The organism is Luteibacter sp. 9135, assembly GCF_000745005.1.
Lineage (GTDB): Bacteria > Pseudomonadota > Gammaproteobacteria > Xanthomonadales > Rhodanobacteraceae > Luteibacter.
In genome coordinates this window covers 572,716-685,056 of the sequence record NZ_JQNB01000001.1, presented here as the reverse complement: position 1 = coordinate 685,056, position 112,341 = coordinate 572,716, and the positions used below count along the sequence as shown (strand labels likewise).

Sequence of the window (112,341 nt, the reverse complement as noted above, 5' to 3'; positions counted from 1 at the left end):
ATGGAGCCCGTGCGCGAGGGCAGCAGCGAAGGGCGGATCGACGATGTCTACCGCTGGCGCATGAACGTCAGCCGTTACCAGTCACCCGGCGATCGTCCCGCGGCGGACGGCGTCAGCCCGGCGGCCCTGCTGTATCGACTCGACCTGGACGTGATGTGGGGGCCTGAGGGCAGCGAGCGACATGCGCGCTTCGCCACGCTGCGCATGGGCAACCCCAACCAGGATGCCTCGCCATGAGGCGGCAGCAGGGTTTCAGCCTGATGGAGGTGCTGGCCGCGCTCGCGCTGCTGACCATCGTGCTGTTGGGTGTGTATTCCGGGATCAGCACCGCGTCGCGCATCGTGCGCAGCGGTGGCCAGGCCATCCAGCGGATGGACGAGATCCGCTCGGCCCAGGGCTACCTGCGCAGCGAGATCGCCCAGGCGCTGATCGTGCCGTTCGGCGAAACCGACGACGGCGATCCCATCGTGTTCTCCGGTGATGCCAGCACGCTCCGCTTCGTGGCGCCGATGCCCGGCTACCTGTCGCGCCTGGGGCCGCAACTGCAAACGGTGTCGCTGGTGCGCGACGGCAACCAGGGCTACCGGCTGGAAGTGGCCCTGGCCATGCTGCCGCCCAACGGGGGCGATCCCAAGCCACTGGGCGAGCCCGAGGTGTTGCTGCGCGGCATCCGGCGCGGCGCCTTCGCCTATCGCGGCATGGACGACAAGAACCAGCCGGGCGACTGGCAGGACACCTGGGACGACGGCCGGCGTACGCCCATGTTGGTCAGGCTGTCGCTCGATGTGGGCAGCAACGTGGTCTTTCCGACCCTGGTCGCCCCCATCCGACTCGATCCCACGGCGTCGCGCAATGGGTTCTCACTGACGCGTGGCGGGCGCGGGCCGGTGCTCCGGTGATGCGGCGCAGGCAACGCGGCGTCGCCCTGCTGATCGTGCTATGGGGCTGCACGCTGCTGGCCATCATGCTGGGCGGCTTCGCGGCACTGGCCCGCACCGAGGGGCTTCAGGCCCGCTATCAGTTCGCCCAGACACGTGCGCACTACGCGGCCGAGGCGGGCCTGGTACGTGCCATCCAGGCGCTTCAATCGCCCGATATCGATTCGCGCTGGGTAGCGGACGGCCGGCCGTACCTGTTCACGTTCGACGATGCCAAGGTCACCCTCACCATCATCGACGAGGACGGCAAGGTCGATCTCAACGCCGCCTCCGACGACGTGCTGACCGGCCTGTTCAAGGCGGCGGGCACGCCCGACGACAAGGCGAGCCGGCTCTCCGCGGCCATCCAGGACTGGCGGCGGGCAGGCGACGAAGCCTTGCCCAACGGCGCCAAGCTGCCGCAGTACCAGGCGGCGGGTCTCGATTACGGCCCACGCAACGGACCCTTCGCCACGGTGGAAGAGGGGCGCATGGTGCTCGGCATGGATGCGGCCCTGTGGACACAGGTGGCTCCCGTGCTGACGATCTGGTCGGGCCGCGAACGGCCGAACACCGAGCACGCGCCGCCGCTGGCCCTTGCCGCGATTCCGGGCATGGGCACCGCCGGTGCCGCCGCGGTCCTTGCCGCGCGCGGGCAAGCCACGGGTGCCGTGGCGGCCGGAGGCAACGGTGTCACGCACACGATACGTGCGCAGGCGATCCTTGACGACGGGACTCGGAGTTCCCTTACAGCGACGATCCGACTGCGTGGGATAAGATCCGGAAACCAGCCCTACGCGGTATTGCGTTGGCGCGAAGGAGACGAGGAATGAGCGCTTTGCAGGACGCCTCCCAGTTGCAGCTCGAGCGCTTCCGTCGCGCCTGGCGGGGCAGTGCGTTGCCCGGGCTGTTGCGCTGGTGGGGCGGCGAACTGGCCGCCCTCATGCCCGTCCGCTGGCGCGAAGCCTTCGCCGGTGGCGAGCGCTGGTACGCGGTGGAGCGTCACGACACCGGCTGGCAGATGCGCCGCGCGGGCGAGTCCCTTCCCGTGGCCGAGGCCGCCGACGCCGACACACCGGAGCACCGCGCCGCCGTGCTGGCCGGGGCGCTGGCCGAGGCCGATCCCGCCGACCGCCGCGTCGCCCTGGTGCTGCCCGCGGCCCAGGTGATGCGCCGTCGGCTGGTACTGCCGCTCGCGGCGCGCGACAACCTGCGTCAGGTGGTCGGGTTCGACCTGGACCGGCAAACCCCGTTTCGCGCAGAGGATATCCACTACGGCGTACGCGAGATCGGCGCTGCCGGCACCGAGGGCCGTTTCATCGCCGAGCTGGCGGCCACGCCGCGCATCGCGCTCGATCCGCTGCTCGACGAACTCGCCGGCCTGGGTGTCATGCCGGACCGTGTCGATGTCGCCGAGGGCCACGACCTCGCGGGGGTGGATCTGCTGCCGCCCGCACGGGCGCCGCGCCGTGTCGACCGACGCCGGCGCCTCAACCTCATGCTATTCGCGGCCATCGTGCTGCTGGCGATCGCCACCATGGCGATGTGGCTGCACAACCGCACCCTCGCGCTGGAGACGATGCGCGCCGAAGTCGAAGCCATGCAGGGCGATGCCCAGCGGGTGAAGGCCCTTCGCCAGAAGCTCACCGACAGCGCCGGTGCGTCCGGTTTCCTCGCCCGTCGAAAAACCGAAACGCCGGCCGTCCTGCCGGTTCTCGACGAACTCACCCGCCGGCTCCCCGACGACACCTGGCTGGAGCGCTTCACACTCAACACCACGGGCCAGCTCGGTTTCCAGGGACAAAGCCCCCAGGCGGCGCGCCTTATCGATGCGTTGAAGGGTGCGCGCACCATTGGCGATCCCAGCTTCCAGGGCACGATCCAGTCCGATCCCACCTCGGGCAAGGAGCGCTTCTACATGCAGGCCAAGGCGATCATCCCCAAGCCGGCGGCCCCCGCTGCATCTGCGGGTCCCGCCCGTGCCGGCACCACGGGTACATCCACGCAGGGTGGCGCGCGCGGCGCCGCCGCCGCGTCCACCGCCAGGGAGGCCCCCATGCGCCTTAAGCCCGCCGAATCGCGCATCGCCGCCATCCTGCTCGCGCTGGTCGTGCTCGTCCTTGCCTACTTCATCTTCATCCACTGGTGGTTCGTGGCCCCGCAAGCGGCCATCGCCGATGAAATGGACGATCTGCGCGACACGCAGCGGCGCTACGCCGCCGCTATCGCCGAACGCCCGCAGCTGGAAAAACGGCTGGCTTCGCTCGAACAGGGGCAGACCCGCAGCGACGCCTTCCTGCCGGGCGACGATACCAACGCCGCGGCGGCGGGCCTCATGCAACGCATCGTCGATGTCGCCGCTGCGCACAAGGAAGACGGCGCCTGCGACGTGGTGCAGAAAATGCCGGTGCCCAGCCAGGAAAAAACCGGCGACCCCTACCGCAAGGTCACGGTGAACATCAGCCTGCGTTGCCAGATGCAACCGATGACGGCCGTCATCCACGACATCGAGAACGCCACGCCATACCTGTTCATTGAAGATTTCAGCATCTATCGCAACCCGGTCGCGGCGCGTGCCGGCGGCGCCGCGCCGATGGAAGTCCAGTTCACCGTCTCCGGTTACATCCATGCCGCCAGCGCGGCGAAGGCGGCCACATGAACGCGGCCGGACAGCGGCGGCTGACGCCCTTGCTGGCGGGCGTAGCCCTGGTGCTTGCCGCCACCTTGTGTGTCTTCGCACTGGGCGTGGGGCGGGGCGTCCGCTGGGACCCACCGGGCGATCCGCAGGCACTGCCTGCCGCCCGTCCGGTCGCCATGCCGACGCCGGTGCCGCTCGCGCGCTTTGTCGAGGTCTGGCAACGGCCCTTGTTCATGGCCGACCGCAAGCCGGTCGCGGCGGCGGGCGACGACGACAGCGCCAGCAACATCGGCGATCTCGAACTCACGGGCATCATCATGACACCTGGCCTGCGCATGGCCTTGCTGCGTGACAAGGGCAAGGACGTCACCGTGCGCGTGAAGGAGGGCTCGCCCCTCGCCGAGGGCCACTGGACGCTCGCCTCGCTCACGCCGCGCAGTGCCGTGTTCGACAATGGCGGCGAACGCCGCGAGCTGACGTTGAAGGTCAGCGCGCCGGAAGCCCTGGCCAAGGACGGGAAGCGTCCCGGCGTGCCGCCAGGTCAACCCGCGCAGCCTGGTCAGCCCACGCCCTCGCCGTCGCTGCCCCCGGGCGCCATGCGTATCGAACAACCGCAGGCATCGGGCATGACGGGCCCGGCACTGCCGCGTCCGGCCGATGCCGGTGCACGACAGGCTCCGCCGCGTCAGGACGACGAAGCCCTGCAGCGTGCCCGTATCGACGCACTCAAGCAGGCGGTGCAGAAGCGCCGAATGGAACAGCAGCAACAACACCCGCAGGCGCAGGACTCGCAATAGCGGGCGCGTTCCGCGCCCCCAAGGAAGGAGGAGCAACACATGAAACCATGCACACTCGGCATGGCCGCCCTGTCGGCCCTGCTGATGGCCGGCTGCGCCTCGCATTCGTCCCGGCTCGCCTCGCACGCGCTGGAATACGAAGCGCTGGCCGGCACCGAACGGCCCGTACCCGCGCCCTTGCCGCTGAACGAGCCGCCCGAGGCCGATGTCACCGATGCCGCCGCGCCGTCGATCCAGCCCGGCAACGGACACTTCATCAGGCCGCAGGCGCGGACGGTGCCATCCCCCGTGGCCAGCGGAACCGACGCGGTGACCTTCAACTTCGAAGACCAGCCCGTGGAGGCCGTGGTCAAGGCCATCCTGGGCGACCTGCTGAAGGCCAACTACGCGATATTGCCTGGCGTGCGCGGCACCGTGTCGTTCTCCACGGCGCAGCCCGTGACGCGCGAGCAGGCCCTACCCATCCTGGAGACCTTGCTGTCCTGGACGGGCAATGCGCTGGTCCACGAGCAGGGCCGCTACAACGTGCTGCCTTCGACGCAGGCCGTCGCCGGCCACCTCGTGCCCCGCCTGAAGGCCGGCGCACCGGCCGCGGGCATGTCCGCACGCCTCTTCACCCTTCGCCACGTGGCGGCGCCGGAAATGGCCAGGCTGCTGGCACCGTTCGTGCTCCCCGAGGCCGTGCTGCTCGCGGATCCCGCGAGGCCGGTGCTCGTGCTTGCCGGCACGCCCGATGAACTGGCGAATTACCAGGCCACCATCGACACGTTCGATGTCGATTGGGTGGCCGGCATGTCGGTCGGGGTGTTCAGCCTGAAGCATGCCACCGTCGGTGAGTTGCTGCCTGCCCTGGAGTCGGTATTCGGGAAAGACAGCGGCGGTCCGGTCGCCGGCCTCATCCGCTTCCTGCCCGTCGAGCGTACCGGCAGCATCGTGGTCATCGGTACACAGGAATCGCATGTCAGTCAGGTGGGCGAATGGATCGCGCGCATCGACGGCGGGGGCGGCAACGAACCCCGCCTCTTCGTCTACGACCTGCGTAACCTGCCGGCCACCGATGTGGCGCGCTACATCGGCAGCGTGTTCGATGCATCGGTCGGTGGCGACCAGGGCGGTCGGGTGATGCCGGGGCCGGAGTCGGAAAGCCTGGGCAGTACCGAGGCAACCACGGATGCCGGTGGCATCGGCGCCGGCTTCGGCGACCGTGACATGGCCGAGGATCCCACCTTTTTCCAGTCCGCCGCGCCCTCGCTATCCGGATCGGGCCGCAGCACGGGCGCCAGCACCATCCGGGTCACCGCCATCGACGCGAACAACCAGCTGATGATTCGCGCGCGCCCGTCGGAGTGGGCGGAGGTGCGCAAGGCGATCGAGCGCCTGGACGCGGTACCCCTGCAGGTGCAGATCGAAACACGCATCCTCGAAGTGCAGCTGCGCGACGCCTTTCGCTTTGGCGTGCAGTGGTACCTCGAAGGCCTCGCGGGCGGCAACGGCGGGGTGGCGCAACCCGGCAACAAGCAGCAGTGGGCACTGGGCGGCGGCATCGGTGCCGTGCCTACCGGTCGGCCGGACACCTTGTTCTACTCGTTCGTCAATAGCGAGTTGCAGGTGGCGTTGCGCGCGATGGAACACAACGGACATACCAAGATCCTCTCGGCACCTTCGCTGGTGGTGGTGAACAACCACAAGGCGCGCATCCAGGTGGGTGACCAGATTCCGGTGACGCAGACCTACGTGAACACGAATGTCGGCAGCGGCAATCCCGTGGGGCAGGTGGAATACAAGGATACCGGCGTCATCCTGGACGTGCGCCCGCGCGTGAATCCGGGCGGCCTGGTCTACCTCGACGTGATCCAGGAAGTCAGCCGGGCCGGTAGCGACACCAACGCCACCAACCTGCCGATCATGAAGCGCAAGCTGACCACCCAGGTGGCGGTACAGAGCGGCCAGACGGTGCTGCTCGGCGGGCTCATCCGCGAACTTGACACGGAGAACCGCAGTGGTGTGCCAGGCCTGTCGCGTGTACCGCTGCTGGGTGCGCTGTTCCGCAACCAGGACAACGGCGGTATGCGTACGGAACTCGTCGTACTGATCACGCCGCGGGTAATCGCCAACGGCGTGGAGGCCAAACGGGTGCTGGACGACTACCGCCGATCGTTCCGCTCACTGCGGCCGCTGGAACGTGTCGCCAGCGACACGACGACCACCTCACCTCTGGAAGAAGGGTGATGGGAGAGGGCTGATAAAACGCGCAGCGCGGCGCCGGCTTGCGTACCATGTCGAGCGCATGACTCCCTCGTTTCCGATCACGCCGCTGCTGCCCCGGATCGTCGCTTCGCTGGTGACGCACACGCGCCTCGTACTGGAGGCGCCGCCGGGCGCCGGCAAGACCACCCAGGTGCCGCTGGCGCTGCTGGATGCGCCGTGGTTGGGCGACCAACGCATCCTGATGCTGGAGCCACGCCGCATCGCCGCGCGCGCCGCGGCATCCTTCATGGCCGCGCAACTCGGCGAGGACGTAGGCGGCACGGTCGGCTATCGCATCCGGTTCGAATCGCGTGTCGGGCCGCGGACGCGCATCGAAGTGGTCACCGAAGGCATCCTGGGCCGGATGATCCAGGACGATCCGGGGCTGGACGGCGTCGGTGCGATCCTGTTCGACGAGTTCCACGAGCGCCACCTTGCGGGTGACCTCGGCGCAGCGCTGGCGCTGGATGTCCAGGCCAGCCTGCGACCGGACCTGCGCCTGCTGGTGATGTCGGCCACCCTGGACGGCGAGCGCATGGCGCAATGGCTGGATGCGCCTCGGGTGAGCAGCCCGGGGCGCAGTTTTCCGGTAAGGGTCGAGTATGCCCCGGCCCGCATGCAGGAGGGTCTCGAACAGCACCTTGCACGCGTGGTGGCGCAGGCCCTCGCGGAAAACGAAGGCGATGTGCTTGCGTTCCTGCCCGGCCGTCGCGAGATCGAGCGCGCGCGTGGCCTGGTCGAGCGCCGCGATGAGACCCTCGAGGTGGTGGCCCTGCATGGCGAGCTTTCACTGGCCGAGCAGCAACTGGCCCTGACGCCTGCAGATGCCGGCACACGGCGGGTCATCCTTGCCACCAACGTGGCCGAGTCCAGCGTCACGCTGCCGGGTATTCGCGCGGTGGTGGACGCAGGCCTGGCGCGCGAGCCACGTTTCGACCCCACGTCGGGCTTCGCGCGTCTGGAGACCGTGCACATCTCGCAGGCATCCGCCGACCAGCGTGCGGGTCGTGCCGGGCGTGTGGCCCCTGGAACGACCTACCGGCTCTGGTCGCAGAGCCGCCGCCTCGAAGCATCGCGCACGGCGGAGATCCAACACACCGAACTATCCGGGCTGGCGCTCGAACTGGCTGGCTGGGGCAGCGACGACCTGCCCTGGCTGGACGCGCCGCCCGCTGGCGCGATGGGCCAGGCACGCGACCTGTTACAGCGGCTGGGCGCCCTGGACACCACCTCGGCACTCAGCCGACTTGGCCGCGAGATGCTGGCGCTGGGGGCCACCCCCCGGCTGGGCGCGGCCGCATGTCGCGCGCCGGCCGGGCGCAGGGCGCTGGTGGCCGACCTGCTCGCGCTGGTGGAAGCGCGCTCGCCCCTGCGCGGCGAGGAGGGCCGCAGCGACGATTTTCGTCAGCGGGTGGCGGCGTTGCATCTTTGGCGCGACGCGGGTGCGCGTGGCGCGCGTGCCGCCTCCGCGGACATCGGTGCGCTGGCGGCGATCGAAAAAGCCGCCGCGGGATGGCGTCGTCGTCTCGACGTCCGCACGGCCGCCAGCGGCATGCCGGACAGCCATGCCGTGGGCGACTTGCTCGTGCATGCGTTTCCCGACCGGGTGGCTCGGCGTGACGACGGCCATGCGTCGCGCTACCTCCTGGCAAACGGGCGCGGCGCGCGGCTGCACGAGAACAGCGCGCTGCACGGCGAGCCGTGGATCGTCGTCCTGGACCTGCGCCTGGAAGCGCGCGACAGCCTGATCTATGCTGCGGCGCCTTTCGATGCCGCCGTGCTCGAGCGCGACCATGCCGATCGCTTCGTCACGGAGCGCGTGCTGCGCTGGGACGACGAGCGACAGATCGCCGAGGCCTTCGAAGAGCGTCGTTTCGACGCCCTGCCGATCTCACGCAAGCCGTTGCCCCTGCGTGGCGACGACGCTGTTCCCGCGTTGTTGACCGCCATCCGGTCGCGGGGCATCGCGGCCCTGCCCTGGAGCGATACGGCGAGGCGCCTGCGCGCGCGGATCGGTGCCCTGCGCGTGTGGCATCCGGCCGTCGGCTTGCCCGATGTCGCCGATGCGGCCCTGCTGGACACACTGGATGCGTGGCTGGCGCCGTTCCTGACAGGCAAGCGCCGGCTCGACGCGCTGCAGGCCTCGGATCTTTCCGAAGCACTCGCTGGCATGCTCGATTACGAGCAGCGCCGTGCGCTGGACGCGCATGCGCCCGAGGACCTGAAAGTGCCCAGCGGTATGACCCGCCGCCTCGAGTACGGCGCGCGCGACGACGACCCGGGCGCACCGCCCGTGCTGGCGGTGAAGCTCCAGGAACTCTTCGGCCTGGCGGACACGCCCCGCGTGGGCGACGGACGCATCGCCGTCATGCTCCACCTTCTCTCACCGGCCGGGCGACCCATCCAGGTCACCCAAGACCTGGCGGGCTTCTGGGATCGCACCTATCCGGAAGTGAAGAAAGAACTGAAGGGTCGCTATCCCCGTCATCCGTGGCCGGATGATCCCTGGACGGCCACGGCGACGCACCGCGCGAAGCCACGCGGAACCTGACACAGGCCAGATTGGGCCATTCGCCTACGCACTGCTGCGGGTGCACCCGCTGACGGCCTGCCGTGCCGGTCGCTTCAATAGCGCTCCCCCCTGTGGAGATCGCCCCATGCCTGTCGTTCCGAACCCCGGTGCCCGGTGGCGGGTCTGTGTTGTGCTGGCCTGCCTTGCCGCATCGTCAGGCAGCGCGGCCACGCCGACGGGCGCGCGCTTCCACCGGCCACCGCCACCGGGCAACGAGTATGCCGCCTGGACCCTGCGCAGCCTGGCCCTGATGAATGCCTACGACCTGGGCGATGTCTCACCCTTCCACCCCGATGCCGAGTGGACGCGGGAGTACCTGGCCGATCCCTCGTCGATCTACAGCGACCTCCACCCACGGCTGTTCTCGGGCAACCGGGCTGAATCGGCGGACGCCACCGCGTTCCCGGAGAGCAAGCGGACCGCGCGTGCCATCGCGTGGGACCTGGGTCTGGACAAGGCGCTACCCGGCTACCAGACGCTGCCGGATTATCCAGGCCCTACGCCGGGCAACCTGACGCTGGCGGTGGCCGCGAACCTCGACAAGACAGGCGTCGCCCCGATCTATTACGAGAAGGCCTACGCCCTTGGCGGGAATGACCTCTTTACGCTCAACGCGGAGTTCGCCGTCGCGCTGCAGACCCTGCATGAATGGGTGGAGGCCACGCCATGGGCCGATCGCGACGCCTTCGGGGTGGACGAGGACGCCCTGCGCCGGGTGATGTCCGCGCGCTCCCTGGACGAGGTGAGCGATCACGACTTGGTCTACCTGGCCGATATCCTGCGCGCGGAACTGTCCGCGCGTTCCACCGGCGACGCGGCAGCCGGCGCACGGCGCGCCTTGCCAGCACCGCTGCGCATCGCGCGTGTCGCTGCGGCCTATCGGGCCAGCAACGCCGGCTACGACGCCTGCCACAGCGATGGCTCGAGGAAGGAGGCGGCGGGCTCCCTGCCGGAAGACCTCGGGCGCCCGATCTGCTTCTCCGATGCCACCGATCGAGCGGTTTATCGCTGGTATCGGGCCATGCGGCGACATCAGCTGGCCCAGCCACCGGAAGCGTTCCACGGCGACTTCGGCCAGGTGGCCCGGCTTATCGATCACTTCGCCGACGTGCGACCCGCCTGGGCCGGCGCATACACCGAGGAAGCCCTGGACTGGTCGAACCATGCCGAAGTCGTCGAAGCCCAACTGGCCCTCGACAGCCCCGTGCCCCGCGACGCGGACACGGGTTTCTACCGGCTCGTCGAGCGCACCAACCTCCTTATCTGCCGGACCACCACACGATGACCGCCTGCCGCTTCTTCCGCTGTGTCGCCCTAGGCACAGCCCTGTGGCTCCCTATCGGTGCCGTCGCGGCGGCGCCCGTCGTCAAACGCGTCATCCACGACGATCCGAGAAACAGTGTAGGCGCGCGCCTTCTCGCGTCGTTCGCCGCACACGTCGTGCCGGCGCAGGCGTGGTATGTCGATGCCCTCGACGGCCGGCGACCGGATGCCGCACAGTTTGCGCGGTTCTCGCGCCAGTGGCAGACCGCGACCTTCGTCAGCTTCACCTACGAGTTTGAGGTCAACGGCGAGCGGCACCAACGCGTCTACCACGCCCGCTCCGGGCGCAACGAGCTCGACACGGGGCTCGACGGCGAACGGCCACGCCGCGCCTACGCAAGCTATTTCACGCGCGGGACGCCCGTCGTCGCATGGGCCGACGCGCCTCCGCGGGGTAGCCACGTCACCGCGTCCCCTGTGCAGGGTGATCGCTACGACGATGCGCGCAAACGCGATGCCGAGCTCAAGGTAGCCCGGTGGATCGAGCGTGACATCCGTGAGGGCAGGGTGGCCGCCGGTGGCCACCTGAACGGCTACACCAGCCAGGCCCCGTGCCCCTCCTGCGAGGCCGCCCTGCAGGCGCTATCCGACCAGCATGGCATCCGTGTCCACGTGGCCTACCTGGGCCATGGTAGCCCCGCCTATACACGCTTCGATCGACAGCGGCACCAGCACCTGACATCGATCGAGGTGGCGGTGCACGGTGGCCAGCTGAACCTGCTCGGCCAGGCGGCGGCAACGCCGGCGCAGGAGGCGAGCGTCGCCTGCCTGGATACGCCGGGGGATGGCGAGATCAACGACCTTTGACAGGGTCGCCCGCCAGTCAGCCTAGGGGGCGGACGCGAAACGTGCGCCCCTTGATCTTGCCGGCACGCAGGCGTTCGAGGGCGCGATTGGCGAGATCGCGGCGGATCGCCACATAAGCCCGCGTGGCGAAGACATCGATCTTGCCGATGTCCTTCGCATCGAGCCCGGCATCGCCCGTCAGTGCGCCCAGGATGTCGCCGGGACGCATCTTGTCCCTCCGGCCACCGTCGATGACCAGCGTTTTCATGGGGGCCAGGTTGAGGACCTTCTTGCCTTCCGCCTGCGCCCGCGCGGGATGACGTGGCAACGTGGTCCCCAGTCGCTCCTCGATGGCCTTGATCTTGGGCAACTCGCGCGAGCCGGCCAGCGAGATGGCCATGCCGTTGGCACCCGCGCGGCCGGTGCGACCGATGCGGTGCGTATGGGTATCCACATCGTGCGCGACGTCGTAGCTGACCACCAGCGGCAGGGCCGCGATGTCGAGGCCGCGCGCGGCAACGTCCGTGGCCACCAGGATGGAGCAGCTGTGATTGGCGAAGCGCACCAGCACTTCATCGCGATCGCGCTGTTCCAGGTCGCCGTGCAGGGCAAGGGCGGTAAAGCCGCGACGATCGAGCTCGGCGGCCAGGCCCTCGGTATCCTTGCGCATGTTGCAGAAGACCAGTGCGGCTTCGGGTTTCTCGTGCGTCAGAATGCGCGCCAGCACGTCCGCCTTGTGGGCGGGCTCGACCTCGACGACGCGTTGCTCGATCGTCGGCACGGCCTGTGGCTCGTCCGCCGTGACGGTGACCGGATCGCGCTGCACGCGTCCGCTCATCGTACGGATGTCGTCGGGATAAGTGGCCGAGAACAGCAGTGTCTGATGGTGCTTCGAAATGCGCTTGACGATGTCGTCGATCGCTTCCTCGAAGCCCATGTCGAGCATGCGGTCGGCCTCGTCCAGCACCAGCGTGCGGATGCCGCCGCCGTGCAGGCTGCCACGCTTGAGGTGTTCCTGCACGCGGCCGGGGGTGCCCACGACGATGTGCGGATCATGCTCCAGCGAAGCCAGCTGCGGGCCAAGCGGCATGCCACCGCACAGCGTCAGCAGCTTCACGTTGGGGATGTTGACCGCCAGCCGGCGCAGCGCCTTGCTGACCTGGTCGGCCAGCTCGCGCGTCGGGCACAGCACCAGCGCCTGGAGGCGGATCTCGTCGGGGTTCAGGTGGTGTAGCAGGCCCATTCCGAACGCCGCCGTCTTGCCGCTACCTGTGCGGGCCTGGGCGATGACGTCGCGGCCGTCGAGGATCGGCGGCAGGCTGTCTCGCTGGATGGGTGTCATCGCGGCGTAGCCCAGTCCCTCCACGGCGGCGAGGAGGGAGGGCTTGAGAGGCAGGGAAGCAAAGGTATCCATGCGCGCATGATCGCACATCGCTCCACCGCGACCGCCACCACCGAACCGCTGTCCGTCAGCACTCGGGTGGGACGGCGGTGCCCGCCGGGTCGTCCGTGCCCGAGCCCTCCGATACCCGTGGAAGACGGGGTGTTCCCAGTCGGAAGGAGCGCTGCCGCCACGACATGCCCTTGAAGGCCCGGCCCAGCGAGCCGGCGCTCAGTTCGCGTCTGACCTGCGCGGCCCGGGCCCCGCCGAGGATGTCGCGTGCCAGCAGGGGCTCGCCGCTGCTGGCGTCCACCAGCATCTGCCCACGCATCCGTGCGCGCCCGGAGGCAATCAGCGCCTGCTGTTCGCTGCGGGCGATCGAGCCATACATCTGCGTGACCTGCACGTCGGCATCGTACGCGCGGGCAAAATCGCGCATGGCGTCGCGGCAGGAGCTGCACGTGGCCCCCCCGACGGCGCCACGTATGCGGCCGCCACGCGGAATCACCTGGGCGTGGATGTCGTACTCGATGGCGCGCAGCGCCTTGAACTCCGCGTCCAGTTCGCCCTGCATGGATGGCACGTCGTAGCCTTCCAGCACGGAGCTATCGGCCGGCAGGATGCGCGCGCGTACGTTCAGTGAGTCGAATTCCACGAAGAGGGAGTCGTCGCCCATATCCGTGGCGACCATGTCGCGGTGTTCGCTCACCGTGCCGATCCCGGAGGCGGTCTCGGCATCGCTTTCGATCAAGCCGTCCGGCGAGGCCGGCGATCGAGGCGGCGTGGGCGAGCCGCGGGGCGTGGGGCCGGAAAAGACCTCCTCGGCGACCATGCTCAGGGGTTTGCCGTCCAGCGCGTGGTACACCCTGACGTACTCCGTTCCATGCACGGTGTAGCGGTACTCGAAACGAGCGACGCGCGCCCGGTTCATGGCTTCCTCGAGGTTTTCCCAACGGATCGCGCGGTACGAGTCCGGATAGCCCTCGGTCAGCAACCGACGCATCGCATTGACGAAGTACTGGCTGGTGCGCTCGAGTTGTGCCGTGACATTGCCCTGGTCGAGCCCCATCGCGTCCACGGTGACCATGGGCGTCGCGTGCCCTGGGCCACCGTGTAGTGCGATACCTCCGCCGACCAGCGACAGGACGAGGAAACGATGCATCGGATGTTCTCCTAGAGAGGGCAGGAAAGCAGGTTGGCGGGTTCAGACGCTGCGTCCGCCTCGGCCTGGCCGATCGCCTCGGCGGTGGCCAGGTCGTCGGCCAATGAGGCTTCGATGAATTCCACCGCGCCCGCCAGGTCGACCAGGGCGAGAACGAGACCGGCAGCGACAGCCAGGCTGTGCAATCCGGTATCGCGGTGTGGCGGCGGTGCGGCCCTGGCCTGGCGTCGGTACTCCGCGACGTACCAGGCATGTACGGCGCGGTCCGTCGCGGCGACGAAGCACAGCGGACGCTCGTCGTCCTCGTTGCCTGTTCCGGCGACGGGGACATGGGGCGCGGCATCGCGCGTGCACGGCGGGCCTCCCACGTACCCCTGCGCATCGCGATAGGCCGCGGCGACCCGGGCCACCCTGAAGGCGGCTGGCAGGCTGCGCTGTCCGTCACCGGCGGCTTCGCCGTACCGGCGATGGATCAGCCGGTATTGGACGAGGGTGGACAGGTAGTCGAGGTCGTAGGCGGTCAGCTGGTCGATGTGTTGCGCACGCATCACGCGGGTGAATACGGTGGGGTCGATACCGCTGGGTGTCCACGCTTCGCGCGGGGTCGCCGCCACCTGCGCGCGCAGGATCTGCATCCCTACGGCATAGATGGCGGCCTTGGTCGAGTGGCGGTAGCCCGTGACGTCCAGCACGTGCCAGAAGATGTCCGCGTCCACGCCGGCCTTGGTGGCGTTGGCGGCGACGAAATCGTCGCGAAACCCCGGCGCGGGGGTGACATCCTGGCGGGGGCGGGCGCGTGTCACACCCAGCTCCCGGCGCAACGCACCCAGTGCCACGTCGCTTTCCAGCCGTGTGCTTGCCAGCGTGGCGGGCCAGTCGACCTCATTGGTGAACACCGGTTGGTCGATGCTCGCGCTATAGGCCGATGACGGCTGGACGAGCAGCTGCGTGAGGATATCCCGCCGTGAGAGCGAGGCGTGGCCGCCGCCCAGCCGTTCGATACGGTGGCGCTGCCACTGCGCCAGGACATCCGTCCCGGCGACCTGGCTCGCGGCGACCGCGCACGGCAGGATGGCCAGTACAGCGATGAAACAATGCATCCGCATGGGGCTCTCCTTCATTCGCAGGCGTCGGGCAGCTCGGGGAGCGTGGCCGAGGCCTCGGCGCGTTCGATCGAGCGGACATCCATCCAGCTCGAGGCGGGTTCACGGCTGACGCCCTTGCCCAGGGTGCGGTTGGCATAGACGCTGCGTCGGGACTTGAGTTCGAGGGAAGACTGCTGGCTGCGTCCGAGCAGCGTGTCGTCGTCCGGCACCGGCTCGCGGCCTCGGGCGCCACCCTGGCCGGCCGGGCCGGGCTCGATCAGGTGGTAGACCGTGCCGTCGATGTCGTGGCGCATGGCCAGGTCGTCCAGCGCGCTCCTGCAGGACTCGCACACGGTTTTGCTTACGTAGCCGGTGAGCTTGCCGTGGCCGGGAACCATGCCCTGCTGGATGTCCGCGTCGATACGGCGGGCGATCTTTATCTCCGCATCGGTCGCATGCGATTTGCCGTCGCCGATGTCCACCGATTCGATAGGGCTTGCGTCGTCGGGCAGGGCGGCGACACGCACGTTGGTCGGGGTGTCGTCGGGATAGAAGACCGCCTCGCCGGCATCGCGCGCCGCATCGTCGGTGACGCCGCTATCGACGGACGGTGCATCGGTGTCGCCGGACTCGGTCGCCGACGAACCGCCCTGGCTCGACTTGGCAGAGGCAAGGTCGGCGATCACCGCCATCGAGCGCCCGCTTCGTGCATGGTACGACCGGACATGGGTGCTGCCGTTCATCTCGTAGCTGTAGTCGATGCGGGCGAGCGTGGCGCCGTGCATCCGTCCGCTGATGTTCTTGAAGAACCGCCGCGTGCCCGACTTGACCATAGCTGGACGTTCGCGGAGCAGCATGGCCTGCATGGCATCGACGTACAGACGCCCCTCCGCATCGAGGAGATCGACGACGAAGGGCCCTTCGCCCTTTTCGATGTCGATGAGGCCGGCGGATACCCTCCACGGCATCGCGGCGAGGAAGAGGGCTGACAGGATGACGCGTGTGCGTCGCAGCGTAGGGATCATCGGGATATCCTGCACAGGAGTCGGTCGGCACGTTCGCTGGCGAGCGCGGCGGTGTCGTCGTCGAGGCTGCCCTCGACGACGAGGCGATCGGCGACGAAAGCGTCGGCGATCTCGACGAACGAGACGAGGTCCATGAGGATCAGGACCGTACCCAGGAGGTGGGCGAGGTGCGCGAACCCCTGGTGCGTGTTCTCGTGGATGTGCAGTTTCAGCGCGTCGATGCGCAACTGCCGACGGAACCAGGCGTGCACACCACGGTCGGTGGCGGCGATGAAGCACAACGGGCGGTCGGCCTCCAGCGCGTCCGGTCCGAGAGGCTGCCCAGGGGCGGGGGCGTCGTTCGCGCAAAAGGCGCGGCTGCTGTAATAGCCCTTGCTGTCCGCATACGCGGCGGTGACGCGCGCAAGGCGGTAGGCTGCCGGGAGTCGTTGCGAAGGCGTACCCGTGACCGGTACGTCGCGACGCTGGATGGCACCGCGCAACAGGTCGGACAGATAGCGCAGGTCGCCTTCCGGGATGCGATCCGGGTGGGTCTGGCGCAGGTAGTGTGTCAGCACATCCGGCCGGATGGCAGCGCGACCGTAGTCGGCGGGGTCGTGCGTGGCCATCGCCTCGCGCAGCAGTTGCAGGGCCAGTGCATAGCCGGCGGCGGCCGTGATTGCCGAGCCGCTCATGTCCCTTGCCTGCCAGAATATGTCGGGGTCGATGCCCGCCTTGATCGCGTTGGCGGCGGCCTCGCGTCCGCGGTACGCGCGCACCGCTGCGTCACTCACCGTCACCTCGTGCCCGGGCCGGGCCTTGGTAAATCCGCCCTGCCACTGCAGCGTGGCCAGCGCCTCGTCGGCGCCGTCGATGCCGTGGGACCGTAGCGTGTCGACGTAATTGTTCCACCAGACCGTGTTGGTGAACATGGGTTGCTCAACGAGCGCGCTATAGGGCGAGTTCGGCGTTTCCAGGAAACGGGCGACGAACTGGGCCGTGTCGGTATCGAGCGCCTGGGCGGGGCCTACCTGGTGGATCTGTTCACGCAGGAAGGCGCCGTAGGCGTCTATGCCTGGGGGAGGCGCTGCACTGGCCGAGGCACTGAGCAGGGCGGCGGCGAGCGCTGGCCCGAGAAATGACTTCATGTCGGGGGAATCCTTGGGGGGGCATAGCACCGCTTCCAACGGCGTACACATTGTCCTTCAAGGGTTGCCCGTTACATGTCGTCCGTTACCGTGCCGATGTGTCGGTCTGCGCCTTATGTCGCGGCAGGCACACGCGACTCACCACTGCGTGCGCCGCGGCAGCAGGCCGGCCAGCTCCTGTTCGGTCAGGTTGCGCCACTGCCCAGGCTTGAGGTGGCCGAGCTTGACGTTGACGATGCGCACGCGACGCAACTGTGTGACGCGGTAGCCGAACTCGGCCGCCATGAGGCGGATCTGCCGGTTGAGCCCCTGGGTAAGCACGATGGCGAAACCGAACTTCGCGATCTTGCGCACCTTGCATGGCTGGGTCATCTGCCCATGGATGCGGACGCCGCGCGCCATGCCGCGGAGGAAGTCGTCGGTCACGGCCTTGTTCACCGCCACCAGGTATTCCTTCTCGTGGTGGTTTTCCGCACGCAGGATCTCATTGACGATATCGCCGTTGCTCGTCATCAGGATCAGGCCCTCGGAATCCTTGTCGAGGCGGCCGATGGGAAAGATGCGCTGCGGATGATCGACGAAATCCACGATGTTGCCGTCGACGCTCTGGTCGGTGGTGCAGGTGATGCCTACCGGCTTGTTCAGCGCGATGTAGACGCCGCGGCTTTTCGCGGGGCTGGCGATGAGCGTGCGCGCGACCACCACCTCGCCATCCACCTTGACCACGTCGCCGTCGAGCGCCTTGGCGCCCATGCCGACCACCGCGTCGTTGATGGTGACGCGGCCGGCCACCAGCAACTCGTCGGCCTCGCGACGCGAGCAGCGTCCGGACTCACTGATGTACTTGTTGACGCGCATCGGTTTACGAGCGCATGCCCACGCCGCGGCCGAGCAGGCGCAGCGCGACGGCCGACAGCCCGGCCACGAAAACCCCCATGACCACGAACGCCGTACCGACCGGCACGTCGCTGACGCCCAGCACGCCGAACCGGAACGCGTTCACCATGTACAGGATCGGGTTGACCATCGAGAGGGAGCGCCAGGGCTCGGACAGCAGGTCAACCGAGTAGAACACGCCGCCCAGGTAGGTCAGCGGCGTGAGGATGAAGGTCGGTACCAGCGCGATGTCGTCGAACTTCTTGGCGAACACGGCGTTGACGAAACCGGCCAGCGAGAACACCGTGGCGCCCAGCACCACCGAGAGGAAGGTGATCAGCGGGTGCGACACGTGCAGGTCGGTGAAGAACAATGCGATGACCAGCACCAGCGCGCCCACCGTGACGCCGCGCACCACCGCGCCGATGACGTAGCCGAGCAGGATCACCCAGTTGGGCATCGGCGACACCAGCATTTCTTCCACGTAGCGGCCGAATTTGGCGCCGAAGAACGATGAGGAGATGTTGCCGTAGCTGTTGGTGATGATGCTCATCATCACCAGGCCCGGCACGATGTACTGCATGTAGGTGAAGCCATGCATTTCACCTATGCGGCTGCCGATCAGCTTGCCGAAGATGACGAAGTACAGTGTCATCGTGATGGCCGGCGGGATCAGCGTCTGGGTCCAGATGCGCGCGATGCGCATGATCTCGCGACGCACCAGGGTGCCCAGCGCGACGAGGTTGTGGGCGGCGCTCATGCCGCGTTCTCCCGGCCATGCTCCACCAGGCGGACGAAGAGTTCCTCCAGCCGGTTGGACTTGTTGCGCAGCGACGTCACGGTGATGCCGTGGGCAGACAGCGTGGCGAACAGCGAATTGAGGTCGTGGGAGCGGGACATTTCGGCTTCGATGGTGTGGGCGTCCAGCGCGCGGAGCACCACGCCCTGCGGCGTGGGCAGCGAGGTGGGCATGCTGGCCACGTCGAGCATGAAGGTCTCGACGTCGAGGGTGGCCAGCAGGCTCTTCATCGACGTGTTCTGCACGATGCGGCCCCGGTCGATGATCGCGATGTTGCGGCACAGCTGCTCCGCTTCCTCCAGGTAGTGCGTGGTGAGGATCACGGTGGTGCCGGCTTCGTTGATGGCCGAGACGAACTGCCACATGGACCGGCGGATCTCGATGTCCACACCGGCGGTGGGCTCGTCCAGGATCAGCAGCTTCGGCTCGTTCATCATCGCGCGGGCGATCATCAGCCGGCGCTTCATACCGCCCGACAGGGTGCGTGCCTGCTCATGCGCCTTGTCCCACAGGCGCAGTTCCTTCAGGTACTTTTCGGCACGGACCGCGGCTTCCGCGCGGCCAATGCCGTAGAAGCCGGCCTGGTTCACGCAGATGTCGAACGGTTTCTCGAACTGGTTGAAGTTGATTTCCTGGGGCACCAGGCCGATCAGGCGCATCGCATCGCTGCGGTGCCTGTGGATGGATACCCCGAAGACCTCGGCGTCGCCCGAGGTGGAGTTCACCAGCGAGGACAGGATGCCGATCAGCGTGGACTTGCCAGCGCCGTTCGGCCCCAGCAGGGCGAAGAAATCCCCCGGCTGCACCGTGAGCGAGATGCCCTTGAGGGCTTCCACACCGTTGGCGTAGGTCTTGCGGAGGTCGTGGACGTGTAGAGCGGGAGTGGTCATGGGCTGCGCCGGGATGACAAGCCGCTTATTATAGCGGGCTTTGCCGGGCCCCTTTGTCGCCTGGCGTCAACAGGGAGTTTCCATGGCCGACCCCTTCCAGCTTCGTCTGACCGACAGCTTCATGCTCGCCCCCGCGGTGCGGCACCTGTCCTTCGAGCGGACGGACGGCCAGCCGCTGGCTTTCGTCCCGGGCCAGTTCCTGCAGGTCCACTTCCATTACGACGACGGCAAGCCGACCAAACGCAGCTATTCCGTCGCCACCGTGGGCGACGGCGGTAGCCCCGCCGGGCGCATCGAGATCGCGGTGAGCTATGTCGAGGGCGGGGCCGCCACCAAGCTGCTGGGCGGGCTGGAACACGGCCAGACCGTGGACGCCAGCGGCCCGTATGGCCGGTTCTGCCTGATGGAGGGCGACACCAACGCGCGCTACATCCTCATCGCCACCGGCACCGGCGTTACCCCGTACCGCGCCATGCTGCCCCAGATCGAGGCCCTGATCGCCTCGCGCGGCTGCCGTTTCGTGCTGCTCTACGGCGCCCGCAACGAGGGCGAGTTGCTCTACGGCGAGGAGTTCGAGGCCTTTGCGCGGACACACGAGGGGTTCACGTTCCATCCGTGCCTGTCCCGTGGCGCCCGGCCCAACCCGCGCCCGAACGACCGCCTGGGCTATGTCCAGGACATGCTGGCCGAGCTGGAGCCCAGCGCCGGAGACGACATCGCCTACCTGTGCGGCAACCCCAACATGGTGGACGCCGCCTTCGCCACCCTGAAGGACCACGGCCTGGCGGTGCAGCACATCCGCCGCGAGAAATACATTTCGTCGCGCTAGACTCTTCGTCCATGCACGCCCATGTCGACCCACGTCACCTCTCTGCCGAGATGCGGCGCTATGCGGCGCTCGACCAGCGCCTCCTCGGCGCCGTCCGGGCGATCCGTATCCTGCCCACGGTGTCGTGGTCGGCCTCGATCGAAGAACGCCTGATCGCGGAGTTCGGTGCTGGTCGCCTCTCGATTCCCGACATTCGCTACCACCCGCCGCAGTTGAACGAGACGCGGGCGGAACTGGAAGCGATCGAGGCGGAAGCCGCCGAGGATCATCCGATCGCCGATTACCTGCGGCGCACGGCCGAATCCTGGCGGATCGCCGCGCAGATGCTCGAATCGGCCGGTACGGACGGCGTCACCCGCGCATCCGTGGCCTTGTACGGCCGCCCCGGCGACGCGATCCCCGGCAGCAACCGCAGCAACCTGGATGCGGCGCGCTATTTCGTGGACCTGGCCGACGAACTGGGTGCCGACCTGGAAACCGAGGATGCCTCCGGCAGCATCCCCGCCGACGAGCTTCGCTGCGACATGGCCGCGCAGCTGGATGCCTTCTTCTCGCCCGGGGTCATCTCCGTGGAGGTCGATCCTGAGTTGACGGCCAAGGCGGCGGCCGGTGCAACCCGTATCCGCCTGCGTGGCGGGGTCCGCTTCACCGAATACGACCGCCACCAGCTGTTGGCCCATGAAGCCTTCGTGCATTCGCTTACGGCGCTCAATGGCCGGGAGCAGCCCGTGCTGGCGTCGCTGGCACGTACCTCGCCCCGTGTGACGGCCACGCAGGAAGGCCTGGCGGTGTTCGCCGAGCTGATGTCGGGCGCTATCGACATCTCCCGGCTCAAGCGGATCAGCCTGCGCATCCTGGCGATCGACATGGCGCTGAACGGTGCCGACTTCGTCGAGGTGTTCCGTTATTTCCGGGCGTGCGGGCAGAACGTCGCCGACAGTTTCCACTCCGCGCAGCGCGTGTTCCGTGGCGTGCCGCTGGGCGGTGGTTCGGCCTTCGCCAAGGACAACGTGTACCTGACCGGGTTGCTGGCGGTGCATACGTTCTTCCGTTGGGCGCTGCGCCAGCGTCGCCTCGACCTGCTGCGCAACCTGTTCGCGGGCAAGCTGGCGCTGCATGACGTGATGAGCCTGGAGGCCCACTTCGCCTCCGGCGACATCGCCGCACCTCGCTACCTGCCACCCTGGATGCAGCACGTGCACGGGCTGGCCGGAAAGCTGGCTTTTTCTTTGTTCGTCAACCACATCCACATGGCGGGCGTCGAAGCCGAGGAAATCTCGCTCGGCCTCTGAATGCAGCCCGCGGTGCCCTGGTCGTGCGGCATGGGCCTGCCTGTTCATCGGATGCGGAAATCGCCCGGCGACACGGCGAAGAAGGGCCGCCAGTCGCAGCGCACGCGCAGCCTGGCCGCCTCCGTGGTCGCCCGGTGTGCGGGAAGGGTGACCTCCGCGTCGCCATCGTTGCGTTCGTCGACCGCCAGGGCGGGCGCCAGCCACGACAGCCCGCCATCCAGCGACAGGTCGATGGCCACGAAATGGCACGAGATGGGTGCGGTGTCGGTTCCCGCGACGTCCCACGCTACCCGCAAGCGGCCTCCCGCCGGAGCCGTGCTGCCTGCCGTCGGTGCGACGACCGCGAAGGCCCGCCCGGTGTCCACGACACGAAGGCGCGTGTCGGCCGATGCGACCGTGGCACTGTCGCCGCCGTTGTCGCGCACGGTGAGGCGGAAGGCGAGCTGGCGTGATGTGGTCGGCAGGGTTTCGCCGGGTTCGGCGACCGCGTGACCGAGCACGGCAGCCATGCGCGGGAAGACCCGCCAGCTGACGGCCACCGGGGGGAACGAGCGGAACAGCGGGCCATCGCCCATATCGTGCAAGGGGCCGCGTTGCCCGGTGCCGGGGTCCATCTGCTCCCAGGCGTAGGTGAGGCGGCGATCGGGTGTGCTGGCCTCCACGCGCGCGTCGAGCACGAAGGGCGTGCGGGCCGGTATCACGGACCGGTCCGCCAGCGATTCGGGATCGATCCAGGGTGCCGCGACGTCGCGCAGTCGTCGGGTGGCGCAACGACCGCCCCGCGAGGCCAGCCATGCCTGCATCTGCTCGATGCTGGCGGCGTGGAAGTAGCGGTCCGAGCGGGTCTGCAACCACTGCCCCTCACCGCCGCAACCGGCGGGCGCATAGCCCATGGCCGTGCTGCCACCGCCGGGCTCCATGGCCCGATCGTCCAAAGTATCGTGACGGCAGCCGTTGGCGGTGGGCCACGCGCCGAGCTGGCGGCCTAAAACGTGGATGAGATAGCCGGTGGCGAAGGATTCCGTGGCGGGCGCCGGGTGGCCGCTCCAGGCCGCGGCCTTGTGCGTGGCGAAGAAATCGGCGTCGCGCGCGTCGCTGCACGAGGTGCCGACGTGGCTTTCGCCGCCCGTATAGGTCAGGACGGCGTGGCCGATGTCGTAGCGCCCGGCACCGATGTCCCGGTCGATCAGCATGACCGCGGCCATGCCGGGGTCATGGGTTTCGAACGGGTCGCGTTCCGGATCGGGCCGGATGATCCGGTCGTTGCGGTCGACCAGGGTGAAGTGCACACCGACGTCCGTCTCGAATACCTCGTTCGCCTGGTTGACCGCATGGGCGATCTCCGCGAGCGCGGTGGTCATCGTGCCGCCCGTGCTGGCGACATAGCGGCTGCCGGCGGCCACCGCCAGGCGGAAATCGTGACGAATCGCACCGGCGCCGTGGGCCAGGGTGGCCGTGACCGGCGCGCCGCTCATGGCCGGGTCCGCGGGCGTGCCGGTCGTCGAGCCGGGAATGGCTCCGACATGCGCCTCCGGGCCGGTGTACCCCGTTCGCTCGCGTCGCACCGGCTGCCCGGGTCGGAACGTCCATGTGGTTCCGCCGTCGCGCACGCTGGCCCGCACCCCGGAAGGCGAAAGGTCGAGGCGAAGCGTACGGCCCTTGTCGTCGGCGCCGCGGAAGCTGCGCAGCCCGGGATAGCGCTTGAGCAGCGCGGGCGGCAGCGTGCCGGAGGCACGTATCCGGAACGGCCAGGCAGGGCCGTCCTCGACGGGAAGTTCCACAACCGTCTCGCGCGGGCCCTGTGTGGGCAGCGCGAGCAGGCGCCGTCGCAACGCTGCTTCGTCCAGCGGTGGCGGCGATGCGATGGCGAGCGCGGGAAGGATGATGCAGGCATGCATGGCGGCGGCGACGAGACGTTTCATGACAGTCCGTGTGATGGCGTGGGCCGGTCACCGTAGGTCGGTCGGGGCGGTGGGTCTGTCGGCTTTACAGAGAAGCAACCGTAGGTTTTTCATATCACTGGATGTCGCAATGCAACACACCCCGAGGCAGGATCGTCGCGGTCGCGGTGCTAACATCGTGTGCTGCCGGCGCGCGGTACCGTTCGCGCCGGCCCCTCTCCCCAAAGCCCCCACAGGACGCCATGGCCATCTCCGAGGAACTGAGGCAAGCCGCTCTCGAATACCACCGGCTTCCGCGCCCGGGCAAGATCAAGGTCACGCCCACGACATCGCTGCTGACCCAGCGCGATCTCTCGCTGGCCTATTCCCCGGGCGTGGCCGCCGCGTGCGACGAAATCGTCGCGCATCCGTCCGCCGCTGCGGAGCTCACCGCGCGGTCCAACCTGGTCGCCGTGATCACCAACGGCACCGCGGTGCTGGGCCTGGGCAACATCGGTGCGCTGGCCAGCAAGCCGGTGATGGAAGGCAAGGGCGTGTTGTTCCAGAAGTTCGCCGGCATCGACGTGTTCGACATCGAGATCGACGAGACGGACCCGGATAAACTGGTAGATATCATCGCCAGCCTCGAGCCCACCTTCGGCGGCATCAACCTGGAAGACATCAAGGCACCGGAGTGCTTCATCGTCGAGCGCAAGCTGCGCGAGCGGATGAAGATCCCGGTGTTCCACGACGACCAGCACGGCACGGCGATCATCGTGGGCGCGGCCGTGATCAACGCCCTGATGGTCACGGGCAAGAAGATCGAAGACGTGAAGCTGGCCACCACCGGCATGGGCGCCGCGGGCATTTCCTGCGTGGACATGCTGGTCACCCTCGGCCTGAAGCCGGAAAACATCTTCGCCTTCGACCGCGACGGCGTGCTGCACACCGGGCGCACCGACCTGGACCCGGACAAGCAGCGCTACGCGCGGGACACCGACAAGCGCACGCTCGCCGAGATCGTCGAGGGCGCGGATATCTTCCTGGGCCTGTCGGCCGGCGGCATCCTCAAGCCGGAGATGGTCGCCACCATGGCCGCGCGGCCGATCATCTTCGCGCTGGCCAATCCCAATCCGGAAATCCTGCCCGAAGACGTCAAGGCCGTGCGCCCCGACTGCATCATGGCGACGGGCCGGTCGGATTACCCTAACCAGGTCAACAACGCGCTGTGCTTCCCGTATTTGTTCCGCGGCGCGCTGGACGTGGGCGCCTCGGTGATCAACGAGCCGATGAAGGTGGCCTGCGTCAAGGCGATCGCCGAGCTCGCGCGTCGTGAAGCTTCCGACGTCAGCGCGCGGGCGTACGGCGGCAAGCCGCCCAGCTTCGGTCCGGACTACCTCATTCCGCAGCCGTTCGACCCGCGCCTGCTGATCCAGCTGCCGCCGGCGATCGCCCAGGCGGCGATGGACTCCGGCGTGGCCGAACGCCCCATCACCGATTTCCCCGCCTATATCGAGACCCTTACCAGCTTCGTCTTCCGCACCGGCCTGCTGATGAAGCCGGTGTTCGAGCGCGCCAAGGCCGATCCCAAGCGCGTGGTGTATGCCGAAGGCGAGGAGGAAACCACCCTGCGCGCGGTGCAGACCGTGGTCGACGAAGGCCTGGCCAAACCGATCCTGGTCGGTCGCCCCGACGTCATCGAGAAGCGCATCGCGCGGGCCGGCCTGCGCCTGCGTCCGGGCGTCGACTTCGAAATGTGCAACATCCATTCGGACCCGCGTTTCGAGGCCTACTGGCGCTTGTACCACTCGATCATGGAGCGCCGCGGGGTCACCCCTGCGTCGGCCAAGGCGGTGGTGCGTTCGCGTCCCACGGTCATCGCGGCGCTGATGGTGGAGCGCGGCGAGGCGGACGCAATGATCTGCGGCCTGGTCGGCACCTACCAGAGCAAGCTGGAATACATCGCCGACATCATCGGCCTGGACGAGGGCGTTTCGGAGGCCTCGGCCATGGCCGCGGTAGCGACGGAGAAGGGCACCTTCTTCTTCCTCGACACCTACGTGCAGGAAGATCCCAGCGCCGAGCAGATCGCCGAGGCCACGCTGCAGGCATCCATCCGCCTCAAGCTGTTCGGCATCCAGCCGAAGATCGCCCTGCTGTCCAGTTCCAACTTCGGTAGCCGCGAGACGCGCAACTCACGCAAGATGCGCGAGGCCCTCAGCCTGATCCGCAAGACGGTCCCCAAGCTGGAAGTGGAGGGCGAGATGCAGGCCGACGTGGCGCTCAATCCCGAATTGCGCGAACGGATCTTCCCGAGCTCGCGGCTGGAAGGTAAGGCCAACGTGTTCGTGTTCCCGAACCTGGATGCCGCCAACACCGCCTACAACATGGTGCGCACCTTGTGCGACGGCGTGGTCATCGGCCCGATCCTGATGGGCGTGGCCAAGCCGGCCCACATCCTGACGCCCCAGGCCACGGTGCGCCGGGTGGTCAACATGACCTCGGTGGCCTGCGTCGAGGCGCAGATCCGCGCGGGCAAGCCGAGGACGGTCGTCAACGACTGATCGTCCCGTTTGCCACGAGGCAAATCCCCCCATACCGCCGCGTATGTGAATACGTTGCGGTATCATGGAAAGGTTTTCCCGCCACCCCGCGGGCTTCTTCAGACCCCCCATGAGCGCGCGTGACGCGCGAGCGGAGCTTCCATGGACCAGATCGACGACATCCTGAACCAGGATCTCGACCCCACCGAGACCCGTGAATGGGTCGAGTCGCTCAACGCCGTCATCAACCACGACGGCACCGAGCGAGCGCATTACCTGCTGGAGCGCATGGTCGACTCCACCCGTCGCGCGGGCGGCTACCTGCCGTTCGACCCGACCACGGAGTACGTCAACACCATCCCGCCGCACATGGAAGCGCGCAGCCCCGGCGATGCCGCCATCGAGTGGCGCATCCGCTCGCTGGTCCGCTGGAACGCCCTGGCCACCGTGGTGCGCGCCAACCGCAAGCCCGGCGACCTCGGCGGGCATATTTCCAGCTTCGCCTCGTCGGCCACGCTGTACGACGTCGGCTTCAACCATTTCTGGCGCGCGCCCAGCGCGGACCATCCGGGCGACCTGGTGTTCCACCAGGGCCATTCGGCGCCCGGCGTCTATGCGCGCTCGTTCCTCGAGGGCCGCATCGGCGAAGACCAGCTCGACCTCTTCCGCATGGAAGTGGAGGGCAAGGGCCGTGGCCTGTCGTCCTACCCGCATCCCTGGCTGATGCCGGACTACTGGCAGGTGCCCACCGTGTCCATGGGCCTGGGCCCCATCCAGGCGATCTACCAGGCGCAGTTCTGGAAGTACCTCGAGCACCGCGGGCTCATTCCCAAGTCCGACCGCAAGATCTGGTGCTTCATGGGCGACGGCGAATCCGACGAGCCGGAATCGCTCGGCGCCATTTCGCTGGCCGGTCGCGAAGGCCTCGACAACCTCATCTTCGTCATCAACTGCAACCTGCAGCGCCTCGACGGTCCCGTCCGTGGCAACGGCAAGATCATCCAGGAACTGGAAGGCGTGTTCCGTGGCGCCGGCTGGAATGCCATCAAGGTGGCCTGGGGCAGCTACTGGGACCCGCTCCTCGCCCGCGACACCTCGGGCAAGCTGCGCCAGCTGATGATGGAAACCGTGGACGGCGAGTACCAGGCCTGCAAGGCCTTCGGTGGCGCCTATACGCGCGAGAAATTCTTCGGCAAGTATCCGGAAACCGCCGCGCTCGTCGCCAACATGTCCGACGACGACATCTGGCGCCTCAACCGTGGCGGTCACGACCCGCACAAGGTCTATGCGGCCTACCACGCGGCCGTGAACACCAAGGGCATGCCCACCGTCGTCCTCGCCAAGACGGTGAAGGGCTACGGCATGGGCGCCGCGGGTGAGTCGCAGAACCCGGCGCACAACCAGAAGAAAATGGATCTGGACGCCATCCGCGCCTTCCGCGACCGCTTCAACATCCCGGTATCCGACGACAAGCTCGAAGACGTGCCGTACTACCACCCGGGCAAGGACTCGGAGGAAGTGCAGTACATGCTCGAGCGCCGTCGCGCGCTCGGCGGCTCGCTGCCGCAGCGCCGCCGCAAGTCCGACCAGTCGTTCAAGGCGCCGGACCTCACCTCGTTCGAGCAGATCACCAAGGGCACCGGCGACCGCGAAATCTCCACCACCATGGCCCTGGTGCGCGGCATGAACCTCATGCTCCGCGACAAGGAGCTCGGCCCGCGCATCGTGCCGATCGTGGCCGACGAGGCCCGCACTTTCGGCATGGAAGGCATGTTCCGCCAGATCGGTATCTACGCGCCGTTCGGTCAGAAGTACCGTCCGCAGGACGCCGACCAGCTGCTGTACTACCGCGAGGACCAGAAGGGCCAGGTGCTGCAGGAAGGCATCAGCGAGGCCGGCGGCATGAGCGCCTGGCTGGCCGCGGCCACCAGCTATAGCATCAGCAACGTGCCGATGCTGCCGTTCTTCATCTACTACTCGATGTTCGGCTTCCAGCGCATCGGCGACCTCTGCTGGGCCGCCGGCGACATGCGCGCTCGCGGCTTCCTCATCGGTGGTACGTCGGGTCGCACCACGCTCAACGGTGAAGGCCTGCAGCACGAGGACGGTCACTCGCACCTGCTGTCCGGCGCGATCCCGAACGTCGTCTCCTACGACCCGACCTTCTCCTACGAGCTGGCCGTGATCATGCAGGACGGCACGCGCCGCATGATGCAGGAGCAGGAAGACGTCTACTACTACATCACCGTGATGAACGAGAACTATGCCCACCCCGACCTGCCCAAGGGCAGCGAGGAAGGCATCGTCAAGGGCATGTACCTGTTCAAGGACGGTGGCAAGGCGAAGAAGAACGAGCCGCGCGTCCAGCTGATGGGCTCGGGCACGATTTTGCGCGAAGTCATCGCCGCGGCCGAGTTGCTCGAGAAGGACTTCGGCGTGTCGTCGGACATCTGGTCGGTACCGAGCTTCTCCGAGGTCCGTCGCGAGGGCTTCGATGCAGAGCGCTGGAATCGCCTGCATCCGGAATCCCCGCAGCGCGTGCCGTACATCACCGGTCTGCTTGCCGACCGCCAGGGCCCGGCCATCGCCGCGACCGACTACGTCCGCGAATTCGCCGACCAGGTGCGCGCGTTCATGCCGGACGGCATGCGTTACACGGTGCTGGGCACGGATGGTTACGGCCGTAGCGATAGCCGCGCACACCTGCGCAGCCACTTCGAGGTCGATCGCTACTGGATCGCCCAGGCGGCCCTGTCCGCGCTGGCGAAGGAAGGCAAGGTCAACGCCAAGGACGTCAGCCGCGCCATCAAGGAGTACAAGCTCGACATGGACAAGCCGAACCCGATGACCGTCTGACCGGGCTCGCGCCGTTTACACGTCACGCCGAAGGGGCCGGAACTATCCGGCCCCTTTTTTTGGCGATGCCCCGCTCGGCATCACGCACCGTCCATGGCATTGCCACGACGATGCTGCTATTCATCTTTCGCATACGACTTCGGATATCCGCCATGCGCCTCGTGTTGCTTTCTGCCGCCGTCCTCTCGCTTGCCGCCTGCGCCACCTCTCCCGACAGCGGATCGCGTTCCCGGTTGCTGTACATCGCCGGCACCAAGGCGCCATGTTCGCCCGGCGCCGTGAAAAACGACTGCCTGCAGTACCGCGAGACGCCGAAGCAGCCATGGCAGGTTACCTCGGCGCCCCTCGAGGGCTTGGACTGGAAGGCAGGCAACGAGTACCTGTTGAAGGTCACCGAGGTTCACGCCCGGTCGCCCGTGGCGGGCGCATCGTCGGTGACGTGGCATGTCGACAAGGTGGTCGAGCAGCATCCCGTGGCCGAATGATCGGTCCGGTTTTTTAAGGGCCAAAAAAAGGGCCGGACGATGTCCGGCCCTTTTTTTGTGATCCGATGCGAAAGTTCAGTCGTCGCTGCGCAACGCGTGGCGGATCAGCAGGAACGTGCCGATTGCGGCGGCGGCGATGCCGATGGTGACGCCCGGATTGCGGCGAACCTGCTTGCGCAGACGGCGGTACTGGTAGCTGGCCTCGTCGGCGAGGTCTTCAGCCATGTAACGCGCCCGCTTGCTGGTGCTCTGGCTGGCGAACTTGTTGGTGATGCGGCGGGTGCGGTCGAGCAGGTCGCTACCGGCGCCGTGAGCCTCGTCGGCATAGTGACGGACGCGTCCCGACACATCGTTGACGGTGCTTTCGACCTGACGCGCAAACTCGCGATTTCTGCTCATGGTGGATCCCTCGTCATGTGATTCGTACGGGAACCGACTGTGAGGGCGCCCCCGTGAGCAAGGTGTAAATACGCGCCGGCCGGTTGAGCCGCGATTCAGCCGGTCGGCTTCGGCGCAAAATCGTAGTCGCCGCCGCGTTTCAGTGCGGCCTGGTAGGCCGGACGGGTGTGGATGCGTGCCAGGAAGCCGGTCAGCCGCGGGCGCGAGGCGTCCAGGCCGCCGCGACTCGCCGCCGCTTCCAATGGAAAACTCATCTGGATATCCGCGGCGGTGAAGTCGTCTCCGGCAAACCAGCCCGACACGCCCAGTTCGTTTTCCAGGTAGTCCAGGTGCAGGTTGAGCTGCGGATCGATGAAGGTCTTCTGCGCGCCCTTGGCCATCAGGCGTGCCACGGGCTTGGCGAAAAACGGCACGGGCGCCGTTTCCATCCGTATGAAAACCAGCTTCAGCAGCAGCGGAGGCATCGCCGAGCCTTCCGCGTAGTGCAGGAAATACGTGTAGCGCCGCGCGTCGGCCGTGCCGGCCGCGGGCTTCAGGCGCCCCTCGCCGTAGCGGTCCACCAGGTACTCCACGATCGCACCGGACTCCGCCACGGTGATATCGCCGTCGACCACGATGGGCGACTTGCCGAGCGGGTGGATGGCACGCAGCGACTTCGGTGCCAGCATCGTTTTCGGGTCGCGCTCGTAGCGCACGATCTCGTAGGGCAGGCCCAGCTCTTCCAGCAGCCAGAGGACGCGCTGCGAGCGCGAGTTGTTCAGGTGATGGACCGTGATCATGGCGACATCTCGTGGAGAGGAGTCGGCAGGGTAGCAGCGTGCGATGCAGGCGATGTCGTCGGCTGGTCGTCACGGCACGGCCGGCGTGGCCGGCGACCGTGCCGCTGGATACGATCGTTGGGGTGGAGCACCTGGACTCGTGGCCTACGGCACGTCGCAGAGCTGACCTCGCGCGCCGCGTACCCCGATGCGGCAGGCGCGCTGTGACACCGTGATGCCAGGCGGCGCGAAGGACCCCGGCATCAACCCGCCGCGGTGAGCGACTCGCGGAGCTTCTTCGTCTGCTCGGGGAACGCCTTGCCCTCGGTGGCCACGGTATCGGCGACCACCTTCTTCGCTTCCGCGTCGCGGTGCAGCGCTTTCAGCGCCTTGACGCGATAGGTCGCCACGCTGATGCGATTGGCTCCGTAAGCTTTCTTGGCCGCCTCATCGAGGTAGGGCAGGCCGCCTGCGGCATCGCCCGACTCCACCAGGCGCTTGCCGTAGCGGTAGCTGTAGACGTAGTCGTCCGGATAGGCGGCGATGAGCTGCTTCTCGAAGGTATCCAGTTCGGCACCGGCCTTGGCGCGGACCAGGTAGACGCGCAGGTTGTCGGCAACGTTGCGGTCGCTTTTCAGGTCGCCGTGCAGTTTCTCGCGGCTGAGGTCGATCGCCTTGCGCAGCACGGCCTGCTCGCCGGCGGCGTCGTTCAGTGCGGCATCGAGGTCGGCGGCCGTGAGCACGGCGCTGCGCTGGTCGGCGCAGGCAGGCGTGGCGGTGAACACCTGCGTGCCGAGGAAGGTCTCGTAGGGCGCCTTTTGCGGGGCCAGGGCCGCCTGTCGTGACTCGGGGTAGTTGGCTGCCGTGGCCTCGAGGAGATCGTCGAGCACGTAGGGTCGATCGCAACCGATATCGCCGGCGAGGATGGTCTTCGCCGCGGCCGCGATGGCGGGATTGGCCTTTTTGTCCTTGGCTTGCAGGAGAAGAAGGCGCTGCTTGGCCAGGGCGACGCGTTTGTCCTTGTCTGACACGTTGCGTACCAGTGGTGGCAAGGTGTCGAACCAGGCCATGCCTTCCGTGCCCTGGTAACGCTGCTGGTAGGTATCCAGCACGTCGGCGACCGCCGCCATCGAGCCCTTGCTGGCGTTCGCTTTCTGCTTCGACAGCCGCGCGTCACCGGAAAGCAGTCCGTCGACCTCCTTGTAGAAGACGTCGCGCGGGCGCTCGGCCAGGATGCGGCCGAGTTCTTCGCCATCAGGGCCGATGGCCACGTAGGTCGGCAGGAAGTGCACGTTCCACTTCGTCATCCAGGCCTTGTCCGCGGGCTGGTCGGCATCGGCCTCGTAGAACACCACCTTGGTGGTGAGGTCGGTCCACTCCTTGCCGTTGAGCACGTGGCTGGCCATGAAGTAGCACGAGTAGCACCATACCGCCTGGAAATCGACCAGCACAGGCTTGTGCTCGCGCTTGCCCTGCGCCAGTGCGGCGTCCAGGCTGGCGGGGCCCTGATGGCCGGCGAAAGCCGGCGCGGCAAGGGCGAGAAGGCTGGTGACGAGCAGGCGCTTCATGGCAGGCATCCCCTTTGGCGGTATAGACGTCCCTAATAACACGTTTCGGCGGGCGTGTCAGATCGTGCCGCTGGCGCCTTCGATCGGTGTCGGTTCGGAGACGAGCCCCTGGCGCCGCCGCAGCGAAGGGAACCACCACATCCACAGCCCCACCACCACCAGGGTGCCGATGCCGCCGATGAGCGTGGCGTTCACGGCCCCCAGCGCAGCGGCGAGGATGCCGGACTCGAATTCGCCGAGCTGGTTGGAGGTATTGATGAAGATGGCATTGACGGCGCTGACCCGGCCGCGCATGTCGTCCGGCGTCTCCAGCTGTACCAGTGCGCCGCGGATCACCATGCTGACCATGTCGAAGGCGCCCAGCGCGAATAGTGCACCCACCGACAGCCATAGCGACGTGGACAACGCGAACACCAGCGTGGACAGGCCGAAGCCGGCCACGGAGGCGAACATGATGGGTCCGACGCGGCGCTCCAGCGTATTCCGCGACAGCCAGATCGACATCAGCAGGGAGCCGACCGCGGGTGCGGCACGCAGCACGCCGAGGCCCCAGGGACCGGTGTGCAGGATGTCCTTGGCGAAGATCGGCAAGAGCGCGGTGGCGCCACCCAGCAACACCGCGAACAGGTCGAGCGAGATCACGCCCAGCACGGCGGGCCGGTGGCGGATGAAGTGCACGCCGGCGAACACGCTTTTCAGCGTGGCCGGCTCGCGCTTCGGCGGCGCGTGGTCGTAGGACAGGCGCGACATGAGCACGATGGCGACAAGGTAGAGCACGGCCGACACGCCATACACGGTGGCCGGTCCGGCGATGTAGAGCAGGCCGCCCAGCGCGGGTCCGACGATCATCGCCGCCTCGCCGGCCGCAGCCGTGGAGGCCATGGCCCGGGGCAGCACGTGCGTGGGCACGATGGCGGGCAGCATGGATTGCAGGGCCGGGAACTCGAACGCCTTGCCCACGCCGATGACGAAGACCAGGGCCAGGATGCCGGCCTCGTGGAGCCGCCCGGTAAAACTGAGCACGGCGAGCACGGCGATGGCCAGCCATTCGATCGCCTGGCAGAGGGTGACGATGCGGCGCCTGTCGAATTGATCGGCCACATGGCCCGCGGGCAGGGCGAGCACTACCGAAGGCACGAATTGCGCCAGTCCGATCAGCCCCAGGTCCAGCGCCCGCCCCGTGATCTCGTAGACCTGCCAGCCCACGGCCACCGACATCATCTGGAACGCAAAGCTGGAGGCGTTCTTGGCGAACCAGAACTGCAGGAAGGCGCGATGGTACATCAGGCGCACGGGCGTCGCAGGCGTGGACGACATGGAACGTTTCCTTCGAAGGCTTGCGCCAGTTTACCTGTCGCCTTGCCACCGGCGGTTCCTGCGGCGAAGCTAGGGTCCTTTCCCGTCGGAATCGCAAGATCATGCGCCGAATCGCCACCCTTCTTGCCGCCACCGCCCTGCTGGCCGCGTGTTCCTCCCCGCCTGACCCGGCACCCACCGCACCGGCAGCGACGTCACGGGCCGACGAGGCGGCCAAGAAACTGGAGACCTATCGCCAGTTGCTCAAGCTGCACAACGACGGACCCGCCGTGCAACTCGGCCACGAGATCGTCGACACCTACCCGGAAACACCGGCCGCGGCCGAGGTTGGCAAGACCCTGGCCGGCCTGGAGTCCGGCTACAAGGAGGCCAGCGAAAAAGCCCGCCTGTCGGCGTTGTGGCTGTACCAGACCTCGCCGATGCAGGGGGGTACCCAGAGCACCGCGACCCTTCAGTCCAGCCGCCCGTCCGGTGAGGAAAGCGTGCGCCTGATCCTGCGGCGGCACACCGCCTGGGGGCAGAGCGTGTTCCTGTATGCCACCGCTGGCAAGGGCTTCGTCTGCAAGGGCGATTGCACCCTCAAGGCCACCTTCGACGGCAAGGCGAAGACGATCAAGGCGTTCCGTCCGCCCACCGGCGAGCCCGCGCTGCTGTTCCGCAACGATGCCGCATTCCTGAAGGACCTGGCGAAGACAAAGCGGCTCACCATCGACGTGGTGACCGTGAGCCGCGGCGAGACCACGCTCACCTTCGAGACGGGCGGTTTCGACAACGACAAATGGACGCCTTTGCCGAAGAAAAAGTGATCAGTGCAGGAACAGTTTCTCGGTGATCCGGGTCAGCGGCCATTCCAGCATGGCGTTGACCCGGGCCGGGAGGTCCAGCGGACGCAATAGCATCTTCACCGTCATCTCGGCGGGGATATGGCGCTTTAGCAGCCCTTCGGCACGGCCGATCACGCGGCGGAACTCCGCGTCGTCCGTGGCCTTGTCGGGGTAGCGCACGTTGAAGACGTGGCGCAGTGCGATATCGCTGTCCTCGTTCTTGATCTCGTTCAGCCGTTTCAGCAGCACGCGCAGCGTGCGGAAGCGGCCGATGCCGTCGCGCTGCCGGTAGATGCGGAAGTGCTGGTAGAAGTGCTTGTAATGCCGCACCTCGTCGCTCTTGATGTAGTTGGTCAGTTCCCGCAGCACGGGTTCATCGGTGACATCGTTGAGGGCGCGATAGAGGCTGGCCGTGCCGGTCTCGACGACGCAACGCGCCGCCAGTTCGAGGCCACGGTCGGGTTCCAGTTCCTCGGCCGTGCATACCGAGCCGTAGTGCGCGAAGAAGTTCCTGAAGCCTTCGTCCCAGTCGAAGTCGGGCCACACGTGCCGCACGTAGGCGGCCAGTGCGCGCCCGTGCTGCATCTCCTCGTGCTCCCAGTGGTCGCGCAGCCAGGATTGCAGTTCGTCGTCACCGGCGAAGTGGTCGACCAGGTTGTGCGTGTACAGGTCGGAGCCGCTCTCGACGAAAGACGAGCTGCACAGCAGGAGGAACAGGTCTTCGTTGTGCCTGACCTTCTCGACGTCGATACGTGAGAAATCCAGTTTTTCGAGCGTCCATGGCAAGGTGGCGGCGTAGCTCACTTAGGGTGTTCCTCGATCGCTTAAGCATGTCGCCCCCGTGGGCGTTGCCGAATTGTGACAAAGCCGGGCGATTAGCGCACCACGGTCACCGGCACATGGGCCCTGGCGAGCACGTCGGTAGCGGTGGAGCCCACCAGCCAGCGGGCCAGGGCGCCTCGCTCGGTGTGGCCGATGACGATATGGTCCGCGCCGTGTTGGGCGACGTAGGCGAGCAGGGCGTCGCCGGGCGTGCCGTGGACCATGTCCACCACCACGTCCAGGCCGTCGCCGCCATGCAGGGCGGCGATCTCGGCTCGCAGGGCGTCGAGCTGCTCGGCGCCGTTGTCGCTCATCAGCAGGGCAGCTGTGTCGGCGCCGTTTTCGAGCTGCCGGACGGACACCACGTGCACGCTGGCCTGGGCGCAGGTGGCCAGTTCGATGGCGAAGTGGAAGGCCCGGCGGGCGGTTTCGGAGCCGTCGTAGCCGACAAGGATCTTCTTGGGCATGGGAACATTCCTCTGGGTGAAGGCACGAGTGGATGGTAGGTCGGTCGCGGCGACCCACCAAGCGGTTCACCGCCTGTGCACATAACCGGCGCCTACATGAACAAGCGTTCGAGTGCTCCGTGTTTCTTCACATTCGTGAGCGGAGAATCCGCCCTCACACAGTCCCTGCCACTCTTTCTTACGGAGAACGAACATGATCAAGCGCATCGCGGGTATGGCCATCATTGCAGTGGCGGCGGCAGGTGCTTTCACGGCGCAGCCGGCACGCGCGGAGTCCACCGCCGCGACCAAGTGCCACATGACCTTCAGCACCACCGGCTGGGCGGCCATCTACAAGAAGGCCGACGGCCGCGGCCACGTGCGCTGCGACAACGGCCAGAGTGCCGACGTGATGATCCACGTCCGCGGCGGTGGTCTGACCGCCGGCAAGTTCAGCATCGAAGGCGGCAAGGGCGAGTTCACCAACGTCAAGGGCATCAGCGAGATCTTCGGTGAGTACGCCTCCGGCGGTGCCAATGCCGGCGTCGTGAAGAGCGCCGAAAGCGCCGCCATGACCAAGGGCGAAGTGTCGCTGGCCGTCACTGGTACGGGCCGCGGCTTCAACCTCGGCGTCGACCTGAGCAAGTTCGAGATCGAGCGCCTCGGCAAGTAAGCCAAGCGCCACGACTCCTGAAGGGCACCCCACGGGGTGCCCTTTTTTTATGACTCTTTCCCGGCCATCGCCGATACACTCGTGACCTTTCCCGTCCTTCGAGGTTTGCCCATGCGTCGCCTCCTCAGCGTTATCGCCCTGTCCCTGGTCACCTTTGCCGCCTGGGCCGCCGCCCCCGTGGTGGGCGACAAGGCGCCCGATTTCCGCCTGCAGGACCAGAAGGGCGACTGGCACACGCTGGACACCCACAAGGGCAAGTGGCTGGTCATGTACTTCTATCCGAAGGATTTCACGGCCGGCTGCACCACCGAGGTCTGCACTTTCCGCGATGACATCGCCAAGCTGCACAAGGCCGGCGCGGACGTGGTCGGCGTCAGCCTGGACGACGTGAAGTCGCATGCCGAGTTCGCCGAGAAGTACCACGTGCCGTTCCCCCTGCTGTCCGACGCCGATGGCGCCACGGCCGTGAAATACGATGTGCTGAACAAGACGCTGGGCATGAAGTACGCCCGCCGCGAGACCTTCCTGATCGATCCCGCGGGCAAGATCGTCAAGGTCTACAAGGACGTCGATCCCGAAAAGAACTCCGGCCAGGTGCTTTCCGACCTCGACCAGTTCAAGAAGGCGGGTGCCTGAGCGTGTTCGAAGCCGCCCGGGGCGCCCGTCACACCCGTCCATTCGCGCCGTGGCGCATCGTCGTCTGGCTGGTGATGCTGCTGGCCGCGGCCGGCTTCGTGGTCAATGCCTATGCCGGCTTCGTCTTCGGCCAGGCCGTGGGCACGATGAGCACCGCGGCGGTGGCGGGTGGTCCCGACCCCCGCATCGCACTGCTGTGGTCGCTGGGCTACACGCTGGCGGCGTTCGCGATCATCGTCGTCACGTTGTCCACCCTGCGCTGGCGCGACTGGGCACGTGGCGCCATGCGTATCGTGGCGCTGCTGCTTATGGTGTGGGCTGCCTACACGGCATGGTTCGCCTATGGACAGTGGCAGCAGCTGGGCATCGTACTCGGGCAGGCCGGCTTGCCGCCGGACCTCGTGATGGTGGCGGGTCGCCAACGCAGCATCATGCTGGCGGGTGTGGTGCTGAAAGTGGTCTCGGTACCGCTGCTGGCGTGGCTGGCCTGGGCGCTGGGCAGCCTGCGTGTGCGCCAGCAGTTCATGGTGCCTGCGCTCTGACCGGTTCAGCGGCCATTCGCCCCGCCGACGCTATCGAATGGCTTTAGCCGGGATGTATCCATGACCGCACGCCTGCTCGTTCTCGCCCTCGCCGTCGGATTCGCCGGCGCCGCGACGGCCCAGGACATCGACCATAGCTGCCGCATCGCAAGCAGTTACGACCTGACCGTCCGTCCGGACTCCCTGGTATTCGATCGTGCGCAGGGGGCTCCGCGCAGCGTCCGCATGCAGGACGGCACCCTTGTCACCGATGGCAGGAGCGTGGCGCTACGGCCCGACGAGCAGGATCGCGTGGCACTTTTCGAGCGCAACGTCCGCCTGCTGGTACCCAAGGCCAAGGGCCTGGCCAGCGATGGCGTGGACATCGCGGCCAAGGCGGTGCGTGACGAAGCCGCCACGGCCGCGCCCGGGGCGGCGGCCAGCGGCGACCTTGATCGCGCGCTCACCGCGCGGGTCACCGACATCAAACGGCGTATCGCCGCCAGCCAGAGCACCCGCGACTGGCAGGAGGACGCCATGCGCGCCTATGCTCAGGAGATCGTGTCCGATATCACGCCCATCCTGACGGAGGACGTGGGTGGGGAAGCGATGCAGTTGGCCATGAACGGCGACCTGCAAGGCGCCGCCGCCCTGCGGGATCGCGTCGCCGCGGTGTCCAGCGGTGGGCAGGCCCGGGTCATCGCACGGGTCGAGACTGCGCTGCGGCCACGCGTACAGGCGCTGTGCCCCTCGGTTCAGCAACTTCTCGACCTGCAATCCGGCCTGCATGACAGCGCGGGTCATCCACTGCTGCTGCTCGAAAGCGGCGAATGACCCCAGGCTGACCGAAATCGCCGGCATTTATGACCGGCTAAGTCCAGGGGGTCTAACGTCCGTCCCATGGAACGTACTTCGATCCGTGTCGTGAATGGGCTGATCCGCCGCGTCATAGCGGATCGCGATCTGTATCGCCACGCGTCACGGGGTGTCAGGGAACCCGGCCTGAAGGCGATCCTCGAAGAGTCGGCCGACTCCCTGAACGCCATTGCCGGCGATCTCCAGGGCCAGGTGAGTGCCACCGGCGGCAAGCCGGCCTCTGCTGGCGGCGCAATGAGCGGGGTCCGGCGTACGGTGGTCGAGGCGTCCGTAAAGCTCTCACACGACCCGGACGTCACCTGGATTCGTACCCTGGAGCAGATGGAACGCCGTCTGCTGGATGCCTTCCTCAAGCTGGAGGCGTCCTCGGGCGACCGCGCCACGGTGGGTAGGCATATTGCGCGTCTGCGCCTGCTTCATTTGGATATGAGCAACCTGGGTGGCGTGACGGGCCGCTGAGCCCGGGGGCAAACGATCAGGCCACCGCTCGCACGGCTTCAGCCCTGCGCATGTTCTTGAGCGTGCGGTGCATGACGGTATCCGCGGACACGTGTACTCGTCGGAGATTCATCAGGGTCTCGCGGTCGGCAAAGAAGTTGGCAAAGGCGATAGCGTCCGCGGGATCGGACCGGACGGCGATCTGCGTGCCCTCGCGATAGATGCCCCAGGACGTGCCCGACTGGGCAATGTGATACTCGATAGCCGGTCTGCGCATGATTGCCTCCCTCGCGGCGTGGTCCGCGTGTCTGTAAGGGTGGCGTAGTGAGGCAGCGGGGGTAATCAGACAATTCTGAAAAATCCCACTATTTTTTTGAGTAATAACTCAGTGCGCGAGCTGCCTGGTGACTGCTTCCCTCAAGCGTCCGACGAAGCGACGCAGCATGTCGTGGACGCCGGCCAGTCGCAGCATGGCATCGGCCCGGGTCGCCTCGGCGCGAAGCAGGGTCTCCAGCATCTCCAGGTGCGCCGCCTCCGCTGACGCGCCGAAAACCCGCATGCCGCCCAGTACACGATGCAGGTGACCGGCCACGGCGTCCGGCGTCTCCGAGGTGCGAAGGCGATCCATGGCGTCGTCCAGGTCGGCTTCGAAACGATCGATCATGTCGGGCATGGCGGCCAGGTCGCCGAACAGGTCGCGCCACAGGTCGACATCCCATGCATCGACCTCGCCGCCAACTTCGCCGGCGTGTCCTGTGGAATCCTCGGGCCCGGACGCCAGCGCCTCGCGCAGGGCGGCGAGACGCAGGGGCTTGGTCACGAACGCGTTGGCGCCTGCTGCCATGCAGCGGTCGCGTTCGCTCGCCATGACGTCCGCGGTCATGACCACGATGCGCATCGTGGCGCCGCGCTCGCGCAGGGCGCGTATCAGCGTGTGGCCATCCATGCCGGGCATGTGCAGGTCGGTGAGCAGCACGTCGACCGGCCACGTGCCGGCCGTGCGCAGGGCATCGGTGCCGTCACCGGCGATGCGGCACCGATGGCCGATTCGCTGGAGTTGCGCGGCCACCAGTTCGCGATTGACGGGGTGGTCCTCGGCGACCAGCACGTTCCGGGCGATGGTCGTTCTCTCCGTCTGGGCGGTGGGCGACGGCGTGTCCTGCGCAGGCATGACGGCCACGGGCAACGCGCATTCGACCGTGACCCGCGTGCCGACGCCGGGGGAGCTGGTCATGGCGATATGTCCACCCAGCAACTCGACGAGGCGCCGGCTGATCGCCAGCCCGAGGCCGCTGCCGCCGAAGCGACGGGTGATCGATGCCTCGGCCTGGCTGAAGGGCGAGAACAAACGGGCGATGTCCGCATCGGCGATGCCCATGCCGGTATCGCTCACGATGAAACGCAAACGCTGACAGCTATCGTCCGCGTCGATGACATCCAGATGGACATCGACGCTGCCATGCGACGTGAACTTCACGGCATTGCTGACCAGGTTGACGATGATCTGGCGAAGGCGGCTGCCGTCCACCATCACGCCCGGTGCCACGCGCGGATCGACCCGGGCCGTGATTTGCAGTCCTTTCTGGCCGGCTTGCCAGGCAAAGAGGTCCACGATGCCGGCGACCAGTTCGCGCAGGTCGACGGGAACGGGATCGATAGCGACCTGGCCGGCCTCGATCCGCGAGAAATCCAAGATGTCGTCGAGGATCTGCAGGAGTGACTCGGCCGAGTTTTCCGCGGTTTCGAGCAGGCGTCGCTGCCCGGGTTCCAGAGGGGTCCGGCCCAGTATCTCGAGGGTGCCCAGTACGCCGTGCATCGGCGTGCGGATCTCGTGGCTCATCATGGCGAGGAACAGGCTCTTGGCCTGTGTCGCCGCTTCGGCCGCGCGCTTTGCTGCCGCCAGCTGGGCCGACTGTCGATGGCGCTCGGAGATATCGATCCAGTAGCCCGTGAACTCGGTGCCTTCGGCGACCGCACGCGGCAGCGCATGCGAGGCGACCCAGCGCTCGGGATCGCTGTCGCGCACACGCAGCTCCGCGTGCAGTGGTTGAAGCGTTGCCGCGCTGTGTGCCATGGCCGCGAGCAGGGTGGGTTGGTCGCGTTCGTCCACTCGCGCGAATGCGCGTCGCTCGTCGGCCATGAGGGTGTCCGCGTCAATGCCGAACATGGGTTCGGGATTGCCGCCGACATAGACAAACGTGATGGATCCACCCCGCCGATACAGGAAGCGATAGACCACGGCCGGCATGTGCCGTGTCACGTCGGCCAGTTGGGCCTCGCTGCGCAGCCGCAGGCGTGTTTCACGGCGAAGCCGCAGGTAGGCGTACGACACGGCCAGCAGCAATAGCATGACCAGTGCGCCGGCCGGTCCGACCTTGCGCGCGATTTCCTTCCACGATCCACCCCACGTGTACTGCGAGCGCAGCCAGGTGTTGCGGATGGCCTGCGAGCGACGCTCGGGCATACGCGCCAGGGCGCGGTCGATGAGCGATGCCAGGCGGGCGTAGCGGTTGGCGACGCCAATGGTGAGGGCGGCACGCTCGTTCGTGGGGGCGGCGAGCTTGAGCTGCGCCGGATAATCGCGTCGGATCTGCAACTCCGCAGTAGCGATATCGCCGACGTAGGCATCGGCGTCGCCTGCGGCCACGGCCTGCAGCCCCGCCGCCGTCGTCCTCACGTCGATGGCGACCGCCCCAGGTATCGCCGCTACCGCGGCCGCCACGGCGCCTTGCGAGAGGTTGGCCGCGATGCGTCGTCCGGAAAGGTCGTGGATGTCGCCGATGGTGGGGAACGCCTCACGCGTGACGATCATCACGGGGAATTCGGCGTAGGCCTGTGAGAACACAAAGTGCCTGCCAAGAGCGCCGTTTCGTGGCGACGCGGCGGCAAGCAGGTCGATGTCGCCCACGGAGGCTGCGCGCACCGTCTCCGGCCAGTCCGTGGTGGCGACCGTGCGCGATCGCACGCCGAGCGCCTGCAGCGCCGCTTGCAGGTAGTCGAGCGACAGGCCTTCGCCTTCGCCATCGCGATCGATGAGCGACAGTGGCGCGGCGGTGGGATCGATGCCGATGCGCAGTATCGGTAGGTTCGCCAGCCAGCGCCGCTCGTCGTCGTTCAACGCCACGGCGATGGCAGGCGTGTCTGTGTGGCCTGCATCGTCGTGCACGGAGGGCATCGCCCACGCGCGGACGTCCGTCGTATGCGTTTCGGCCTGCCACTGCGATGCCGACGCCAGCGGTGGGTGGCCGTCCGCACTTGCAGCGCCGACGGGTGCCTGCCATGCGATCGCTGCACAGCTTAATTTGACCAACATTCTCAAGCGCGTCATGGCGTTCCTTCGACCACGCACGGAGCTTTACTGTAATCTCCGCCGTGCGAAGAGATGTAACACATGGCATGGAAAACGGCTGCGCGTTTCCGCCGTCGAGGGAAGACATGGTTCTGCGAACGATCATTGCCGACGATCATCCGGTGGTCCTGATGGGCACGCGTGCCGCGCTCGAGGCCACGGGGGATATCGAGGTGGTCGGTGAAGCCGCCAACGGCGACCACTTGCTCGACCTGCTGACCACGCGCCCCTGCGATGTCGTGGTCACCGACTTCTCGATGCCGGGTGGACGCCACGGTGACGGGCTGGCCCTGATCGACCTGATGCGTCGTCGCTATCCCCGGCTTCCGGTGGTCGTGCTCACCATGGTCAACAATGCCGCGGTGCTCCAGGCCATGCGAGCGCGGGGCGCACTCGGCCTATGCGACAAGCGGGCACCGCTGAAAGAGGTCGCGGTAGCGGTCAGGCAGGCCGCCGTCGGAAGGCCCTACCTCAGCGACACCATTCGTCGCCAGTTCGACGTCGCCGGTGTCCAGGCGCCTTGCGATGCATCGCGGCTTTCCGCGCGCGAGATGGAGGTGGTCCGGCTGTACGTCGGGGGCATGTCGATCACGCAGATTGCCGAACGCCTCAGTCGTAGCGTCAAGACGGTAAGCCGGCAGAAGCGCGACGCGATGCGTAAACTCGGCCTCGATCACGACAGCCGCCTCTCCGAATATGCCCGCGAACGAGGCATCGCCTCCTGACCCTGCCAAAGGTCACGCCGTGACCTCAGGCCCATGCGTGGGATGCCGATGGGGTTTAAACCAAAGGCAAGCCGAGCGCATCCAAGCCGGTGTCATCTCCCAGGGAGCAGGATCATGCGTCATTCGCCGATTGCCGGAAGCCTTGCCGTCGCCCTTGCGTTGTCCGCCGCGACAGCTCACGCCGGCACGATCAACTTCAGCACGGACACCTGCAAGAGCGATTACTCCACCCCGTATGACGTGGATGTCACGGATGCCGGTCTGTCGTTCCATCGCAAGACGGGCGCGCCGGCGGATATCTTCCTGCACGACGGCAGCGTCCGTATCGATGGTCGCCAGACGACGGTGTCATCCGCCGATGCCGACGCGCTAAGGCGCTACGAGGCCGGCGTGCGCAAGCTGGTCCCCGAGGTTGCCGCCATCGCGCGCGAAGGTGTGCAGCTCGGCTTCTCGGCCATGACCACCGTTACGCTGTCCTTCGCCGATGGCGAGCAGCGTGCCAGCCTGCTGGAAAAGCTCAAGCGCAAACAGGCCCAGGCCCTGCGCCAGATCGACGAAGGCGTGGGCGCCGGGCACTGGTCGAACGACCACATGGCGGAAACCGTCGGAGGCTCCGTTTCCGATACCGTCGGCGAACTGGTCGGCTCGGTCACGTCCAGTGCCGTCACGGCCGCCCTGTCCGGCGATGCGAGCAAGGTCGCGGCGCTGCAGGCCCGCGCCGAGTCGCTCGAAAAATCGCTGGACGGCGCCATGGACAAACGGTCGAAGGCGCTGGAGCATCGTTCCGACCAGATCTGCCCGCAACTCAACGACCTGGCCGATCTCCAGCGTGGCTGGACGGTACGTCAGCCGGACGGCAAGCCGCTGGAGCTGATGACGATCAAGCCCAAGGACAGCGATAAGGGCGACAAGGGCGGGAAAGCAGTAGCCAAGGACGCTGGCAAGGTGGCGTCACGCTAACGAGCCTGGCCTCGGCCGCACCGGCCCTTGGCATGCAGGGCCGCTTCGGCTCAGGGCAGCGTGTCCAGCCAGGCAAGGACGTTCTTTACCGTATCGCTGTAGAACGTCCGGTACATCTCCTCGGTGACATAGCCGATATGCGGTGTGGCCAGCACGTTCGGCAGGTCGCGGAAGGCGTGGTCGGCGGGTAGCGGTTCGGTCTCGAACACGTCCACCGCGGCGCCAGCGATGCGACCGCCTATCAGCGCATCCACCAGTGCCGCCTCGTCCACGATCGGGCCGCGTGAGCTGTTGATGAGGCGCGCGGTCGGCTTCATGGACGCCAGTTCCGCCGCGCCGATGAGGCCGCGCGTCCGTTCGCTGAGCCGGGTGTGGATGGTCAGAAAGTCGGAACGCGAGAGCAGCGCCTGCTTGTCGACGCGCTGTACGCCGAGCGCGCTGGCCGTTTCTTCCTGGAGATTTTCGCTCCATGCAATGACGTGCATGCCGAAGGCCTTGCCGATGCTGGCCACGGCCGAACCGATCCGGCCCAGGCCAAGGATGCCGAGCGTCTTGCCGCGCAGTTCGGTGCCCAGTCCGACCTGCCAGCCGCCAGCGCGCACGGAGGCCGCTTCGCCGGCGATGTCGCGCGCCAGCCCGACGATGGCGGCCCAGGTGAATTCGATGGTGGGCGTAGACGCATAACCGGTGTGCGCCACGGTGACTCCATGCGCCGCCGCAGCCTCGGTGTCGATGGACGCATTGGCCGCCCCGGTGGAGGCGATCAGCCGCAGGCGGGGCAGGGCGGCGATCAGGGCGGCCGTCATCGGCGTGCGCTCGCGCATCACGCAGATGACGTCGAAGCGGGCCAGTCGACGCACCAGCGCCTGGTGATCGTGCAGGTGGTCGTGGAAGACGGTGAGTTCCGCCCTGGCTTCCACGGACGACCAGTCGGCGCTGGTGCGCGCAACCTTCTGGTAATCATCCAGCACTGCCACGCGAATCGGGTCATTCATGCATGTTCCTTGTCAGCCGGCCGGCTGGATCAGGTCCCATCCGTTGCCGTAGAGATCGTCGAACACCGCGACCGTGCCATAGGGCTCATGGCGCGGTGTTTCCCGGAAGCGTACGCCGTGTGCCTGCATACGCGCGTGATCGGCGGCGAAGTCGTCGGTGTGCAGGAACAGGAACACGCGGCCGCCCCCCTGCTTGCCGACCTGGGCGCGCTGCCCGTCGTCGATGGCGCGGGCCAGCAGAAGCTTCGTTCCATCCGACCCCCGCGGCGCGATCGTGACCCAACGCTTGCCCTCGCCCTGGGGCGTGTCCTCTACCAGTGAGAAGCCCAGCGCATCGACGAAGAAGGCGATGGCCTCGTCGTAATCGTGGACGAGGAAAGCGATGGCGCCGAGGGACTGCATGGGGGGAATCCTTGCTGTGGGGACCAACAAGCATCGGCTCTGCCCAGGCCGGCCGCAAGTCCCTTTGCGTCAGGGTGCGGGGGTTGCGCGAGAACGCTCGACGCCAACCTTGCACGTCTGGCTTGTCAGTCGGGGTGCGCAACCTTAGCCTTCGGGCATGTCCAGTCGCACTACCTCGATGAACAGGTCACACCGTGCCGCTTAGCCAACTCGACAACCACGCCGCCCTTGTCGTTATCGATCTGCAGAAGGGCATTGTCGCCCTGCCGACGGTTCACCCGGCCGCCGATGTAGTGGCGAAGTCCGCGTCGATCGCGCGAAGAACCATCCTGTCGTGCTGGTCAATATCGCCACCAGCATCGGCATCGAGTTCACGGCGCGTTATGCCAGTGAACTCGGCTACGACGTCGTTATGGTGACCGATGCCATGACGGACCTCAACGCCGCTGCGCACGAGAACAGCGTCAAGACGATCTTCCCGCGTATTGGCGAGACGGTCACCACGGACGAGCTGTTGAAGGTGCTCGGTCAGGTGCAATTGTCAGCCTAAAGGAAGTGCTGGGATCGGCTTGGTGTTCGGCGATCGTGATCGCTTCACGAAGTTGCTTGCCTAGCGTTTCTCATGCCGGGGCAGGGATATTTTGTCGCCGTTGACAGGGTTGCTCTTCGGGAAGGGCAGCGCGCGCATCCGTTCGATCATCGCGGCAGTTGGCGGCTCACGGCAGATATCCCAGTGCTGCCCCTCGGGATAGGCGCCGACGACAAGAAAGTCGTTGGACGCATCGACGCGGCAATGACCGGTGCCCACCGGCAACAGGATGACATCGCCAGCCTTCACTTCGATATCGTGCCCTCCGGGTCCGCCCAGAACGAGTCGCGCCCAGCCGGTGGCGAAGCCGAGCACTTCGTGCGCCGTGGAGTGGTAGTGGTGATAGTCGAAAACGCCATCGCGCCATTCCGGTGGCCATCCGTTGGTTGCGAAGGTCGCCTCGATGTTCGACGCGAGATCGTCGCCCTCGTCGCCCTCAATGACATTCCTATAGACGAGAACGGGATACGCCTCGTTGTTGGGCACCCAGCCGTTGCGATGCATCCACACTGTTTCAGGCTCGGCACTCTGCTTCGGCATCATAGCGCTGCACTCCGTCGGTGTCGTGGGCGGCAAGCATGCGACAAGCGCACGTGATGGCAGCGCCCAGGCGAGCCGGCCTACTCGTGATGCCCGTGCGCATCCTCTGCAGCGATCCCGCCGCCGAGGCCCAGCCCTGCGCCGGCCGCCATACCGCCGCCCATGCCGCCGCCTTTACCTGCGCCACTGCCTTCAGCCTTCGCGCCGCCATCGGCCTTTCCCTTCGCCGCCACCACGCGTGCGGGTCCCTGGTTCGGAATGGCGATCTTCCGCGACACCGGTTCCAGGTCGAGGACTTTCCGAATGAAGTTACGCAGCGAAACGACGAGGTCGTGCATGTGCACCGGGTGTCCCTCGACCATCTCGGTGGCGGCTCGGGCCGCCAGCGCCACCTGTTCTTCGGTGCCGAGCAGGATGATGTCCGAAAGGGCCGCTTCCACCGCGTCGCGAACCCGGCGCGCCCGGTCCGAGCCCGAAGCGAATTCACCCGCAGAGCCTTCAGCTGAGGCGGCACGAAGTCGCAGGTCGCGCATATGGGTAGGGTCGACCGCGAGATTACCGCTGAACGAGCCGCCCAACGTCTTGTAGGCAGCGATCAGGGTGCGCAGCCGCTCATTGATCTGTCGGTTTTCCCGTTCTCGGCGTTGCTGCACCGTCTGCATGGCCAGCAAACGGATGCCCACGCCTATGAGGGTGATGACGGCCAGCCCGAAGAGGGTGGAGAGCAGGCCCTGCCACGAACTGAAGTCGAGATTGTGCATGCGAGCCATCCTCGCCCAGGCCATGCGATTTCCTTGCGAAGAGAAGGCGTGCTGCCCACCTTCGCCGCTGCGCGTCGGCAGTCTGGCATCGGGTTGGGGGAGCTGACGCGGCTGCGCGCCGGTTTCGCTCTGGACCAGGTGTGCGCGATTCGGCACGACCGGTGCCTGGTCAGCGTTTTCGCGATGTGCCGTACAATGGCCGACCACGGCAATGAACGAAACCGGTCAGGTCCATATGCTGCTCATGATCGACAACTACGACTCCTTCACCTTCAACCTCGTCCAGTACCTGGGCGAGCTGGGGCAGGAGGTCAAGGTGGTTCGCAACGATGCCCTCACTGTCGCGGATATCCGCGCCCTGGCACCCTCGCGCATCATGATCTCGCCGGGCCCGGGCACGCCGGACGATTCGGGCGTGTCCATGGATATCCTGCGGGAGCTGGCCGGCGAGTTGCCGATCTTCGGGGTCTGCCTCGGCCACCAGGCCATCGGGCAGGTGTTCGGCGGCACGGTGATCCGGGCGCGCGAGATCATGCACGGCAAGACCTCGCCGGTGCGCCATCGGGGGCAGGGCGTGTTCGCCGGGCTGCCCGACCCGTTCGAGGCCACTCGCTACCACTCGCTGGTGGTCGAGAAGGGCTCGGTGCCCGATTGCCTCGAGGTCACCGCCTGGACGGAGCGCGAGGACGGTTCGATCGACGAGATCATGGGCCTGCGCCATCGCACGCTGGATATCGAGGGCGTGCAGTTCCATCCGGAGTCGATCCTCACCCAGCACGGTCACGACCTGTTGCGCAATTTCCTCGGCATGCCGCTGCCACTCGCCGCGTAACGACAAGGATTCAGGCGCCATGCCGATGACCCCCTCCGAGGCGCTGCAGCGCACGATCGAGCACCGCGAGATCTTCCACGACGAGATGATCGAGCTGATGCACCAGATCATGCGCGGCGATGTCAGCCCGCTGATGACGGCCGCCATCCTTACCGGCCTTCGGGTGAAGAAGGAAACGGTGGGCGAGATCACCGGCGCGGCGCGCGTGATGCGCGACCTCTCGGCGCGTGTGGACGCTGGCACCCACCCGCATTTCGTCGATATCGTGGGTACGGGCGGCGATGGCGCGTCCACCTTCAATATCTCCACGGCATCCATGTTCGTCGCCGCCGCCGCCGGTGCGCGGGTGGCGAAGCACGGTGGCCGCAGCGTGTCGTCCAAGTCCGGCAGCGCCGATGTGCTGGAGGCCCTGGGCGCGCGGATCGACTTGCTGCCAGCCCAGGTGGCCGTCTGCATGGCCGAGGTGGATATCGGCTTCATGTTCGCGCCGAACCACCATCCCGCGATGAAGGTGGTCTCCCCGGTCCGGCGCGAGATGGGGGTCCGCACCCTCTTCAACATCCTCGGTCCGCTGACCAATCCCGCCGGGGCGCCGAACATCCTGATGGGCGTGTTCCATCCTGACCTGGTCGGCATCCAGATCCGCGCGCTGCAGGCCCTGGGCGCGAAGCACGCCCTGGTGGTCTGGGGCCGCGACGGCATGGACGAGATCTCGCTGGGCGCTGCCACCCTGGTAGGGGAGCTGCGCGACGGCGTGGTCCATGAATACGAGATCGAGCCGGAGGATTTCGGGCTGGCCATGGCATCCAGTCGCAACCTGCGGGTGGAGGATGCCGAGGGCTCCATGGCGATGCTGGTGGACGCCATCTCCGGCGTGCCCGGCGTACCCCAGGACATCGTCTGCCTGAATGCCGGCGCCGCCCTGTACACGGCGGATGTGGCGCCCACGATCCGGGCGGGTATCGATCTTGCCCGCCAGACGATCGCAAGTGGCGCGGCTCGTGCAAAAATGCATGCGTTCGTGGCCGCCACCCGGCGGCTCGGCGCCTGAGATCGCCGGGAATCCCCCTCTGCCCGGCCTTACCCAAGGAAGCGCTTCGATGCCCGACATCCTCCATCGCATTCTCACCCGCAAGGCGGAAGAAGTAGCCGAACGCAAGCGTCATCGCTCGCTGGATGACCTCGCCGCAATGATCGCCGACCTGGAGCCCACGCGCGGCTTCGTGGCGGCCATCGACGCCAAGCTGCACGACGGCCAGCCGGCGGTGATCGCCGAGATCAAGAAGGCCAGCCCGAGCAAGGGGCTGATCCGCGCCGACTTCAATCCGGCGGAGATCGCCCGCAGCTACGAGCAAGGCGGAGCCGCGTGCCTTTCCGTCCTCACCGACGCCGATTTCTTCCAGGGTCACGAGGACTTCGTGCGCCAGGCGCGCGGGGCCTGCAAGTTGCCCATCCTGCGCAAGGATTTCATCGTCGACGAATATCAGGTGTACGAGGCGCGCACCATCGGTGCCGACTGCATCCTGCTGATCGTCGCCGCGTTCGCCACCAAGACGGACGACGATGTCATCCATGATCACGAGGCCCTGCTCGAGCTATCCATGCTCGCCGCCGAGCTCGACCTGGACGTCCTGGTCGAGGTCCACAACGAGGAAGAGCTCGAAGTCGCACTCGAACTCCCCGTGCCCCTCATCGGCGTCAACAACCGCAACCTGCGCACGTTCGAGACGTCGCTGGGAACCTCGCTGCGCCTTAAGGAACTGGTCGGTGACGGCACACTGGTCGCCGAATCCGGTATCCACAACCGCGAAGACGTCAAGATGCTGCGCGACAAGGGCATCGACTGCTTCCTGGTTGGCGAGGCCTTCATGCGCGCCGCCGATCCCGGTACGGAACTGCGCAAGCTGTTCGACACGCCCAGCCTGACGCACAAGCACTAGGCGCGGCATGGACCAGGGGAGTGAAACGACGGGGTCACCTGGCCCCGTCGCCGACGTGCGTCGCGTCGTCCTGTTCGACTTCGACGGCGTCATCGTGCGTCACCAGACGCTCGAGCTGTATTTCCGCGAGTGCCTCTCCGGCGCCGGTCGCTGGCGCCTGTTGCTCGGCCTGCCGTTGCTGCCCTTCGTTCCTTTGCTGCTGCCGACCGTGGCGGGCAGCCGCCTCCTCGGGCGCGTCTTCCTGCGTGTGGTGACCTTCGGTCGGCGGGAAGCCAGCTATCGTCGCCGGGTCGGTGCGTTCGCCAGGGTCTACGCCCGGCGCCCCGGCGTGTTCCTGCGCGATGCGGTGGCGACGTTGCGCCGGCACGTCGCGCTGGGTGACCGGGTCGTCATCGTCAGCGGCAACGACCTCACGATGGTCGAGTCCATCCTGGACGAGGTGAGCCTGGCCGGTTACGAACTGATCGCGTCGTCCACGCGCGGCGGCCCGCTGGGGGTGCACTTCACCGTGCACAACGTCGAAGGCATGAAGGTGCGCAATCTTGACAAGGCCGGCATCCCGCGGCCCTGGGCCCTGGCCTACAGCGATTCCCTGTCCGACCTGGCCATGCTGCGCGCCGCCGACAAGGCGGTGCTGGTCAATCCATCGCCCAAGATGGAGAGGAAGGCCCGCCGCGCCCTGGGCGATCGGCTGGACGTGCTGCACTGGTTCTGACCCACGTCCGGCCAGCGCCTCAGCGCAGGAAGTACGAGCCCAACTGGTAGAGGCTGATACCCACGATCAGGCAACCTACCGCGACCATGACGTAACGGGGCGGCAGGTGCCTGACCAGCCACGCGGCGATCGGCGCGGCGATGACGCCGCCCGTGAGCAGGCCCAGCACGATGGGCCAGTGCTGCACGCCCATATGGAAGATCAGCGTCGACGAGATGGCGATCGTCACCACGAACTCCGCCGCGTTCACCGTGCCGATGGTCTGCCGCACGTCCCCGCCCCTGGCCAGCAGCGTGGAGGTGGCGATCGGGCCCCAGCCCCCCCCGCCGATGGCGTCGAGCAGTCCGGCGCAGAAGCCCAGGATGCCCTTGTGCCGGACCCGATGGCGCGACACGGTGCGGCCCGTGGCGCGCACCAGCACCACCATCCCCAGGATCAGCAGGTAGGCATAGACGAAGGGCTTCAGCACGTCGCCGTCGACACTGGCCAGGAACCAGGCCCCCAGGATGCCGCCTACCACCCCGGGAATGGCGAGGCGGCGGAAGGTCTTCCAGTCCACGTTGCCGAAGAAGGCGTGGGCCCCGCCCGACACCCCGGTGGTGAACACTTCGGCCGTATGCACGGTGGCGCTCGCCACCGCCGGGGGCAGGCCGAGTGCGAGCAGCACGGCGTTGGACACGAGTCCATAGGCCATGCCCAGCGCGCCATCGACCAGCTGGGCGAGCAGGCCGACGCCGGCGAAGATGAGGAACTGGCTCCAGTCCATGCGCCGTCGTTGTCGTGGATGGTGGACACACCATAGCCCACCGGCATGCGTGCCGGGAATGAAGGGGTTGCCCGTATCGCTTGCGTGCGACATCCCGCCGCCGCTAGCCTCGGCTTTCGACCCCTTGCGCGGATGCCCGATGTACCTCTCCTCCCTGCGTGAACTTGCGCTCGGCAGCCGGCTCAAGGCGCTCAGCGATCATTTCTACCAGGCGGTGGACGAGGTTTACCGGGCCTGTGACGCGGGCATCGAGTCGCGCTGGTTTCCGGTGCTGCGATTCCTGCGCGATGTCGGGCCCACCACCGTGACCGAGGTGGCCTCGGCCATCGGGCAGACCCATTCGGCGGTCAGCCAACTGGCGGATCGACTGGTGGACGCGGGCATGGTGGTTCGCCAGCGCGACCCGCGGGACGGCCGGCGCAGCGTGCTGGCGCTGACCGACGCGGGGGAGTCGGCACTCGGTGCGCTGGGGCCGGTATGGCTATCCATTCGCCGCGGCATGGCGGCGTCCATGGGGGGCCGGGGGCTGGCGCTGCTGGAGGCGATCGACGGCTGCGAACAGGCCCTGGCCGAGCGTCCACTGGTCGCGGCCATCCTCGACCAGCGCGCGGCGCTGGCCAGCGAAACCGTGCGTATCGTTCCCTACGAGCCGGCGCTGGCGCCGCATTTCCAGCGCCTCAACCAGCAGTGGCTGGAACGCCATTTCCGGGTCGAGGACGTCGACCGTGCCTTGTTCGCCGATCCGGAGGGGAAGGTGCTGGCCCGCGGCGGCACGATCCTGTTCGCGCTCTACGCCAGCGAAGTCATAGGCACCTGCGCCTTGCTGCACCATGGGGGCGGGGTCTACGAGCTGTCGAAAATGGGTGTGGACGAGAACTACCGAGGGCTAGGCGCGGGCCGCAAGCTGCTCGACGCGGCAATCGCCGACTACCGCGCCCGGGCGGGCACGGAACTGTTCCTGGAATCCAACAGCCGGCTGGCGAGGGCCCTTGGCATGTACCGGCGCGCCGGGTTCGAGTTGCAGCCGGCACTGCGTCCGGGCTCGCACTACGAGCGCGCGGACGTCCACATGATCTACCGGGGCGGCTGAGCCGCGCCCTGGGGCCTAGCGGGTGCCGCGCACCACGATGGTCTTGCCCGCCACATCGATCATCCGCTCTTCTTCCAGCTGCTTGAGCACGCGTCCCACCATTTCGCGCGAGCAACCCACGATCCGGCTGACCTCCTGGCGGGAGATGCGGATCTGGGTGCCGTCCGGGTGGGTCATGGCGTCCGGCTCCTGGCACAGGTCCAGCAGCGTGCGGGATACCCGGTTGGTCACGTCCATGAAGGCCATGCGGCTGACCTGGCGTGAAGTGCGCAGCAGGCGATGGGTCAGCTGGGAACCGATGGCGAACAGTAGCTTGGGGCATTCGGCGGCGAGTGGGCCCTCCAGCAGCTGGAACAGCCGCTCGTAGCTGATCTCTGCCATCTCCACGGCGGTGCGGGTACGCACCAGCGACTCGCGCTGGGCCTGCTCGACGAACAGGCCCATCTCGCCGATGAACTGCCCCCGGTTGATGTAGGCCAGGATCAGCTCACGGCCTTCCTCGTCCTCGGTGCACACCGCCAGCGAGCCTTCGACCACGTAGTACAGTGTGTTGGCCGGATCGCCCGGGCGGATGATCGCGGTCTTGCCGGGGTAGCGGCGGCGATGGCATGCGTCCAGGAAGCGGCCCATCGCGATGGGGTCCGGCGCAAAGCCCGTCGGCGCTTGCGAACGTTCGAAAGCCTGTTGAAGCAAGTATTTGAGTTGGGCCACAGCTGATTCCGATGGGTCGCAATGGCATGGCAGCCCCGGATGAGTGTATGCCGACGGTTTTCCGTCAGGCGTCGCCTACTTGCCATGTGTCAGGGCGATTATTGCAGACAACCGGGGCACAAAATCCACAAATTAAATCGATCCACCCCGGGCGTGTTCAATTCCTGAGCGTCTTGCCTCATAATTTCACCCCCTCGGTGTAGGGACCCTTTGTCTTATGCCGTACACAAGCGCCGGGCAGAATGACGCCCCGTCGCTTACATCACCTGCGGGGACCCTAGCTGCTAACCCGCGTCTACTGCTGGCCGTTCCTCCCGGCCTCGGAGAGTCGCTGTGGTCAAACCGCTTCCCCGCCTTCGTCTGCAAGGTTTCAACAACCTTACCAAGGCGCTCAGCTTCAACATCTACGACATCTGCTATGCGGTGTCCGAACAGCAGCGCCAGAACTACATCGAGTACATCGATGAGCAGTACGACGCCGATCGCCTGACCCAGATCCTCACGGATGTGGCCGAGATCATCGGCGCCAACATCCTGAACATCGCCCGCCAGGACTACGACCCGCAGGGCGCATCGGTCACCATCCTGATCTCGGAAGAACCGGTGGTCGAGAAGCTGGGCCGCGACACCATCTCCGGTGCCGTCGTCGCCCACATGGACAAGAGCCACATCACCGTCCATACCTACCCGGAAACGCATCCGCACAACGGCATCGCGACATTTCGCGCGGACATCGACGTGGCTACGTGCGGCGTCATCTCGCCGCTGAAGGCACTGAACTACCTGATCGACAGCTTCGAGTCGGACATCGTGATCGCCGACTACCGCGTGCGCGGCTTCACGCGCGACGTGAAGGGCAAGAAGCACTTCATCGACCACAAGATCAATTCGGTGCAGGACTACCTCGCCAAGCACATCCGTCAGAAGTACGAGATGTTCGACGTGAACGTCTACCAGGAAAACATCTTCCACACCAAGATGCACATCAAGGACTTCGACCTCGACACCTACCTGTTCGAGGCCCAGGCCGACGATCTCTCCTTCAAGGAGCGCCAGCGCATCGAATCGCTGCTGCGCCGGGAAATCGAGGAGCTGTTCCACGGCCGCAACCTGATGTGATTCACAAACCCCGCGAAAAAGCGGGGTTTTTTTTGCCTGTCCTTTGTTCAGGCCGGCGCCGTCGCCCGGATGAAGTCGATGAAGGCGCGCAGGGGCGCGGGTACCAGGCGTCGTCCGGGGTAGTAGAGGAACGGGCCTGGGAACGACAGCCACCAGGATGCCAGCACGGGTTCGAGCGCACCGCTGTCCAGGTGTGGCCGCAGCCAGTCCTCGAACAGCATGACGATGCCCGTGCCGGCGATGGCCGCATCCACCGCGAGGTCGGTGGCGCCGCCGATCCGGACCACGAGTGGGCCGGTCGGCTCGACCCAGACCGTTTCGCCGTCCCTCTCGAACTCCCAGGCGGGCATGTTGCCGCTGGCGAACCGCCCGCGCAGGCAGGCGTGCCCCAGCAGCTCGCGCGGGTGCGCCGGGCGGCCGTGGCGATCCAGGTACGCCGGCGAGGCGGCCGTGGCGAAGCGCTGGACCCGGGGGCCGATCGGTATCGCGATCATGTCCTGCTCCAGGCGCTCGTCGTAGCGGATACCGGCGTCGCAGCCGGCCGCGAGGACATCGACGAAGCTCTCGTCCGTGAGGACCTCGAGCCGGATATCCGGATAAGCCGCCAGGAAGGTCGGGACAAGAGCCGGCAGGACCAGTCGGGAGGCGCTCATGGGAACGTTCAGGCGCAGCGTTCCGGCGGGGCGATCGCGGAAGCTGTTGACGACATCCAGCGCCTGTCCCACCTCGGCCAGGGCCGGCGCGAGGCGATCGAGCAGGCCGCGACCGGCCTCGGTCGGCGCCACGCTGCGCGTGGTGCGATTCAGCAGGCGCACCCCGAGACGGGCCTCCAGCCGGCGGACCGCCTCGCTCAGGGCGGAGGCGCTGCCGCCGCTCAGGCGCGCCCCTTCGCGAAATCCGCCGGCCGTCGCGACGGTGACGAAGGCATGCAGGTCGCCGAGGTCCGCTTTCATGGTCATCTCCTAGACATGGGTTGTGCGGAATGCGGGACAGGCCGTGCCGATTGTGCCCTCTTATCGGCTTATCCGTCGGCGCCTACGCTACGCACTCACTCAATCGGGAGTTCTTCCATGACCACGATCCAGACGTCGGGCACCTTCCATCTCGGCGACCTTCCGGTCCATCGGCTGGGCTACGGGGCGATGCAGCTGGCCGGCCCGGGGGTGTTCGGCCCGCCGAAGGACCGCGATGCCGCGTTGGCCGTGCTGCGTGCCGCCGTGGAACAGGGCGTGGACCATATCGACACCAGCGACTTCTACGGTCCGCATGTCACCAACCAGCTGATTCGCGAGGCCCTGCATCCGTACCGCGACGACCTGGTCATCGTGACCAAGATCGGCGCGCGCCGTGACGAAAAGGGTGGTTGGCTGCCCGCCTTCTCCCCGGGGGAGCTCACCGCCGCCGTGCACGACAACCTGCGGAACCTGGGCCGTGACGTGCTCGACGTGGTGAACCTCCGGGTGATGTTCGACACCCATGGCCCCGCGGAAGGGTCCATCGCGCCCATGCTGGAAACGGTGGCGGGCCTTCAGCAGCAAGGCCTGGTGCGGCACATCGGGCTGAGCAACATCACTCCGACCCAGTTGGCCGAAGGCCGTGGCCTGTGCGACATCGTCTGCGTCCAGAACATGTACAACCTGGCCCAGCGCGCGGACGACGCGTTCATCGACGACCTGAAGGCGGCCGGTATCGCCTACGTGCCCTTCTTCCCGCTGGGCGGGTTCAGTCCACTGCAGTCGGATACGCTGAGCGGCATCGCCACGCGTCTGGGCGCAACGCCCATGCAGGTGGCCCTGGCGTGGTTGCTGCACCGCTCGCCGAACATCCTGTTGATCCCCGGCACGTCATCGGTCGCCCACCTGACCGAGAACCTGGCCGCCGCCGATCTCACGCTGGACGCCGATGTGCTGCGCGAACTGGACGCCGTGGGCAGGGCGGCCTGACCGGAGCCGCCTTCACGCACGCATGCCTAGGATGTAGGGCATGCGCGCGCTGCTGCTTTTCGTCCTCTTGCTGTCCGTCGTCGCCCTGGTCGGGACGAGTGGCTGGCGGCCGCCGGATCGTTACAACCCGTGGGCGCCGCTGGACCTCACTGCACCGCCGGATGTCTTTCTTCGCTACAAGCTGGACCGCCTCGGTGGCAATCCCGCGATGTGCCGGGCCGCCCTCCGGCATGCCGGCGCCGTCTTCGTTCCGCTGGCCGACCACGAGGAAGTCGGAGGCTGCGGCTGGAGCGATGCCGTGCGCGTGTCCGCCCTGGGCGAGGCGCGGCTGGGGTCGCCCGTCATGCTCACCTGCCCGTTAGCCGCCGCGATGGTGCTATTCGAGCGGAGGGCGCTGCAACCGGGCGCCAGGGCGGCGTTCGGTTCACCCGTGCGCGTGATCGAGCATGTGGGCAGCTACGCCTGCCGTAATGTCTATCACCGCAACGATGCGCCGCTGAGTCGCCACGCGCGGGCCGACGCGATCGACCTCACGGCGTTCCGCCTGGCCGACGGCCGGCGCATCGTCGTCGCGCGTGACTGGAGCGCCCCGCGAGAGGAGCCTTTCCTGCACGGGCTGCAGGCTGACGGTTGCGGTTATTTCGGCGCGTTGTTGGGGCCGGATTACAACGCCGCCCACCGCACGCACTTCCATGCGCAGGGAAGCGGCTACGGCGGCTGCCGCTAGATGCGGTAGGCCACGGTCTTCATCACGGCCGAGGCCGCCTGCATCAAACGGGGCAGGGGCCAGGGCAGCGCGATGCCGCCACGGGCCTGCGCCGCATCCGCGTGGCGCACCTCGTCCTCCTGCATGCGCGCGAGGATCGCCCGGGATCGTTCGTCTTGCGGTGGCAGGCGCGTGAGATGCTCGGCAAGGTGCGCTTCCACCTGGCGTTCCGTTTCCACGACGAAACCCAGGCTGATCGGATCGCCGATGGCCGCGGCCGCGACACCGATCGCATAACTGCCCGCATACCACAGGGGATTGAGCAGGCTGGGGCGGCTGTCGAGCTGGCTGAGCCGCTCGGCACACCAGGCCAGGTGATCCGTTTCCTCGCGGGCGGCGTGCATCAGGTGTGCGCGGGTTTCGTCGGTGCGCGCCAGGGCGGCCTGGCCGACGTAGAGCGCCTGCGCGCACACCTCGCCCACATGGTTGATCCGCATCAGTCCGGCCGCATGGCGGCGCTCCAGCTCCGACATCGGTGCCTCGGGCACGGTATCGCCGGGCGACGGACGCGCCGCTTCCGGCGAGCCCGCGACGGCCTCCATGGCGCGCTCCACACCGGCCAGCAGGCGATCGAGGGGGCTGAGCGTGCGAACGGGCATGATCGAAAACTCCTGACGAAACGGGATACGTCACGTTACAATGCGCGGGTACCGGGAAAAGGTGAAGTCGCTGCGGCCGCTTGTCGCGCCAGTCGTCCTTTCGCTTCCCGAGGCTTGTGAAACGGGCCGTTCATCATGTTATGATTGTCGGCCCGAAGCTCACCTGCACGGTGGGCTTGCGCGATGAGGGAAAAGTCCGCTATTCTCTCGCGCCTTTGCTTTCACCGATTCCGTGTTCCGCCCATCAAGGCGGCAAACCAGGTATTTGAAATGAAAACGTTCACCGCCAAGCCGGAAAGCGTCAAGCGTGATTGGTTCGTGGTCGATGCCACGAACAAGACGCTCGGTCGTCTCTCGACCGAGATCGCGCGTCGCCTCCGCGGCAAGCACAAGCCCGAGTTCACCCCGCACGTCGATACCGGCGACTACATCGTCGTGATCAACGCCGAGAAGGTGGCCGTGACCGGTGCGAAGCTGGACGACAAGATGTACCACCGCTTCACCGGCTACGTCGGCAACCTGAAGACCACCAGTCTCAAGGATCTGCTCGCCACGCACCCGGAGCGAGTCATCGAAATCGCCGTCAAGGGCATGCTGCCGAAAAACCCGCTGGGTCGTGCCATGTACCGCAAGCTCAAGGTGTACGGCGGCGCCGAGCACCCGCATACCGCGCAGCTGCCCCAGGCGCTGGAAATCTAAGGAAACCACATGGCTACCCAGCAGAATTACGGTACCGGCCGCCGCAAGACCTCCGCCGCTCGCGTGTTCCTTCGCAAGGGCACCGGTGGTATTGTGGTCAACGGCAAGCCGCTTGATCAGTTCTTCGGTCGCGAGACCTCGCGCATGATTGTTCGTCAGCCGCTCGAACTTACCGAAAATGTCGATAAGTTTGATATCATGGTGACGGTGGCAGGCGGTGGCATTACGGGTCAGGCCGGTGCGATTCGTCTCGGCATCTCCCGCGCCCTCGTCGAATACGACGAAGCGCTGAAGTCGCCGCTGCGCAAGGCTGGTTTCATGACCCGCGACGCCCGTGAAGTCGAGCGTAAGAAGGTCGGTCTCCATAAGGCTCGTCGCGCCACGCAGTTCTCGAAGCGCTAATCCCGCTTCAAAGTTCGACGCTTCAAGGTCAGAGCGCGTCGAAACCCGTTTTATTGGGAGATCGTCTAACGGTAGGACGACAGCCTCTGACGCTGTCTATCTAGGTTCGAATCCTAGTCTCCCAGCCAAACAAGAAAGGGCCCTGAGCAATCAGGGCTCTTTTCTTTTGTCTTGAAGATCGTTGCAGGCGTCGGTCGGACGATCCTCGGCGACACGCCGATCGTGGCAAGCAATGATTGCCTCGGCGCGTCGGTGGAGTACATGAGCGCGTGCGATGGCGCGTCGTGCGTCCATGACGGCCAGCCAAGAGCAGAGCGTCAACGAAAGGATCGTCGAGCTCATGCATAGCAACAATGCGGCGCGCGCGGCTGATTGCGTGCGCGTGGATCGCGAATCATCCCTGCGGTCGGCCTCCGGGTGCTCTTCCCGGGGTCGCGCACGGTGCCTGGTGGCGATGGGACGCGTATAGGACAGCTTCACTGTAAAGCACGCCTGGTTCTGCAGCCAGCGCGCGGCATGTCGCGTCGCCATGGGACGGCACACGTGGGCGCCATCGAACAGCCACTGCCCTGTCTCGGCGCTCCCGCACCCCCGCGCCTGTCCGTCTATGAGGTCGGCGATCGGTGCGACGATGCGATAGCCGCGCTTGCGCACGGTAGCCACGTAGCGTGGTGCCCTCGCGTCGTCGCCCAGCCCCTTGCGAAGCATGGCGACCGCCTTGTGCACCGGATTGTCGCCATGGAATTCGCCTGGCCAGCACCGATCGAGCAACCGGTCGATGCTGACGACATCGCCGGCAGCCTCGACCAGGCACAGGAGCACATCAAGATGCTTGGGCTCGAGTGACGTTCGCACCTCGCCACGCTCCAGCACGGCCTGGCGCGGACGCACTGTCCAATCGCCCAACGTAAACGCATTGGTGGCGTCTCTAAGTGGTTTCATCGCTTGGTTGCGCCGATGACAATGGCCTTAACTCCTCGTCGACCATGGAAAAGTGGGGCTCGTAAGGTTTCCGGAAGGACAGGGCATGGCCGCGACGGCCACGCTCCGTCATTCCTTCCCCGGAAACATCCCCATGTCATCAATGTCCATGAATCCATGCGCCACCCAGTCGACACGCGCCCCGTCCATCCGTTTTCCTCCTGGCTCGGGTCCGGATGGACGTCTGAACGTCATTCTTGCGGACGAACAGGCCGTCGTCCGCGAAGGTGTCGCCGCCTTGCTGACCAGGCACGCCGGCATCGCTATCGCCGGTAGCACCAGTGACGGCGAAGAATGCGCGCGGCTCGGCATGCGCGACGACGCCGACCTCATCATCTTCGGTAGCCTGTCGTCAGGATCGCGTGGCATCGACGTCGTTCGTCGCATGGCCGCGTATCGACCACGATTACGCATGCTGTGTCTCTCATCCCACGACGACGCACGTTCAGTGCGCGCAGCGTTTGACGCGGGTGTGCACGGCTATGTGGCCAAGCGTTGTTCGTTCGCGGTGCTCGCCGAAGCCATCGAACGCGTTTTTCGCTGCGGCTGTTACGTCAGTCCCGATATCGCGCATGTCCTCGTGGATGGTTTTCGTTCGCGATGCGGCATGCCGGATGCACGCGTCACCCGCCTCAGTGCACGCGAGCGCGAGGTGGCAAGGCTATATGCCGAAGGTCTCGCCACGCGCGAGATCGCCGAAAAGCTTCACCTCAGCATGAAGACGGTCGGTACGCATCGCGATCATGTGATGGAGAAGCTCGGCGTGCGTGGCATAGCGAGGCTGACGCGCTACGCCATTCGTGAGGGCCTGGTGGCGCTGGATGTGTGATCGACATCGTAGACCTCGCCCACTCGACTGCAAATCAGTGCTCGACCGATATGCGTTACGCGAGTGGTCGCGCATAGTTCACCCAACGGCAGACAACGCCAAGGAAGCAAAACATCATGGCCGATTTTCATCGATTCGCTCCCGTCCTCTTCAGTCACGAAGGCGGTTACGTCAACGACCCGCACGACCCGGGCGGCGCCACGAACCGTGGCATCACACTGGCGACGTTCGCCCATTGCGCACGCGAACTGCTGGGCATCGCTCCAACGATCGACGCCTTGCGCGAACTCACCGAAATGCAGGCGGCGACGATCTACAAGGCACTGTACTGGGACGCGATACGTGGTGACGAGTTTGCTTCGCAGCACCTCGCCAACATGGTGTGCGACTTCCAGGTCAACGCTGGAGCCGCTTCGGCACGGCTGTTGCAGCGCGTGCTAAACAGCCTTGGTGCACAGCCGCGCCTGCATGTCGACGGCAGGGTAGGGAAAGCGACGATGAAGGCATTGCGCGAGGCCGATGCGCATCGTGTGCAGGCGCTCTTCCAGGAAGGTCGTCGCGACTATTACCGCAATCTGGTGACGCTGCGGCCAAGCCTGGCTCGCTTCCTCAAGGGTTGGTTGCGTCGCGTGGACAGTTTCGACGTTACCTCCGACACGACGCGGAGTGCCTGACGGATGCCTACGCAAACGCCATTACCCGGCCTGATCGAAGCCATGGCCAGTGCCGTCATCGACGCCCAGGATCGCATCGAAAAAAGGCAGATGGCCTACCTGGGCGACTATTTCGACGAGGACAACCGACCCAAGAGCATCGTGATCCGCATGCCGTCCATGCGTCCGGATGCGACAGAGGACGATGAAGACCTCTATCGCGCGCCGTTGCTTCCCCTCGTGTCCACGAACCTGCTGCGTATCAAGGATGTCGAGATCAGCTTCGATGTCGATATCGGCAGCCTCACCGATACCGCCGCGGATGCCGTGTCCGAAGGCGACACCATCAAGGACGCGCTGGCCTGGGGGCGGCGTGGCGAGCGCAAGCGTCCCACCGTGCACGTCGACACCACCATTCGTTCCAGCGAGCACACATCCGGCTCGGTGCACGTGGTGATGCGTGTGGAGGGTACCGATCCCACGGAAGGCACGGCGCGCCTCATGAACCACCTGGCACAGACCCAGGGCGTGTTCCAGACGTTCAGGTACGAGGAGTGACAGCACCCGCGTACCGGACCGTGATGCACATGGCGTGTGTCACGTCGTAAACCACAGAAAAGGAGCTTCACATGTCCGAAATGGTCAACATCGCCCAGCAATTCCAGGGCCTGCCGATGGGGGACCTCATCGGTGCGCCGCTAGGGGCCGCCTGCGACGCTCAGATCAAGCTCGCGCAGGCCACGGCGGACTTCATCCGCACCGTGGGTTTCCAGAAGAGCGCCGACGGCACCTCGGAAGAAACGCGTACCGCCGCCTTCCGCTTCAAGCGGCCGGTGATCAATCCCGACGGCACCAGCGGGGAGGAAGAAGTGTCGATGGACGTGCCGCTGCTCTCCATCGTCAAGGTGCCCAACCTTGCGGTGAGCACGGTGGACATCACGTTCGACATGGAGGTGAAGTCGTCTTTCGCGGAAACCAACGAGAAGAAGAAAAACGCCGATTTCAGCGTGGAAACGGGGTTCAAGGTCGGTGCGTTCTCGCTGAACGCCAAGGTGGCCGGGTCGGTGTCCTCGCACATGCAGAACACCCGTTCGTCGGATAACTCGGCCAAGTACCACCTCAACGTCAAGGCCGAGGACAAGGGTATGCCCGAAGGTCTGGCACGCGTGATGGACATCATGCAGACCGCGTGCGAGCCGCGGGTCAGGAGCCTGGCGCCGCCCGTCGCCGAGGCCAGACAGGAGCCGGCCACCGCCTGACGGTGACGTAGCGACCGCGACGCAGGGACGCGTCGCGGTTCATCACGCGAAGGAGTAACCATGTTCGATCTTTCCGATATCCGCTTCGTCAAGCGCATCGTCGTCGGCAGCAACAACCCGAGCCAGATGAGTACCGAGGAACAGGTGGAAGAGGCGAGGGCACTATTGAATCGCTGTCTGAGCGAGTCGCCCAAAGGGAGCATCGTAGGCCTGGAAAAGAGTTTCACCATCCTGCAGATCGGCGAGCACCAGGTCGTGTTGCAGTGGATCTGCTACCACGTCGGTTTCACCCGAAAACCCGTGTGGCTCGGCGACGAAAAGTAAATCAAAAGGAGGGAAGCGACATATGTCGATATCAACCAAAGGGCGCGTTGCGATGGCAATCGTCGCCGGTCTGTTCGTTTTCGATGCCGTGGCAACCGTTCCGCCACTCGCGAACGGCACCATGTGGGCTGGCGTGGCGAACAGCACGAAAGGAAGGGCCATGCATGTGGTGGCGGGTTTCGATGGCGACGCGGTATCGCTTCGTTTCGGCGAGCCGGCGGCCTGCCGCATCGTTGCCACCCCGCTCGATGCGCATGCCGATGTGCATACCTTTCGTTTCAAGGTGTCGCAGAACGGCGGCGCATTTTGCAGGCTGCTCTATCCGGGCGAGTTGACGCTCACCTCGTTGGCGACAGGATCGGTCGGCGTGCGCTTCGATCGCGGCGAGACAGCCTGGAGCGGCACGCTGGAACGTGTCGGGGACCCATAAGGAGACGATGATGAGCATGGAAGGCATCGCAAGTCTGTGGTTGCTCATGGCAGCGGTGGGCGGCGCGATCATGCCGGTCGCGTTGTACGGCGGCAAGTCGCAGGGCAGGGCCATCGTTCGTGTGATCTGCGGCGCGATGCTCGCCGTGTTCCTGTCCCCTGCGCTCAACAAGCAGTACCTGCCCGATGCCGACCTCGACCTCAAGGCGGCCGTGGCATTCCTCGTCGGCTGCTTCGGCCTCAACGTGACGATCCTTGCGCAGAAGTTGCTGGATCAATATGGCGAAGCGGCAGCCAGTCGTTTTCTCGGTGGCATCTTCAAGGGAGCAGACAAGTGATCGTGGCACTCGTTCTCATCAACCTCATCTCGTGTTGCCTGATCGCGATCAGTGCCTTGTGGCTCGTCACCGATAGCACCAAGGCGAGAGGGGCTCGAATATGCTGCGGCATCATCTGCTGCGGTTCCCTGGTCAACGTGAACGCGTTGTGGGTGGCCTTCGCCAACATGCAACCCAGCCATCCCATGACGTGGCCGACCGAAGCCGTGCTCAATGTCGGGGCTGCGGTACTGCTCGGGCGCTGGGCTCTCAAGGGTTGGCTTGCACGCGCCACGGAGATCGAAACCGTGCCCTGAGTGTTAAGAGACTCCAGCTGTGAGCGTATTCGGCAGCCGGCTCATGGCCTCCGGAAGCGTTGAGGGACAGTGGACGCGTCGGTCGTGGATGTCCCGCGACCGGCGCGTTTCATCCAATCCCCCAGAGGAGTCATCCATGCACAGCCATGTCCGTTCCACCCTTGCCGTTCTCGTGGTCGCCACGCTCGGTCTTGGCCTCGCCCATGCCCAAAGCCAGGCCGCGGCCGCATCGTCGGGTCTGGGCCAGTCCTGGCCCGGCGCCACCGACGTCAGCCTGAGTCCGAACTACCACGTCTACGTGTTCCAGCGCGGGACCACGCGCTACATCCAGGTCAACGACACCACGGGCAAGGTACGGGGTGCCGTGGCCCGCACTCCCTATGCACTGGTCGGTACGCCGGTGGGTTCGGATGCCACGAACGTGGCGACGCCGGACGAGCCGCTTCCGGTCGCCGCGAGCACATCCGGCGAGACGGTCTACAAGGATGAGACAGTGCAGGTATTCATCGCACCGCAGGCGGATGGAACCGTGCGGTTGATGGCGGCCCAGGCGGACTGCAAGAACGCATCGGAGTGCACGTCCAAGGGCCCGTAACGATCAGGGGCGGTTTCAGCCGGTACGCGAACCCGCCCCCTGAATAGCCGGAACGTGGCTCGCCGCCAGTCGGCGAGCCACTCGCACGCCGAACAGCAGGGCGGTCGACAGCACGAAGGCAATCACCACCTGCGCGCGGATCATCGACGGGTCCTGCAGTTCGAACGAGGTACTGGCCATGGCGGCGCTGGCAAGCAACCCGGTAATGGCCGTGCCGTGCCAGCCATGGCGCAGGGTGAGCACAAGGACGGGAACGGCCATGGCGATACGTGCCACCTGCAGCCAAGCGCCTTCCGTCAGCGAGGCGGCCACCATGGCGCCGACCAGGCATGGCACGGTGATCAACACCATGTCGCGCATGAGCGGGCTGGTCATCGCGTCGCGCCAGTTCATCTTGTGTCCGGCATCGATCAGCCGCTCGCGCAGAGCGAGGATCGTAGGGGTCAGCGCCAGCGCACCCAGGTAGCATCCCAGCAGCCAGGCCAGCACGATCTGGGCGGTGAGATCGGGAGGGGGCGAACCGTCGCCCGGTTTCACGGTCAGGTAGGCCACGATGTTGCCGGCGGTTACCGAAAGCGAACAGAGCAGCGTGGCGGCCAGGATCATGCCCATGTTGATCCTGCCGTCGGCGCGAAGCAGGGACGCCCGCCGCTGCACCCAGGTCACGGCGGGCATGCACATGACGATTGGAGGAAACGAGTTGAGCACGGCCCACATCACGCCCAGCATGGAGGCGTGCAGTGCCGACATCTCGGCGATCGGCAGGAACTCGCCGACCGCCAGGGCCGGCCAGAAACGACGGGGCACCAGCAGAAGGCACGCCAGGCGCAGGCCGGCCGGCAGCATCCAGTGCGAAAAAGAGACATTGCGGGTGAGCTCATAGCAGGCGGCGTACGCGCCCGCCACGGCGATGCTACGCCCCCAGTCCAACGGATCCGTGTTGTTTGCTCTCACATCCGCCCCCCACCAGCCTCTCGATTGGATCGATCGAAGTCGCCGGAAGCGGCACTTTCCACGATCCACGGTTCTAGTCTGAAGGGTTATCGGCGCCGTCGCCATCGAATGGAGCAAAATTTGACAAATTTGCCGATTCGGCACGCGGAAGGCACCCATCGCTACACTCAGCCCATGATCGACGATGCGCATTTCACCCATGGATTGGCCGGCGACCAGCAGGTTCCCGACTGGCCGCCCCTGGCTGCGGACGAGGTCTCGTCGGTGCTGGCGGGCTATTCCGCACTGGGCGCCACGGGCAACATCCTGTGGCACAGCCCGCGTCCGCTGTCCGCGGCGGCCAGGGTCGCCACGGCGGATGGCGAGGTCTTCGTCAAACGGCATCACCGGCGGGTACGTGACGTCCTTACGCTGGACGAGGAACATCGCTTTGCCGGGCATGTGCGCTCACGGGGCATACCCGTGCCGGCGGTGCTGGCCGACGCCGCGGGTCGCTCCGCCGTCGCCCAGGGCGACTGGGTCTACGAGGTGCACCGATGCGCTACCGGCACGGACGTCTACCGCGATGCGTTCTCGTGGTCGCCCATCGGCGGCATCGCACACGCAAGGGTCGCCGGCGCCATGTTGGCCCGCCTGCACCTCGCCGCCGAGGGCTTCGACGCGCCCCAGCGGGGCACGCACCTGCTGGTGGCCCGCGCGGACATCCTCGGCGCACGGGATGCGCTGGGCGCGCTGGCGGACCAGCTGCCGATGCGGCCGGCGCTGGCGGCCTACCTGCACGAACGCGACTGGCGCAGCGAGATTGCGGCGGCCCTCCAGCCCTGGCAGGCACGCTCTGCCGCCGGGATCGCCCGCCAGCCGCCCCTGTGGACACACGGCGACTGGCACGTGTCCAACCTGTGCTGGAGTGCCGCCGGCGACGAGGCACGGATCACCGACGTGCTGGATTTCGGCCTCTGCGCACGCACCTTCGCCCTGTTCGACCTGGCCACCGCCATCGAGCGCAATGCTATCGCCTGGCTCGAACTGGGGCAGGAGACTATCGCGCGTACCGACCTGGCGCTGGCCCTCGTGGAAGGTTATCGCTCCGTGCGGCCCCTCGGCGCGGACGACCTTGCCGTGCTCGCCGACGTGCTGCCGGTGGTCCACGTCGATTTCGCCCTCTCGGAAGTGGAGTATTTCGAAGGCGTCACGCGCCGCCGCGACCATGCCGACGTGGCTTACTACACGTTCCTCCTGGGTCATGCGCGATGGTTCGCCGGCGATGAAGGGCAGGCGCTGCTCGAGGCCCTGCGCCACGCCGATCGTGCTTTCGTGGTTCAATAGGCGTTCTAGAAGCGGGGGTGCCGGGCGAATGCCGGGCTGAGAGAGTCCCTTGGAACCTGACCCGGTTAATACCGGCGTAGGGAGCTTGCTGCACCACGGACGCCCTTGCGGGCGGCGCGGTGCGCCGTCGCTTCGTTCCTGCCCACGAAGACGACGATGACCCTTTCCCGCACCCCCCTTGCCCTCGCCCTGATCGCGCTCGCCCCGTCGGCATGGGCGGCCGACGACACCGCGCCGCCCGCGCAGGCGCGCACCTTGCCCACAGTCGATGTGCACGCCAACACGGCGGACGGGTATCGCGCAGCGGATTCCCAGCTGGATACCTTCGGCAGCTTCGGCAGTGCCACGCTGCACGACACGCCAGCGGCCATCACCGTCATCACCCGCGCGCAGATCGACGATCGCCAGCCGCGTTCGCTGAGCGAACTGGTCCGCGGCGATGCCGCCATCAACGACAACTACGCGCCGGCCGGCTACTACCAGGACATATCCATCCGCGGTTTTCCGCTGGACCTTGCCACGGGTTTCCGCTTCAACGGCATGATCATGTCGGCGGAGCAGTTGCAGGCGCTGGAAGGCAAGGAGCGCGTGGAAGTGCTGAAGGGCCTCGGCGGCCTGGAGGCCGGCGTCGTCGAGCCGGGCGGGCTGATCAACTATGTCAGCAAGCGTCCGGCCGAGGTCCACACGCTGACGCTGGGCACCGACTCGCATGGTTCCGTGTACCAGGCACTCGACCTGGGCACATGGTTCACGCCCACGTTCGGCGTGCGCGTCAACGCCGCCAACGAAAAGACCCACGGCGTGGTCGAGCACACCGATGCCCGGCGCAGTTTCGTCTCGATCGGCGCGGACTGGAAGATCAGCGACCAGGCCACGTTGCTGCTGGATACCGACTACCAGACCAGCGGCGGTCGTTCGGTTTCCGGCTATCAGTTGCTGGGCGGTAACGCTATCCCGCCGCACCCGCATCGCACGCGCCTGCTGGGTTACCAGCCATGGCAGCGCCCGGTCGGCATCCATTCAAGCAATACGTCGCTTCGCTTCAACTACCGGTTCAGTGACACCTGGAACGCGCAGGTATCGGCAGGACACAGCCATACGGTGATCGACGACAACGTCGCTTTCGCTTATGGATGTTTCTACGCCGCCTCGTGCGCCTCGGGCGCCACGCCGGGTTATTTCTTCGCGCCCAACGGCGATTACGATGTCTACGATTTCCGCAGCCCCGACGACACGCGGCAGAACGACGAAGTGCGCGGCGTGGTCACGGGCAGCTTTGCCACGGGAGCGCTGGACCACGAGGTGAACCTGGGTGCCACGGCGTTCCGGCGTACCGTCGACCAGCGTCCCTACGTTTACGATTACGTGGGCACGGCCAACATCGACGATCCGGTGGTACCCGTGTTCGATCCCTCGCCGAACCAGCCCGGCGCCTCGGTGCGCCGGCTGACCAGCTGGCAGCGCACGCTGTTCGCGATCGACAGGGTCCACCTGGGTGAGCAATGGCAGGTGTTGGCCGGCGCGCGCCTGGTCCGGCTGGACGAGCGGGCGTATGACAGTGCCGGCGCCCTGGAGCGTGCTACGCGCCAGACGAAGACGCTGCCGCAGGCCGCCGTGCTGTGGCAGCTGACCGCACCGCTTACCACCTACGTCAGCTATGGTGAAGGCCTTTCGCTGGGCCGCGAGGCCCCGTACTGGACGTCCAATGGCGGTACGACGCTGGCACCTTTGCATTCCCGGCAGGCGGAAGCGGGCATCAAGTACGCGGTGAACGATGCGCTCGACTTGCAGGCCGCGCTCTATCGCATCCGTCAGTCGTACCAGTTCGCGCGCCCGGATGGCACGGCGGAAGGCTTCACCTTCGTGCAGCAGGGGCAGGAAGTCCACACGGGCATCGAGATGAACCTTGCCGGCCGTGTCACCGATCGCCTGCGGATCACCGCCAGCGCGAACATCATCCGCGCGCGCGCGGAAAACACCGGCGCGCCCACGTACGAAGATCACCAGGTGGTCAATGTGCCACGTTGGCGCACGGCCGTGTACGCCGATTACAGCCTGCCCTTCGTGCCCGGGCTCGCCGTTCTCGGCGGCTGGCGGTATGCCAGCAGCAACGTGGCCACGCCCGACGGTTCCACCCGGGTACCGGCATACCATGTGGTCGACGTCGGTTTACGGTATGTCACCGCCGTGGGTGGCCATGCGATGACCTGGCGGCTCAATGTCGACAACGTCTTCAACCGGTTCTACTGGCGCGACACGGGCACGTCCGGTGGCGATGCCTACCTGTTCCCCGGCCTGCCGCGCCTCGCGCGCCTGTCGGTGACCTATGAGCTTTGAGCTGTCCGGTTTCGAAGTGGCCGCCGCCGTGGTCAGCGCGGTGGCCGTGTGGCTGACCGCGCGACGCCATCCCTGGTGCTGGCCCGTGGGCCTGGTGTCGGTGATGGCCTATGCGTGGATCTTCATCGACGCGAAGTTGTACTCGGACACGCTCCTGCAAGTGATCTTCGCCGCGTTGATCCTCTACGGCTGGCATCGCTGGCGGCGCCACCTGGACGACGAGGGCCATGTGCGCGTGGCCGCGCTGGAAAGTCGCCGCGCCGCGCTGCACCTGGCGGTGGGCGCGGCGGCCGCGCTCGCGCTGGGCTACGCCATGCACCGCTGGACGGATGCGTCGCTGCCCTGGCTGGACGCCGGGCTGACCGCCTTCAGCCTCGTCGCCCAGTGGTGGCAGGCGCGTCGGCACGTGGCCGCCTGGTGGCTGTGGATCGGGGTGGACGTGATCTACGTCGGCGAATACATGTACAAGGCGCTCCCGGTCACGGCGGTGCTCTATGCCGCGTTCGTGGTGCTGGCCGTGCTGGGCCTGCGCGCGTGGCGTCGCGAGCCCGCGGGCGGCCCGGCGTCGGCGACCTGAGCGGCCTCAGAGCTTGGGAATACGGATGCGGCTGACCATCAGCGCACCGGATACGGCGAACATGAGCGAAAGCGGATGCAACGTCAGCGTGGCCAGACGCACGCTGCCCAGCCACATCGCGTCGTGCAGCGCGCCGGCACCGGCCGCGGCGCAGAGCACCGCCACCAGCAGAATCGAGGTGGGGATGGGCGTGCCCTCGAAGTGGGTGACCTTGCCTTCCTCGTTGGCCAGTCCTTCCGCGGTGACGTTGTAACGGGCCAGGCGCGAGACACCGCAGCAGACGAACATCAGCAGGATGGCGCGATCCAGGCCGCCCTGCATGCCGCAGCCGTAGCCGATGACGGCGGGCGCGACGCCGAAGGAGATCACGTCGGCCAGGGAGTCCAGTTCACGGCCGAGCAGCGAGGCCCGTTGGCGCCAGCGGGCGATACGTCCGTCGAGCACGTCGAACACCAGCGCCAGCAGCACAAGGCCGCACGCCATGTAGAGGTGCCACACACCGCCTTCCTGCAGGTAGGTCATCGTCGAGAACAACGCACCCACGCCGCTGGCCGCGTTGCCGAGCGTGAACCAGTCGGCCAGCGCGAAGTCGCGGATCATGGAAAACGGTCGCGGTTTCGGGTTCATCGGCAGGCTCGGGTGGGACGGGGCGCCAGTCTACAAGGCTCGGCGGTCGGTACGGCGTGCACGGGCGGCCGCGAAGCCGCCCGATTTTTCAGAATCCTTCCATAGTCCGGCGCGGTATCGGCGGGCAAGATGTTGCTGTCGCCGCCGGTGGCGCGGTGTGGCTCAAGGATTTGAGCCCGGCCGCCACCGGCGAACGTCAGCGGCCGGGCGTGGGACGCGTCCCGGCCGCTTCTTTCTTCAGTGCCTGGGCGACGCACCCCAGTCGTTCGGGCCGAACTTCAGGTGAAGCACCGCGTGCGTGCTGTCGTCACCCGGTGGCTTGTAATCCAGCGAGGTGCAGCCCGTCGCCAGTTGGCGCCGCGCCGCGGTCACCATAGCCTTGCTCATCTGCGTGGCGTACGTCGGTCCACCCGGTCGGGACATCGCGATGGCGATGCCGAAGCCATCCGGGCTCACACCGTCGGTGAAATCCGCCGGAGCGCGCTGGCCGCTGGGCAGCGCCACGATATCCATCTTCCGCCCGCAGCCGCCGACACTGACGATGTCCACGCCATTGAGCAGGCTGCCGATGAATCCGTCCGCACGCTCGGCCAGCGAGTCGACCGCCTCCACCGTCGTGCTCAGCCGGATCTTGATGTAGTAAAGCTTGCGATAGAACAGGTAGGCGCGCGATGTGAGCATGTCCTGCTGCGCATCGAACACGATCGGCAGGAAGCGGCCCTGGAGTTTCCTGCCGCCGCCCAGGAGGGCTGTGTACGGAGCTTCGTCGCCCCACCACACGTTCCGGTAGATCTCCTGGCGCTCGGCATAGGCTACCGACTCGCGAAAATCGTCGGCGGCCTGCCTGAGCATTTTCGTCGGGTCGCCTTCACCTGCGGGATAGATGAACACATCGGCGATGATCCAGTCGGCGTCGTCGAGGTGATAACGCAGCGATACGCCGGCGGCGATATCGCCCTCGTCCGCGTAATTCTTCACCGCCGTGAGGCTGGCGCCAGGAAGGCGTTTGAGCGCGACGATCCATGTGTCGTCGACAACGCCACGATGGCTCTGTGCGTCGGGAAACACCATCGGTGGCGCCACGGGCGCATCCTGCGCCATCACAGCGGATGCGCTTGCCAGCCCGAGCACTACGGGAAACGCCTTCCACCGCCACATCTTCAAACCAACCCCTGAAAAAAAGTACCCGATCCCCGTGCGTGCACTATAGCCATCCGCCGGGCTCAGCGGGAGCGGGTGGACGCACGCAGACGCCGACGAAGGAACGCCAGCGTCAGGGCCTCCAGCTTGCGCGATGCGTGTGCCCCGGTCGGCGGCACATGCCGGTGCAGTTCGCCGTCCAGCCAACCCGCGAACACTTCCGGATGGATATACGAGGCGCGGCAGACCGCTGGCGTGTTGCCCAGTACCGCCGCCACCTGCTTGACGGCGCCGGCCAGGGTGGCGCGCAGTGCCGTGTCACCGCCTTTTTCGGGATGCGGGGTGCCAGCGAGCGTGGCCACCGCGTTCACCGTGCCGCCCCAGGTGCGGAAGTCCTTGGCGGTGAATTCACCGCCGGTGACTTCGCGCAGGTAGTCGTTGACCATGCCGGAATCGACGGGCTGTCGGTGCCCCTCGTCGTCCAGGTACTGAAACAGGCGTTGCCCGGGCAATTCCTGCACCCGGCGCACCGCCTTGACCAGGCGCGGATCGTCCAGCTGAACATCGCGCCATTGCCCGCTCTTGCCACGGAAATGGAAGTCGATACGACCGCGGTGCACAGCGACATGGCGCGACAACAAGGTGGTCAGGCCGAAGGATTTGTTCTGCTTCGCATAGACATCGTTGCCGATGCGGATCATCGTTTCCTCGAGCAGACTGACGATCAGGGCGAGCACCTTTTCCCGGGGCAGGCCGGGCAACGCCAGGTCCTTGCGCAGCCGCCGCCGCAGGGTGGGCAGCACCTTGCCGAACTCCAGGATGCGCTCGAACTTGCCGCGGTCGCGCACGTTGCGCCACTCCACGTGGTACCGGTACTGCTTGCGTGCCCGCGCGTCGCGACCCGTGGCCTGCAGGTGCCCACGCTCGTTCGGGCAGATCCACACGTGGCTATACGCCGGCGGAATGGCCAGGGAGCGAATCCGGGTCAATACCTGCTCGTCGGTGATCCGTTTACCGTTCGCGTCCAGGTAGGCAAACGTCCGGCCCCGCTTGCATCGCGTGATGCCCTGGTCGGTATCGCAGACGTAGACAAGGCCCGCCGCTTTCGCGTGGGCCTGTTCGGCGGAGACGACCACAAGGGCGTCGGAGGGCGGCTTTCGGGACATGGCCGGAGTGTGATCCGGCGGGCGATCAAGGCCCGGTGAACGCGGCGTCAGCCCACGCGGCAGAACACCGCCTTGAGGTAACGGTTCTCCGGCACGTTGCTCGCCACCGGGTGATCCGCGCCGGCGCCATCCACGTGAAGGACCTGGATATCACGGCCCGCGTTGAGGGCCACGCGCCGGATCATCTCGAGGAAGTCGTCCTCGCTGACCAGGCCGGTGCACGAGCAGGTCAGCAGGATGCCGCCGGGGGCCAGCACATCCAGCGCCGTGCGGTTCATGGCGAAGTACTTCTTCAGCGCGTTGACCACCTGGTTGCGGTCGCGGGTGAGCTTGGGCGGATCGAGCACGATGGCGTCCCAGGTGTCGCCCCGGGCGATCGCGGCGCGCAGCCATTCGAACACGTCGCCCTGCTCGAAGCTGGCCTCGACACCGTTCATGCGGGCGTTCTCGCGGGCCACCTCGAGAATGGCGGCGTCCGCATCGACGCCGATGGCTGAACGTGCGCCGGCCTTCATCGCGTGGACGGCGAAGCCGCCGGCGTTGCAGCACAGGTCCAGCACGCGACGACCCTGTGCCAGCCGTGCGAAGCGCAGCCGGTTGTCGCGCTGGTCGGCGAAGAAGCCGGTCTTGTGGCCCAGCCCCGGTGCCGCGTGGAACGACAGGCCGTGCTCCTTCACGTCCACGGCGGCGGGGGCGTCATTGGAGCGTACGTCGAAGGATTCCTGGCGCTGCACGTGCTGTTCGGCGAACCAGTAGAGCGAGGCGCCGGGGAAGTGTTTCTGCAGCTCGGCGTGGACGACCTCGCGGAAGCGCCACATGCCGGCCGCGAAATACTCGACCACGAGGTGGTCGGCATAACGGTCGACCACGAGGCCCGACAGGCCATCGCCCTCGCTGTGCACCACGCGCCAGGCGTCGCTCACCTCGTCCAGGCGGAGCAGCCCACGCCGCAGTTCTACCGCGCGTGCGATGCGTGCGGCGATCCAGCCCTCGTCGACGGCCTGGTCGGGATCCGTGGTGAGCAGGCGCAGGGCGACGCGGGCATGCCCGTTCCAGAAGCCGCGGCCGACGAAGCGGCCCTTCGCGTCTTGCACGTCGACGACGGTGCCGGGCGGCAGGCGATCGTCGGGCTTGACGATCTGGGCGGACCAGACCCACGGGTGGCCGGGCAGGCGGTCGGTCTTGAGGCGGATGACGGGCAACGAGGACGTGTTCATTCGCCCATGATAGCGGGGATGCCGCGGTTCAGCGGCCGAAACGCAGCACCAGCCAGGAAACCAGTGCCAGCACGTTGATGCCCAGGTGCGCTGCGGACGGCCCGCCCAGCGCGAGCAGCCAGCCGTGCTCGGCGATGGCCCAGTCGAAGCCGAGATGTGGCGAGCGCTGCAACGTCAGCGATACGTTGGCGAACGCGCCGCTGGACAGCGCGTAGCTGAACATCGGCGTGGCCACCAGGGGCGCCTGCAGGAACTGAGCCCAGATCGACATCGAGGTGCCACGCCCGTCATTGCTGGCCAGCAGCACGCCCGCCACGAGGATGAAGCCGAACAGCAGCACGCCCAGCACGGCGACGATGGCATCCACGCCGCTGAAGCGGCCGTTGAGCAGGCGCTCGAACTGGTGGACCAGACCGAACAGGCCGCCGGCGATCTCGAACACGGCGATGACACGGGTGAAGAAGGAATTCAAGGCGGTCTCCACGAAAACAGGGGGATACAAGGGCAGGAACGAAAAGGCGGGCGGGTATCAGAGATCGTCGGCGATGTCGTGCAGGTCGGCGATGTGCTGTTCCCACCAGCGCGGCTCGGCCGCGAACGGAAACGCGGCGGGGAACGCGGGATCGTGCCAGCGCTCGGCGATCCATCCGGCGTAGTGCACCTGGCGCATCGCGCGCAGTGCCGGCACCAGCGCCAGCTCGGTGGGGTCGAATTCGCGGAACTGGCCGTAGCCCTCGAGCAGGGCATCCATCATGGCGTCGTCGCCGGCAAGCATCCACAGGTCCTGCACGGCCGGCCCCATGCGTGCGTCGTCCAGGTCGACGAAGTGCGGTCCCGCGTCGGTCCACAGCACGTTGCCGGGGTGGCAGTCGCCATGCAGGCGGATGCGGCGCACGGGGCCCACCGCCTCGATACGGTTCGCCACGGCCTCCTCGACACGCGCGGCGGCATGGCGATAGGCGTCGAACAGATGGGCGGGCAACAGATCCGAGCCCAGCGTGGCCCGCACCGGCGCGTCGATCATCGTCGCCCGGTCCAGCGTGCCACGGGCACGGAACGGCTCGCGTGCGCCGAGGGCATGCATGCGGGCGAGCAGCCGGCCCAGCCACATGAGCTGGTCGGGCGATTCCAGCGAAGGCGCCCGCCCGCCGCGGCGTGGATACACCGCGTAGCGGTAACCGGCATGGACCAGCATGCTGCGACCGTCGAACACCAGCGGGTCCACCATCGGCAGTTCCGCCCCGGCCAACTCGCGGGCGAAGGCGTGTTCCTCCTCGATGGCCGCATCGGTCCAGCGGCCTGGACGATAGAACTTCACCACCACGAAACCTCCGTCTTCCAGTCCCACCTGGAAGACGCGGTTCTCGTAGCTGTTCAGCGTGAGCAGCCGGCCATCACTCCAGCGGCCCGTGGCATCCACGGCCGCGAGCACGACATCGGGTGAGAGGGCGGCGTAGGGGGCGCCTTCGCTCACGAACGCAGGTTTCCCGGCGCGCCGCCGCGCGCCGCGACCACGGCCATGGTCAGGCGTGACAGGCAGACCAGCTTGCCCTCCTCGTCCTCGATGCGGATCTCCCACACCTGCGTGGTCCTGCCCAGGTGTGCCGCACGCGCCGTACCGGTCACCAGGCCGCCGCGCACGCCGCGGATATGGTTGGCGTTGATGTCCAGGCCCACCGCCACCTGCTTCTCGACGTCCAGCGTCAGCAGGGCCGCCGAACTGCCCAGCGTCTCGGCCAGCACTACCGAGGCGCCGCCGTGCAGCAGGCCGAACGGTTGCTGCGTGCGGTGGTCCACCGGCATCGTGCCGCGCAGCCAGTCGTCGCCCGATCCGATGAAACGGATGTCGAGGGTTTCCATCATCGTGCCGCGGCTCCAGCCGTTCAGGCGGTCGAGGTCGACAGGGTCTTTCCAGATGGCCATATGCTGTGTCGTCCCATGGGCAAGCTGTCATTGTCCTACAATGTGCGGGTGCCCACCGTAACCCTGACCACGTCCGGCAAGCGCTTCGACGCCGAAACCGACGAAACCGTGCTCGAAGCCGCGCAGCGTGCGGGCATTGCCTTGCCGTACTCGTGCCGTGGCGGTGTGTGTGGCAGTTGCAAGGCCACCCTCGTCAAGGGCGATTGCGGCTACCCGCACCATCCGCCCGTGGCCTTGTCCGCCTCGGAGAGCGAGCAACACGCCATCCTGTTGTGCCAGGCGGTGCCGCGTGGCGACATCGCCATCCGCGTGCGCGAGATCGCGTCGGTGGAGGACATTCCCCACCGGCGGCTGGACACGACGGTGGCCGAGCGGCGCATGCTCGCTCCCGATGTCGTGGGTATCTGGCTGAAGCCCGTGGACGGCCAGCGCCTGAACTGGCTGCCCGGCCAGTACCTCGATGTCATCCTGGAAGACGGCAAGCATCGCCCGTTCTCGATCGCCAGCGGTCCACGCCGCGATGGCCTGATCGAACTGCATGTGCGCCACGTGCCTGGCGGCGGGTTTACCTCCTGGGTCTACGAGTCGTTGCAGACCGGGGATCGCCTGGCTATCGAGGCGCCGCTGGGCACCTTCGTGCCGCGTGAGGATTCGGAGCGCCCGATGCTGTTCATGGCGGGCGGCACCGGCTTCGCGCCGGTGAAGGCCATCGTCGAGCACTTCATCGCGCTGGGCACGCGTCGCCCGATGCATGTGTACTGGGGCGCGCGTATCGCGGCCGACCTCTACCTGCGGGACCTGGTCCGCTCGTGGGCGGACCAGGTGCCCAACCTCACCTTCACGCCGGTGCTTTCCGATGCCGATGAGGCGCGGACCGGCGGCATGCGCGAGGGACTGGTGCACGAGGCGCTGCTGGCCGACCATCCGGACCTGGCCGACGTGGACCTCTACATGAGCGGCCCGCCGCCGATGATCGCCGCCGGGCGGCAGCGGTTCGTTGAAGCGGGCTTGCCGGAAGACCGGCTGTATTTCGATTCGTTCGACCTGGCACCCGACGTGCTGGATGCGATCCTGCGCAGTCGGGCCGGCATCCACGGCCTTTAACGCGGGAGCGCCGGGTTGCCGGCGTTCGCCGGAGCTTCTAGCGTTTGCCCTTGGCCGTGGGCAGCTGTGCGGCCTGCCAGGCGTAGGTGCCGCCCTCCAGCACGAACACGCGGGCGAAGCCGGCCTTGATCAGGCGATTGGCGGCCTTGCCCACGCCACGGCCGTCCTTGTCGATCAGCACGACCGGCATCTCCCTTGCCTTGCTGAGGTCTTTCTGCGTTTCCGGATCGAACTGGCTCATGGCCACGTTCTTCGCACCGGGGACGTGCGCTTTCTCGAAGTCCGCGCTGGCGGAGAGGTCGATGATGAGCGGGGTGTCGCGGTTGATGAGCTGGGTGAGCCCGGCCGGGGTCAGGCTTTTCCACTTGCGGAAGAGGCGGGACACCTCACCGCCGATCAGCACGGCCAGGATGACCACGAACAGCGCCACCAGGGCGGTATGGTTGCTCACGAACTCGGGCAACTTGTGCAGTACGTCGTTCATCGGGTCTTCCGCGTGCCAACAGGGCTAAACGGTCGATTATAGCGGCTTCAGTGCACCGTGAAGTCCGGCAGCCCGGTCATCAGTCGCCATTTGCCCTTCTCGCGGTCGTAATGCCAGCGCTGGCGGTCGACGATGCTGCGCTCCGCCTGCGTGTTGATGTTCACCACGCTGATCTGGACCACCTGCACCACCTCGTCTTCGCCGTCCGGGCGCGGGCCGCCGCCCTCGTCGTAGCCGGTGACGCGCAACTGGGCCAGGCGACCCTGCTCGATCGAGCTCAGCGGATGTTCTTCCGCGTAGGTCGGGTCGATGTAGACCTGGGCGCCGGTGAAATCGCCCCAGCGGATCGAGCCGGCATAGTTCTGCAGGGTCGTGGTCAGCGCCTGGTTGCGCTTGTCCGTGGCGCAGCCGGCGAGGCTGAGCAGGGCGAAGCACAGGGCGGGCAGGGCAAGTCGGCGCATGGCGAGGTCCTTCGGGGCGTCGGCTGGCATTATGCCCGGCGTTTGGCGACGAAGCGTGCGTCCATGCTGGCCAGCGGCTTGCCGTCGTCGCCCGGCACGATGCAGGTGAAGTCAGCGCGGGCGCGGCCCTTGCCGTCCAGCATGGCGAAGAACGACGTCCAGCGCGCGCCGGGCGCCAGCCGGGCCTCGGCGCGCAGATCGGTCCAGACCGGGTCGAGGTAGCGCACCGTCGAGTCGGCCACGAACACGTCGCAGTCGCTGCCGCGTCGGCGCAGCATGGTCTCGACCAGGCTCCAGCAGGCCAGGGTCATCAGGGTGACCAGGCTGCCGCCGAAGGCGCAGGCCTTGTCGTTGATGTTGGGGGCCAGGGGCGCGGTCATGACCAGACGCTCGCCATCGAACTCGGCAAGACGCACCTGCATGGCCTGCGCGAGGGGGATGCCGTCGAGGATGAAACGCTCGAGAAGGGCGAGGTCGTGGGTTGTCGAGGTCATAAGCGGCCAAGTCTACGAGGCGAGGCAAACCGTTCGCATCCGTATGGCGACCCAACCTTCGGCATTGGTGCAGCCGACCCCATGTTCCTATGCTCCCGTATCACTCGCCGGATGCCCCTCGTGAGCCGTACCCAGCCGCTTCGCAACGTCACGGTCGTCATCACCCGCCCCGCCGGCACCGCGGGGCCGATGAGCCGGCGTGTGCGCAAGCTGGGCGGTATTCCCGTCAGCGTGCCGGGTCTTTCCCTGCGCGCCACCGAAGACGCCAGCGCCGTCGATGCGGAACTGCGCCGGGCGCTGGAGGGCGACGTGCTGGTGTTCACCAGCCCGGCCGCCGTGCGCTTCGCCGCCGATGTCCTGCCTCTCGCCACGCGTGCGGTGGTCATCGCCGTGGGTCGCGGCACGGCCCGCGCCCTGCGCACCGCCAACCTGCCGGACGCCCGGTTTCCCGAGGCCTCGCAGAACAGCGAGGGCGTGCTGGGCCTGCCCGAACTGGCCGACATCCAGGGCCGGCGGGTGGCCCTGATCGGCGCGCCGGGCGGGCGCGGGGTGCTGCGTGAACAGCTGGCGGCACGGGGTGCCCGGCTCAGCGAGATCCATGTCTACCACCGTGTGGCACCGCGGCTGGATCGCCGCCACATCGATCCCCTGCTGAAACTCACCCGGCGTTCGGCGGTGCTGCTGTCCAGCGCCGAAGCCCTGGATCACCTGCATCGCGCGCTGATCGCGCCGGCCTGGCGCCGGCTGGTCCAGGCCGTGGCCGTCGTCAGCAGCGAACGCCTGCGCGATGTCGCCACGGCGGTGGGCTTCGAGCGCGTGGTGGTGGCTGATTCGGCCATGCCTTCGGATCTCCTCGCCGCGGCCAGCCAGGTGTCGTTCACGCGCCGTTGAGGGATGTAGTCCGTGCGTTGGCGTATGGCCTGCTAGCATGCGCCCCATGACGACCGAGACCCCACCGAGCGATTCCGTTCCGGCGCAGCCCGCCCCGGCTGCCGTGTCCCCGACCGCGCGCGCCACGCGTGCGCCCCACCCGGCGCCACGCCGCGGCGGCGGCGCGCTGGCGATCGCGATCCTGTTCTCGCTGGCCGCGCTGGGTGCCGCCGGTTATGCAGGCTGGACCGTCTGGACCATGCGCCAGGACATCGGCGCCGCCAATGGCCTGCGGGGCCAGGTCGACACGCTGCAAGCCGCGGTGGACGGCCTGCGCGACGACAACGCCAACCTCCGGCGCCGCGTCGGCGATACCGATGGCGTGAACCGCTCCGCGCGCGAAGCGATCCAGGGCGTGTCCGAGCGTACGAAAAATCTCGAGGATGCGGTCGCCAACCTGTCCGAGCGTAGCCTCAGCGGCCATGATGCGATGCTGCTCGATGAAACCGAATCGCTGCTGCGCATGGCGAAGGAACGCTTCGCCCTGTTCGGTGATGCCAACGCTGCGCTGGCTGCCTACGACCTCGCCGACACGACGCTGGCCGCGGTGAACGATGCCGCGTTCTCCACGGTGCGCCAAAGCCTGTCCGCCGAGCGCCAGGCACTGAATGGCATCGCGCCGCCGGCGCGGGCCAGCGACCTGGCGACGCTGGCCGACCTGCGCGCCCAGCTGCCCACGTTGCCGCTGAGGAACAGCGATGCGCCGGCCGATGCCACGCAGGATCGTGGTTTCTGGCAGCGTGCCGGCGATGCCCTCGGCAGCATCGTCAAGGTCAGCCATGACGACGGTACGCCACTGGGGTTGGCGGACGATCGCATCGCCCGCGAACTGGCGGCGCTGGATGTCGCCAACGCCGAAGCGGCGGTGCTGGCGTATGACGACACCGGCCGGCAGGCTGCCCTGAAGCGGGTGGATGCCACGCTGTCGACACGTTTCGACACGGCATCGCCTGCCGTGCAGGCCGCCCGGTCGCGGGTGACTGCGTTGCTCGCCAGCCAGGCGAAGGGTAATGCGCCCAAGCTCGGCGCCGCGCTGACCGAACTGCGCAGCCTGCGCTCGGTGCACGCCCTCAAGGGCGGCGACACCGCTGCGCCGGCCCATGCCGCCAGTGCATCGGCGCCCGCCGCGACAGCGACTGCGGTGGCCCCGGCCTCGACGCCCCCTGCCGCGCCCGCGCCCGCCACGTCGGCGGCGTCCTCCCCGAAGGCCACGCCATGAAGCTCTGGCGCTGGATCGTCGGTCTGATTCTCGTCGCGGCCATCGCCGCGTTCGCGTGGCATTGGGTGGCGGACGACCCGGGTTACGTGCTCATCCACCTGCGCGGCACCAATGTGCAGATGACCGTGGTCACGGCCGTGGCCATCCTCCTGCTGGCTTGGGCCGCCATCACGCTGCTGGTCGCCCTGATCCGCTGGCCGTTCGGCGCCATGACGCGGCGCCATCGCCACGTGAGTCGCCGGCGCCTGTCGGACGGACTGGTCTCGCTGGTCGAAGGCCGTCACGGCGAAGCCGAGCGCGACCTCAACCGGGCGGCGCGTTATTCATCCGTGCGTGGGCCGGCCCTGCTGGCCGCCGCCGAAGCGGCGGAGCGGCACGGTGAATCCACGCGCGCCCTTGAGACACTGGACCAGGCCGCGCAGGAAACGCCCCGCGCGGCGCGTGTGCTGCGGGCACGCCTGCTGCGTCGCGCGGGTCGTTCGTCGGAAGCGGCGGCCTTGCTGGCGCCTGAAGCCGACAGCGGCGCGCTGACAACCGCGGGCTGGATCGAGTTCGCCGAGGCGTCGCTGGAAACGGGCGAAACGCGTAACGCCGTGAGGGCCATCGAGCCGCTGCAAAAGAGTAGTGAACTGGGCCCCCGCGCCATGGCCGAGCTCGAGTCGCGCGTCGTGGCCGCGTACATCGCCGGCACGCCCGACGGCGCCTCGTTGTCCGCGGCGTGGTCGCAACTGCCGAAGGGCCAGCGCCGCCTTCCCGCGGTGGTCGACGCGTATGCGCGGCACGCCGCACGGCATGGCCAGACCATGGCCGCGATGGACGAGATCGAAACCGCGCTGCGTCGCGAATGGTCGCCGACCCTCGTGGCGACGTACGGCGGCATGGGCGCCGAAGACATCGACCAGCGCCTGCGCAAGGCGGAAGCCTGGATCGACACCCATCCCAACGATGCCGCGTTGCTGACGGCCGTGGGTCGCATGTGCGTGCGGGTGCGCTTGTGGGGCAAGGCCAGGCCGTACCTCGAGCGGGCGCTTGCCATCGCGCCCAGTGCCGATGCCTGGGAGGCCCTGGGCGACGTGTATGTGGGCGAGGATCATGCCGACATCGCCCAGCGTTGCTATCGCAATGCCCTGGCGCTGGCACGTGGCGAGGCCACCGAAGCCTTGCCCGAGGTTCGCTCGCGTCGCATCGATACCCGCGTAACGGCTGTGGAAGAGCGCGACCAGCACGGCGTACCGCGCCTGTCGCCCTGAGTCAGCGAGGGGGCACCGGCGGATGCCAGTGCCCCGCGCCAGCGCAGCGATCGGCTCGTGTCTTCAGGCGTTTTACGTCCTCGGATAATCGGCCTTTCAGCGCATCGGGCTTGTCGAGCTCGACGTAGAGTTCGACGCACTGACGCGGTGTATCCGCAGGCACCGTCGAGTAGCCGTTCGCTGCGGTACCGCCCTGGCGCAAGCCGGTGGAGACGAGGTTGGCGATGCCCACCAGCGCGGCCAACACGAATCCGCTAACCGTCAGTCGGGTGGACCGTTGCCCGGACCGCTGTCGTGCCCGCGCCACGTGGGCGGGCAGGTAGGCCGAATCCGGTGCGGCCATGCGTGTCAGTTCGTCGCGCGTCGAGGGCGACTGTGCATCGAACAGGGCCTGCCATGTGCTCAGTGTGGCCGCCGAGAGGTGCAGGCCGATCCACGCCGGATAGCGCTGGTAGAGACGAGCCACGTCGGGCCAGTCGCGCAACAGCGAGCGGTCCAGCCCCGCCTCCGCGCGGACGAAGCGCGCCAGCCATGCCTCGCGCCAGCCGCTGTCGAGCTGGGCCCAGGCATCGCGCTGCACCATCACGGCTTCGATCCAGCGGCCACGTTCGCCCAGGGACGCCAGGTGGCCCACCTCGCGCCAGTGGCACTGGTCCTCCATCGCCGCGAACACCGCCGCGCGATGGCCGATGCGCTGCAGGCCGATCAGGTCGATCAGGTGTTCCTCGAAGCGTCCCGGCGCGTCGATGTACTGCGTGCGTACTTCGGCCAGGGCCTGCGTGAGCGAGGTCGCCACCTCATCGGGGGTCTGCGCCGCCACGTCGGCGGCAAATCGCCAGGCCAGGACGATCGTGGGATCGGTCGCGGTTCCGACAGCCTCGTTGTGCTCGACCTCGTCACCCGGCGGGATGGCGGCATCGGCCGACGCGTTGCCGGACGGTGGTTCCGCGACATCCTGGGCGGTTTCGTGTGGCGCCTCCGCGCTTACTTCCACGGGGGGCTCACTTGCCGCGGCGTCGGCGGCCATGGCCTCGCACCACGCGCGAGCCGCCTCGTAGGCCTCGCGCAGGTGCGCGAACCCCCGTGGGTCTACCGCCGGGTCGACACGGCGCAGCGCGGCCGCATAGGCGCGGCGGACCGCCACGCGATCGGCGTGCGCGGGCAGACCCAGCGCCTCCAGGTGCCACGGTGTCGAGGTGGGCGTGCTCATTCCGAGGGTGGCACCGCGAAACGGTGGTCGTGTTCGATGGCGTCGACGGCTTCGCGGAACGCGGTACTGTCCCGGGAAATCAGCCGAGGGTCCTGCGTGGCCAGCACCTGCTCGAAGCGCAGGATGCGCTCGCCCAGACGCTCGCGCACCTCACCCAGCAGCTGTTCGTAGAGCCGGTCCGCCCGCGCCAGCAACGTGCGGTTCTCCAGCGTGTCGCGTGGATGGATCTTGAGTTCGGCCAGCGCCGCCAGACGCCGGGCCACTTCATCGGGGGGCATGTGCGCATCGCCGCTCTCGATCACCGCGCGCGCCATCTCACCCGTGGCCACCACGGTCACTTCCACCTCGAGCAGGCCGTTGACGTCGTAGGTGAACCTCACATCCACGCCCTCGGCATGACCGGGGCCGGGCGATAGCGGCACGGTAACCTCGCCCAGGGCGATATTGTCGCGGACCATGCGCGACTCGCCCTGATAGATGCCGATGCGGATTTGCTTCTGCTGCGGCGATACCGGAACGAATCGCTGCACGCGGCTCACGGGCACCACGGCGTTGCGTTCGATCACCGGCGCGTAGAACCCGGGCGTCTGCGAGCCGTCGTCGAGGAAGCGGGCCACCTCGGTGCCGAGCGTGTAGGGGCAGACATCCGTCATCACCCGCTCGTCGAGCGCCTTGTCCTTCATCTTCAGCCCGGCCTGCACGGCGGCGCCGAGGGCGACCACTTCATCGGGGTTGTGACCCACCGCGGGAAAACGACCGAACATCCGCGTGACCAGCGCGCGGATCATCGGCATGCGCGTGGCGCCGCCGGCCAGCACGATGTTGTCCAGGTCGGCCGCGCGAATGCGCGCATCGCGCAGGGCCCGCTCGATCGGGCGCCAGAGCCGGTTGAGCAGCGGCTGCGCCGCCGTCTCCAGCATGCCGGTGTCGACGGCGACCAGCACCGCGGTGTCCTGCCAGGCCATCTCGAAGGCAACGCTTCCGCGGGTCGTCAGCGCATGTTTGGCAGCCTCGGCGCGGGCCGACAGACGCTGCATGAATACGGCATCGTTGCGCGCCGCTTCGGGCAGGCCCTGGGTAAAGGCGAGATCCACGATCAGCGTGGTGACGTCCTCACCGCCGAGCATGTTGTCGCCGGCGCTTGCCCGCACTTCCATCACGCCATCGAACATCTCCAGCACCGATACGTCGAAGGTGCCGCCGCCCAGATCGAACACGAGGAACTGGGTTTCGCCGCCGTCGTCGTGCAGGCCATAGGCGAGCGCGGCCGCGGTGGGTTCGTTGAGCAGTCGCTCCACCTTCAGGCCGGCCAGTTCGCCGGCAAGACGCGTCGCCTTGCGTTGGGCATCGGAGAAATACGCCGGCACCGTGACAACCGCCTCGGTAACGGGCTGGCCGAGGTGAGCCTCCGCGTCCGCCTTCAACGAGCGCAGCACGAGGGCGGACAGTTCTTCCGGGCGGTAGTCGCGGTCGCCCAGTCGTACGCTGCGCGTACTGCCCATGTAACGCTTGAACAGCGAGGTGGTGAGCTGGGGATGGGTCTGCAGGCGCTCGCGGGCGGCTTCGCCGACCAGGACACGGCCATCGTCGTCGATGCCCACGCAGGACGGTGTGATCGTGCGACCGAGCGCATTCGGTATGAGCCGAGGCACGCCGTCGACCCATGCGGCCACGAGGCTGTTGGTGGTGCCCAGATCGATCCCGACGATCATGTATCGCTTTCCCCCGGCGTCCATGGGCCGCGTTGCGGCCCCGGCCGATCGATGGCCCTGGCGCCCCTTACAACACGGTCAGATTGGCGTAAGCGTAAACCAACCACTTGCTGCCGGCATCCTCGAAGTTCACCTGCACGCGCATGTGCGAACCCGCACCTTCGGCGCTGACGAGGGTGCCTTCGCCGAACTTCGGATGGCTGACGCGCTGGCCGAGGCGGATGGGCGAGGCCTCCTCCAGTGACGAACCACCCGAGAAGCGGTCGGCGTAGGCAGGACGCGACACCTGCACGCGGGGGCGCAGTTCGTCGATCAGCTCGGGCGGGATCTCGCCGAGGAAGCGCGAGGGCCGCGCCAGCATCTCGGTACCGTGCATGCGCCGGGACTCCGCATGGGAGAGGAACAGCCGTTCACGCGCGCGTGTGATGCCGACATAGGCCAGGCGGCGTTCCTCCTCGAGGCGGTTTTCTTCCTCGGTTGAGCGCTGGCTCGGGAACAGGCCTTCCTCCATGCCGACCAGGAACACCACAGGAAACTCCAGGCCCTTGGCCGAGTGCAGCGTCATCAGCTGCACGCAATCGTCCCAGGCCTCGCCCTGGCCTTCGCCGGCTTCCAGCGTGGCATGCGAGAGGAAGGCGGAGAGTTCGTTGAGGCCGGCGTCGATGTCCTCCGGCGTCATCTCGAAGCGGCTGGCCACGTTGACCAGCTCGTCGAGGTTCTCGACGCGCGCCTCGCCGTTGCCGCGCTTGTCGTTCTCGTAGAAATCGCGCAGCGTGGTGTGCAGGATCGCGTGCTCGATCTGCTCGGCCAGGTTGAGCGCGGTGGGGGATTCGTCGCCGCTGACGTTGTCGTGGCCGCCGAACGTGCGCGCCAGGTTGTCGATCAGGCCGATGAACGCCTTCAGGGCGTTCTTGGCCCGCCCGGCCAGGCCGCCGATGGAGGCCTCGGTCAGCGTGGCTTCCCACATCGAGCTGCCGTCGCTGCGCGCACGGCGACGCAGTTCGTCGAGCGTGCGGTCGCCGATGCCGCGCGGAGGCGTGTTCACGGCGCGCTCGAACGCGGCGTCGTCGTGGCGGTTGGAGGCGAGGCGCAGGTAGGCCAGGGCGTCCTTGATCTCGGCACGCTCGAAGAAGCGCAGGCCCCCGTAGACACGGTAGGGCAGGTCGCGCTGGATCAGCTGTTCCTCGAAGTTGCGCGACTGCGCGTTGGAGCGATAGAGGATGGCGCAATCGCGCGCGTTGCCGTGTTCGGCCACGTGCTCGCGGATGCGCTCGATGACGAAGCGCGCTTCGTCCTGCTCGTTGTAGGCCGCGTACAGCGCGATGCGCTCGCCCGCGCCGCCGTCGGTCCACAGCTGCTTGCCCAGGCGCCCGCCGTTGCGCGCGATGACCGCGTTGGCGGCGTTGAGGATGGTGGACGTGGAGCGGTAGTTCTGCTCGAGGCGGATCGTCTTCGCGCCCTGGAAATCGCGCAGGAACTGCTGCACGTTCTCCACCTTGGCGCCGCGCCAGCCGTAGATGGCCTGGTCGTCGTCACCCACGACGAACACCTGCCCGGTGCTGCCCGCCAGCACGCGGATCCAGGCGTACTGCAGCGTATTGGTGTCCTGGAACTCGTCGATCAGCAGGTAGCGCCAGCGGTCCTGGTAGTGCTTGAGAACCTGGGGATCCTTCAGCCATAACTCGTGCGCGCGCAGCAGCAACTCGGCGAAATCCACCAGACCGGCGCGCTGGCACTGCTGCTCGTAGGCCTTGTACACCTCGACGAAGGTGCGCGTCACCGGATGGTCGCGGTGCTCGATGCCGTCGGGGCGCTTGCCTTCGTCCTTCCAGTTGTTGATCTGCCAGGCAGCCTGGCGCGGCGGGAAGCGCGCTTCGTCCAGCCCCATGCCGGCGATCACCCGTTTGATCAGGCGCTGCTGGTCGTCGGAATCGAGGATCTGGAAGCCTTCCACCAACCCGGCTTCACGCCAGTGGCGCCGCAGCAGGCGATGCGCGATGCCGTGGAAGGTGCCGACCGTGAGCCCCTGCGTGCCACCCGGGATGATGCCATCCAGGCGCGAGCGCATCTCGCCCGCGGCCTTGTTGGTGAAGGTGACCGCCAGGATGGCCCAGGACGGCACACGCTCGACCTGGGTCAGCCAGCCGATCCGGTTGATCAGCACGCGGGTCTTGCCGGAGCCGGCGCCCGCGAGGATCAGGTAATGCCCGGGAGGGGCGCTGACGGCCTCCCGCTGGGCGTCGTTGAGGTCGTCGAGAAGGTGGGAAACATCCATCCGCCTAGTGTAGCGAATGGGCTCCCACCTTGGCCCGGCCGCTTAACGCTTCTGGGCGATGCCCGCGACGGCGACGATGCCACCGATCACGATACCCGCGATACCCACCCACTGCGGGATGGACTTGTCATGGGTGGCCTCGATCTTGGCCGAGCCGATCGACGCGACAGTGTCGGTCTTCTGGTAGCTGCCGTTGCCGATGGTGACCCAGATACCTGCCGCGACAAGAATGATGCCGACGACGATAAGACCTGCGCGCATGTGGTTTTTCCCTGTTTTGATCGGTGGCGGGAGCATGCGTTGACGAATGTGAGGGCGGCGTGGGGATGTTCGTGATCGTTCGGCGCAATCAGCACGTCGCGCGCTGATTGAAGCCGCGAGTCTTCGTGAGAACACTCTCAATGTCCATATTTCTCAATATGTTAGGTGTTTACAGGGTGCCGGCTTATCGGCATGCTTCTCGACTCGGCAACGGAGGGCAGTATGAGGACGTCAATGTCGAAGCGGTAGCCGAACTGGCGATATTGAGCCGATCGCATCGTGGCCGACGGTCGAACGCGAATACAGGTTGCGCAAGTAAGGAGACTAGATGGATGCAAGGAAGTACATCGTCACAGTGTCCGCAGCAGCGCCGCGGGCTTTGACGCATCGGGTCGATCAAGACGACCTGGCCGAGCGGCGGGCTCTGGCCCAAGGAATGAGGTGCTGATGCGCGGCTTGATACGACTGGTGATGGTCCTTGGTCTTGCGTGGTGTGTCGGGGGTTGTCACAACGAGTCGTTTCCTCCCCTTGCATGTGTGCCGTTTGATGCAAGCAAGGTAGGGCGGTCGGTGACCATTCCCATAACCGTTACACGAGCCAGCGCGAACATCGACAATGTTTACATGGTGGGATTTTACTTCCGTGACGAAAGCGAGGGTGGTCCTGCTGAACAAATGCGTGGATACCCGCCCAAGGTCAAGCTCTATCTTCGAGTCCATGTCTTTCATGAGACGGAGGGAGGTGAAATTCCAATCGTCGTCAACGATGGCGACTTCACTTATGACGTTGGCACTAGGACGTTTTCGTTTCCACCGACGATGCATGAGCGAGGGACCGACATCGCTTACGTATCTTCAAGTGGGTACCTCAAAGGCGTTGCGCACCGGGAGGTCGTGTCTTTCCGGTTTCCTGATTACGGGCGCTATCGAGTCGAGGTATCGACAGTCGCAGACATGCCTATTTTGGAAGCAATCCCGACATGGCTGACAGTCGAGCGCGAATTCCCTCATGGAAAGTAGAGCGATTATGGATGCACGACGATACACGGTGACTATCTACGCTGCCGCGCCCGGAACACCGGTTCGCGCAGATTATGGACCTGCTGCAGTGGATGTCTCGGCTATGGATAAATCAGTGCCGGGCCATGTTTTCTACGCCATAAGTGACGGAATTCAAAGAGAAAGCTGGGGATTTGCCCCTGTAGAACACGGCGACATCAATGGACCTGGAAAGCCGTTTGACGACGACGAAAAGCGGTATGTCGATCCGTTCTTTGAGCGAACAATGGAGATATCAAAAGACCAGTACGAAAAGCTGCATGAGTTTGGCGAGAACCCCGACCGCTTCGGCTTCGACCTGACCTACAAAGACATTCGAAACAATTGCGTGGACTACACGTGGGCCGCGTTGAATCATGCTGGCATCCAGCGCACGCACGGGCACATCGGTCACCTCGAGCCACATGGGGTGGATGGGAAGCACAGTTACCTACCGATCCTCACGCCGAACGACTTTCGTACCATCCATGATCCCGTGCCCGGGAGTGATCTGAACAAAGAGATCTCACGGGAGCTTCCAAAACGTGATTGGACGCAGGCGCCTTTCGGAACGTTCGATCGTCCACTCACCGCCGTGAGCGACGATCCCTTTGAACGTCTCTACGCGGCAACGGTTGCCAACGACGACAAGGCGTTCGAAACGATTGGCCAGGAATACCTGCAATCCCCGGAGGGCCAGGCGTTCCTGCAAGCCGGCCAGGAAGCGAATCGCCAGCAGGATCTGGCCCTGCAGCAGGCACAGGCACAAGCACAGGCTCAGCAGGGTCCGGTAATGAGTATGACGATGTAAGGAGCGATACATGGACGAAAAGGATGTGAGGTCGCTGACGGTGAAACTGGCGGCGGTGACGGACCGGATTGAGAAGCGCATGGACGGGGTGGCACGCGAGACGATGCGCGCGAGCCAGGCCATGGGCCTGCAGGCACAACAATCGCTGGCGGCCTCGGAGCAGGTATCGGCGGGCGTGCATCGCGCGGCCAGCGACGCGTTGGACGGCGGCACCCGTAAGGCGATCGAGCGATTTAGCGAGGTGGTGCGCGCATCGGAACGTCGGCTGGAGGGTGCGGCCCAGCGGCTTGAGGCGCGCATGCTTTCGGTGGGCAAGCTGCAGGCGGCTTTTGCGTGGAAGGCGTTCGCTGTGTCGGCGCTGGGGTCGGTCGCGTTGATCGGCGTCGCGGGCTATGCGCTATGGGAAGCACACGAGGCATCGCGTGCCACGCGCTGGGTGAAGCAGATTAACGCCGCCCAGACGGCGGGCCGGCTCGGTCTCTGCCCGAGCGGTGGCGATCATGTGTGCGCGAAGGTCGACAAACGCTGGGTCCCGCTCAATCCGTGAGTGGCGGCTCGGGTATCGGCCTCGGGACATGCCCCTTTCACGCGTTCTGAACAAAAAAAACCCCGGAGGCCAGGGGAGCCGCCGGGGTGGGGTGGATAACCCGATCCAGGGGATGATCGGGTCGTCCTGAGGGTGGTCCCAGGGAGGTGGAACCCACCGATGGGACGCCGTTGCGTGCGCCCGAATATATAGACGCCCGAATACGGACAAAGTTTCAGTCTGACCGAAAGAAAGTTGGGGAATAATTATTTTCCCTTCCCAATCAACCGGTTGTCGGTAGGCTCAGTGCGCCTCGTCCCAGTTCGCGCCCACGCCGATGTCTACCTGCAAGGGCACGCTGAGCGTGGCGGCCGCCGTCATGTGCGTTTCGATGCCGGCCTGGATCTCGTCAACCGCGTCCTCGCGTACTTCGAAGACCAGTTCATCGTGCACCTGCATGAGCAGGCGGACGTCGTCGCGCGGGGCGATCCACGCGGCCACGACGATCATGGCGCGCTTGATGATGTCCGCGGCGGTGCCCTGCATGGGCGCGTTGATGGCCGCGCGTTCGGCGCCAGCACGGAAGGCCTGGTTACGGGAGGTGAGGTTGTCCAGGTACAGGCGGCGGCCGAACAGGGTCTGGACGAAGCCGTCGCGGTGCGCCTGCTCGCGCGTGGCGTCCATGAAGGCACGCACGCCCGGGTAGCGGGCGAAATACAGGGCCATGTAATCGGACGCTTCGCCACGGTCCACGCCGAGCTGCTTGGCCAGTCCGAAGGCGCTCATGCCGTACATCAGGCCGAAGTTGATCGCCTTGGCGGCGCGACGCTGGTTGGTGGTCACCTCCGCCGCGGGCACGGCAAACACCTCGGCCGCCGTGGCGCGGTGCACGTCGCCGCCGTCGCGGAAGGCGCGCACCAGGCCTTCGTCACCCGACAGGTGGGCCATGATGCGCAGTTCGATCTGCGAGTAATCGGCCGCGACGATGCGCCAGCCGGGCGGGGCGACGAAGGCCTGGCGGATGCGCCTGCCTTCCTCGGTGCGCACGGGGATGTTCTGCAGGTTGGGGTCGGACGAACTCAGCCGGCCGGTGGCCACGGCGCCCTGGTGATAGCTGGTGTGCACGCGGCCCGTGCGCGGATTGACGATGCCGGCCAGCTTGTCGGTGTACGTGGAGCGCAGCTTGGCGAGGCCGCGGTACTCCAGGATCAGGCGCGGCAGCTCGTGGGTCTCGGCGATCGCCTCCAGCGCTTCCTCGTTCGTGGACGGCTGGCCCGTGGGTGTCTTGACCTTCGCGGCCAGGCCCAGTTCGTCGAACAGTACGGCCTGCAGTTGCTTGGGCGAATCCAGGTTGAACTCGTGACCCGCCGAGGCATGGGCCAGCGTCTGCAGCTCGAGCATGCGCTTGCCCAGCTGCTGGCTCTGCAGGCGCAGCACGTGCGCATCGATCAAGACGCCGGTGCGTTCCATCTTCGCCAGCACGGGCACCAGCGGGATCTCGATGTCCTGGTAGACATCACGCAGCGACGGCTCGGCTTCCAGCTTCGGCCACAGTGCGTGGTGCAGGCGCAGGGTGATGTCGGCATCCTCCGCGGCGTAGCGGCAGGCTGTGTCGCAGTCCACCTGCGAGAACGGAATCTGCTTGGCGCCCTTGCCGGCCACCTGTTCGTACTTGATCGTGGTGTAGCCCAGGTAACGCTGCGCCAGGGAATCCATGTCGTGGCGCGTGGCAGTGGCGTTGAAGATGTACGACTCCAGCATGGTGTCGTGTGCCAGCCCGCGCAGTTCGATCCCATAGTGCGACAGCACGTTGATATCGTACTTGCCGTGCTGGCCCACCTTGCGACGGCGCGGGTCTTCGAAGATCGGCTTGAGCGCGCCCAGCACGTGCTCCCTCGGCAACTGCGTCGGCGCACCGGGATAATCGTGGGTGAGCGGGATGTACGCCGCCTTGCCCGGCTCGACCGCGAGCGAGACGCCGACGATCTCCGCCTGCATCGCATCGATGCTGGTGGTTTCCGTGTCGAAGGCAATCAGCGTGGCGGTCTCGAGCTTCTCCAGCCACGCAGCGAAACGGGCCTCGGTGAGCACCAGTTCGTACTCGCCCGCGCGCGACAGCGACGCGTCGGGGCGGCGACGGGAGCGCCGGCCGGCGAAGCGGCGGTGGCCCCGGCACCGCGCACCGGCGCATCGACACCGGCGTCGAGATCCTTCAGTGCCGCCTTGAAGTCGTAGCGCGCATACAGCTCGCGCAGTGCGTCCACGTCGCGATCGCGCAGCGCGAGGTCCACAGGGGCGAATTCCAGCGGCACGTCGGTGCGGATCGTGACCAGTTCTCGCGATAGCGGCAGTCGCGGGATGGCCGCGCGCAGGTTCTCGCCGATCTTGCCGCCGATCTTGTCGGCATTGGCGAGCAGGGCGTCGAGGTTGCCGTACTCGGCCAGCCATTTGGCGGCGGTTTTCGGGCCGCATTTTTCCACGCCCGGCACGTTGTCGATGCTGTCGCCCATGAGCGAGAGGTAATCGACGATCTGTTCAGGGCGCACGCCGAATTTTGCGATCACGCCGTCGGTATCCAGCGTGGTGTTGGTCATGGTGTTGATCAGCAGCGTGTGCTTGCCGACCATCTGCGCGAAATCCTTGTCGCCCGTGGAAATGATCGTGTCGATGCCCTGCTCGGCGGCCTGGCGGGCCAGCGTACCGATGACATCGTCCGCTTCCACGCCGGGCACGCACAGGATGGGAAAGCCGAGCGCCCCCACGATCTTCATCATGGGCTCGACCTGGGCGCGCAGGTCGTCCGGCATCGAGGGGCGGTTGGCCTTGTATTCGGGGTAGAGATCGTCGCGGAACGTGCGCCCGGGCGCGTCGCAGACGAACGCCACGTAGTCGGGGCCGGATTTCATCGTCGTGCGCAACATATTGACGATGCCGAACAGTGCGCCCGTGGGCTCGCCGAAGGCGTTGGTCAGGGGCGGCAGCGCGTGGAAGGCGCGGTACAGGTACGAGGACCCGTCGATGAGCGTGAGTGTAGGCATCCCTGGATTCTCTCATGGCCGGTCGCGCAGGGTTTGTTCACGTGGAAAGCCGCTGTCGCCTTGCTATTCTCGGCACCCCGCCAGGAGAGACTTCCCATGAACCGCTCGCCCATCCTCGTCGCTGCGCTTGCCCTCGCCCTGGCGCTGCCCGCCTTCGCCCAGACCGCCACGAAATTCGCACCGCTGCCGCCGCCGCCGGGCCTGAACGATCCGGGCGTCAAACCCGGTGAGCCGGACCGCTCGGGCCAGAAGCCCGTGGACCGCCCGGTCACCTACGACGAGGCGCAGGAGGGCAAGTCGACCCCGGCGACCTCCGATGCCCAGGGCGTTCGCTCTCCGGTGGACCTGCCGGCCATGCAGGACCACGGCGCGGTGGACGCGCGCGGCCAGCAGGCGCCGCAGGTGACCGTGCGCCAGCAGGGCGACGACCGTGTTGAGGAATACCGTACCGGTGGCCGGCTGTTCATGGTCGTGGTGACGCCCAAGAACGGCGTGCCACAGACGTACATGGCCGACCCGGATGGCAAGTTGCACAACGACCCGAAGAACGGTCCGGTCAATCCGGTTTATTACAAGGTGTACGAATGGGGCGCGGCGCCCAAGCCCGTCGACAGGAATTGACCGATGGGCCCCAGCGTCATGCTCTCTGGATCGGGGGGCGTGACGCTGGCGATGCCTGGTAGGCCGCTCAGCCGTCCAGTTCGGGGTAGTGGCGGAAAATACCCGTGGTGTTGAATGGCACGCGGCGATCGGAGGCCAGGTAGGCGGCTATGTTCGGGCGGTCCGCCACACGCCGGGCCAGGTCGCGCAGCAACGGCAGCTCCTGCTTCGCCATGGCTTTAGGGAACGCGTATTCCAGGCCCGCCATCAGTTGGAACAACGACAGGTCGACGTAGGAATGCTGGTGCAGCACGAACCGGCCGCCGCCACGCTCCAGTGCCTTCTCGAAATAGCCCAGGTATTTGGGAATACGCAGCTCGCGAAAATCCCTCGCGCGCTTCTTCGCCTCGTCGCGCTGGTCCTCGTAATACTGTGCCGTGGATACGGGGTGATGCGTATCGTGCGCCTCGGCCACGATATCGCTCACGGTCAGCTGGAGTTGATGGGCGTACAGGCGCCTGGACTCGCTGTCCGGCACCAGGTCGTGCCGCGGGCCGAGGTACTGCAGGATATTGGCGACCTGTGCGATCACCAGGTGGCCCGACTTGAGGAACGGCGGCGCGAACGGCAGCGCCCCCTCGTGCTGGCCTTCGAGGAAGGGCGTCATCGCGTCGTCCCCCTCGATGCGTGACACATCGGTATACGTGGCGCCGGCATCCTCCAGGCACAGGCGGACGAATTCGCCACGGCCCTGCAGTCCGGTCCAGTAATAAAGCGCGTAGCTCATCGGCGGGCTCCTGCGGTAAAGCGCGGAGCATGCGCAACGCCCGTTTAAGTCCGCGTGAGCGCGATGTCGCGAAAGGCTTCCCATACCGTCTGCGCCGGGGGCGACAGCGAGCGTGCCCGACGCCGCACCAGTGTCACCGCGCGGCCGCGGCGTGGCGTGAGCGGCGCGGTGACCAGTCCGGAACGCAGGGCGTCCAGCGAAAGCCGGGGCGTGACGGTGATGCCGAGCCCCGCTTCCACCATGCGGAAGGCGGTATGGGGATGACCGACCTCGAGTACCACCCGCATGGGGATGTTCGCCTTCGCGAACGCGGCATCGATGAGGCGGCGGCTGCCCGACGCATGATCCAGCAGCACCAGCGGCTGATCGGCCAAGGCCGCCCACGGCACGGTGCGACGCGTGGCGAAGGCATGATCCGGTGGCGAGACCACGACGAACGGGTCCTGCATGAGGGTCTCGGTGTCGAATTCCTCCACCGTGGCCGGTTCCACCGTAAGGCCGAAGTCCACCTCGCCACCCCGTACGGCATCCAGCACCTGGGCCTGGTTCTGGTCGCGCAGGATGATATCCAGCGCCGGGTGGTGCCGCGCGCACCAGGCGATGCAGGGTGGCACCAGCCCAGCCGCCAGCGTGGGTACCGCGGCGAGGCGGACACGGCCGCGTAACGGATCGGCCTGGGTGCGCGCATGCGCCAGCACGCCGTCCAGTTCGTCGAGCACGCGTGCCAGTGCCTGTTCCAGGTATCGGCCGGCCTCGGTGGGCACGACCTCGCGGGTGCTGCGGTCGAACAGGCGAACATCCAGTTCGCTTTCCAGGTCGGCCACCAGGCGGCTGACGGCCGGCTGGGTGAGGTGCAGTGACTCGGCCGCACGCCGGAAATGCCGCTGGTCCGCGACGGCGAGAAACGCACGCAACTGGCGCAGGGAGACATTCATGCGATTAATGTATCACCGGATCAGATAAAACGATTTGCCTTATCAAGCGGTCAGCGCTGAAATGGGTGTCTCTCGATACCCCCAGGCCCATCGCCATGCGCCGTTTCCTTCCCGACGGATTCACCCTGTCCCTGATCGCCACCGTGATCCTGGCCAGCCTGCTGCCCTGCCGCGGCGCTGCAGCCGGTGTGTTCGAGGTGGTTACCGACATTGCCATTGCCTTGCTGTTCTTCCTGCATGGCGCCAAGCTGTCCCGCGAGGCCGTGGTGGCGGGCATGACGAACTGGCGCCTGCACCTGACCGTGCTGGCCAGCACGTTCATCCTGTTTCCGCTGCTGGGCCTGCTGCTGAAGCCGATCCTGTCGCCACTGGTGACGCCGGACCTTTACCTGGGCATCCTGTTCCTGTGCACGCTGCCCTCCACCGTGCAGTCGTCCATCGCGTTCACCTCGATCGCGCGGGGCAACGTGCCCGCGGCGATCGTCTCGGCGTCCGCGTCGAGCCTGCTCGGTATCTTCATCACGCCGCTGCTGGTCGGCGCGATGATCGCCGGCACCGGGCAGGGCGGTCTGTCGTGGCACTCGGTCGGGGCCATCGTGCTGCAGCTGTTCGTGCCGTTCGTGGCCGGGCAGGTGGCGCAGCGCTGGATCGGTGGCTGGGTGCGTCGGCACGCCACGCTGCTGACCTATGTCGATCGCGGTTCGATCCTGCTGGTGGTCTACACCGCGTTCAGCGCGGCGGTGCTGCAAGGTCTGTGGCACCAGTTGCCGCCGCCGGTGCTGGGCGGGCTGGTGGTGGTGAACATCGTGCTGCTGGCCTGTGCGCTGTTGGTCACGCGCTACGGGGCGCGGGCACTCGGCTTCGCCGCGGAAGACGAGATCACCATCGTCTTCTGCGGCTCGAAGAAAAGCCTGGCGTCGGGCGTGCCGATGGCGAAGGTGCTGTTCGCCGGCCACCCGCTGGGGCTGATCGTGTTGCCGATCATGCTGTTCCACCAGATCCAGCTGATGACCTGCGCGGTGCTGGCGCGGCGCTATGCGCTGAGACGCGACCCGGTGCAGGACCTCAATGCCGGAAGTGACGCACGCCCGTGAACACCATCGCCATGTCGTTCTCGTCCGCGGCGGCGATCACTTCGCTGTCGCGCATGGAACCACCGGGCTGGATGACCGCACGGATGCCCGCGGCGGCGGCGGCGTCGATGCCGTCGCGGAAGGGGAAGAACGCATCCGAGGCCATGGCGCTGCCGGGCACCGTAAGGCCGGCTTCCTCGGCCTTGATGCCGGCGATCTTCGCGCTGACCACGCGGCTCATCTGCCCGGCGCCGATGCCCACCGTGCGGTTGTCCTTCGCGTAGACGATCGCGTTGGACTTGACCATCTTGGCCACGCGCCAGGCGAACAGCAGGTCGTCGATTTCCTGTGCGCTGGGCTGACGCTTGCTGACCACGGTCAGCTCGTTGCGGCCCACTTGGCGATGATCGGCGGTCTGCACCAGCAGGCCGGAGCCGACGCGTTTCACGTCGTGCGTATTGCGGCCATCACCGGGGGGGATCTCGAGCACGCGCACATTCGCCTTCTTCGTCGCTTCCTCCACCGCGCCCGCATCCACCGCCGGGGCGATCAGCACTTCGACGAACTGGCGTTTAAGGATCACCTTCGCCGTGGCCGCGTCCAGCGGACGGTTGAACGCGATGATGCCGCCGAAGGCCGAGGTGGGATCGGTGGCATAGGCGAGTTCGTACGCGGCGAGCGGATCGGCGGCAACGGCGACACCACAGGGGTTGGCATGCTTGACGATGACGCAGGCCGGCGCATCGAACTGGCGCACGCATTCCCACGCGGCATCCGCATCGGCGATGTTGTTGAACGACAGTTCCTTGCCCTGCAGCTGGCGGAACGTGGCGAGCGTGCCGGGCGCGGGGTACAGGTCGCGATAGAACGCGCCGGACTGGTGCGGGTTTTCGCCGTAGCGCAGGTCCATGACCTTGACGAAGCGTCCGTTGGACTGCTGCGGGAATTCGGCGCGCGAGGCGACGGCGGTGTGCGTGTCGTCGAGGGTGACGCCAGACAGGTAATCGCTGATGGCCGCGTCGTAGCTGGACACCCGGTTGAACGCAGCCACCGAGAGCGCGAAACGCGTGGCGCGGGACAAACCGCCCTGGCCTTCGATCTCCGCGAGCACGGCGTCGTATTGCGCGGGGTCCGTCAGCACGCCGACGTCGTTCCAGTTCTTGGCGGCGGCACGCAACATGGCGGGACCACCGATGTCGATGTTCTCGATCGCGTCGTCCAGCGAGCACGCGGGATCGGCCACGGTGCGTTCGAACGGATACAGGTTCAGCACCAGCAGGTCGATCGGCAGGATGCCGTGTTCGGCCATCACAGCGTCGTCGGTGCCGCGGCGGCCGAGCAGGCCGCCGTGCACGCGCGGGTGCAGGGTCTTCACGCGACCGGCCATGATTTCCGGGAAGCCGGTGAGATCGCCCACGTCGCGCACGGGGATGCCGGCGTCGCGAAGTGCCTTGGCGGAGCCGCCGGTGGAGAGGATGTCGATGTTCGCGGCCGCGAGGCGGCGGCCGAGTTCCGTCAGGCCCTGCTTGTCGGAAACGCTGACGAGCGCGCGGCGTACGGGAACGAGATCGGGCGTGGGCATGGGCACTTCCGGGGCTTAAAAGCGCTCCATTATAGCCGCCCGGATGGCCGTGCGGCTTGGCCGTGGCGGCACTCAGGACAGGCCGTGGGCCGCCAGCTTCTTGCGGAGGGTGGCACGATTGATGCCGAGGGCGACGGCGGCGCGGCTCTGGTTGCCTTCGTGGAAGGCCAGCACCTCGCGCAGCAGCGGGCCTTCGACCTCGCGGATGACCAGGGCATGCAGGCCTTCACCGCCTTCGGTGTCGCCGATGTCGGCGAGGTAACGAAGCACGGTGCGGCTGACGCATTCGCTGAGGGCGCTCTGCATGGAGGTCTCGTTGGCGGCCTCGCCGGCAGTCAGTCTCACAGCGTTCAAGGCATTCCCCTCTCGCAGGCCGGGGCGCGGGTCCTCGGTCGGTTCTTGATGATGATGGTCGCTTGGGCTACGACTGGGACACGCCGTGAACGGGGGTCTGACGTCGCGAAGGGAACCGAGTGTACTCGTCCCGGGCGGTGAAGTGCAGGCTTGCAAAAAGAAAATTTATTTGCCGGTTCAGTCGAACGAAAACGCGAAGGCGACCGCGCGCTGGCCCGGGTCTTGCACCTCGAACACCATCGCGGTGGTGGCGCCGCCCGGCAGCCCGCGCTCGCGGACATCCGTGTCACCGACGTAATCCGCCGGCTGGAATCGGCGCATGGCCAGGCGTTGTCCGTTGGCGTCGGCAAGCACGATGGTGACGACGGGGTAGGGCTGCGCGAACGAGGCGTCGTTACGTACGCTGGCGGTAATCAGCAGGCCGTCGCGCACGGAGGGATGCTGCTCGACATCGCGCGCCAGCAGGCGGAGCTGGGACGGCGCCGCGACCAGCGGGAGGTGGCAGCCGACAACGGCACAACCCGCCGCCAGCAGCGGGCCCATGGTGGGATCGGCGACGAGCACGTCGCGCTTGGCCCAGGCCAGCTGCGCGCCCAGGCCCAGCATCAGCGCCACGCAGATGACCACCCACATGGCGGTGCGCCAGGAACGCCGAGGCCGCCGCGCGAACCGCGGCGTGAAGGTGAGGCCGGAGAAGTCGGTGGCGTCGTCACCTGACTCTTCGCCCGGCTCGTCGTCCGTGGGCGCGGGAGTGGCCGGCAAAGGCTCGTCGGGCAGCGCGCGCGGGCGGAACACCGCCACGCCGGCCGTCGGCGGCTCGCGGTCCAGCGCATGTTCCTGAAGTCGCGTGAACGGCTCGGGCGGCAGCTGCGCGGCCAGGGTGCCGAGCGCGTTGAACACCGTGTCGCAATGCTCGCAACGCACGCAGCCGCAGGCGGGCACGAGCGCCGCGGCGTCGAGCTTGTAGACGGTGAGGCACTCGGGACACTGGGTGTACATCGTTCGATCATAACGTGCGGGCCCGCTAGAATCGTCTCCCCCATCCACCGATTGGCCACACGATGCCCTGGCTCGAACTTTCCCTGACGATCCGCGCCGCCGAGCAGCCGCGCGTCGAAGCCGCGCTGGAGGACCTGGGCGCGCTGTCCATCACCTTGCAGGATGCGGATGCCGAAACGCCCGACGAGGAAGCCATCTTCGAGCCGGGCGTGGGCGAACTGCCCTTGTGGAACCAGATCGTGCTGAACGCGCTGTTCGAGGCGGACGTCGATCGTCGCGGCCTCACGGCAGCGATCGCCGACGACCTGCCCTTCATCGAGCCCGCGCAGATCGCATGGCGCGACGTGGGCGACCAGGACTGGACGCGTGTCTGGATGGACGACTACAAGCCGATGCCTTTCGGTCGTCGCCTTTGGGTGTATCCGTCGAACATCGAACCGCCGGTCGATGGCGACATCGTAGTCGTCCGTCTCGATCCCGGCCTCGCCTTCGGCACGGGCACGCACCCGACCACGGCGATGTGCCTGGAGTGGCTGGACGGCCAGCAGCTGGCCGGCAAGTCGGTGCTGGACTTCGGTTGCGGCTCGGGCATCCTCGCCATCGCGGCCCTGAAGCTGGGTGCCGCGCGCGCGGTGGGCATCGATAATGACCCGCAGGCTATCGTCTCGTCGGGCGACAACGCGGAACGCAACGGCGTGGAGGCCGACCTGGCCGTCTACCTGCCAGGCGAGGCGCCGGTCGAACTTGCCGATGTGCTGGTGGCGAACATCCTTGCCGGCCCCCTCGGCGAACTCGCGCCGACCTTCGCCGCGGCCGTGAAGCCTGGTGCGCCGTTCGCTCTCTCGGGCATCCTCTTCGGCCAGCACGAGGAACTGCTCACGCGCTACGCCGAATGGTTCGACAACCTGGAAATCCGCCAGCTGGAGGATTGGGTTCGCATCAGCGGCCTCCGCAAGCGTTGATCGCCCAGGGGATCCGTGCGCTCCTACGACGGTCGCCGTTGCCGTTGTGGCAGGGTTGCCGGTGCGCATGCAAAAAAATCCCGCCGGTTGGCGGGATTTTCGTATCACGCCGAGGGCGGCGTTTCCTTCTGTTCGGCCATGCGTTTTTCCAGGTAGTGGATGTTCTGTCCACCGAGCTGGAAGCCGACGTCGGCCATGATGCGCTGCTGTAGCGGGATGTTGCACTTCACGCCTTCGATCACCGTCTCGTTCAGCGCCATGCGCATGCGCGCGATGGCGGTGGCACGGTCGGGGCCGTGCACGATGATCTTGCCGATCATCGAGTCGTAGTTGGGCGGGATGCGGTAGCCATCGTACAGGTGGGTATCCACGCGCACGCCCGGGCCGCCCGGCGCCTCGAAACGCTTCACCGTGCCGGGGCTGGGCATGAAGGTGTCGGGGTCTTCGGCGTTGACGCGGCACTCGATGGCATGGCCGGTGAGCACGATGTCTTCCTGGCGGATGGACAGCTTCTCACCGCCGGCGATCAGCAGCTGCTCGCGCACGAGGTCGATGCCGGTGACCAGCTCCGTCACCGGATGCTCCACCTGGATGCGGGTGTTCATCTCGATGAAGTAGAAACGGCCACCTTCGAACAGGAACTCGAACGTGCCCGCGCCGCGATAGCCGATACGCAGGCAGGCATCGACGCAGACCTTGCCGATTTCCGCGCGCAGTTCCGGCGTGATACCCGGTGCCGGGGCTTCTTCCACCACCTTCTGGTGGCGGCGCTGCATCGAGCAGTCGCGTTCGCCAAGGTGGACGGCATTGCCCTGGCCGTCGGCCAGCACCTGGATCTCCACGTGGCGCGGATTTTCCAGGAACTTCTCCATGTAGACCTGATCGTTGCTGAAAGCCGCCTTGGCTTCCTGCTTGGTCATGACGATGGAGTTGGCGAGGTGGGCCTCGGTGCGCACGACGCGCATGCCGCGACCGCCGCCACCGCCGGACGCCTTGATGATGACCGGGTAGCCGATCTCCAGCGCGATACGCGCGTTCTCGTCCACGTCATCGCCCAGCGGGCCACCGGAGCCGGGCACGCACGGCACGCCGGCGGCCTTCATGGCGCGGATCGCCTCGACCTTGTCGCCCATCAGGCGGATGACGTCGGCGGTGGGGCCGATGAAGATGAAGCCCGACTGCTCGACCTGCTCGGCGAAGTTCGCGTTCTCGGACAGGAAGCCGTAGCCCGGGTGGATCGCGGCGGCGTCGGTGATCTCGGCGGCGGCGATGATCCGCGGAATGTTCAGGTAGCTTTCGGCGGAGGGGCCTGGGCCGATGCACACCGATTCATCGGCCAAGCCGACGTGTTTCAGGTTGCGGTCCACGGTGGAATGCACCGCGACCGTCTTGATGCCCAGTGCGTGGCATGCGCGCAGCACGCGCAGCGCGATTTCGCCGCGATTGGCGATGACGACCTTCTCGAGCATGGGTGTGGCCTCAGGCGATGACGAACATCGGTTCGTCGAATTCGACCGGCTGGCCGTTCTCGACCAGGACCGCGACGACCGTACCGGCCACGTCGGCTTCGATCTGGTTGAACATCTTCATGGCTTCGATGATGCCCAGCGTCTCGCCGGCCTTGACCTGCTGGCCCACGCTGGCGAACGCCGGTGAGCCGGGGGTGGAGGCCGCGTAGAACGTGCCGACCATCGGCGCCTTGACGACATGGCCGGCCGGCAGGCCGGGTTCGGCGGCCGGAGCGGGCGCGGCAGCGGCGGCTACCGGTGCGGCGGCGACAGGCGCCGGCGGGGGCGGTGCCGCGTACATCGGCTGGGCGACGGCGGTGCCCTTGGGCACGCGCGACAGGCGAACCACTTCTTCGCCTTCCTTGATTTCCAGCTCGGCGAGGTTCGATTCCTCGAGCAGGTCGATGAGCTTCTTGATCTTACGCAGGTCCATGGGGCAACCCTTAGTCGGTGGTGGAGGTGCGGGCGCCGGAAGGCGCGCCGCGAAGGGGGTGTCAGGCGGCGGGCACGGCCAGGCGCAGCAACGCCGCTTCCAGCGCCAGGCGGTAGCTGTCGCCGCCGAAGCCGCAGATCACGCCGGCGGCGATGTCGGACAGGTAGGAATGGTGGCGGAACGGCTCACGCGCATGCGGATTGGACAGGTGGATCTCGATGAACGGGATGGCCACGCCGGACAAGGCGTCGCGCAGCGCCACCGACGTATGGGTGAACGCGGCGGGATTGATCAGAATCCAGGCCATGCCTTCGTCGCGGGCCTGGTGGACCCGAGCGATCAGCTCGTGCTCGGCGTTTGACTGGAACCAGCTGATGTCGTGGCCGGTGCCCTGCACGCGCGCCTGCAGCGAGTTGTTGATGTCGGCAAGCGTTTCGCGCCCGTACACCGCGGGCTCGCGTACGCCGAGGAGGTTGAGGTTGGGTCCGTGAAGGACGAGGATCCTGGCCACTGTTCACCTGCCTTGGGTCCGGAGTTCCGGAACGCCGCGCAGTGTGCGCCTGTCGTCCGGCCTTGTCCAGTTCGGTGAAGATCGGCGCAGTTCGCTGGAGATAGCGACTTTCCAGACGCCGCCGTATGGTCAGGGCTTGGGAAAGAGTGCGCGCCAGCCGTCGTGGCCGAGTGCGTCCAGGGTTGCCATGTTGGCTTCGAAGATGCTTGCCGCGTCCGGGAACGCGGCCACCGCGCGGTCGATGCTGGCCTCGCGCAGCAGGTGCAGGGTCGGGAACGGCGAGCGGTTGGTGTAGTTGGTGATGTCGTCGGGGGCCGTGCCTTCGAACTGGAAGTCCGGATGGAAGCTGGCGACCTGGATCTGGCCGTCCAGCGACAACTCCGCCACGGTGTCGTCGGCGATCTCCAGGAAATCGTTGAAGTCCATGAAGTCGCCCAGCACGCGGGGATGGATCAGCAGCGTGGTGTCGACCATTTCCGGATCGGTGTCGCGCAGGAACTTCAGTTCGCGGACCAGTTCGTCGTGCAATGGCAGCGGTTGCTCGGCGTCGCTGACCACGAAGCGGACCTGGCTCTTCTTGTGCACTGCCTTGGCGAAGGGGCACAGGTTCAGGCCGATGACGGCGCGTTCGAGCCACTGGCGGGTGGCCTCGATCGTCTCGTCGGTGGTGGGCATGGGGTCCATGGGTAAGGGTCTCCGTGGGGTCAGGGTGCGAGCCACGCGTCGATATCGGTTTGACTGAGCGCGCCCACCCGGCGTTTCAGGATGCGGCCGTCTTCGCCGATGAGCACGCTGTAAGGCAGCACCCTGCGGGTATTGCCCAGCGACAGCGACCCGCCGGGTGCCTGGCCGTCGATCAGCAGGATCGGATAGGCAACGGGCTGCTGCGCAAGGTAGCGGCGTACATCCGTTGCGGTGTCCTCGGCCACGCCAAGGATGACGACGCCCGAGGCGCGCGCGCCCGTGCGGTCGTGGGCAGCGTCCAGCAAGGGCATCTCGCGACGGCAGGGCGCGCACCACGACGCCCAGAAATTGACCAGGATGCGTTTGCCGCGCCATTCGGACAGGCGATGCGCCGTGCCGTCCAGGCCGACGTAGACGGCATCGGGCGGCAGGTCCCCCGGCCCGGCCACCGTCACGCCCTCGGGCGGTGGCGGGTCCTGGAGACGGTGCTCGACATACCCGCCCAGCGCCGCGCCGGCAATGGCCAGCACCACGATCCAGAACGTCGGCCCGCGGGTCATGGGTGCGACGCGGTATCGAGCGCCCCGGCCACGGTGTCGTAGGTGAGCACCGTGGACAGCTTCCTGCCGTCGCCGCCGCCCTTGGGGTAGACGACGTAGAGCGGCACGCCCACGGAATGGTATTGCTCGAGGAAAGCGGCGATGGTCGGGTTCACGTCGGTCCAGTCGCCCTTCATGTAGACGGTGCCGGTGCGTTTGAGCAGGTCCTTGAACGCATCGGTGTCCAGCACGGCTTTCTCGTTCGCCTTGCAGGTGATGCACCAGTCCGCGGTCATGTCGACCAGCACGGGCGTGCCGGCCGCGCGCAGTTCCGCCAGCCTGGCCGGCGAGTAAGGCACCGAGCCGTCGGTCGCCGTCGCCGACGCGGTGGCGGCCGGCAAGCCGTGCACCATCCACAGCGCGGCCAGCGCGCCGGCGGTGAGCAAGGCCGTGAATACCCACGACAGCCCCGCGCGGCGACTGCGGCCGTACCACCACAAGGCCATCGCCAGCAGCACGGCACCGGCGAGCACCAGCGCCGTCGCATCGGCCCCGCGCTGCTTGGTCAGCACCCACAGCAGCCATACGGCGGTGAGGTACATCGGGAAGGCCAGCGCCTGTTTCAGCGTCTCCATCCAGCGACCCGGTCGCGGCAGCAGCCGGGCGATGGCTGGCACGAAACCGATCAGCAGGAAGGGCAGGGCGAGGCCCAGGCCCAGGGCGAGGAAGATCAGGAAAGCGACGGGCACGGACGCGGCGAACGCGAACGCGATGGCCGAGCCCATGAACGGCGCCGTGCACGGACTGGCCACCACGACAGCGAGCACGCCGGTGAAGAAGTCGCCCGAGGGGCCCGAGCGCGAGGCCAGGCCGCTGCCCAGGTTGCCCAGCGACCCGCCGATCTCGAACACGCCCGACATCGACAGGCCGACCGCGAGCATGACGTAGACCAGCAGACCGATGGCGACCGGCTGCTGGAACTGCGCACCCCACTGGATGCCGTGTCCGGCCGCGCGGATACCGACGATGACGACACCCAGGGCGGCGAAGGCGACCAGCACGCCGGCGGTGTACCAGAGGGCGTGCTTGCGCGCCGCAGCCGGGCTTTCGCCGCTTTCCAGCACGGTGATGGCTTTCAGTGACAGTACCGGCAGGACACAGGGCATCAGGTTCAGGACCAGGCCGCCGAGCAGGGCCAGGCCGATCGCGGCGAGTATGCCGACCGGTGCATCCGTGCCGGCCGGGACCAGGTCCTTGGGCGGCGGTGTCGGAGCGACGTCGGCGGGTTTCGTCGCCGGCGTGCCGGTCGTCGCACTGGCCGGTGCGGCGACGACGACGGCGCCGGTGGCCAGGTCGACATCGAGGCGGCGAGTCATCACCGGATAGCAGATGCCGTTTTCCAGGCAGCCCTGGTAGGCCACCTCGAGCTGGAGCTTGCCGTCCTTTGCGGCGCCTGCCAGCGGCACCGGCAGTTCCACCTGGTCGAAGTAGACGATGGTGTCGCCGAAATGCTCGTCGTGGTGCGCCGTGCCGCTGGGCCAGTCGGGCTCGCCAGCGGTCACCCCGGCGGGCGACACGACCTTGATCTGGGTCTTGTCGCGGTAGAGGTAATAGTCCTTGGGCATCGTCCAGCGCAGCAGCAGGGCGTTGCCACCCTTGACCAGCGCCTCGAAGCGGAACGCCTGGTCGGCCGGGAGGGCCTGGGCATCCGTCCCGGGCAGCGTGGCGGGCTTGCCGAGCAGCGCGGCGCCGGCGCCGGGTGCCGTGGCTGCCGTCGTTGTCGCCGGCGCCGCCGTATGGGCCGCCGGGATCGTCGAGGGGGCGCCGACGACGAGCTTGAGGTGCTCGGTATGCGGCGGGTAGCAGATCTTCGGCTCCACCTCGTGGCAGCCCTGGTACTGGACGTCCAGCGCCACCGTCTTCGTCGCGGCATCGGCCAGCGTATAGGGCACGGTGGCCTGGATGTCGCCGTGGTAGATCTCCACGTCGCCCAGGTATTCGTCGTGCTTCTTCAGTCCGTCGGGTAACGCCGGGGTACCGAGCGTCAGGGTCGCCGGGTCGGTCGGCTTGATGACGATCCGCCCGCGATAGAGGTAATAGTCCGGCGCGATGCGCCAGTGCAGCTTCACCGTGCCCGGCTGGCTGGCATCGGAGGTGAGCTGGAACGCCTGGGTGACCGGCAGCAGGCCGTCCTCGGCATCCTGGGCGAGCGCGGGCAGCGTGGCGAGCAGCAGGACGAGGGCGACGAGGTTCCGCGTGAAGCGGGATAGCGACGGCATGGGACTCTCCGGGAAGGCGTTGGACATTATGACCGGGCCAGCCCGGTCTGGCTTGCACGCGCTGTCCGGGCAACTATTTTCCGCCCGCGCCCTTGAACCCGACGTCCGCGCCGCCATCTGTCGAGCATCCAGAAAGACTTCCGGTTGACGCATTCTTCTGGCTAAAATTCTGGCACTCACCCTGGCCAAGTGCTAACAGGGTGGTAACAAATCCTTTCCCGTCAAACATATGTTTGGAGAAGTCATGAGCAAACTGCGCCCGCTGCACGATCGCGTCATCGTCAAGCGTCTCGAAGAAGAGCGCGTCTCGGCCGGTGGCATCGTCATCCCCGACAGCGCCACCGAGAAGCCCACCCGCGGCAAGGTCATCGCCGCCGGTACCGGCCTGCTGCTCGCCAGCGGCCAGCTCCGCCCGATGGGCGTGAAGGAAGGCGACGTGGTCCTGTTCGGCAAGTACGCCGGCCAGGAAATCAAGGTCGACGGCGAAGAGCTGGTCTTCCTGAAGGAAGACGACATCGTGGCGGTCCTGGAAGGCTGAGCTCAGCTCGCCTCGTCCACCGCGTTTTCTCTTATCTAAATATCCAAGGATTCAACGATCATGGCATCTAAAGAAGTCCGCTTCGGCGAAGACGTCCGCGCCCGCATGCTGAAGGGTGTCAACACCCTCGCCAACGCCGTCAAGGTCACCCTGGGGCCGAAGGGCCGTAACGTCGTGCTCGAGAAGAGCTTCGGCGCCCCGACCGTCACCAAGGACGGCGTCTCGGTCGCGAAGGAAATCGAACTCGCCGACAAGTACGAGAACATCGGCGCGCAGATCGTGAAGGAAGCCGCCTCGAAGACCTCCGACGTGGCCGGTGACGGCACCACGACCGCGACCGTCCTCGCCCAGGCGTTCATCCAGGAAGGCCTCAAGGCCGTGGCCGCGGGCATCAACCCGATGGACCTCAAGCGCGGTATCGACCAGGCTGTCATCGCGGCGGTCGGCGAGCTGAAGAAGCTCTCCAACCCCACCGCCGACGACAAGGCCATCGCCCAGGTCGGCACCATCTCGGCCAACTCCGATGCGAACATCGGCGACATCATCGCCACGGCGATGGGCAAGGTCGGCAAGGAAGGCGTGATCACGGTCGAGGAAGGCTCGGGCCTCGAGAACGAGCTGGACGTCGTCGAAGGCATGCAGTTCGACCGCGGCTACCTCTCGCCGTACTTCATCAACAACCAGCAGTCGCAGCAGGTTGAACTGGACGATCCGTTCATCCTCATCCACGACAAGAAGATCTCCAACGTCCGTGAACTGCTGCCGGTGCTCGAAGCCGTCGCCAAGGCCGCCAAGCCGCTGCTGATCGTGGCCGAGGAAGTCGAGGGCGAAGCCCTTGCCACCCTCGTCGTCAACACCATCCGCGGTATCGTCAAGGTCGCCGCCGTCAAGGCGCCGGGCTTCGGCGATCGTCGCAAGGCCATCCTGGAAGACATCGCCAACCTCACGGGCGGCACGGTCATCTCCGAGGAAGTGGGTCTGGCGCTCGACAAGGCCACCATCACCGATCTGGGCCGCGCCAAGCGCGTCGTGATCACCAAGGAAAACACCACGATCATCGACGGTGCCGGCGATGCCGAAGGCATCCAGTCGCGCATCAAGCAGATCAAGGCGCAGATCGAAGAAACCTCGTCGGACTACGACCGTGAGAAGCTGCAGGAGCGCGTGGCCAAGCTGGCCGGCGGCGTGGCCGTCATCAAGGTCGGCGCCGCGACGGAAGTCGAGATGAAGGAAAAGAAGGCCCGCGTCGAAGATGCCCTGCACGCCACGCGCGCAGCCGTCGAAGAGGGCGTGGTCCCGGGCGGCGGCGTCGCGCTGATCCGTGCACTGAAGGCGCTGGAAGGCCTGAAGGGCAAGAACACCGACCAGGACCTCGGCATCGCGATCACCCGTCGCACGCTGGAGGCCCCGCTGCGCGCCATCGTCACCAACGCCGGTGAAGAAGCGTCGGTCATCGTCAACCAGGTCAAGGCCGGCGAAGGCAACTTCGGCTACAACGCCGCGACCGGCGAGTTCGGCGACATGATCGCCTTCGGCATCCTGGACCCGACCAAGGTGACCCGTTCGGCCCTGCAGTTCGCGGCCTCGGTCGCCGGCTCGATCATCACGACCGAAGCGGCCGTGACCGAAGTGCCGAAGAAGGACGACGGCGGCGGCCACGGTGGCCCGGGCGGCGGCATGGGTGGCATGGGCGGTATGGACTTCTAAGCTCCGCCGCACACGGTACGGAACAAGGGAGCCCCGCGATGCGGGGCTCCTTTTTTTATGCATTTCGCATCGTGTATTTCAGTCCATTCAACCTGTTGCGGCGCGGCTGGCCGGATCGACATAGCGAACGGTCCGGTGGTCGTCGTCCGGCATGGCTTTCAAGTGTTATCAATGAAGTCCCCGAAGACACGGAATGTCGTCATGAAAAACAGCAAGGGATGGTGGGTGCCGCTCACCTGTGCACTGCTCATCGCAGGGTGTGCCCAGGTCGCGGTGGAGCGCGGGAGCCACGAGAGCGCTACGCCTGTCGCGGTCTCCGTCGCCACGACATCGGCTGCTACCGGCGCTGGAGAGGCGCTGGCGGAGCGGCTCAACGCACGCTACGAGGACGTGCGCAGTACATGCACTGACGGAAACGCGGCTTACTTCTGCAGTGGCGTCATCTATCGCGGCGTCATCTGGGCCAGTCCGTACTACTTCTGGAACAACAAGGTGGACCCGAATTATACCGGCGTGTCCTTCAGCTACCTGCGGAAGGATGTCGGCATTCGTCGGTCATTCCAGGATCAGGGCTATGTCTTCGGTCCCGCGGACGATTGGGCGCGCGCGGGCGCGCCAGTGCTGGAGATGTATTGCTCGTTTGCCTTCGACGGATATACGGGCGCGCAAAGGGGTATCCATGGGTGTGGCGCACACCGCGGTCTGAAGGATAGCGGGCCCTGCGGCGAGCAAGGCATCGAGACCGTGGAGGCCTTCGCCGCGCACTATCTCAGTGGCGGATCCAACTACGTTGCCCGGCAGACGCACCAATGCGCGTTTGGCGTCGATGCGCGCGCGTTCCAGTTGAGCATTCATGCACGCAAGGGCGGGTTGCTCGAGGAGGACGAGTGGCAGCGATACACCGAGCAGGTCATCGGTACCTGGCCGCAGGACATCCCGCAGAAACTCCCCATCGAAGCCCTGTATGTCTTTGTCGAGGGGCGCGCACCCACGTCGGCGAGCTTGCGGCAGGCCAGGGCGATGCAGGCCGATTTTTTTGTCCAGGCCGGTCGGCTGCTTCCGATCCTGCGCATGACGACCTCACTCAGCGACCCTCCTTTCAGCTTCCACGCGGACGATCAGGGAACGCCAGACGATGCCGCGTCCCGGCGCATCGCGGCGCGTAAGACCACGGGTCCCGGTACGCCGGTCACCTTGCACGACTAGCTGCCGGTGCGGCGCTTGCGTCGATGAATCGAGGAGATCGGGCTCATGGCATGGACTTCATGGATGTTTCCCCTGGCGGCGATGGCAATGGCCGCCGGGTGCGGGCTGTCCCCCGGCCCGCTTGCGCCGCGCCGTTCGGCCGGAGATGACGTGGCGAGTGCGCTCAACGCACGTTATGCAGATGTGCGAACGGCCTGCACGGAGGGTACGCAGGCGGCGTTCTACTGCAACGGCGTGCTGTTGCGCACGACCGTGTATTCGCCCGCCTACCCTTTCTGGAATCCCAATCCGGCCGACGCCTATCGTGGTGTGTCGTTCAGCTACTTCCGCGCTGATGTTGGGTCGCTGGAACTCTTCGGCACGTACGGTTTCATCGTCGCGGCGGCGGAGCACTGGTCGGCGGATGGTCGTTATGGGCTGCAGATGCAGTGTGTCTATCCGTACGACGCGATCACCGGCATCGATCGCGGAACCTACGGATGTAGCGCGTCGCTGGACTATCCGGTCGATAGCCGGCCCTGCCTGGAGCAGGGCATCGTGACAGCGGACGCATTCGCCCGGCATTACCTGTCGGTGGCACCCGAACCAGAGAACCCGCCGGATGCGTTTCGTCGACGTGCGCTGCACCAGTGCGCGTTCGGTGTCGACGCCTTTTCGTTCGATCTGGCCGTCCTTGCCAGGCAGCGTGGTCGTCTCGAAATTCCGTCGCGACGTTACATGGAGGTCATGATGGCTGAGTGGCCGCAGGATATCCCGGACCGGCTGCCGATCGAGGCGCTGTTCTTCCTGGATACGGATGCGGGTGCCTTGCAGTGGGTCCGCACCAGTCGGGCGGATTTCTACGAAGCGACAGGACGCCTGCTCCCCATCGTGCGGATCGACCCGACCGACGAAAGTTGGCCCTTCAGCTATCACGACGACGATCAGGCGCTGTGATCGTCGTCGCGGACGGCGCTGGACTCAATACGAGATCGTCGCCGACGTGGCCGTGGTGCTCAGTCCGTAATTGCACTGCGGATTGATGCCGGAGGTGCTGAAGCCCTTCCACGGTGGCGAGGCAACGCGTGTGTTGTTGCGGTCGTATACCTGGATGTTGCTGAAGGTGATCGGGCCGCCGGGGTACTCGCCACACGTGGAGACGTTATAGACCTCCAGCACGCCACCGAAGACCCAGGTCAGGTCGGCATAGGGGTTGGTGGTCAGCGAGCTGGTCTTGCCCGTGGTGGTGTTGCGTGAATCGATCTTCCATGTCGAGCAGGCCTGACCCGCGGCGCACGTGGAATATGTGTCGCCCACCACCGTATCGCCGACGCGCGCGGGAATCGGATCGCTGTGATACGTCGTGCCGTCGACGCAGCAGTTCCAGCTGGCGAGGGTCCAGGCCTTGTCGTTGTAGCCGTTCCATCCCAGTACGGGTTGCAGGATGGATTGCACCGTCGGCAGTTGCTCCAGGCCCGGGAAGAAATAGATGACCTGATCGTCCTTCGTCGTCGGAGCGTTGGGTACGGTCCACGTGGCGACGATGCGTCCGATCGGCGTGCTGCTGGTGTAGTTGGCCGCCTGCACCCAGCCACTTTGCTCCGGTGGCGGGGTGGATGCGCTACGTAGCACATGGCGACCGTCGGCTTCGACGCGCTCGCCTTGCAGCGTGTAATTGGGCTTGCCGCAGGTGGCCGCCGTTTCCATGGTTCCCGAGGCGCGGCGGATCATGCCGTTTCGTTGCAACTCATCGCCGGTGTGTACCGTGGCGACGCAGTCGGGAGAGAAATAGCCGTTGGGTGTAATGACGTAATCATCCGGAATACCGGCCGGCTTCGCGCTGGTCGGCATCGAGCCGACGCGTGTGAGCTCGACGTGGGATGTTGGGGGCGATACGTCAAACGCGCTGGCGGCCCATGCGAAAGAGAACATCACGGCAACGATGCCGGAGCGCGCCACGATCCGGCCGATGGAAGCGAACCTCTTCATGCGTACGACTCCTGTAATGAAAGGGCGTCGTCCCTGTGCCGTCGACCAACGATGGTCGGCGCGCGCCCCCCGGCTCCCGCACCGTGGACGGTGCGTCACCACGCTATGCCTGCACTTACAGGTGTTCTGTGATCCAGGGCACCGGATGATCCATGCGCCCGTACTATCGGACTGTAAATTCGGCACGCATGCGCAACATATTGCGATGCCGCTACTGGCCGGCTCCGGCGGCGGATTCCGTGGCGGGGCCGGTCTCGCCCGGGCGACGGACGGCGGTCTCCGCGGCCGGTGTCGCGTAACTGGCGACCAGCGGCTCCAGCTTGCGTTTCATGCGCAACATCGCGATGTTTTTCATCGACGTATCGGTGAACGACTGGCTGTCGTCTTCGGCCGCCTCGGTAGCATCCGGCGCATGGGTGAGCGAGGCCAGTTGCTGGCCGACCACCTGCGTGAGTGCGAAGTAGGGGTCGTCGTGTATCCCGGCCTGTTCCAGCAGCTTGCCGGGCAACATCCAGGCGGCCAGGTCGGCCTTGACCGGTGCCGGGCCGTCATCGTGCGCGTCGATCAATACGTAGGGTACGGTCTGCGTCAGCATCGTCTTGCCATCGACGAACCCGGCCTTGTCGTAGGTTTCCACCAGTGCCGGAAGGTGATCGCCGTAGAACAGTAGCAGTGTCGGACGCTCGCGCTGTCGCAGTAGCGCGGCAAGGCGCCCCAGTTCCGCGTCGGCATGGCGCATGTGATAGATGTAATTACGCAGCTGCAGCTTGGCGTCGTCGCTGATGCCCTCTGGCACGGGGATGGCGTCGCGTTCCTTCGTGTCGATGTTTACCGATTTGTCGTAGGGGCCATGGGCTTCCATGCTGATGGCGAAGACGAATCGCGGTGGGCCGGCCTCTTTCAGCTGGCTCATGATTTCATCGGTCATGGCGCTGTCGGCCATGTATTCGCCATCCTTGCGGACGCCCTTCGGGAAGTCCGGCTGCGATACGAAACGGTCGAAGCCCAGCGACTTGAACGCCGCGGTGCGGTTCCAGAACCCGGCATCGTTGCCGTGCACGGCGACGGTCTCGTAGCCATGCGAGCGCAGGACGCGGACCATGCCCGGCATGACACCGGCCTGCATCTGCAGGTAAGGAAACTGCATGGTCGGGAAGTAGCGCAGCGACAGCCCCGTCAGTACCTCGAACTCCGTGCGGAT

The 112,341-nt window shown here is 66.7% G+C and carries 113 protein-coding genes, 1 tRNA gene, 1 pseudogene and 1 riboswitch (2 of these 116 cut by a window edge); of the genes and pseudogenes, 60 read left to right on the top strand and 55 right to left on the bottom strand.

Features of this window, described 5'->3' with window-relative positions:
• The 9 genes from FA89_RS03125 to FA89_RS03080 all read left to right on the top strand — a co-directional run.
• Positions 1-237: the 3' portion of a prepilin-type N-terminal cleavage/methylation domain-containing protein gene (locus FA89_RS03125; RefSeq protein WP_036138110.1), read on the top strand. 186 nt of this gene lie to the left of the window's left edge; 237 of the gene's 423 nt are visible here — the last part of the coding sequence; its start codon lies beyond the left edge, outside the window; it ends in the stop codon at positions 235-237.
• Positions 234-899, top strand: a complete 666-nt coding sequence (locus FA89_RS03120) for a prepilin-type N-terminal cleavage/methylation domain-containing protein (RefSeq protein ID WP_036138108.1) — start codon at positions 234-236, stop codon at positions 897-899. Before FA89_RS03125 ends, FA89_RS03120 begins: the two co-directional genes overlap by 4 nt.
• Positions 899-1,750 carry a general secretion pathway protein GspK gene (locus FA89_RS03115; protein WP_036138107.1) on the top strand — a complete coding sequence of 284 codons (852 nt, stop codon included), beginning with the start codon at positions 899-901 and terminating at the stop codon, positions 1,748-1,750. The genes FA89_RS03120 and FA89_RS03115 overlap by 1 nt, the downstream gene beginning before the upstream one ends.
• Positions 1,747-3,576, top strand: coding sequence for a type II secretion system protein GspM (gspM, locus tag FA89_RS20850; RefSeq protein WP_343123030.1), 1,830 nt, complete (start codon positions 1,747-1,749; stop codon positions 3,574-3,576). The genes FA89_RS03115 and gspM overlap by 4 nt, the downstream gene beginning before the upstream one ends.
• Entirely contained in the window at positions 3,573-4,352 is a 780-nt protein-coding gene (locus tag FA89_RS19080; RefSeq protein ID WP_051938488.1) for a hypothetical protein, read from the top strand. Before gspM ends, FA89_RS19080 begins: the two co-directional genes overlap by 4 nt.
• A gap of 39 nt (positions 4,353-4,391) precedes the next feature.
• Entirely contained in the window at positions 4,392-6,581 is a 2,190-nt protein-coding gene (gene gspD / locus FA89_RS03095; protein WP_051938487.1) for a type II secretion system secretin GspD, read from the top strand.
• 58 nt (positions 6,582-6,639) lie between these two features.
• On the top strand, positions 6,640-9,150 hold the full coding sequence (hrpB, locus tag FA89_RS03090) for an ATP-dependent helicase HrpB (protein ID WP_036138104.1): 2,511 nt from the start codon (positions 6,640-6,642) through the stop codon (positions 9,148-9,150).
• A 106-nt stretch (positions 9,151-9,256) separates the two neighbouring features.
• Positions 9,257-10,456 (top strand): hypothetical protein, encoded by a 1,200-nt coding sequence (locus FA89_RS03085; RefSeq protein ID WP_185754212.1) that lies wholly within the window; start codon positions 9,257-9,259, stop codon positions 10,454-10,456.
• Positions 10,453-11,301: a hypothetical protein gene (locus FA89_RS03080; RefSeq protein WP_036138100.1), complete on the top strand. Its 849-nt coding sequence runs from the start codon at positions 10,453-10,455 to the stop codon at positions 11,299-11,301. The genes FA89_RS03085 and FA89_RS03080 overlap by 4 nt, the downstream gene beginning before the upstream one ends.
• A 16-nt stretch (positions 11,302-11,317) precedes the next feature.
• Here FA89_RS03080 and dbpA read toward each other — a convergent pair whose 3' ends face one another.
• The 8 genes from dbpA to FA89_RS03040 form a co-directional block, all read right to left on the bottom strand.
• Positions 11,318-12,694 carry an ATP-dependent RNA helicase DbpA gene (dbpA, locus tag FA89_RS03075; RefSeq protein ID WP_036143558.1) on the bottom strand — a complete coding sequence of 459 codons (1,377 nt, stop codon included), beginning with the start codon at positions 12,692-12,694 and terminating at the stop codon, positions 11,318-11,320.
• 55 nt (positions 12,695-12,749) lie between these two features.
• Complete coding sequence (locus FA89_RS03070; protein WP_036138097.1) at positions 12,750-13,823, bottom strand: hypothetical protein; 1,074 nt, start codon at positions 13,821-13,823, stop codon at positions 12,750-12,752.
• Between the two features lie 11 nt (positions 13,824-13,834).
• Entirely contained in the window at positions 13,835-14,929 is a 1,095-nt protein-coding gene (locus FA89_RS03065; protein ID WP_036138094.1) for a hypothetical protein, read from the bottom strand.
• An 11-nt stretch (positions 14,930-14,940) separates the two neighbouring features.
• The gene (locus tag FA89_RS03060) at positions 14,941-15,933 is read right to left on the bottom strand and encodes a hypothetical protein (RefSeq protein WP_036138093.1); all 993 of its coding nucleotides are present in this window, start codon (positions 15,931-15,933) and stop codon (positions 14,941-14,943) included.
• The gene (locus tag FA89_RS03055; protein ID WP_036138091.1) at positions 15,930-17,060 is read right to left on the bottom strand and encodes a hypothetical protein; all 1,131 of its coding nucleotides are present in this window, start codon (positions 17,058-17,060) and stop codon (positions 15,930-15,932) included. Before FA89_RS03055 ends, FA89_RS03060 begins: the two co-directional genes overlap by 4 nt.
• Before the next feature lie 138 nt (positions 17,061-17,198).
• On the bottom strand, positions 17,199-17,918 hold the full coding sequence (locus FA89_RS03050; RefSeq protein ID WP_036138089.1) for a pseudouridine synthase: 720 nt from the start codon (positions 17,916-17,918) through the stop codon (positions 17,199-17,201).
• 4 nt (positions 17,919-17,922) lie between these two features.
• Positions 17,923-18,696 (bottom strand): ABC transporter permease, encoded by a 774-nt coding sequence (locus FA89_RS03045; RefSeq protein WP_036138087.1) that lies wholly within the window; start codon positions 18,694-18,696, stop codon positions 17,923-17,925.
• Positions 18,693-19,625, bottom strand: a complete 933-nt coding sequence (locus tag FA89_RS03040) for an ABC transporter ATP-binding protein (RefSeq protein WP_036138085.1) — start codon at positions 19,623-19,625, stop codon at positions 18,693-18,695. The genes FA89_RS03045 and FA89_RS03040 overlap by 4 nt, the downstream gene beginning before the upstream one ends.
• 82 nt (positions 19,626-19,707) lie before the next feature.
• Between FA89_RS03040 and FA89_RS03035 the strand changes: the two genes are divergently transcribed.
• Positions 19,708-20,454 carry an FAD-binding oxidoreductase gene (locus tag FA89_RS03035; RefSeq protein WP_036138082.1) on the top strand — a complete coding sequence of 249 codons (747 nt, stop codon included), beginning with the start codon at positions 19,708-19,710 and terminating at the stop codon, positions 20,452-20,454.
• Positions 20,455-20,465: 11 nt separating this feature from the next.
• Positions 20,466-21,746 carry a flavohemoglobin expression-modulating QEGLA motif protein gene (locus FA89_RS03030; protein ID WP_051938486.1) on the top strand — a complete coding sequence of 427 codons (1,281 nt, stop codon included), beginning with the start codon at positions 20,466-20,468 and terminating at the stop codon, positions 21,744-21,746.
• A gap of 44 nt (positions 21,747-21,790) precedes the next feature.
• On the opposite strand, the gene FA89_RS03025 is transcribed toward FA89_RS03030, so the two are convergent.
• Positions 21,791-23,668 carry a reprolysin-like metallopeptidase gene (locus tag FA89_RS03025; RefSeq protein WP_051938485.1) on the bottom strand — a complete coding sequence of 626 codons (1,878 nt, stop codon included), beginning with the start codon at positions 23,666-23,668 and terminating at the stop codon, positions 21,791-21,793.
• 221 nt (positions 23,669-23,889) lie between these two features.
• On the opposite strand from FA89_RS03025, the gene FA89_RS03020 reads away from it, so the two are divergent.
• The 3 genes from FA89_RS03020 to FA89_RS03010 all read left to right on the top strand — a co-directional run bounded on the left by FA89_RS03020 (position 23,890) and on the right by FA89_RS03010 (position 29,510).
• Complete coding sequence (locus tag FA89_RS03020) at positions 23,890-26,190, top strand: NADP-dependent malic enzyme (RefSeq protein ID WP_036138077.1); 2,301 nt, start codon at positions 23,890-23,892, stop codon at positions 26,188-26,190.
• A 141-nt stretch (positions 26,191-26,331) separates the two neighbouring features.
• On the top strand, positions 26,332-29,025 hold the full coding sequence (aceE, locus tag FA89_RS03015; protein ID WP_036138075.1) for a pyruvate dehydrogenase (acetyl-transferring), homodimeric type: 2,694 nt from the start codon (positions 26,332-26,334) through the stop codon (positions 29,023-29,025).
• A gap of 152 nt (positions 29,026-29,177) precedes the next feature.
• Complete coding sequence (locus tag FA89_RS03010; protein WP_036143554.1) at positions 29,178-29,510, top strand: DUF4377 domain-containing protein; 333 nt, start codon at positions 29,178-29,180, stop codon at positions 29,508-29,510.
• A gap of 75 nt (positions 29,511-29,585) precedes the next feature.
• Here the strand turns inward: FA89_RS03010 and FA89_RS03005 are convergent, their stop codons facing one another.
• From FA89_RS03005 to FA89_RS02990, 4 genes are all read right to left on the bottom strand, one after another.
• Complete coding sequence (locus FA89_RS03005; protein WP_036138074.1) at positions 29,586-29,909, bottom strand: hypothetical protein; 324 nt, start codon at positions 29,907-29,909, stop codon at positions 29,586-29,588.
• A 95-nt stretch (positions 29,910-30,004) separates the two neighbouring features.
• Positions 30,005-30,688 carry a glutathione S-transferase gene (locus FA89_RS03000; RefSeq protein ID WP_036138073.1) on the bottom strand — a complete coding sequence of 228 codons (684 nt, stop codon included), beginning with the start codon at positions 30,686-30,688 and terminating at the stop codon, positions 30,005-30,007.
• Between the two features lie 242 nt (positions 30,689-30,930).
• Positions 30,931-32,235, bottom strand: coding sequence for a thioredoxin family protein (locus FA89_RS02995; RefSeq protein WP_036138072.1), 1,305 nt, complete (start codon positions 32,233-32,235; stop codon positions 30,931-30,933).
• A 57-nt stretch (positions 32,236-32,292) separates the two neighbouring features.
• Positions 32,293-33,552, bottom strand: coding sequence for an MFS transporter (locus FA89_RS02990; protein WP_036138071.1), 1,260 nt, complete (start codon positions 33,550-33,552; stop codon positions 32,293-32,295).
• Positions 33,553-33,653: 101 nt separating this feature from the next.
• Here FA89_RS02990 and FA89_RS02985 point away from each other — a divergent pair, with 101 nt between their 5' ends.
• On the top strand, positions 33,654-34,358 hold the full coding sequence (locus tag FA89_RS02985) for a hypothetical protein (protein ID WP_036138070.1): 705 nt from the start codon (positions 33,654-33,656) through the stop codon (positions 34,356-34,358).
• On the opposite strand, the gene FA89_RS02980 is transcribed toward FA89_RS02985, so the two are convergent.
• Both FA89_RS02980 and FA89_RS02975 read right to left on the bottom strand, forming a co-directional pair.
• Positions 34,359-35,180, bottom strand: coding sequence for a ferritin-like domain-containing protein (locus FA89_RS02980; protein WP_036138068.1), 822 nt, complete (start codon positions 35,178-35,180; stop codon positions 34,359-34,361).
• Between the two features lie 71 nt (positions 35,181-35,251).
• On the bottom strand, positions 35,252-35,665 hold the full coding sequence (locus tag FA89_RS02975) for a universal stress protein (RefSeq protein WP_036138066.1): 414 nt from the start codon (positions 35,663-35,665) through the stop codon (positions 35,252-35,254).
• Between the two features lie 193 nt (positions 35,666-35,858).
• Here FA89_RS02975 and FA89_RS02970 point away from each other — a divergent pair, with 193 nt between their 5' ends.
• The 5 genes from FA89_RS02970 (at position 35,859) to FA89_RS02950 (ending at position 38,809) form a co-directional block, all read left to right on the top strand.
• Positions 35,859-36,317, top strand: coding sequence for a hypothetical protein (locus tag FA89_RS02970; protein ID WP_036138063.1), 459 nt, complete (start codon positions 35,859-35,861; stop codon positions 36,315-36,317).
• A gap of 111 nt (positions 36,318-36,428) precedes the next feature.
• Positions 36,429-36,953: a peroxiredoxin gene (locus tag FA89_RS02965; protein ID WP_036138060.1), complete on the top strand. Its 525-nt coding sequence runs from the start codon at positions 36,429-36,431 to the stop codon at positions 36,951-36,953.
• 2 nt (positions 36,954-36,955) lie between these two features.
• Positions 36,956-37,495 carry a hypothetical protein gene (locus FA89_RS02960; protein WP_036138058.1) on the top strand — a complete coding sequence of 180 codons (540 nt, stop codon included), beginning with the start codon at positions 36,956-36,958 and terminating at the stop codon, positions 37,493-37,495.
• Positions 37,496-37,555: 60 nt separating this feature from the next.
• Entirely contained in the window at positions 37,556-38,308 is a 753-nt protein-coding gene (locus FA89_RS02955; RefSeq protein ID WP_036138056.1) for a DUF2884 family protein, read from the top strand.
• A 66-nt stretch (positions 38,309-38,374) separates the two neighbouring features.
• Positions 38,375-38,809: a PA2169 family four-helix-bundle protein gene (locus FA89_RS02950; protein ID WP_036138055.1), complete on the top strand. Its 435-nt coding sequence runs from the start codon at positions 38,375-38,377 to the stop codon at positions 38,807-38,809.
• A 16-nt stretch (positions 38,810-38,825) separates the two neighbouring features.
• Here FA89_RS02950 and FA89_RS02945 read toward each other — a convergent pair whose 3' ends face one another.
• Positions 38,826-39,065: a hypothetical protein gene (locus tag FA89_RS02945; RefSeq protein WP_036138052.1), complete on the bottom strand. Its 240-nt coding sequence runs from the start codon at positions 39,063-39,065 to the stop codon at positions 38,826-38,828.
• Between the two features lie 108 nt (positions 39,066-39,173).
• A complete protein-coding gene (locus tag FA89_RS02940; RefSeq protein WP_081916320.1) occupies positions 39,174-42,116 on the bottom strand; it encodes an ATP-binding protein in 2,943 nt (980 codons plus the stop codon).
• A 107-nt stretch (positions 42,117-42,223) separates the two neighbouring features.
• On the opposite strand from FA89_RS02940, the gene FA89_RS02935 reads away from it, so the two are divergent.
• Positions 42,224-42,862, top strand: a complete 639-nt coding sequence (locus FA89_RS02935) for a response regulator (RefSeq protein WP_036138049.1) — start codon at positions 42,224-42,226, stop codon at positions 42,860-42,862.
• 114 nt (positions 42,863-42,976) lie between these two features.
• Positions 42,977-43,822, top strand: a complete 846-nt coding sequence (locus FA89_RS02930) for a DUF2884 family protein (RefSeq protein ID WP_036138046.1) — start codon at positions 42,977-42,979, stop codon at positions 43,820-43,822.
• Between the two features lie 50 nt (positions 43,823-43,872).
• Here FA89_RS02930 and FA89_RS02925 read toward each other — a convergent pair whose 3' ends face one another.
• Positions 43,873-44,817 carry a D-2-hydroxyacid dehydrogenase family protein gene (locus FA89_RS02925; protein WP_036138045.1) on the bottom strand — a complete coding sequence of 315 codons (945 nt, stop codon included), beginning with the start codon at positions 44,815-44,817 and terminating at the stop codon, positions 43,873-43,875.
• 12 nt (positions 44,818-44,829) lie between these two features.
• Positions 44,830-45,219, bottom strand: a complete 390-nt coding sequence (locus FA89_RS02920; RefSeq protein ID WP_036138042.1) for a VOC family protein — start codon at positions 45,217-45,219, stop codon at positions 44,830-44,832.
• Between the two features lie 334 nt (positions 45,220-45,553).
• Between FA89_RS02920 and FA89_RS20430 the strand changes: the two genes are divergently transcribed.
• On the top strand, positions 45,554-45,769 hold the full coding sequence (locus FA89_RS20430) for an isochorismatase family protein (protein WP_036138039.1): 216 nt from the start codon (positions 45,554-45,556) through the stop codon (positions 45,767-45,769).
• A gap of 60 nt (positions 45,770-45,829) precedes the next feature.
• On the opposite strand, the gene FA89_RS02910 is transcribed toward FA89_RS20430, so the two are convergent.
• Together FA89_RS02910 and FA89_RS02905 are read right to left on the bottom strand one after the other, a co-directional pair.
• The gene (locus FA89_RS02910) at positions 45,830-46,351 is read right to left on the bottom strand and encodes a cupin (protein ID WP_185754211.1); all 522 of its coding nucleotides are present in this window, start codon (positions 46,349-46,351) and stop codon (positions 45,830-45,832) included.
• Between the two features lie 77 nt (positions 46,352-46,428).
• Entirely contained in the window at positions 46,429-47,109 is a 681-nt protein-coding gene (locus FA89_RS02905; RefSeq protein WP_036138036.1) for a hypothetical protein, read from the bottom strand.
• A gap of 235 nt (positions 47,110-47,344) precedes the next feature.
• Between FA89_RS02905 and FA89_RS02900 the strand changes: the two genes are divergently transcribed.
• Genes FA89_RS02900 through FA89_RS02885 form a run of 4 tightly spaced genes read left to right on the top strand, consistent with a single transcriptional unit; the run spans position 47,345 to position 50,596 of the window.
• Complete coding sequence (locus FA89_RS02900; RefSeq protein WP_036143549.1) at positions 47,345-47,941, top strand: anthranilate synthase component II; 597 nt, start codon at positions 47,345-47,347, stop codon at positions 47,939-47,941.
• Between the two features lie 19 nt (positions 47,942-47,960).
• Complete coding sequence (trpD, locus tag FA89_RS02895; RefSeq protein ID WP_036138034.1) at positions 47,961-48,992, top strand: anthranilate phosphoribosyltransferase; 1,032 nt, start codon at positions 47,961-47,963, stop codon at positions 48,990-48,992.
• Between the two features lie 49 nt (positions 48,993-49,041).
• The gene (trpC, locus tag FA89_RS02890; RefSeq protein WP_036138031.1) at positions 49,042-49,881 is read left to right on the top strand and encodes an indole-3-glycerol phosphate synthase TrpC; all 840 of its coding nucleotides are present in this window, start codon (positions 49,042-49,044) and stop codon (positions 49,879-49,881) included.
• A 55-nt stretch (positions 49,882-49,936) separates the two neighbouring features.
• Positions 49,937-50,596 (top strand): HAD family hydrolase, encoded by a 660-nt coding sequence (locus FA89_RS02885; RefSeq protein ID WP_051938482.1) that lies wholly within the window; start codon positions 49,937-49,939, stop codon positions 50,594-50,596.
• A 19-nt stretch (positions 50,597-50,615) separates the two neighbouring features.
• Here FA89_RS02885 and FA89_RS02880 read toward each other — a convergent pair whose 3' ends face one another.
• Entirely contained in the window at positions 50,616-51,362 is a 747-nt protein-coding gene (locus tag FA89_RS02880; RefSeq protein ID WP_036138027.1) for a sulfite exporter TauE/SafE family protein, read from the bottom strand.
• 139 nt (positions 51,363-51,501) lie between these two features.
• Here FA89_RS02880 and FA89_RS02875 point away from each other — a divergent pair, with 139 nt between their 5' ends.
• Positions 51,502-52,452 carry a bifunctional helix-turn-helix transcriptional regulator/GNAT family N-acetyltransferase gene (locus FA89_RS02875; protein WP_036138024.1) on the top strand — a complete coding sequence of 317 codons (951 nt, stop codon included), beginning with the start codon at positions 51,502-51,504 and terminating at the stop codon, positions 52,450-52,452.
• 15 nt (positions 52,453-52,467) lie between these two features.
• On the opposite strand, the gene crp is transcribed toward FA89_RS02875, so the two are convergent.
• Positions 52,468-53,163: a cAMP-activated global transcriptional regulator CRP gene (crp, locus tag FA89_RS02870; protein WP_036138022.1), complete on the bottom strand. Its 696-nt coding sequence runs from the start codon at positions 53,161-53,163 to the stop codon at positions 52,468-52,470.
• Positions 53,164-53,496: 333 nt separating this feature from the next.
• Between crp and speD the strand changes: the two genes are divergently transcribed.
• Complete coding sequence (gene speD / locus FA89_RS02865; protein WP_036109987.1) at positions 53,497-54,282, top strand: adenosylmethionine decarboxylase; 786 nt, start codon at positions 53,497-53,499, stop codon at positions 54,280-54,282.
• A 47-nt stretch (positions 54,283-54,329) separates the two neighbouring features.
• On the opposite strand, the gene FA89_RS02860 is transcribed toward speD, so the two are convergent.
• Positions 54,330-55,214: a LysR family transcriptional regulator gene (locus FA89_RS02860; RefSeq protein WP_221174351.1), complete on the bottom strand. Its 885-nt coding sequence runs from the start codon at positions 55,212-55,214 to the stop codon at positions 54,330-54,332.
• Between the two features lie 138 nt (positions 55,215-55,352).
• Here FA89_RS02860 and FA89_RS02855 point away from each other — a divergent pair, with 138 nt between their 5' ends.
• The gene (locus FA89_RS02855) at positions 55,353-56,225 is read left to right on the top strand and encodes an aldo/keto reductase family oxidoreductase (protein ID WP_036138018.1); all 873 of its coding nucleotides are present in this window, start codon (positions 55,353-55,355) and stop codon (positions 56,223-56,225) included.
• Between the two features lie 40 nt (positions 56,226-56,265).
• Entirely contained in the window at positions 56,266-56,952 is a 687-nt protein-coding gene (locus FA89_RS02850) for an extensin-like domain-containing protein (protein ID WP_036138016.1), read from the top strand.
• Here the strand turns inward: FA89_RS02850 and coq7 are convergent.
• Positions 56,949-57,590 (bottom strand): 2-polyprenyl-3-methyl-6-methoxy-1,4-benzoquinone monooxygenase, encoded by a 642-nt coding sequence (gene coq7 / locus FA89_RS02845; RefSeq protein WP_036138013.1) that lies wholly within the window; start codon positions 57,588-57,590, stop codon positions 56,949-56,951. The two genes, FA89_RS02850 and coq7, sit on opposite strands and share 4 nt — an antisense overlap.
• Positions 57,591-57,860: 270 nt before the next feature.
• On the opposite strand from coq7, the gene rplM reads away from it, so the two are divergent.
• The 3 genes from rplM (at position 57,861) to FA89_RS02830 (ending at position 58,819) form a co-directional block, all read left to right on the top strand.
• Complete coding sequence (gene rplM / locus FA89_RS02840) at positions 57,861-58,289, top strand: 50S ribosomal protein L13 (RefSeq protein WP_036109995.1); 429 nt, start codon at positions 57,861-57,863, stop codon at positions 58,287-58,289.
• A gap of 9 nt (positions 58,290-58,298) precedes the next feature.
• A complete protein-coding gene (rpsI, locus tag FA89_RS02835; RefSeq protein ID WP_036138010.1) occupies positions 58,299-58,691 on the top strand; it encodes a 30S ribosomal protein S9 in 393 nt (130 codons plus the stop codon).
• Between the two features lie 54 nt (positions 58,692-58,745).
• A tRNA-Gln gene (locus FA89_RS02830) sits at positions 58,746-58,819 on the top strand.
• 22 nt (positions 58,820-58,841) lie between these two features.
• On the opposite strand, the gene FA89_RS02825 is transcribed toward FA89_RS02830, so the two are convergent.
• The gene (locus tag FA89_RS02825; RefSeq protein ID WP_185754210.1) at positions 58,842-59,564 is read right to left on the bottom strand and encodes a winged helix-turn-helix domain-containing protein; all 723 of its coding nucleotides are present in this window, start codon (positions 59,562-59,564) and stop codon (positions 58,842-58,844) included.
• 202 nt (positions 59,565-59,766) lie between these two features.
• Here FA89_RS02825 and FA89_RS02820 point away from each other — a divergent pair, with 202 nt between their 5' ends.
• The 9 genes from FA89_RS02820 to FA89_RS02780 all read left to right on the top strand — a co-directional run bounded on the left by FA89_RS02820 (position 59,767) and on the right by FA89_RS02780 (position 64,395).
• The gene (locus FA89_RS02820; RefSeq protein WP_185754209.1) at positions 59,767-60,501 is read left to right on the top strand and encodes a LuxR C-terminal-related transcriptional regulator; all 735 of its coding nucleotides are present in this window, start codon (positions 59,767-59,769) and stop codon (positions 60,499-60,501) included.
• A 116-nt stretch (positions 60,502-60,617) separates the two neighbouring features.
• Positions 60,618-61,175 (top strand): glycoside hydrolase family 108 protein, encoded by a 558-nt coding sequence (locus tag FA89_RS02815; protein ID WP_036138006.1) that lies wholly within the window; start codon positions 60,618-60,620, stop codon positions 61,173-61,175.
• A gap of 3 nt (positions 61,176-61,178) precedes the next feature.
• Positions 61,179-61,712: a DUF2589 domain-containing protein gene (locus FA89_RS02810; protein ID WP_036138004.1), complete on the top strand. Its 534-nt coding sequence runs from the start codon at positions 61,179-61,181 to the stop codon at positions 61,710-61,712.
• A gap of 71 nt (positions 61,713-61,783) precedes the next feature.
• The gene (locus tag FA89_RS02805; RefSeq protein WP_036138002.1) at positions 61,784-62,413 is read left to right on the top strand and encodes a DUF2589 domain-containing protein; all 630 of its coding nucleotides are present in this window, start codon (positions 61,784-61,786) and stop codon (positions 62,411-62,413) included.
• A gap of 60 nt (positions 62,414-62,473) precedes the next feature.
• A complete protein-coding gene (locus tag FA89_RS02800) occupies positions 62,474-62,737 on the top strand; it encodes a hypothetical protein (protein WP_036138000.1) in 264 nt (87 codons plus the stop codon).
• Between the two features lie 52 nt (positions 62,738-62,789).
• On the top strand, positions 62,790-63,167 hold the full coding sequence (locus FA89_RS02795) for a hypothetical protein (protein WP_036137997.1): 378 nt from the start codon (positions 62,790-62,792) through the stop codon (positions 63,165-63,167).
• Positions 63,168-63,177: 10 nt separating this feature from the next.
• Positions 63,178-63,504, top strand: a complete 327-nt coding sequence (locus FA89_RS02790; protein ID WP_036137994.1) for a hypothetical protein — start codon at positions 63,178-63,180, stop codon at positions 63,502-63,504.
• Entirely contained in the window at positions 63,501-63,800 is a 300-nt protein-coding gene (locus FA89_RS02785; RefSeq protein WP_036137992.1) for a hypothetical protein, read from the top strand. Before FA89_RS02790 ends, FA89_RS02785 begins: the two co-directional genes overlap by 4 nt.
• 136 nt (positions 63,801-63,936) lie before the next feature.
• Positions 63,937-64,395, top strand: a complete 459-nt coding sequence (locus FA89_RS02780) for a hypothetical protein (protein WP_051938481.1) — start codon at positions 63,937-63,939, stop codon at positions 64,393-64,395.
• Between the two features lie 15 nt (positions 64,396-64,410).
• Here FA89_RS02780 and FA89_RS02775 read toward each other — a convergent pair whose 3' ends face one another.
• Complete coding sequence (locus FA89_RS02775) at positions 64,411-65,325, bottom strand: MASE1 domain-containing protein (RefSeq protein ID WP_036137990.1); 915 nt, start codon at positions 65,323-65,325, stop codon at positions 64,411-64,413.
• A gap of 198 nt (positions 65,326-65,523) precedes the next feature.
• Between FA89_RS02775 and FA89_RS02770 the strand changes: the two genes are divergently transcribed.
• The 3 genes from FA89_RS02770 to pnuC all read left to right on the top strand — a co-directional run bounded on the left by FA89_RS02770 (position 65,524) and on the right by pnuC (position 69,589).
• Positions 65,524-66,675, top strand: a complete 1,152-nt coding sequence (locus tag FA89_RS02770) for a phosphotransferase enzyme family protein (RefSeq protein WP_036137988.1) — start codon at positions 65,524-65,526, stop codon at positions 66,673-66,675.
• Positions 66,676-66,678: 3 nt separating this feature from the next.
• Positions 66,679-66,775: riboswitch (TPP riboswitch) on the top strand.
• 56 nt (positions 66,776-66,831) lie between these two features.
• Positions 66,832-69,012, top strand: a complete 2,181-nt coding sequence (locus tag FA89_RS02765; RefSeq protein WP_036137986.1) for a TonB-dependent siderophore receptor — start codon at positions 66,832-66,834, stop codon at positions 69,010-69,012.
• Positions 69,002-69,589 (top strand): nicotinamide riboside transporter PnuC, encoded by a 588-nt coding sequence (gene pnuC / locus FA89_RS02760; RefSeq protein ID WP_051938480.1) that lies wholly within the window; start codon positions 69,002-69,004, stop codon positions 69,587-69,589. The genes FA89_RS02765 and pnuC overlap by 11 nt, the downstream gene beginning before the upstream one ends.
• A gap of 6 nt (positions 69,590-69,595) precedes the next feature.
• Here pnuC and pssA read toward each other — a convergent pair whose 3' ends face one another.
• The 7 genes from pssA to FA89_RS02725 all read right to left on the bottom strand — a co-directional run bounded on the left by pssA (position 69,596) and on the right by FA89_RS02725 (position 75,662).
• The gene (gene pssA, locus FA89_RS02755) at positions 69,596-70,216 is read right to left on the bottom strand and encodes a CDP-diacylglycerol--serine O-phosphatidyltransferase (protein ID WP_036137984.1); all 621 of its coding nucleotides are present in this window, start codon (positions 70,214-70,216) and stop codon (positions 69,596-69,598) included.
• Positions 70,217-70,453: 237 nt separating this feature from the next.
• A complete protein-coding gene (locus tag FA89_RS02750; protein WP_185754207.1) occupies positions 70,454-71,299 on the bottom strand; it encodes a hypothetical protein in 846 nt (281 codons plus the stop codon).
• A gap of 140 nt (positions 71,300-71,439) precedes the next feature.
• Positions 71,440-72,522, bottom strand: a complete 1,083-nt coding sequence (locus tag FA89_RS02745) for a DNA topoisomerase IB (RefSeq protein WP_051938479.1) — start codon at positions 72,520-72,522, stop codon at positions 71,440-71,442.
• A 47-nt stretch (positions 72,523-72,569) separates the two neighbouring features.
• The gene (locus FA89_RS02740) at positions 72,570-73,739 is read right to left on the bottom strand and encodes a class I SAM-dependent rRNA methyltransferase (RefSeq protein ID WP_036137980.1); all 1,170 of its coding nucleotides are present in this window, start codon (positions 73,737-73,739) and stop codon (positions 72,570-72,572) included.
• A 28-nt stretch (positions 73,740-73,767) separates the two neighbouring features.
• The gene (locus FA89_RS02735; RefSeq protein ID WP_036137977.1) at positions 73,768-74,211 is read right to left on the bottom strand and encodes a hypothetical protein; all 444 of its coding nucleotides are present in this window, start codon (positions 74,209-74,211) and stop codon (positions 73,768-73,770) included.
• A gap of 57 nt (positions 74,212-74,268) precedes the next feature.
• Positions 74,269-75,213, bottom strand: coding sequence for a serine/threonine protein kinase (locus FA89_RS02730; RefSeq protein WP_036137974.1), 945 nt, complete (start codon positions 75,211-75,213; stop codon positions 74,269-74,271).
• Positions 75,210-75,662, bottom strand: coding sequence for a hotdog fold thioesterase (locus FA89_RS02725; protein WP_036137972.1), 453 nt, complete (start codon positions 75,660-75,662; stop codon positions 75,210-75,212). The genes FA89_RS02730 and FA89_RS02725 overlap by 4 nt, the downstream gene beginning before the upstream one ends.
• A gap of 48 nt (positions 75,663-75,710) precedes the next feature.
• On the opposite strand from FA89_RS02725, the gene FA89_RS02720 reads away from it, so the two are divergent.
• Positions 75,711-76,766 carry a 2Fe-2S iron-sulfur cluster-binding protein gene (locus tag FA89_RS02720; RefSeq protein ID WP_240003843.1) on the top strand — a complete coding sequence of 352 codons (1,056 nt, stop codon included), beginning with the start codon at positions 75,711-75,713 and terminating at the stop codon, positions 76,764-76,766.
• A gap of 37 nt (positions 76,767-76,803) precedes the next feature.
• On the opposite strand, the gene FA89_RS02715 is transcribed toward FA89_RS02720, so the two are convergent.
• The 3 genes from FA89_RS02715 to FA89_RS02705 are packed head-to-tail and all read right to left on the bottom strand — an operon-like array spanning position 76,804 to position 78,205.
• A complete protein-coding gene (locus FA89_RS02715; RefSeq protein ID WP_036137970.1) occupies positions 76,804-77,250 on the bottom strand; it encodes a rhodanese-like domain-containing protein in 447 nt (148 codons plus the stop codon).
• 47 nt (positions 77,251-77,297) lie between these two features.
• On the bottom strand, positions 77,298-77,711 hold the full coding sequence (locus FA89_RS02710) for a hypothetical protein (RefSeq protein WP_036143531.1): 414 nt from the start codon (positions 77,709-77,711) through the stop codon (positions 77,298-77,300).
• 29 nt (positions 77,712-77,740) lie between these two features.
• Positions 77,741-78,205, bottom strand: a complete 465-nt coding sequence (locus FA89_RS02705; protein WP_036137968.1) for a YiiD C-terminal domain-containing protein — start codon at positions 78,203-78,205, stop codon at positions 77,741-77,743.
• Between the two features lie 111 nt (positions 78,206-78,316).
• Between FA89_RS02705 and FA89_RS02700 the strand changes: the two genes are divergently transcribed.
• From FA89_RS02700 to FA89_RS02690, 3 genes are read left to right on the top strand one after another with little or no spacing between them, the layout of a single operon-like run.
• Positions 78,317-79,096 carry a uroporphyrinogen-III synthase gene (locus tag FA89_RS02700; RefSeq protein ID WP_051938478.1) on the top strand — a complete coding sequence of 260 codons (780 nt, stop codon included), beginning with the start codon at positions 78,317-78,319 and terminating at the stop codon, positions 79,094-79,096.
• Positions 79,097-79,142: 46 nt separating this feature from the next.
• Positions 79,143-80,354 (top strand): uroporphyrinogen-III C-methyltransferase, encoded by a 1,212-nt coding sequence (locus tag FA89_RS02695; RefSeq protein WP_081916797.1) that lies wholly within the window; start codon positions 79,143-79,145, stop codon positions 80,352-80,354.
• Positions 80,351-81,604 (top strand): heme biosynthesis HemY N-terminal domain-containing protein, encoded by a 1,254-nt coding sequence (locus tag FA89_RS02690; protein ID WP_036137962.1) that lies wholly within the window; start codon positions 80,351-80,353, stop codon positions 81,602-81,604. The genes FA89_RS02695 and FA89_RS02690 overlap by 4 nt, the downstream gene beginning before the upstream one ends.
• A gap of 1 nt (position 81,605) precedes the next feature.
• Here the strand turns inward: FA89_RS02690 and FA89_RS02685 are convergent, their stop codons facing one another.
• The 4 genes from FA89_RS02685 to FA89_RS02670 all read right to left on the bottom strand — a co-directional run bounded on the left by FA89_RS02685 (position 81,606) and on the right by FA89_RS02670 (position 87,062).
• Complete coding sequence (locus tag FA89_RS02685; protein ID WP_036137959.1) at positions 81,606-82,814, bottom strand: hypothetical protein; 1,209 nt, start codon at positions 82,812-82,814, stop codon at positions 81,606-81,608.
• A complete protein-coding gene (locus FA89_RS02680; RefSeq protein ID WP_036137956.1) occupies positions 82,811-84,526 on the bottom strand; it encodes a molecular chaperone HscC in 1,716 nt (571 codons plus the stop codon). Before FA89_RS02680 ends, FA89_RS02685 begins: the two co-directional genes overlap by 4 nt.
• 67 nt (positions 84,527-84,593) lie before the next feature.
• Positions 84,594-86,801, bottom strand: coding sequence for a DNA helicase II (uvrD, locus tag FA89_RS02675; RefSeq protein ID WP_036137954.1), 2,208 nt, complete (start codon positions 86,799-86,801; stop codon positions 84,594-84,596).
• 42 nt (positions 86,802-86,843) lie between these two features.
• Positions 86,844-87,062: a hypothetical protein gene (locus FA89_RS02670; RefSeq protein ID WP_036137951.1), complete on the bottom strand. Its 219-nt coding sequence runs from the start codon at positions 87,060-87,062 to the stop codon at positions 86,844-86,846.
• 570 nt (positions 87,063-87,632) lie between these two features.
• Here FA89_RS02670 and FA89_RS19980 point away from each other — a divergent pair.
• The 3 genes from FA89_RS19980 to FA89_RS02660 are packed head-to-tail and all read left to right on the top strand — an operon-like array spanning position 87,633 to position 89,458.
• The gene (locus tag FA89_RS19980; protein ID WP_185754206.1) at positions 87,633-88,082 is read left to right on the top strand and encodes a hypothetical protein; all 450 of its coding nucleotides are present in this window, start codon (positions 87,633-87,635) and stop codon (positions 88,080-88,082) included.
• Positions 88,083-88,110: 28 nt separating this feature from the next.
• Positions 88,111-88,911, top strand: coding sequence for a hypothetical protein (locus FA89_RS19075; RefSeq protein ID WP_185754205.1), 801 nt, complete (start codon positions 88,111-88,113; stop codon positions 88,909-88,911).
• Positions 88,912-88,921: 10 nt separating this feature from the next.
• Positions 88,922-89,458 (top strand): hypothetical protein, encoded by a 537-nt coding sequence (locus FA89_RS02660; RefSeq protein ID WP_036137948.1) that lies wholly within the window; start codon positions 88,922-88,924, stop codon positions 89,456-89,458.
• Positions 89,459-89,740: 282 nt separating this feature from the next.
• Here the strand turns inward: FA89_RS02660 and polA are convergent.
• Positions 89,741-92,475 (bottom strand): annotated as a pseudogene (polA, locus tag FA89_RS02655) (DNA polymerase I).
• Between the two features lie 96 nt (positions 92,476-92,571).
• On the opposite strand from polA, the gene FA89_RS02645 reads away from it, so the two are divergent.
• Positions 92,572-93,096: a DUF2782 domain-containing protein gene (locus FA89_RS02645; RefSeq protein ID WP_036137941.1), complete on the top strand. Its 525-nt coding sequence runs from the start codon at positions 92,572-92,574 to the stop codon at positions 93,094-93,096.
• Positions 93,097-93,163: 67 nt separating this feature from the next.
• Here FA89_RS02645 and FA89_RS02640 read toward each other — a convergent pair whose 3' ends face one another.
• Entirely contained in the window at positions 93,164-93,862 is a 699-nt protein-coding gene (locus FA89_RS02640) for a glutathione S-transferase (RefSeq protein WP_036137939.1), read from the bottom strand.
• Between the two features lie 44 nt (positions 93,863-93,906).
• Positions 93,907-94,797: a LysR family transcriptional regulator gene (locus FA89_RS02635; protein WP_036137937.1), complete on the bottom strand. Its 891-nt coding sequence runs from the start codon at positions 94,795-94,797 to the stop codon at positions 93,907-93,909.
• Positions 94,798-94,886: 89 nt separating this feature from the next.
• Between FA89_RS02635 and FA89_RS02630 the strand changes: the two genes are divergently transcribed.
• Positions 94,887-95,891, top strand: a complete 1,005-nt coding sequence (locus FA89_RS02630; protein WP_036143522.1) for a bile acid:sodium symporter family protein — start codon at positions 94,887-94,889, stop codon at positions 95,889-95,891.
• Here the strand turns inward: FA89_RS02630 and purH are convergent.
• From purH to FA89_RS02615, 3 genes are all read right to left on the bottom strand, one after another.
• Entirely contained in the window at positions 95,863-97,452 is a 1,590-nt protein-coding gene (purH, locus tag FA89_RS02625) for a bifunctional phosphoribosylaminoimidazolecarboxamide formyltransferase/IMP cyclohydrolase (protein WP_036137935.1), read from the bottom strand. The two genes, FA89_RS02630 and purH, sit on opposite strands and share 29 nt — an antisense overlap.
• Positions 97,453-97,524: 72 nt before the next feature.
• Positions 97,525-97,806, bottom strand: coding sequence for a helix-turn-helix domain-containing protein (locus tag FA89_RS02620; protein WP_369926472.1), 282 nt, complete (start codon positions 97,804-97,806; stop codon positions 97,525-97,527).
• Between the two features lie 177 nt (positions 97,807-97,983).
• Positions 97,984-98,805, bottom strand: coding sequence for a zinc-ribbon and DUF3426 domain-containing protein (locus tag FA89_RS02615; protein WP_036137933.1), 822 nt, complete (start codon positions 98,803-98,805; stop codon positions 97,984-97,986).
• A 62-nt stretch (positions 98,806-98,867) separates the two neighbouring features.
• Between FA89_RS02615 and prmA the strand changes: the two genes are divergently transcribed.
• Complete coding sequence (gene prmA / locus FA89_RS02610; protein WP_036137931.1) at positions 98,868-99,767, top strand: 50S ribosomal protein L11 methyltransferase; 900 nt, start codon at positions 98,868-98,870, stop codon at positions 99,765-99,767.
• A gap of 104 nt (positions 99,768-99,871) precedes the next feature.
• On the opposite strand, the gene accC is transcribed toward prmA, so the two are convergent.
• The 6 genes from accC to FA89_RS02580 all read right to left on the bottom strand — a co-directional run bounded on the left by accC (position 99,872) and on the right by FA89_RS02580 (position 105,721).
• On the bottom strand, positions 99,872-101,236 hold the full coding sequence (accC, locus tag FA89_RS02605) for an acetyl-CoA carboxylase biotin carboxylase subunit (RefSeq protein ID WP_036137929.1): 1,365 nt from the start codon (positions 101,234-101,236) through the stop codon (positions 99,872-99,874).
• Positions 101,237-101,246: 10 nt separating this feature from the next.
• On the bottom strand, positions 101,247-101,708 hold the full coding sequence (gene accB, locus FA89_RS02600) for an acetyl-CoA carboxylase biotin carboxyl carrier protein (protein WP_036137926.1): 462 nt from the start codon (positions 101,706-101,708) through the stop codon (positions 101,247-101,249).
• A gap of 61 nt (positions 101,709-101,769) precedes the next feature.
• Complete coding sequence (gene aroQ / locus FA89_RS02595; RefSeq protein WP_036137924.1) at positions 101,770-102,219, bottom strand: type II 3-dehydroquinate dehydratase; 450 nt, start codon at positions 102,217-102,219, stop codon at positions 101,770-101,772.
• A 129-nt stretch (positions 102,220-102,348) separates the two neighbouring features.
• Positions 102,349-102,903, bottom strand: coding sequence for a DUF1415 domain-containing protein (locus FA89_RS02590; RefSeq protein ID WP_036137923.1), 555 nt, complete (start codon positions 102,901-102,903; stop codon positions 102,349-102,351).
• A 20-nt stretch (positions 102,904-102,923) separates the two neighbouring features.
• Positions 102,924-103,463 (bottom strand): TlpA family protein disulfide reductase, encoded by a 540-nt coding sequence (locus FA89_RS02585; protein WP_036137921.1) that lies wholly within the window; start codon positions 103,461-103,463, stop codon positions 102,924-102,926.
• Positions 103,460-105,721, bottom strand: coding sequence for a protein-disulfide reductase DsbD family protein (locus FA89_RS02580; protein WP_036137919.1), 2,262 nt, complete (start codon positions 105,719-105,721; stop codon positions 103,460-103,462). The genes FA89_RS02585 and FA89_RS02580 overlap by 4 nt, the downstream gene beginning before the upstream one ends.
• A 244-nt stretch (positions 105,722-105,965) precedes the next feature.
• On the opposite strand from FA89_RS02580, the gene FA89_RS02575 reads away from it, so the two are divergent.
• The 4 genes from FA89_RS02575 (at position 105,966) to FA89_RS02560 (ending at position 110,108) form a co-directional block, all read left to right on the top strand.
• Complete coding sequence (locus FA89_RS02575) at positions 105,966-106,259, top strand: co-chaperone GroES (RefSeq protein WP_036110126.1); 294 nt, start codon at positions 105,966-105,968, stop codon at positions 106,257-106,259.
• Between the two features lie 60 nt (positions 106,260-106,319).
• A complete protein-coding gene (gene groL, locus FA89_RS02570) occupies positions 106,320-107,966 on the top strand; it encodes a chaperonin GroEL (protein WP_036137918.1) in 1,647 nt (548 codons plus the stop codon).
• Positions 107,967-108,167: 201 nt separating this feature from the next.
• On the top strand, positions 108,168-109,172 hold the full coding sequence (locus FA89_RS02565) for a hypothetical protein (RefSeq protein WP_036137917.1): 1,005 nt from the start codon (positions 108,168-108,170) through the stop codon (positions 109,170-109,172).
• Between the two features lie 45 nt (positions 109,173-109,217).
• A complete protein-coding gene (locus FA89_RS02560) occupies positions 109,218-110,108 on the top strand; it encodes a hypothetical protein (RefSeq protein WP_185754204.1) in 891 nt (296 codons plus the stop codon).
• 24 nt (positions 110,109-110,132) lie between these two features.
• Here the strand turns inward: FA89_RS02560 and FA89_RS20535 are convergent, their stop codons facing one another.
• Entirely contained in the window at positions 110,133-111,140 is a 1,008-nt protein-coding gene (locus tag FA89_RS20535; protein WP_240003842.1) for a hypothetical protein, read from the bottom strand.
• A 211-nt stretch (positions 111,141-111,351) separates the two neighbouring features.
• Positions 111,352-112,341, bottom strand: partial view of an LTA synthase family protein gene (locus tag FA89_RS02550; protein WP_036137911.1) — the 3' portion only. 909 nt of this gene lie beyond the right edge of the window; the window shows 990 of its 1,899 coding nt (coding positions 910-1,899); the start codon falls outside the window, past its right edge — the gene reads right to left on this strand; its stop codon occupies positions 111,352-111,354.

Coding starts and splice junctions, on each gene's coding strand:
- FA89_RS20535 (WP_240003842.1), bottom strand. CDS start 111,140: ATGAAGAGGTTCGCTTCCATCGGCCGGATCGTGGCGCGCTCCGGCATC.
- FA89_RS02715 (WP_036137970.1), bottom strand. CDS start 77,250: ATGAACGACGTACTGCACAAGTTGCCCGAGTTCGTGAGCAACCATACC.
- trpD (WP_036138034.1), top strand. CDS start 47,961: ATGCCGATGACCCCCTCCGAGGCGCTGCAGCGCACGATCGAGCACCGC.
- FA89_RS03070 (WP_036138097.1), bottom strand. CDS start 13,823: ATGCATCGTTTCCTCGTCCTGTCGCTGGTCGGCGGAGGTATCGCACTA.
- FA89_RS03060 (WP_036138093.1), bottom strand. CDS start 15,933: ATGATCCCTACGCTGCGACGCACACGCGTCATCCTGTCAGCCCTCTTC.
- FA89_RS03000 (WP_036138073.1), bottom strand. CDS start 30,688: ATGATCACGGTCCATCACCTGAACAACTCGCGCTCGCAGCGCGTCCTC.
- FA89_RS03120 (WP_036138108.1), top strand. CDS start 234: ATGAGGCGGCAGCAGGGTTTCAGCCTGATGGAGGTGCTGGCCGCGCTC.
- FA89_RS02705 (WP_036137968.1), bottom strand. CDS start 78,205: ATGACCTCGACAACCCACGACCTCGCCCTTCTCGAGCGTTTCATCCTC.
- FA89_RS02790 (WP_036137994.1), top strand. CDS start 63,178: ATGAGCATGGAAGGCATCGCAAGTCTGTGGTTGCTCATGGCAGCGGTG.
- FA89_RS03040 (WP_036138085.1), bottom strand. CDS start 19,625: ATGACCACTCCCGCTCTACACGTCCACGACCTCCGCAAGACCTACGCC.
- FA89_RS02940 (WP_081916320.1), bottom strand. CDS start 42,116: ATGACGCGCTTGAGAATGTTGGTCAAATTAAGCTGTGCAGCGATCGCA.
- FA89_RS02690 (WP_036137962.1), top strand. CDS start 80,351: ATGAAGCTCTGGCGCTGGATCGTCGGTCTGATTCTCGTCGCGGCCATC.
- FA89_RS02995 (WP_036138072.1), bottom strand. CDS start 32,235: ATGAAGCGCCTGCTCGTCACCAGCCTTCTCGCCCTTGCCGCGCCGGCT.
- FA89_RS03030 (WP_051938486.1), top strand. CDS start 20,466: ATGCACGCCCATGTCGACCCACGTCACCTCTCTGCCGAGATGCGGCGC.
- rpsI (WP_036138010.1), top strand. CDS start 58,299: ATGGCTACCCAGCAGAATTACGGTACCGGCCGCCGCAAGACCTCCGCC.
- FA89_RS03065 (WP_036138094.1), bottom strand. CDS start 14,929: ATGCGGATGCATTGTTTCATCGCTGTACTGGCCATCCTGCCGTGCGCG.
- FA89_RS03115 (WP_036138107.1), top strand. CDS start 899: ATGCGGCGCAGGCAACGCGGCGTCGCCCTGCTGATCGTGCTATGGGGC.
- pssA (WP_036137984.1), bottom strand. CDS start 70,216: ATGAACCCGAAACCGCGACCGTTTTCCATGATCCGCGACTTCGCGCTG.
- FA89_RS02680 (WP_036137956.1), bottom strand. CDS start 84,526: ATGATCGTCGGGATCGATCTGGGCACCACCAACAGCCTCGTGGCCGCA.
- FA89_RS02770 (WP_036137988.1), top strand. CDS start 65,524: ATGATCGACGATGCGCATTTCACCCATGGATTGGCCGGCGACCAGCAG.
- FA89_RS02585 (WP_036137921.1), bottom strand. CDS start 103,463: ATGACCCGCGGGCCGACGTTCTGGATCGTGGTGCTGGCCATTGCCGGC.
- FA89_RS02645 (WP_036137941.1), top strand. CDS start 92,572: ATGAACCGCTCGCCCATCCTCGTCGCTGCGCTTGCCCTCGCCCTGGCG.
- hrpB (WP_036138104.1), top strand. CDS start 6,640: ATGACTCCCTCGTTTCCGATCACGCCGCTGCTGCCCCGGATCGTCGCT.
- FA89_RS02970 (WP_036138063.1), top strand. CDS start 35,859: ATGATCAAGCGCATCGCGGGTATGGCCATCATTGCAGTGGCGGCGGCA.
- FA89_RS02670 (WP_036137951.1), bottom strand. CDS start 87,062: ATGCGCGCAGGTCTTATCGTCGTCGGCATCATTCTTGTCGCGGCAGGT.
- accB (WP_036137926.1), bottom strand. CDS start 101,708: ATGGACCTGCGTAAGATCAAGAAGCTCATCGACCTGCTCGAGGAATCG.
- FA89_RS02925 (WP_036138045.1), bottom strand. CDS start 44,817: ATGAATGACCCGATTCGCGTGGCAGTGCTGGATGATTACCAGAAGGTT.
- FA89_RS02660 (WP_036137948.1), top strand. CDS start 88,922: ATGGACGAAAAGGATGTGAGGTCGCTGACGGTGAAACTGGCGGCGGTG.
- pnuC (WP_051938480.1), top strand. CDS start 69,002: ATGAGCTTTGAGCTGTCCGGTTTCGAAGTGGCCGCCGCCGTGGTCAGC.
- FA89_RS03080 (WP_036138100.1), top strand. CDS start 10,453: ATGACCGCCTGCCGCTTCTTCCGCTGTGTCGCCCTAGGCACAGCCCTG.
- FA89_RS02710 (WP_036143531.1), bottom strand. CDS start 77,711: ATGCGCCGACTTGCCCTGCCCGCCCTGTGCTTCGCCCTGCTCAGCCTC.
- FA89_RS02850 (WP_036138016.1), top strand. CDS start 56,266: ATGCGCGCGCTGCTGCTTTTCGTCCTCTTGCTGTCCGTCGTCGCCCTG.
- FA89_RS02955 (WP_036138056.1), top strand. CDS start 37,556: ATGACCGCACGCCTGCTCGTTCTCGCCCTCGCCGTCGGATTCGCCGGC.
- FA89_RS02930 (WP_036138046.1), top strand. CDS start 42,977: ATGCGTCATTCGCCGATTGCCGGAAGCCTTGCCGTCGCCCTTGCGTTG.
- FA89_RS03045 (WP_036138087.1), bottom strand. CDS start 18,696: ATGAGCGCCGCCCACAACCTCGTCGCGCTGGGCACCCTGGTGCGTCGC.
- gspM (WP_343123030.1), top strand. CDS start 1,747: ATGAGCGCTTTGCAGGACGCCTCCCAGTTGCAGCTCGAGCGCTTCCGT.
- FA89_RS03010 (WP_036143554.1), top strand. CDS start 29,178: ATGCGCCTCGTGTTGCTTTCTGCCGCCGTCCTCTCGCTTGCCGCCTGC.
- FA89_RS02745 (WP_051938479.1), bottom strand. CDS start 72,522: ATGTCCCGAAAGCCGCCCTCCGACGCCCTTGTGGTCGTCTCCGCCGAA.
- gspD (WP_051938487.1), top strand. CDS start 4,392: ATGAAACCATGCACACTCGGCATGGCCGCCCTGTCGGCCCTGCTGATG.
- FA89_RS02740 (WP_036137980.1), bottom strand. CDS start 73,739: ATGAACACGTCCTCGTTGCCCGTCATCCGCCTCAAGACCGACCGCCTG.
- FA89_RS02685 (WP_036137959.1), bottom strand. CDS start 82,814: ATGAGCACGCCCACCTCGACACCGTGGCACCTGGAGGCGCTGGGTCTG.
- FA89_RS02590 (WP_036137923.1), bottom strand. CDS start 102,903: ATGGACCCCATGCCCACCACCGACGAGACGATCGAGGCCACCCGCCAG.
- FA89_RS02805 (WP_036138002.1), top strand. CDS start 61,784: ATGTCCGAAATGGTCAACATCGCCCAGCAATTCCAGGGCCTGCCGATG.
- FA89_RS02945 (WP_036138052.1), bottom strand. CDS start 39,065: ATGCGCAGACCGGCTATCGAGTATCACATTGCCCAGTCGGGCACGTCC.
- FA89_RS02990 (WP_036138071.1), bottom strand. CDS start 33,552: ATGTCGTCCACGCCTGCGACGCCCGTGCGCCTGATGTACCATCGCGCC.
- FA89_RS03020 (WP_036138077.1), top strand. CDS start 23,890: ATGGCCATCTCCGAGGAACTGAGGCAAGCCGCTCTCGAATACCACCGG.
- FA89_RS03005 (WP_036138074.1), bottom strand. CDS start 29,909: ATGAGCAGAAATCGCGAGTTTGCGCGTCAGGTCGAAAGCACCGTCAAC.
- FA89_RS02635 (WP_036137937.1), bottom strand. CDS start 94,797: ATGAATGTCTCCCTGCGCCAGTTGCGTGCGTTTCTCGCCGTCGCGGAC.
- groL (WP_036137918.1), top strand. CDS start 106,320: ATGGCATCTAAAGAAGTCCGCTTCGGCGAAGACGTCCGCGCCCGCATG.
- uvrD (WP_036137954.1), bottom strand. CDS start 86,801: ATGGATGTTTCCCACCTTCTCGACGACCTCAACGACGCCCAGCGGGAG.
- FA89_RS02560 (WP_185754204.1), top strand. CDS start 109,218: ATGGCATGGACTTCATGGATGTTTCCCCTGGCGGCGATGGCAATGGCC.
- FA89_RS02565 (WP_036137917.1), top strand. CDS start 108,168: ATGAAAAACAGCAAGGGATGGTGGGTGCCGCTCACCTGTGCACTGCTC.
- FA89_RS02985 (WP_036138070.1), top strand. CDS start 33,654: ATGCGCCGAATCGCCACCCTTCTTGCCGCCACCGCCCTGCTGGCCGCG.
- FA89_RS02575 (WP_036110126.1), top strand. CDS start 105,966: ATGAGCAAACTGCGCCCGCTGCACGATCGCGTCATCGTCAAGCGTCTC.
- FA89_RS02820 (WP_185754209.1), top strand. CDS start 59,767: ATGTCATCAATGTCCATGAATCCATGCGCCACCCAGTCGACACGCGCC.
- FA89_RS02810 (WP_036138004.1), top strand. CDS start 61,179: ATGCCTACGCAAACGCCATTACCCGGCCTGATCGAAGCCATGGCCAGT.
- FA89_RS02905 (WP_036138036.1), bottom strand. CDS start 47,109: ATGCACAATCTCGACTTCAGTTCGTGGCAGGGCCTGCTCTCCACCCTC.
- FA89_RS02700 (WP_051938478.1), top strand. CDS start 78,317: ATGCCCCTCGTGAGCCGTACCCAGCCGCTTCGCAACGTCACGGTCGTC.
- FA89_RS03085 (WP_185754212.1), top strand. CDS start 9,257: ATGCCTGTCGTTCCGAACCCCGGTGCCCGGTGGCGGGTCTGTGTTGTG.
- FA89_RS02965 (WP_036138060.1), top strand. CDS start 36,429: ATGCGTCGCCTCCTCAGCGTTATCGCCCTGTCCCTGGTCACCTTTGCC.
- FA89_RS02875 (WP_036138024.1), top strand. CDS start 51,502: ATGTACCTCTCCTCCCTGCGTGAACTTGCGCTCGGCAGCCGGCTCAAG.
- FA89_RS02765 (WP_036137986.1), top strand. CDS start 66,832: ATGACCCTTTCCCGCACCCCCCTTGCCCTCGCCCTGATCGCGCTCGCC.
- FA89_RS19080 (WP_051938488.1), top strand. CDS start 3,573: ATGAACGCGGCCGGACAGCGGCGGCTGACGCCCTTGCTGGCGGGCGTA.
- trpC (WP_036138031.1), top strand. CDS start 49,042: ATGCCCGACATCCTCCATCGCATTCTCACCCGCAAGGCGGAAGAAGTA.
- prmA (WP_036137931.1), top strand. CDS start 98,868: ATGCCCTGGCTCGAACTTTCCCTGACGATCCGCGCCGCCGAGCAGCCG.
- FA89_RS03050 (WP_036138089.1), bottom strand. CDS start 17,918: ATGCGCGTCAACAAGTACATCAGTGAGTCCGGACGCTGCTCGCGTCGC.
- FA89_RS02695 (WP_081916797.1), top strand. CDS start 79,143: ATGACGACCGAGACCCCACCGAGCGATTCCGTTCCGGCGCAGCCCGCC.
- dbpA (WP_036143558.1), bottom strand. CDS start 12,694: ATGGATACCTTTGCTTCCCTGCCTCTCAAGCCCTCCCTCCTCGCCGCC.
- rplM (WP_036109995.1), top strand. CDS start 57,861: ATGAAAACGTTCACCGCCAAGCCGGAAAGCGTCAAGCGTGATTGGTTC.
- FA89_RS02900 (WP_036143549.1), top strand. CDS start 47,345: ATGCTGCTCATGATCGACAACTACGACTCCTTCACCTTCAACCTCGTC.
- FA89_RS03025 (WP_051938485.1), bottom strand. CDS start 23,668: ATGAAACGTCTCGTCGCCGCCGCCATGCATGCCTGCATCATCCTTCCC.
- FA89_RS02795 (WP_036137997.1), top strand. CDS start 62,790: ATGGCAATCGTCGCCGGTCTGTTCGTTTTCGATGCCGTGGCAACCGTT.
- FA89_RS02780 (WP_051938481.1), top strand. CDS start 63,937: ATGCACAGCCATGTCCGTTCCACCCTTGCCGTTCTCGTGGTCGCCACG.
- FA89_RS02950 (WP_036138055.1), top strand. CDS start 38,375: ATGGAACGTACTTCGATCCGTGTCGTGAATGGGCTGATCCGCCGCGTC.
- FA89_RS02935 (WP_036138049.1), top strand. CDS start 42,224: ATGGTTCTGCGAACGATCATTGCCGACGATCATCCGGTGGTCCTGATG.
- FA89_RS02800 (WP_036138000.1), top strand. CDS start 62,474: ATGTTCGATCTTTCCGATATCCGCTTCGTCAAGCGCATCGTCGTCGGC.
- FA89_RS02580 (WP_036137919.1), bottom strand. CDS start 105,721: ATGCCGTCGCTATCCCGCTTCACGCGGAACCTCGTCGCCCTCGTCCTG.
- FA89_RS02640 (WP_036137939.1), bottom strand. CDS start 93,862: ATGAGCTACGCGCTTTATTACTGGACCGGACTGCAGGGCCGTGGCGAA.
- FA89_RS02815 (WP_036138006.1), top strand. CDS start 60,618: ATGGCCGATTTTCATCGATTCGCTCCCGTCCTCTTCAGTCACGAAGGC.
- FA89_RS02880 (WP_036138027.1), bottom strand. CDS start 51,362: ATGGACTGGAGCCAGTTCCTCATCTTCGCCGGCGTCGGCCTGCTCGCC.
- FA89_RS03035 (WP_036138082.1), top strand. CDS start 19,708: ATGGCCGACCCCTTCCAGCTTCGTCTGACCGACAGCTTCATGCTCGCC.
- FA89_RS02920 (WP_036138042.1), bottom strand. CDS start 45,219: ATGCAGTCCCTCGGCGCCATCGCTTTCCTCGTCCACGATTACGACGAG.
- accC (WP_036137929.1), bottom strand. CDS start 101,236: ATGCTCGAGAAGGTCGTCATCGCCAATCGCGGCGAAATCGCGCTGCGC.
- aceE (WP_036138075.1), top strand. CDS start 26,332: ATGGACCAGATCGACGACATCCTGAACCAGGATCTCGACCCCACCGAG.
- FA89_RS02725 (WP_036137972.1), bottom strand. CDS start 75,662: ATGGCCATCTGGAAAGACCCTGTCGACCTCGACCGCCTGAACGGCTGG.
- FA89_RS03055 (WP_036138091.1), bottom strand. CDS start 17,060: ATGAAGTCATTTCTCGGGCCAGCGCTCGCCGCCGCCCTGCTCAGTGCC.
- coq7 (WP_036138013.1), bottom strand. CDS start 57,590: ATGCCCGTTCGCACGCTCAGCCCCCTCGATCGCCTGCTGGCCGGTGTG.
- FA89_RS02855 (WP_036138018.1), top strand. CDS start 55,353: ATGACCACGATCCAGACGTCGGGCACCTTCCATCTCGGCGACCTTCCG.
- FA89_RS02975 (WP_036138066.1), bottom strand. CDS start 35,665: ATGCCCAAGAAGATCCTTGTCGGCTACGACGGCTCCGAAACCGCCCGC.
- FA89_RS02615 (WP_036137933.1), bottom strand. CDS start 98,805: ATGTACACCCAGTGTCCCGAGTGCCTCACCGTCTACAAGCTCGACGCC.
- purH (WP_036137935.1), bottom strand. CDS start 97,452: ATGCCCACGCCCGATCTCGTTCCCGTACGCCGCGCGCTCGTCAGCGTT.
- FA89_RS02910 (WP_185754211.1), bottom strand. CDS start 46,351: ATGATGCCGAAGCAGAGTGCCGAGCCTGAAACAGTGTGGATGCATCGC.